General features: G+C 68.0%; 105 protein-coding genes and 3 pseudogenes (2 of these 108 cut by a window edge). 62 read left to right on the top strand and 46 right to left on the bottom strand.

What is annotated here, in order from left to right:
* The 4 genes from AC1Q5B_RS04740 to AC1Q5B_RS04725 form a co-directional block, all read right to left on the bottom strand.
* On the bottom strand, positions 1-83 hold the 5' portion of the coding sequence (locus tag AC1Q5B_RS04740; protein WP_492630568.1) for a TCR/Tet family MFS transporter. The gene continues 1162 nt to the left of window position 1, outside the view; 83 of the gene's 1245 nt are visible here — the first part of the coding sequence; the start codon lies at positions 81-83; its stop codon lies beyond the left edge, outside the window.
* A 182-nt stretch (positions 84-265) separates the two neighbouring features.
* On the bottom strand, positions 266-1132 hold the full coding sequence (locus tag AC1Q5B_RS04735; protein ID WP_492630567.1) for a D-hexose-6-phosphate mutarotase: 867 nt from the start codon (positions 1130-1132) through the stop codon (positions 266-268).
* Positions 1129-2397, bottom strand: coding sequence for a lytic murein transglycosylase (locus AC1Q5B_RS04730; RefSeq protein ID WP_492630566.1), 1269 nt, complete (start codon positions 2395-2397; stop codon positions 1129-1131). Before AC1Q5B_RS04730 ends, AC1Q5B_RS04735 begins: the two co-directional genes overlap by 4 nt.
* 114 nt (positions 2398-2511) lie before the next feature.
* A complete protein-coding gene (locus AC1Q5B_RS04725; protein WP_492630565.1) occupies positions 2512-2934 on the bottom strand; it encodes a protease inhibitor I42 family protein in 423 nt (140 codons plus the stop codon).
* 69 nt (positions 2935-3003) lie between these two features.
* Between AC1Q5B_RS04725 and queF the strand changes: the two genes are divergently transcribed.
* From queF to AC1Q5B_RS04700, 5 genes are all read left to right on the top strand, one after another.
* Positions 3004-3822, top strand: coding sequence for an NADPH-dependent 7-cyano-7-deazaguanine reductase QueF (queF, locus tag AC1Q5B_RS04720; protein ID WP_492630564.1), 819 nt, complete (start codon positions 3004-3006; stop codon positions 3820-3822).
* A 108-nt stretch (positions 3823-3930) separates the two neighbouring features.
* Complete coding sequence (locus AC1Q5B_RS04715; RefSeq protein ID WP_492630563.1) at positions 3931-4236, top strand: LysM peptidoglycan-binding domain-containing protein; 306 nt, start codon at positions 3931-3933, stop codon at positions 4234-4236.
* Between the two features lie 33 nt (positions 4237-4269).
* A complete protein-coding gene (locus AC1Q5B_RS04710; protein ID WP_492630562.1) occupies positions 4270-4752 on the top strand; it encodes a hypothetical protein in 483 nt (160 codons plus the stop codon).
* Between the two features lie 260 nt (positions 4753-5012).
* A complete protein-coding gene (locus AC1Q5B_RS04705) occupies positions 5013-7244 on the top strand; it encodes an NADP-dependent isocitrate dehydrogenase (protein ID WP_492630561.1) in 2232 nt (743 codons plus the stop codon).
* Between the two features lie 179 nt (positions 7245-7423).
* On the top strand, positions 7424-7771 hold the full coding sequence (locus AC1Q5B_RS04700) for a gamma-glutamylcyclotransferase family protein (RefSeq protein WP_492630560.1): 348 nt from the start codon (positions 7424-7426) through the stop codon (positions 7769-7771).
* 120 nt (positions 7772-7891) lie between these two features.
* Here AC1Q5B_RS04700 and AC1Q5B_RS04695 read toward each other — a convergent pair whose 3' ends face one another.
* A complete protein-coding gene (locus AC1Q5B_RS04695; RefSeq protein ID WP_492630559.1) occupies positions 7892-8131 on the bottom strand; it encodes a hypothetical protein in 240 nt (79 codons plus the stop codon).
* A 109-nt stretch (positions 8132-8240) separates the two neighbouring features.
* Between AC1Q5B_RS04695 and AC1Q5B_RS04690 the strand changes: the two genes are divergently transcribed.
* The 3 genes from AC1Q5B_RS04690 (at position 8241) to AC1Q5B_RS04680 (ending at position 13632) form a co-directional block, all read left to right on the top strand.
* Complete coding sequence (locus AC1Q5B_RS04690) at positions 8241-9119, top strand: LysR substrate-binding domain-containing protein (protein WP_492630558.1); 879 nt, start codon at positions 8241-8243, stop codon at positions 9117-9119.
* A gap of 30 nt (positions 9120-9149) precedes the next feature.
* Positions 9150-10859, top strand: a complete 1710-nt coding sequence (gene aceK, locus AC1Q5B_RS04685; RefSeq protein WP_492630557.1) for a bifunctional isocitrate dehydrogenase kinase/phosphatase — start codon at positions 9150-9152, stop codon at positions 10857-10859.
* Positions 10860-10926: 67 nt separating this feature from the next.
* Positions 10927-13632, top strand: coding sequence for a bifunctional acetate--CoA ligase family protein/GNAT family N-acetyltransferase (locus AC1Q5B_RS04680; protein ID WP_492630556.1), 2706 nt, complete (start codon positions 10927-10929; stop codon positions 13630-13632).
* Positions 13633-13668: 36 nt separating this feature from the next.
* Here AC1Q5B_RS04680 and curA read toward each other — a convergent pair whose 3' ends face one another.
* Positions 13669-14688, bottom strand: a complete 1020-nt coding sequence (curA, locus tag AC1Q5B_RS04675; RefSeq protein WP_492630555.1) for an NADPH-dependent curcumin/dihydrocurcumin reductase — start codon at positions 14686-14688, stop codon at positions 13669-13671.
* 146 nt (positions 14689-14834) lie between these two features.
* On the opposite strand from curA, the gene AC1Q5B_RS04670 reads away from it, so the two are divergent.
* The 4 genes from AC1Q5B_RS04670 to AC1Q5B_RS04655 all read left to right on the top strand — a co-directional run bounded on the left by AC1Q5B_RS04670 (position 14835) and on the right by AC1Q5B_RS04655 (position 18001).
* The gene (locus tag AC1Q5B_RS04670) at positions 14835-15698 is read left to right on the top strand and encodes a class I SAM-dependent methyltransferase (RefSeq protein ID WP_492630554.1); all 864 of its coding nucleotides are present in this window, start codon (positions 14835-14837) and stop codon (positions 15696-15698) included.
* 20 nt (positions 15699-15718) lie between these two features.
* Positions 15719-16822 (top strand): catalase family peroxidase, encoded by a 1104-nt coding sequence (locus tag AC1Q5B_RS04665; RefSeq protein WP_492630553.1) that lies wholly within the window; start codon positions 15719-15721, stop codon positions 16820-16822.
* On the top strand, positions 16819-17400 hold the full coding sequence (locus AC1Q5B_RS04660) for a cytochrome b (protein WP_492630552.1): 582 nt from the start codon (positions 16819-16821) through the stop codon (positions 17398-17400). The genes AC1Q5B_RS04665 and AC1Q5B_RS04660 overlap by 4 nt, the downstream gene beginning before the upstream one ends.
* A 64-nt stretch (positions 17401-17464) precedes the next feature.
* Positions 17465-18001: a pseudouridine synthase gene (locus tag AC1Q5B_RS04655; protein ID WP_492630948.1), complete on the top strand. Its 537-nt coding sequence runs from the start codon at positions 17465-17467 to the stop codon at positions 17999-18001.
* 19 nt (positions 18002-18020) lie between these two features.
* Here AC1Q5B_RS04655 and AC1Q5B_RS04650 read toward each other — a convergent pair whose 3' ends face one another.
* Positions 18021-18401 (bottom strand): hypothetical protein, encoded by a 381-nt coding sequence (locus AC1Q5B_RS04650; RefSeq protein WP_492630551.1) that lies wholly within the window; start codon positions 18399-18401, stop codon positions 18021-18023.
* 117 nt (positions 18402-18518) lie between these two features.
* Positions 18519-21005 carry an ATP-dependent helicase HrpB gene (gene hrpB, locus AC1Q5B_RS04645; RefSeq protein WP_492630550.1) on the bottom strand — a complete coding sequence of 829 codons (2487 nt, stop codon included), beginning with the start codon at positions 21003-21005 and terminating at the stop codon, positions 18519-18521.
* A 203-nt stretch (positions 21006-21208) separates the two neighbouring features.
* Between hrpB and AC1Q5B_RS04640 the strand changes: the two genes are divergently transcribed.
* Positions 21209-22027: a TatD family hydrolase gene (locus AC1Q5B_RS04640; RefSeq protein WP_492630549.1), complete on the top strand. Its 819-nt coding sequence runs from the start codon at positions 21209-21211 to the stop codon at positions 22025-22027.
* A 1-nt stretch (position 22028) separates the two neighbouring features.
* Here the strand turns inward: AC1Q5B_RS04640 and AC1Q5B_RS04635 are convergent, their stop codons facing one another.
* The 4 genes from AC1Q5B_RS04635 to AC1Q5B_RS04620 are packed head-to-tail and all read right to left on the bottom strand — an operon-like array spanning position 22029 to position 25592.
* Positions 22029-22931 (bottom strand): NAD-dependent epimerase/dehydratase family protein, encoded by a 903-nt coding sequence (locus AC1Q5B_RS04635; protein ID WP_492630548.1) that lies wholly within the window; start codon positions 22929-22931, stop codon positions 22029-22031.
* On the bottom strand, positions 22928-23857 hold the full coding sequence (panE, locus tag AC1Q5B_RS04630) for a 2-dehydropantoate 2-reductase (RefSeq protein WP_492630547.1): 930 nt from the start codon (positions 23855-23857) through the stop codon (positions 22928-22930). Before panE ends, AC1Q5B_RS04635 begins: the two co-directional genes overlap by 4 nt.
* Complete coding sequence (locus AC1Q5B_RS04625) at positions 23857-24627, bottom strand: ABC transporter permease (protein ID WP_492630546.1); 771 nt, start codon at positions 24625-24627, stop codon at positions 23857-23859. The genes panE and AC1Q5B_RS04625 overlap by 1 nt, the downstream gene beginning before the upstream one ends.
* Positions 24624-25592, bottom strand: coding sequence for an ABC transporter ATP-binding protein (locus tag AC1Q5B_RS04620; protein WP_492630545.1), 969 nt, complete (start codon positions 25590-25592; stop codon positions 24624-24626). The genes AC1Q5B_RS04625 and AC1Q5B_RS04620 overlap by 4 nt, the downstream gene beginning before the upstream one ends.
* A 99-nt stretch (positions 25593-25691) precedes the next feature.
* On the opposite strand from AC1Q5B_RS04620, the gene AC1Q5B_RS04615 reads away from it, so the two are divergent.
* From AC1Q5B_RS04615 to AC1Q5B_RS04600, 4 genes are all read left to right on the top strand, one after another.
* Positions 25692-26444 carry a ferredoxin--NADP reductase gene (locus AC1Q5B_RS04615; RefSeq protein WP_492630544.1) on the top strand — a complete coding sequence of 251 codons (753 nt, stop codon included), beginning with the start codon at positions 25692-25694 and terminating at the stop codon, positions 26442-26444.
* Between the two features lie 91 nt (positions 26445-26535).
* The gene (locus AC1Q5B_RS04610) at positions 26536-28041 is read left to right on the top strand and encodes an alpha/beta hydrolase (protein ID WP_492630543.1); all 1506 of its coding nucleotides are present in this window, start codon (positions 26536-26538) and stop codon (positions 28039-28041) included.
* A 42-nt stretch (positions 28042-28083) separates the two neighbouring features.
* Complete coding sequence (locus AC1Q5B_RS04605; protein ID WP_492630542.1) at positions 28084-28830, top strand: ABC transporter ATP-binding protein; 747 nt, start codon at positions 28084-28086, stop codon at positions 28828-28830.
* Positions 28827-30008, top strand: a complete 1182-nt coding sequence (locus AC1Q5B_RS04600) for an ABC transporter permease (RefSeq protein ID WP_492630541.1) — start codon at positions 28827-28829, stop codon at positions 30006-30008. The genes AC1Q5B_RS04605 and AC1Q5B_RS04600 overlap by 4 nt, the downstream gene beginning before the upstream one ends.
* 61 nt (positions 30009-30069) lie before the next feature.
* On the opposite strand, the gene AC1Q5B_RS04595 is transcribed toward AC1Q5B_RS04600, so the two are convergent.
* On the bottom strand, positions 30070-30621 hold the full coding sequence (locus tag AC1Q5B_RS04595) for a porin family protein (RefSeq protein WP_492630540.1): 552 nt from the start codon (positions 30619-30621) through the stop codon (positions 30070-30072).
* On the opposite strand from AC1Q5B_RS04595, the gene AC1Q5B_RS04590 reads away from it, so the two are divergent.
* A complete protein-coding gene (locus AC1Q5B_RS04590) occupies positions 30620-30808 on the top strand; it encodes a hypothetical protein (protein WP_492630539.1) in 189 nt (62 codons plus the stop codon). The genes AC1Q5B_RS04595 and AC1Q5B_RS04590 overlap by 2 nt on opposite strands.
* Here the strand turns inward: AC1Q5B_RS04590 and AC1Q5B_RS04585 are convergent.
* From AC1Q5B_RS04585 to rpmH, 5 genes are all read right to left on the bottom strand, one after another.
* On the bottom strand, positions 30795-31787 hold the full coding sequence (locus AC1Q5B_RS04585; protein ID WP_492630538.1) for an energy transducer TonB: 993 nt from the start codon (positions 31785-31787) through the stop codon (positions 30795-30797). The two genes, AC1Q5B_RS04590 and AC1Q5B_RS04585, sit on opposite strands and share 14 nt — an antisense overlap.
* A 233-nt stretch (positions 31788-32020) precedes the next feature.
* Positions 32021-33361: a tRNA uridine-5-carboxymethylaminomethyl(34) synthesis GTPase MnmE gene (gene mnmE / locus AC1Q5B_RS04580; RefSeq protein WP_492630537.1), complete on the bottom strand. Its 1341-nt coding sequence runs from the start codon at positions 33359-33361 to the stop codon at positions 32021-32023.
* A gap of 87 nt (positions 33362-33448) precedes the next feature.
* Positions 33449-35152 (bottom strand): membrane protein insertase YidC, encoded by a 1704-nt coding sequence (yidC, locus tag AC1Q5B_RS04575; protein ID WP_492630536.1) that lies wholly within the window; start codon positions 35150-35152, stop codon positions 33449-33451.
* 13 nt (positions 35153-35165) lie between these two features.
* Positions 35166-35606, bottom strand: coding sequence for a ribonuclease P protein component (rnpA, locus tag AC1Q5B_RS04570; protein WP_492630535.1), 441 nt, complete (start codon positions 35604-35606; stop codon positions 35166-35168).
* An 85-nt stretch (positions 35607-35691) separates the two neighbouring features.
* Entirely contained in the window at positions 35692-35832 is a 141-nt protein-coding gene (rpmH, locus tag AC1Q5B_RS04565) for a 50S ribosomal protein L34 (protein ID WP_027083663.1), read from the bottom strand.
* A gap of 269 nt (positions 35833-36101) precedes the next feature.
* On the opposite strand from rpmH, the gene dnaA reads away from it, so the two are divergent.
* The 12 genes from dnaA to AC1Q5B_RS04505 all read left to right on the top strand — a co-directional run bounded on the left by dnaA (position 36102) and on the right by AC1Q5B_RS04505 (position 49004).
* Positions 36102-37430, top strand: a complete 1329-nt coding sequence (dnaA, locus tag AC1Q5B_RS04560; protein WP_492630947.1) for a chromosomal replication initiator protein DnaA — start codon at positions 36102-36104, stop codon at positions 37428-37430.
* A 475-nt stretch (positions 37431-37905) separates the two neighbouring features.
* Positions 37906-39006 (top strand): DNA polymerase III subunit beta, encoded by a 1101-nt coding sequence (gene dnaN, locus AC1Q5B_RS04555; RefSeq protein ID WP_492630534.1) that lies wholly within the window; start codon positions 37906-37908, stop codon positions 39004-39006.
* Between the two features lie 198 nt (positions 39007-39204).
* Entirely contained in the window at positions 39205-40323 is a 1119-nt protein-coding gene (gene recF / locus AC1Q5B_RS04550) for a DNA replication/repair protein RecF (RefSeq protein ID WP_492630533.1), read from the top strand.
* Positions 40324-40423: 100 nt separating this feature from the next.
* Complete coding sequence (gyrB, locus tag AC1Q5B_RS04545; protein WP_492630532.1) at positions 40424-42889, top strand: DNA topoisomerase (ATP-hydrolyzing) subunit B; 2466 nt, start codon at positions 40424-40426, stop codon at positions 42887-42889.
* Positions 42890-42929: 40 nt separating this feature from the next.
* A complete protein-coding gene (locus tag AC1Q5B_RS04540; protein ID WP_492630531.1) occupies positions 42930-43733 on the top strand; it encodes a CPBP family intramembrane glutamic endopeptidase in 804 nt (267 codons plus the stop codon).
* 70 nt (positions 43734-43803) lie between these two features.
* Positions 43804-44610 carry a M48 family metallopeptidase gene (locus AC1Q5B_RS04535; protein WP_492630530.1) on the top strand — a complete coding sequence of 269 codons (807 nt, stop codon included), beginning with the start codon at positions 43804-43806 and terminating at the stop codon, positions 44608-44610.
* 134 nt (positions 44611-44744) lie between these two features.
* Positions 44745-45935 (top strand): tetratricopeptide repeat protein, encoded by a 1191-nt coding sequence (locus AC1Q5B_RS04530; RefSeq protein WP_492630529.1) that lies wholly within the window; start codon positions 44745-44747, stop codon positions 45933-45935.
* Between the two features lie 158 nt (positions 45936-46093).
* Positions 46094-46768, top strand: a complete 675-nt coding sequence (locus AC1Q5B_RS04525; RefSeq protein WP_492630528.1) for an energy transducer TonB — start codon at positions 46094-46096, stop codon at positions 46766-46768.
* 73 nt (positions 46769-46841) lie between these two features.
* Positions 46842-47591, top strand: coding sequence for a TonB-system energizer ExbB (gene exbB / locus AC1Q5B_RS04520; protein ID WP_492630527.1), 750 nt, complete (start codon positions 46842-46844; stop codon positions 47589-47591).
* A 46-nt stretch (positions 47592-47637) separates the two neighbouring features.
* On the top strand, positions 47638-48063 hold the full coding sequence (locus AC1Q5B_RS04515) for an ExbD/TolR family protein (protein ID WP_492630526.1): 426 nt from the start codon (positions 47638-47640) through the stop codon (positions 48061-48063).
* A 3-nt stretch (positions 48064-48066) separates the two neighbouring features.
* Positions 48067-48477: an ExbD/TolR family protein gene (locus tag AC1Q5B_RS04510; protein WP_492630525.1), complete on the top strand. Its 411-nt coding sequence runs from the start codon at positions 48067-48069 to the stop codon at positions 48475-48477.
* Positions 48478-48608: 131 nt separating this feature from the next.
* A complete protein-coding gene (locus tag AC1Q5B_RS04505) occupies positions 48609-49004 on the top strand; it encodes an ExbD/TolR family protein (RefSeq protein WP_492630524.1) in 396 nt (131 codons plus the stop codon).
* Between the two features lie 19 nt (positions 49005-49023).
* On the opposite strand, the gene AC1Q5B_RS04500 is transcribed toward AC1Q5B_RS04505, so the two are convergent.
* The 3 genes from AC1Q5B_RS04500 to cls all read right to left on the bottom strand — a co-directional run bounded on the left by AC1Q5B_RS04500 (position 49024) and on the right by cls (position 51574).
* On the bottom strand, positions 49024-49794 hold the full coding sequence (locus tag AC1Q5B_RS04500; protein ID WP_492630523.1) for a pyridoxine 5'-phosphate synthase: 771 nt from the start codon (positions 49792-49794) through the stop codon (positions 49024-49026).
* On the bottom strand, positions 49791-50054 hold the full coding sequence (locus tag AC1Q5B_RS04495; protein ID WP_492630522.1) for a hypothetical protein: 264 nt from the start codon (positions 50052-50054) through the stop codon (positions 49791-49793). Before AC1Q5B_RS04495 ends, AC1Q5B_RS04500 begins: the two co-directional genes overlap by 4 nt.
* A gap of 65 nt (positions 50055-50119) precedes the next feature.
* Entirely contained in the window at positions 50120-51574 is a 1455-nt protein-coding gene (gene cls / locus AC1Q5B_RS04490) for a cardiolipin synthase (RefSeq protein WP_492630521.1), read from the bottom strand.
* Between the two features lie 300 nt (positions 51575-51874).
* On the opposite strand from cls, the pseudogene AC1Q5B_RS04485 reads away from it, so the two are divergent.
* From AC1Q5B_RS04485 to AC1Q5B_RS04455, 7 genes and pseudogenes are all read left to right on the top strand, one after another.
* A pseudogene (locus AC1Q5B_RS04485) lies at positions 51875-54646 on the top strand (ESPR-type extended signal peptide-containing protein); the annotation flags it as partial.
* A gap of 324 nt (positions 54647-54970) precedes the next feature.
* Positions 54971-55084: pseudogene (locus tag AC1Q5B_RS04480) on the top strand (hypothetical protein); the annotation flags it as partial.
* A gap of 96 nt (positions 55085-55180) precedes the next feature.
* Entirely contained in the window at positions 55181-56884 is a 1704-nt protein-coding gene (locus AC1Q5B_RS04475) for a YadA family autotransporter adhesin (RefSeq protein ID WP_492630946.1), read from the top strand.
* Positions 56885-56948: 64 nt separating this feature from the next.
* Complete coding sequence (locus AC1Q5B_RS04470; RefSeq protein ID WP_492630520.1) at positions 56949-57761, top strand: OmpA family protein; 813 nt, start codon at positions 56949-56951, stop codon at positions 57759-57761.
* A 22-nt stretch (positions 57762-57783) separates the two neighbouring features.
* Positions 57784-58230 carry a DUF4019 domain-containing protein gene (locus AC1Q5B_RS04465; RefSeq protein WP_492630519.1) on the top strand — a complete coding sequence of 149 codons (447 nt, stop codon included), beginning with the start codon at positions 57784-57786 and terminating at the stop codon, positions 58228-58230.
* Positions 58231-58234: 4 nt separating this feature from the next.
* Positions 58235-58606, top strand: coding sequence for a hypothetical protein (locus AC1Q5B_RS04460; RefSeq protein WP_492630518.1), 372 nt, complete (start codon positions 58235-58237; stop codon positions 58604-58606).
* 51 nt (positions 58607-58657) lie between these two features.
* Positions 58658-59740 (top strand): PA0069 family radical SAM protein, encoded by a 1083-nt coding sequence (locus AC1Q5B_RS04455; protein WP_492630517.1) that lies wholly within the window; start codon positions 58658-58660, stop codon positions 59738-59740.
* A gap of 212 nt (positions 59741-59952) precedes the next feature.
* Here the strand turns inward: AC1Q5B_RS04455 and AC1Q5B_RS04450 are convergent, their stop codons facing one another.
* Complete coding sequence (locus AC1Q5B_RS04450; RefSeq protein ID WP_492630516.1) at positions 59953-60141, bottom strand: hypothetical protein; 189 nt, start codon at positions 60139-60141, stop codon at positions 59953-59955.
* 247 nt (positions 60142-60388) lie between these two features.
* Here AC1Q5B_RS04450 and AC1Q5B_RS04445 point away from each other — a divergent pair.
* Positions 60389-61228: pseudogene (locus AC1Q5B_RS04445) on the top strand (PA0069 family radical SAM protein); the annotation flags it as partial.
* Positions 61229-61313: 85 nt separating this feature from the next.
* Positions 61314-61847 carry a nucleoside 2-deoxyribosyltransferase gene (locus AC1Q5B_RS04440; RefSeq protein WP_492630515.1) on the top strand — a complete coding sequence of 178 codons (534 nt, stop codon included), beginning with the start codon at positions 61314-61316 and terminating at the stop codon, positions 61845-61847.
* Here AC1Q5B_RS04440 and AC1Q5B_RS04435 read toward each other — a convergent pair.
* A complete protein-coding gene (locus AC1Q5B_RS04435) occupies positions 61844-62548 on the bottom strand; it encodes a 2OG-Fe(II) oxygenase (protein WP_492630514.1) in 705 nt (234 codons plus the stop codon). The two genes, AC1Q5B_RS04440 and AC1Q5B_RS04435, sit on opposite strands and share 4 nt — an antisense overlap.
* A 190-nt stretch (positions 62549-62738) precedes the next feature.
* Here AC1Q5B_RS04435 and AC1Q5B_RS04430 point away from each other — a divergent pair, with 190 nt between their 5' ends.
* Genes AC1Q5B_RS04430 through AC1Q5B_RS04415 form a run of 4 tightly spaced genes read left to right on the top strand, consistent with a single transcriptional unit; the run spans position 62739 to position 66879 of the window.
* Entirely contained in the window at positions 62739-63011 is a 273-nt protein-coding gene (locus AC1Q5B_RS04430) for an acyl carrier protein (RefSeq protein WP_492630513.1), read from the top strand.
* Positions 63008-64606: an acyl-CoA ligase (AMP-forming), exosortase A system-associated gene (locus AC1Q5B_RS04425; protein ID WP_492630512.1), complete on the top strand. Its 1599-nt coding sequence runs from the start codon at positions 63008-63010 to the stop codon at positions 64604-64606. The genes AC1Q5B_RS04430 and AC1Q5B_RS04425 overlap by 4 nt, the downstream gene beginning before the upstream one ends.
* Positions 64599-65945: a diaminopimelate decarboxylase gene (gene lysA, locus AC1Q5B_RS04420; protein ID WP_492630511.1), complete on the top strand. Its 1347-nt coding sequence runs from the start codon at positions 64599-64601 to the stop codon at positions 65943-65945. The genes AC1Q5B_RS04425 and lysA overlap by 8 nt, the downstream gene beginning before the upstream one ends.
* Positions 65946-65964: 19 nt before the next feature.
* A complete protein-coding gene (locus AC1Q5B_RS04415; protein ID WP_492630510.1) occupies positions 65965-66879 on the top strand; it encodes a hypothetical protein in 915 nt (304 codons plus the stop codon).
* 15 nt (positions 66880-66894) lie between these two features.
* Here AC1Q5B_RS04415 and AC1Q5B_RS04410 read toward each other — a convergent pair whose 3' ends face one another.
* Positions 66895-67926, bottom strand: coding sequence for a class 1 fructose-bisphosphatase (locus tag AC1Q5B_RS04410; protein ID WP_492630509.1), 1032 nt, complete (start codon positions 67924-67926; stop codon positions 66895-66897).
* A gap of 97 nt (positions 67927-68023) precedes the next feature.
* Between AC1Q5B_RS04410 and AC1Q5B_RS04405 the strand changes: the two genes are divergently transcribed.
* A complete protein-coding gene (locus AC1Q5B_RS04405) occupies positions 68024-69259 on the top strand; it encodes an MgtC/SapB family protein (protein ID WP_492630508.1) in 1236 nt (411 codons plus the stop codon).
* A gap of 105 nt (positions 69260-69364) precedes the next feature.
* Here the strand turns inward: AC1Q5B_RS04405 and AC1Q5B_RS04400 are convergent, their stop codons facing one another.
* The 8 genes from AC1Q5B_RS04400 to phhA all read right to left on the bottom strand — a co-directional run bounded on the left by AC1Q5B_RS04400 (position 69365) and on the right by phhA (position 77618).
* Positions 69365-69994, bottom strand: coding sequence for a response regulator transcription factor (locus AC1Q5B_RS04400; protein ID WP_492630507.1), 630 nt, complete (start codon positions 69992-69994; stop codon positions 69365-69367).
* The gene (locus tag AC1Q5B_RS04395) at positions 69991-71097 is read right to left on the bottom strand and encodes a sensor histidine kinase (RefSeq protein ID WP_492630506.1); all 1107 of its coding nucleotides are present in this window, start codon (positions 71095-71097) and stop codon (positions 69991-69993) included. The genes AC1Q5B_RS04400 and AC1Q5B_RS04395 overlap by 4 nt, the downstream gene beginning before the upstream one ends.
* Positions 71098-71178: 81 nt before the next feature.
* Positions 71179-72372 carry a 2-methylaconitate cis-trans isomerase PrpF gene (gene prpF / locus AC1Q5B_RS04390; protein ID WP_492630505.1) on the bottom strand — a complete coding sequence of 398 codons (1194 nt, stop codon included), beginning with the start codon at positions 72370-72372 and terminating at the stop codon, positions 71179-71181.
* Positions 72373-72385: 13 nt separating this feature from the next.
* Positions 72386-72772, bottom strand: coding sequence for an endonuclease domain-containing protein (locus AC1Q5B_RS04385; protein ID WP_492630504.1), 387 nt, complete (start codon positions 72770-72772; stop codon positions 72386-72388).
* Positions 72773-72855: 83 nt separating this feature from the next.
* Positions 72856-73317, bottom strand: coding sequence for an SRPBCC family protein (locus tag AC1Q5B_RS04380; protein WP_492630503.1), 462 nt, complete (start codon positions 73315-73317; stop codon positions 72856-72858).
* A 43-nt stretch (positions 73318-73360) separates the two neighbouring features.
* Positions 73361-75976 (bottom strand): Fe/S-dependent 2-methylisocitrate dehydratase AcnD, encoded by a 2616-nt coding sequence (gene acnD / locus AC1Q5B_RS04375; protein WP_492630502.1) that lies wholly within the window; start codon positions 75974-75976, stop codon positions 73361-73363.
* A gap of 151 nt (positions 75977-76127) precedes the next feature.
* Positions 76128-76580: an azurin gene (azu, locus tag AC1Q5B_RS04370; RefSeq protein ID WP_492630501.1), complete on the bottom strand. Its 453-nt coding sequence runs from the start codon at positions 76578-76580 to the stop codon at positions 76128-76130.
* 153 nt (positions 76581-76733) lie between these two features.
* On the bottom strand, positions 76734-77618 hold the full coding sequence (phhA, locus tag AC1Q5B_RS04365) for a phenylalanine 4-monooxygenase (RefSeq protein WP_492630500.1): 885 nt from the start codon (positions 77616-77618) through the stop codon (positions 76734-76736).
* Between the two features lie 129 nt (positions 77619-77747).
* Between phhA and AC1Q5B_RS04360 the strand changes: the two genes are divergently transcribed.
* From AC1Q5B_RS04360 to AC1Q5B_RS04350, 3 genes are all read left to right on the top strand, one after another.
* Positions 77748-78227, top strand: a complete 480-nt coding sequence (locus AC1Q5B_RS04360; protein ID WP_492630499.1) for an Lrp/AsnC family transcriptional regulator — start codon at positions 77748-77750, stop codon at positions 78225-78227.
* 60 nt (positions 78228-78287) lie between these two features.
* Positions 78288-78590 (top strand): putative quinol monooxygenase, encoded by a 303-nt coding sequence (locus AC1Q5B_RS04355; RefSeq protein ID WP_492630498.1) that lies wholly within the window; start codon positions 78288-78290, stop codon positions 78588-78590.
* Between the two features lie 173 nt (positions 78591-78763).
* Positions 78764-79375, top strand: coding sequence for an HD domain-containing protein (locus tag AC1Q5B_RS04350; protein WP_492630497.1), 612 nt, complete (start codon positions 78764-78766; stop codon positions 79373-79375).
* 61 nt (positions 79376-79436) lie between these two features.
* Here AC1Q5B_RS04350 and AC1Q5B_RS04345 read toward each other — a convergent pair whose 3' ends face one another.
* A complete protein-coding gene (locus tag AC1Q5B_RS04345) occupies positions 79437-80474 on the bottom strand; it encodes a patatin-like phospholipase family protein (RefSeq protein WP_492630496.1) in 1038 nt (345 codons plus the stop codon).
* A 296-nt stretch (positions 80475-80770) separates the two neighbouring features.
* Here AC1Q5B_RS04345 and AC1Q5B_RS04340 point away from each other — a divergent pair, with 296 nt between their 5' ends.
* On the top strand, positions 80771-83068 hold the full coding sequence (locus AC1Q5B_RS04340) for a TonB-dependent receptor (RefSeq protein WP_492630495.1): 2298 nt from the start codon (positions 80771-80773) through the stop codon (positions 83066-83068).
* Positions 83069-83221: 153 nt separating this feature from the next.
* Here the strand turns inward: AC1Q5B_RS04340 and AC1Q5B_RS04335 are convergent, their stop codons facing one another.
* Together AC1Q5B_RS04335 and AC1Q5B_RS04330 are read right to left on the bottom strand one after the other, a co-directional pair.
* Positions 83222-84007 (bottom strand): rhomboid family intramembrane serine protease, encoded by a 786-nt coding sequence (locus AC1Q5B_RS04335; RefSeq protein WP_492630494.1) that lies wholly within the window; start codon positions 84005-84007, stop codon positions 83222-83224.
* 87 nt (positions 84008-84094) lie between these two features.
* Positions 84095-85054 carry a TerC family protein gene (locus AC1Q5B_RS04330; RefSeq protein WP_492630493.1) on the bottom strand — a complete coding sequence of 320 codons (960 nt, stop codon included), beginning with the start codon at positions 85052-85054 and terminating at the stop codon, positions 84095-84097.
* Positions 85055-85296: 242 nt separating this feature from the next.
* Here AC1Q5B_RS04330 and AC1Q5B_RS04325 point away from each other — a divergent pair, with 242 nt between their 5' ends.
* Positions 85297-86466, top strand: a complete 1170-nt coding sequence (locus AC1Q5B_RS04325) for a class I SAM-dependent rRNA methyltransferase (protein ID WP_492630492.1) — start codon at positions 85297-85299, stop codon at positions 86464-86466.
* Between the two features lie 11 nt (positions 86467-86477).
* Complete coding sequence (locus AC1Q5B_RS04320; RefSeq protein WP_492630491.1) at positions 86478-87137, top strand: 3-keto-disaccharide hydrolase; 660 nt, start codon at positions 86478-86480, stop codon at positions 87135-87137.
* 136 nt (positions 87138-87273) lie between these two features.
* Here AC1Q5B_RS04320 and fabV read toward each other — a convergent pair whose 3' ends face one another.
* Together fabV and AC1Q5B_RS04310 are read right to left on the bottom strand one after the other, a co-directional pair.
* Positions 87274-88491, bottom strand: coding sequence for an enoyl-ACP reductase FabV (gene fabV, locus AC1Q5B_RS04315; protein WP_492630490.1), 1218 nt, complete (start codon positions 88489-88491; stop codon positions 87274-87276).
* A gap of 165 nt (positions 88492-88656) precedes the next feature.
* Positions 88657-90093: an amino acid permease gene (locus AC1Q5B_RS04310; RefSeq protein WP_492630489.1), complete on the bottom strand. Its 1437-nt coding sequence runs from the start codon at positions 90091-90093 to the stop codon at positions 88657-88659.
* 261 nt (positions 90094-90354) lie between these two features.
* Between AC1Q5B_RS04310 and AC1Q5B_RS04305 the strand changes: the two genes are divergently transcribed.
* Positions 90355-91740 carry a DNA recombination protein RmuC gene (locus AC1Q5B_RS04305; protein ID WP_492630488.1) on the top strand — a complete coding sequence of 462 codons (1386 nt, stop codon included), beginning with the start codon at positions 90355-90357 and terminating at the stop codon, positions 91738-91740.
* A 64-nt stretch (positions 91741-91804) separates the two neighbouring features.
* Positions 91805-92164, top strand: a complete 360-nt coding sequence (locus AC1Q5B_RS04300; RefSeq protein ID WP_492630487.1) for a hypothetical protein — start codon at positions 91805-91807, stop codon at positions 92162-92164.
* Positions 92165-92263: 99 nt separating this feature from the next.
* Here the strand turns inward: AC1Q5B_RS04300 and AC1Q5B_RS04295 are convergent, their stop codons facing one another.
* From AC1Q5B_RS04295 to AC1Q5B_RS04270, 6 genes are all read right to left on the bottom strand, one after another.
* The gene (locus AC1Q5B_RS04295) at positions 92264-93265 is read right to left on the bottom strand and encodes an MlaA family lipoprotein (RefSeq protein ID WP_492630486.1); all 1002 of its coding nucleotides are present in this window, start codon (positions 93263-93265) and stop codon (positions 92264-92266) included.
* A gap of 29 nt (positions 93266-93294) precedes the next feature.
* Positions 93295-93597 (bottom strand): STAS domain-containing protein, encoded by a 303-nt coding sequence (locus AC1Q5B_RS04290; RefSeq protein WP_492630485.1) that lies wholly within the window; start codon positions 93595-93597, stop codon positions 93295-93297.
* A complete protein-coding gene (locus AC1Q5B_RS04285) occupies positions 93581-94243 on the bottom strand; it encodes an MlaC/ttg2D family ABC transporter substrate-binding protein (RefSeq protein WP_492630945.1) in 663 nt (220 codons plus the stop codon). Before AC1Q5B_RS04285 ends, AC1Q5B_RS04290 begins: the two co-directional genes overlap by 17 nt.
* Positions 94244-94251: 8 nt before the next feature.
* On the bottom strand, positions 94252-94794 hold the full coding sequence (gene mlaD / locus AC1Q5B_RS04280; RefSeq protein ID WP_492630484.1) for an outer membrane lipid asymmetry maintenance protein MlaD: 543 nt from the start codon (positions 94792-94794) through the stop codon (positions 94252-94254).
* A 3-nt stretch (positions 94795-94797) separates the two neighbouring features.
* Positions 94798-95550: an MlaE family lipid ABC transporter permease subunit gene (locus tag AC1Q5B_RS04275; protein WP_492630483.1), complete on the bottom strand. Its 753-nt coding sequence runs from the start codon at positions 95548-95550 to the stop codon at positions 94798-94800.
* Positions 95551-95635: 85 nt separating this feature from the next.
* Entirely contained in the window at positions 95636-96424 is a 789-nt protein-coding gene (locus AC1Q5B_RS04270; protein ID WP_492630482.1) for an ABC transporter ATP-binding protein, read from the bottom strand.
* 274 nt (positions 96425-96698) lie between these two features.
* Between AC1Q5B_RS04270 and recC the strand changes: the two genes are divergently transcribed.
* The 7 genes from recC (at position 96699) to AC1Q5B_RS04235 (ending at position 108802) form a co-directional block, all read left to right on the top strand.
* A complete protein-coding gene (recC, locus tag AC1Q5B_RS04265; RefSeq protein ID WP_492630481.1) occupies positions 96699-100277 on the top strand; it encodes an exodeoxyribonuclease V subunit gamma in 3579 nt (1192 codons plus the stop codon).
* A complete protein-coding gene (locus tag AC1Q5B_RS04260) occupies positions 100274-103909 on the top strand; it encodes a UvrD-helicase domain-containing protein (RefSeq protein WP_492630480.1) in 3636 nt (1211 codons plus the stop codon). The genes recC and AC1Q5B_RS04260 overlap by 4 nt, the downstream gene beginning before the upstream one ends.
* Complete coding sequence (recD, locus tag AC1Q5B_RS04255; RefSeq protein WP_492630479.1) at positions 103906-105771, top strand: exodeoxyribonuclease V subunit alpha; 1866 nt, start codon at positions 103906-103908, stop codon at positions 105769-105771. The genes AC1Q5B_RS04260 and recD overlap by 4 nt, the downstream gene beginning before the upstream one ends.
* 182 nt (positions 105772-105953) lie before the next feature.
* Positions 105954-106226 (top strand): hypothetical protein, encoded by a 273-nt coding sequence (locus AC1Q5B_RS04250; RefSeq protein WP_492630478.1) that lies wholly within the window; start codon positions 105954-105956, stop codon positions 106224-106226.
* Between the two features lie 8 nt (positions 106227-106234).
* On the top strand, positions 106235-106579 hold the full coding sequence (locus AC1Q5B_RS04245; RefSeq protein ID WP_492630477.1) for a hypothetical protein: 345 nt from the start codon (positions 106235-106237) through the stop codon (positions 106577-106579).
* Between the two features lie 388 nt (positions 106580-106967).
* Positions 106968-107786: a transglutaminase domain-containing protein gene (locus AC1Q5B_RS04240; RefSeq protein ID WP_492630476.1), complete on the top strand. Its 819-nt coding sequence runs from the start codon at positions 106968-106970 to the stop codon at positions 107784-107786.
* 197 nt (positions 107787-107983) lie between these two features.
* Positions 107984-108802, top strand: coding sequence for a restriction endonuclease (locus tag AC1Q5B_RS04235; protein ID WP_492630475.1), 819 nt, complete (start codon positions 107984-107986; stop codon positions 108800-108802).
* 159 nt (positions 108803-108961) lie between these two features.
* Here the strand turns inward: AC1Q5B_RS04235 and AC1Q5B_RS04230 are convergent, their stop codons facing one another.
* Complete coding sequence (locus AC1Q5B_RS04230) at positions 108962-109264, bottom strand: putative quinol monooxygenase (RefSeq protein WP_492630474.1); 303 nt, start codon at positions 109262-109264, stop codon at positions 108962-108964.
* Between the two features lie 328 nt (positions 109265-109592).
* On the opposite strand from AC1Q5B_RS04230, the gene AC1Q5B_RS04225 reads away from it, so the two are divergent.
* Entirely contained in the window at positions 109593-110003 is a 411-nt protein-coding gene (locus tag AC1Q5B_RS04225; protein ID WP_492630473.1) for a GFA family protein, read from the top strand.
* 16 nt (positions 110004-110019) lie between these two features.
* On the opposite strand, the gene AC1Q5B_RS04220 is transcribed toward AC1Q5B_RS04225, so the two are convergent.
* Positions 110020-110580 (bottom strand): dihydrofolate reductase family protein, encoded by a 561-nt coding sequence (locus AC1Q5B_RS04220; RefSeq protein ID WP_492630472.1) that lies wholly within the window; start codon positions 110578-110580, stop codon positions 110020-110022.
* A 223-nt stretch (positions 110581-110803) separates the two neighbouring features.
* Positions 110804-111706, bottom strand: a complete 903-nt coding sequence (locus tag AC1Q5B_RS04215; protein WP_492630471.1) for a LysR family transcriptional regulator — start codon at positions 111704-111706, stop codon at positions 110804-110806.
* Between the two features lie 99 nt (positions 111707-111805).
* Here AC1Q5B_RS04215 and AC1Q5B_RS04210 point away from each other — a divergent pair, with 99 nt between their 5' ends.
* Both AC1Q5B_RS04210 and AC1Q5B_RS04205 read left to right on the top strand, forming a co-directional pair.
* Positions 111806-112135 carry a nuclear transport factor 2 family protein gene (locus AC1Q5B_RS04210; RefSeq protein WP_492630470.1) on the top strand — a complete coding sequence of 110 codons (330 nt, stop codon included), beginning with the start codon at positions 111806-111808 and terminating at the stop codon, positions 112133-112135.
* On the top strand, positions 112132-112342 hold the beginning of the coding sequence (locus tag AC1Q5B_RS04205; RefSeq protein WP_492630469.1) for an SDR family oxidoreductase. 572 nt of this gene lie beyond the right edge of the window; 211 of the gene's 783 nt are visible here — the first part of the coding sequence; the start codon lies at positions 112132-112134; its stop codon lies beyond the right edge, outside the window. Before AC1Q5B_RS04210 ends, AC1Q5B_RS04205 begins: the two co-directional genes overlap by 4 nt.

The raw sequence follows: 112342 nt of genomic DNA, 5'->3' as shown, positions 1-112342 counted from the left end.
GACAGGATGTCGATCAGCACCGTGATGAAGATGAAGATCAGGGCCGCGCGACGGCCGGGGATGGCTGGGATCTCGGCGCTCACAGGCGTGCAACCGCAGAAAAGGTGCGCAAGTGTATGGCATGACGCCCCGGTATCCCGCTGTAGGAGCGACGTAAGTCGCGACCGTGGTCCCTCCGCGGCGATGGCCTCTCAGGTGTCGTGGCCATCTCCACAAAGCGACGGTTCCGTGCAGGCACCGTTCGCGGTCGCGACTTACGTCGCTCCTACAGCGGCGCCACCGAGATCACCTGGCTCAGGCGGTGCCGCTGCCCCGGCTCCAGCTCGATCGCATCGTCGCTGGCGTTCGCGGCTTCCAGGCAGACGAAGGACCGCCAGCCGTCATCGGGCATGTCGGCGATGGCGGCGGCGCCGACCTCCCCCGGATTCCACACCACCAGCGACCGGCTGCCGAAGGTGTCCAGGCGGATGCGGCGGCCACCCGCCGGATCGGACAGGTCGAAGCGGTGCCCGGTGCCGGCATAGATGCGATCGCTGCGGCCCGGATCGCGCGGATCGTGCAGCGACCAGTCGCCCGACTGCGCATGCGTGCCGCCGTCGTACTTGTCTTCGTAACGCAGGCCATCGAGCCCGGTGACCGTCGCCCGGGTGGCATCGGCGACACGGAAATACGTATGCAACGCCTGCGTGAACCGGTATGTCGCATCACCGCGATGCACGGTGTCGATGCTCTGCCGCAGTTCGCGCCCGATGTGCAGCGACATCTGCAGGTCCAGCGGCACCCCGTCCCGAAGCGGCAGCGCGAGCTTCAGCACGACACCACCGTTGGCCTCGCGCTTCACGTCGGTCAGCGGCCAGCGCGAAATACGTGCATGGCCGTGCTGGACCGCATCGTCCGGCTGTCCCTGCCTGCCGAAGTAAGGCCAGCACACCGGTACGCCGCCGCGGATCGCCTTCGGCGGCAGCGACGTCGTCGGCGACACCCACAGCAGGTCGTCGAAGCCGGTCGGCTCGAACGACAGCAGCTGCCCGCCATGCAGGCTGATGCGCGCTATGGAGAACGGTGTCTCCACGCGCAGTACGTCGATGCCCTGCCAGGTCTCGCGGATTACGCCTTCGGGGAGTGCATTCATGGCTTCGGAGCTTCCGGTGGTGCGACCGGCGGAACTTCCGCCTTCAGCGCGGCGAGTATCTTCGCACCGGCGCGACCGTCCGCCGGCAGCAGACCCAGGCGCTGCTGTTCGACCACGATGGCCCGCCGTGTCTGCGTACCGATCATGCCGTCAGCAGTGCCGATGGCATGGCCACGGGCGAGCAGCAGGGTCTGCAGTTCGCGTCGCTGCGGACGCCCGATCCCGGGATCGTCGGTGGGCCATGCCGCCACCAGTCCCTTGCCGCCTCGCAGGCGGTCGGCCAGCAGCGCAATGGCGAGCGCGTAGCTCTCCGCCGCGTTGTACGCATAGATCGCATCGTAGTTCTTGAACACGATGAATGCCGGACCAGTGATGCCGGTCGGTACCAGTACTGCCGCATTGCGGTCGTCGGCCGGCAACGGCTGGCCATCGATGCGGGCGACGCCTTGCGCCACCCACTGGGTCAGCGGCTTGCGGGTGGTACGCCCGGCTTGGGCGAGGTCGAAGCCGGCCGGCAGCTTCACTTCATAGCCCCAGGGTTCGCCGGTGCGCCAACCGGACTTCACCAGGTAATTCGCGGTCGATGCCAATGCATCGGGAATGCTGTCGATCAGGTTGCGCCGCCCGTCGCCATCGAAATCCACCGCGATGCGCTGGTACGTGCTGGGCATGAACTGCGTATGCCCGAACGCGCCCGCCCATGAACCGTTCAAGCCTTCCACCCGGACGTCGCCCGCCTGCAGCAGCTTCAGCGTGGTCAGGAACTCGCCGCGGAAGAACGCCTGCCGGCGTCCGAAGCACGACAGCGTGGACAGCGACACCAGCAGCGGCCGCTTGCCGAACACGCGGCCGTAGTCGCTCTCCACACCCCACACGGCAACGACGGTGGCGGGATCCACGCCGTAGGCCTGCGAGACACGGGCCAGCAACTCGGCATGCGTGGTCAGCATCGCCTGCCCATCGCTGACGCGCTGGTCGTCGACCAGAGCCGCCAGGTAGTCCCACAACGGCGTGGTGAATTCCGGCTGCGCATCCAGCAGGTCCAGCACGCTCATGTCGGCGGACAGATCTTTCGTGTAGGTGTCGAAACTGGCCGTCGTGATGCCCTGCTTCTCAGCGACGTCCCGCAGGCTGGCCATGCAGGCGGTGAAGACCGGGTCGGCAGCGACCGGCGGTGAGACGGGGGCCATCGGCGTGGATGACTGCGCTGCGGCAGGCAAGGCAGCCATCAACGTCAGCCAGAGAACGGATGCGCGCAACATCATGACGGCCTCCCTGGCCTTCGGGGGAGGGTTCACTTTGCCTTGCGTGGTCATCGAAGCCAAGCCGGGAACGAACTGCACATGCACGACACGATGCGCCACATCGTGCCGGAGGATTCAGCGGACGATCACCGTGTACTCCACCACCTCCACCGGTGGCACCGTTTCCCACGAGCGCCGATAGACCATCCGCACCCTGGTCTCGCCCGCCTGGTTTGCACGGAACCACCAGCGCGCCATCGACGGTGCGCCCGGCATGGGTGGCTGGGTATCCATCGGCGGCGGCGTGGCCGGGCCGGAGGTGCGCGACAGCACCGGGGCGCCGTCCGCCGTGAACTCCCACTGGTAGCCGGTGCTCGCGTTGGCCATCAGCGCGATCTCGAGCACCTGCCCCACCCGCAGCGACACCGGTCCCGTACCTTGGGGACGGACCAGGCCGTCGTCCGACACCACGGCCGGCGGCGGTCCGCTGCCGGTTGCGGGACTGCCCGCGCATGCGGACAGCAGGACGCACAGGCCGGGCAGCAACAGTGATCGCATGGTCGCGTCCTCCCTGGAGACGTCGCTTTTATACACCCCGGCTTTAGGGCCCGTCCGTAAAATGGCGACATGAACAACACCCCCCAGGACTCCTCGCTGGGTCGCGAAGTCGCCTATCCCGCGCATTACGACCCGACCCTGCTGTTCCCGATTCCACGCCAGGGCGCGCGCGACGAGATCGGCATCGCCGCCGATGCCCTGCCCTTCGCCGGCCACGACCGCTGGCATGGCTACGAATTGAGCTGGCTCGACGCCCGCGGCAAGCCACGCGTGGCGACCGCCACGCTGACCGTGCCCTGCACGTCCCCCTGCCTGATCGAATCCAAGTCGCTCAAGCTCTATCTCAACTCGCTCAACAGCACGCGCTTCAACAGCGACGCGGCCGTGCTCGAACGCATCGCCACCGATCTGTCCGCGCGCGCCGGCGCGGATGTGCAGGTGGTGTTCGGCCTGCCGCCCACGGCGGACGCCCCCGAGGGCGAATCGATCGATGGACTGGACGTCGAGATCGACCACTACGGTCCGCCGCGCGCCGAATTCCTGGCCAGCGATCCGGAAGAGCAGGCCGAGGAGGTGCTGTCGTCCGAGTTGTTGAAGTCGAACTGCCCGGTTACCGGACAACCGGACTGGGCGACCGTCGTCATCCGCTACACCGGCCCGCGCATCGACCGCGTCGAGCTGCTGCGCTACCTGGTGAGCTTCCGCGACCACGCGGAGTTCCACGAGCAGTGCGTCGAACGGATTTTTCACGACCTGCTGACGCACTGCCGCCCCACCTCGCTGTCGGTCGAGGCGCGCTACACGCGCCGGGGCGGCCTGGACATCAATCCTTGGCGTGCCACCGCCGGCATGAATGTCCCGCTCATGAAGCGCGACGTACGACAGTAAAGTTACTCACGTAACAATAGAGCCGATTTCACGCGCGCGCTATGGATTCTTAACAGCGCGCGTGCAACGCTCATCGCATCCCACAGCCCGCCAGGAAGGGTGGTTGCAATGAGCACAGAAAAGAAGGCCGACTTCTCGGACGTCAGCGCCAAGGTGACGTCGACCGAGCAGATCGTCGAGAAAGCGGATTTCTCGGATGTCACCGCACGCGTCGACAGCACCGAAGAGATCGTCGGTGAGCAGAGCTATACCATCGAAAAGGGCGACACGCTCTCGAAGATCGCGAAGGCGCACTACGGTAGCGCCAATGCGTGGAAGCAGATCTTCGAAGCCAACCGCGACACCATCGAAGATCCGGACCGCATTTTCCCGGGGCAGGTCATCAAGCTGCCGCCGAAGCCTGCCGACGCCTGATCGCCTCCCAACTTCATTACAAGGATCGAACCCATGAAGCAGAACCGCATCTCCTATGCCCTGGCCGTCGCACTCGTCGGTACCGTCGCGCTCGCCGGCTGCAAGAAGAAGGAAGAACCCGTTGTCGCGCCTCCGGCCGCTGTCGAACCTGCACCGGCCCCTGCCGAGCCCGTGCCGGCACCGGCGCCCGTCAGCGCGACCGGCGTCACCGTGGGCAATACCGTCGCTGCCGACAAGTCGGTCGCCGCGGTGGGCATGTTCGGCGTCAAGGACAAGATCATCGTGTCGGTGAAGACCGACGCCGCCACGCCGGCAAACGCCACCATCGAAGCCAAGCTGACCTTCCAGGACGGCCAGGAAGCCGGCAAGCAGTCGACCACCGTCAAGGCCGAGGACGCTGGCACCACCAACATCGAGTTCACCAAGGCGACCGACTGGCCCGCAGGCAAGTACAAGGTGGACGTGACCTTGAACGGCCAGCCGGTCGGCATCACGCAGGAAATCGAAGTCAAGTAATCAGGTAATCCCGCAGGACCAAGGCTCTCTCCCACGTGTGTGGGGCAAGCTCGGGCGTGGAGCGATCCACGCCCGCTTTTTTTGAACGGCATTCGCTGGTCGGTCATCCCGTTGCGACCACCGGGCCCCTGGGACCTGTCCCCGGACACGGTGGCGCACGGCTCTGGCATCCATACCCCTTCGTTTTGCCCTGCGTGCGATGGCGCGCGACAATGGCGCGCTGAATTCCCCATCGCCCCTTGTCGAGAGTCCTGATCCCCATGTCGGATACGCCCCGCATCATCTACACCCTTACCGATGAAGCCCCGTTCCTCGCCACCCAGTCCCTGCTGCCGATCGTCGAAGCGTTCACCGCGCCGGCCGGCATCGCCGTGGAGACCCGCGACATTTCGCTGGCCGGTCGCCTGCTGTCGCAGTTCCCCGAGTACCTGAGCGACGCGCAGAAGATCAGCGACGACCTGGCCGAACTGGGCCAGCTGGCGACGCAGCCGGAAGCCAACATCATCAAGCTGCCGAACATCAGCGCCTCGGTGCCGCAGCTGAAGGCCGCCATCAAGGAACTGCAGTCCCAGGGCTATCCGCTGCCGGACTATCCGGAAGAGCCGAAGGACGAGAAGGAAAAGGACGCCAAGGCGCGCTACGACAAGGTCAAGGGCAGCGCGGTGAATCCCGTGCTGCGCGAGGGCAACTCCGATCGCCGTGCGCCGCTGTCGGTCAAGAACTACGCGCGGAAGCATCCGCACCGCATGGGCGCGTGGAGCAGCGATTCGAAGTCGCATGTCGCGCACATGGCCGCCGGTGACTTTTTCGGCAGCGAGCAGTCGGCCACGCTGGCCGCCGATGGCGCACTGAAGATCGAACTCGTCGCCGCCGACGGCACGGTCACCGTGCTGAAGGACAAGGTGAAGGTGAAGGCCGGCGAGATCGTCGATGCCGCCTCGATGAGCCGCAAGGCGCTGGCTGCGTTCGTCGCCGCCGAGATCGCCGACGCCAAGGCCAAGGGCGTGCTGTTCTCGCTGCACCTGAAGGCGACGATGATGAAGGTCTCCGACCCCATCATGTTCGGCGTGGTCGTCAACGAGTTCTACAAGACCGCGCTGGCCAGGCATGCCGCCGTGCTGGAGCAGGTCGGCTTCGACGCCAACAACGGCATCGGCGACCTGTACGCGCGCCTCGGCACGCTGCCGGCCGACCAGCAGGAGGCGATCAAGGCCGACCTGCAGGCCGTGTATGCCGACAGCGCCGCCGTGGCGATGGTGAACTCCGACAAGGGCATCACCAACCTGCACGTGCCGAGCGACGTGATCGTCGACGCGTCGATGCCGGCGATGATCCGCGACTCCGGCAAGATGTGGAACGCCGACGGCAAGCTGCAGGACACCAAGGCCGTCATTCCCGACCGCTGCTATGCCGGCATCTACCAAGCCGTGATCGAGGACTGCAAGGCGAACGGCGCATTCGATCCGGCGACGATGGGCAGCGTGCCCAACGTCGGCCTGATGGCGCAGAAGGCCGAGGAGTACGGCAGCCACGACAAGACCTTCCAGATCCCGGCCGACGGCACCGTGCGCGTCAGCGACGACGCCGGCAAGGTGGTGTTCGAGCAGAAGGTGGAAGCCGGCGACATCTGGCGCATGTGCCAGACCAAGGACGCGCCGATCCAGGACTGGGTGAAGCTGGCCGTTGGCCGGGCGCGCCTGAGCAAGACACCGGCGATCTTCTGGCTGGACAAGGACCGCGCGCACGACGCGCAGGTCATCGCCAAGGTCGAGCAGTACCTGAAGGACTACACCATCGACGCGCTGGACATCCGCATCCTGCCGCCGGTCGAGGCGATGAAGGTGTCGCTGGAGCGCACCCGCAAGGGCGAGGACACCATCTCGGTGACCGGCAACGTGTTGCGCGACTACCTGACCGACCTGTTCCCGATCATGGAGCTGGGCACCAGCGCGAAGATGCTGTCGATCGTGCCGCTGATGGCCGGCGGTGGCCTGTTCGAGACCGGCGCCGGCGGTTCCGCGCCCAAGCACGTGCAGCAGTTCGTGGAAGAAGACTACCTGCGCTGGGATTCGCTGGGCGAGTTCCTGGCACTGGCCGCTTCGCTGGAACACCTGGGCCAGCGTTACCTCAACACGCCCGCCAAGGTGCTGGCGAACGCACTGGACGTGGCCAACGGCCGCATCCTCGACGAGAATCGCTCGCCGGCGCGCAAGGTCGGCGAACTCGACAACCGCGGCAGCCATTTCTATCTGGCCCTGTACTGGGCGCAGGCGCTGGCCGCGCAGGACGAGAACGCCGAACTGAAGGCGACGTTCGCGCCCTTGGCGAAGGCACTGGCCGACAACGAAGCGACCATCATCGGCGAGTTGAACGGCGCGCAGGGCAAGGCGGTCGACATCGGCGGTTACTACCACCCGGACCTCGCGAAGACCGCCGCCGCAATGCGTCCCAGCAAGACGTTCAACGACGCGCTGGCGACGCTGTCGGCCTGAGATCGGTACATCACCGCAGCATCCGACGCCCGGCGCCTGCCGGGCGTTGTTTTTCCGGCCCCACACTCGACTGCAGGCACGGCCGAGCCGCCATTCCGCGGTCGAAGCCAGTCCCGACGGTACGATATGGCGCACCTCCAGCAGGCCTTGGGCCCTCCCGCAGATTCGGTTCCGACGTGATGGACGACACCCGCGACATCCTGCTGTTCTCGTACGGCACCCTGCAGCTGGAGAGCGTGCAGCGGTCCTCGTTCGGCCGCCGGCTCAATGGCGAACCCGATGCGATGACCGGTTACGCGCGCACGATGGTGGAGATCACCGACCCTGCGGTGCTCGCCGCCAGCGGCGAACGCTTCCATCCCATCGTCAGCCCCAGCGATGACCCCTCCGACGAGGTCGCGGGTACCGTCTTCCGCATCAGTGCCGAGGAGCTCGCCGCGGCGGACCGCTACGAGGTCGCCGACTACAGGCGGGTACCGGTGCGCCTGAAGTCGGGGCGCGACGCGTGGGTCTACGTGAAGGCGTGAGCTTGGAGGCGGCACTCGTCGTGGGAGCGACGTCAGTCGCGAAATGGTCACCGCGGCAGTGCATCGCGACTGACGTCGCTCCCACGATGAATCCGTAGGCGCTCGCTGCCGCGCGCCACGTCAGGGCGTGGGTCGCCCGGCGGACAGCAACGCGATCGCCATGCGCAGATGGCGCGCGCCCAGCCGCTGCAACGCGCGCTGATGCCGCACCTTGCCCACTGCGTCGTGCACATGGTGACGGCGCTCTTCCTGCGCACGCGCCTCCTGGACGGGATGGACGACATGGCCTTGCACGAACAACATGCCCTGGCTCATGCCACCCAGTTGCTGCCACCACCGCTTCCTCGTTTCGGTCTGCATGGGACTGCTCCGTTGCGCCGGTGCCCGGCTTGAAGGACTACCAAGGTAGGTGCATGATCGGCGTTGAAAAAGCGAAAGCTCCGCAACCCAGCCTTGAGGTGGATTCAAGATGAGCCGGCTGCCGCTGGCCCAGGTGGACGCCTTCGTCACCGCTGCCCGCCTGCGCAACCTGACGCGTGCGGCGGAAGCCATGCACCTCACCGTCAGTGCGTTGAGCCATCGCATGCGGTTGCTGGAGCAGCGACTGGGCCACAAGCTGCTGGCACGCGGTCCGCGCGGCGTGGAACTGACGCCCGAGGGCCAGCGCCTCTTCGACGCGATCTCCGGTCCGCTCGATACCATCGAGCACGCCTTGCGCCGCGCGACGCTGCGTAACGACCACACAGTCACGCTGAGCTTGATCCCGTCGATGGCGACCGCATGGCTGGTGCCGCGCCTGTCCGCGTTCCTTGCCCAGCATCCCGAGCTGGGCCTCAACCTGCAGTCGAGCACGCACGTGGTCGATTTCGAACGCGAACCGGTCGACCTGGCGCTGCGCCTGGGGGGCGGCCGCTGGCCGAACGTGCACGCGGAGTTCCTCTTCCACGAGTGGATCACGCCGGTGGCCAGTCCCGCCCTGGTCAAGAAGCACGGCAGGCCGACGCCGGACCAGATGGCGAAGCTGCCGCTGCTCGGCGACCCGGCCAACCGCTGGAAGGACTGGTTCGAGCATTTCGGCGGACAGCCGCCTGCGCGCTACGTGGCGCAGTTCGACGATACCGAAACCCTGCATCAGGCCGCAGCGCAGGGCGTCGGGGTGGCGCTGGCGCGCTGGACGCTGGCCGAGCCGCTGGTGAAGGCCGGCCGGCTGGTGACGCTGACGAAGAAGCGCCTGCAGGCGGACTTCGCGCACTACCTCGTCTATCCCGAGCGCAGCCTCTCGCACCCCGGGTTCGGCAAGGTACGCGGCTGGCTGCTGGAACAGGCCGGCCTTCCGGTGGAGCGATGACTCCAGCGGACGGCGGCTAACATCCGGCGCATGGTCCACGACGACGCCATCGCCCGCCTGATCCACGACGCGTTCGCGGACTACCACGCGCGGTTCGCGGAGATCACGCAGCGCGCGAAGGTCCGCTTCGAGGCGATGGACTGGACCGGCGCGCGCGCCGATGCCGTCGAACGCATCGAGCTGTACGACCAGTGCATCGGCGAATGCGCGTTGCGGCTGCAGTCCGCGCTGCTCGGCCAGGCCCATGACCGGACACTGTGGGTCGTCGCGCGCGCTGCGTTCGAGACACTGGTCGCCGGGCAGATCGACAGCGAACTCTACAAGACGTTCTACAACACGCTCTGCCGCCGCTTCCTGCGCATCCGCGGCGTGGATCCCGTGCTGGAGTTCGTCGCGCTGGACGTGGAGCCCACCGACGCGATCACCCATCCGGTCGCGCGCCACAGCTATGCCGTGTCCGAACAGCGGCCGACCGACACCTTCGCCCGCGTGCTCGGCGACTACGGGTTCGATGTGCCCTACGCCCACCGCACCCGTTGCGCCGCCGCGATCGCAGTGCGCCTGCAGGACGACCTGGCGCACTGGGGCGCGAATCCGGTTCGCGGCATCGAACTGCTGGATACCGTGTTCTACCGCGAACGCCGCGCCTACCTGGTGGGTCGTGTGTTCGGCGAGCATCGTTTCTCGCCCTGCGTCATCGCGCTGGTCAACGACGGCGGCCAGCTGAAGGCGGAAGCCGTGCTGACCCACCGCGGCGACGTGGCGCATCTGTTCGGCACCTCGCGCAGCTACTTCCATGCCGACCTGACCACGGTCGGCGACGCGGTGGTATTCCTGCGCTCGCTGCTGCCCGGCAAGCCGATCGACGAGATCTACACCGTGCTCGGCCGCGCCAAACAGGGCAAGACCGAGCGCTACCGCACCTTCTTCCATCACTTCCGCGCGCATCCGGACGAGCGGCTGGTGCATGCCGAAGGCACGCCCGGCATGGTGATGGCGGTCTTCACCCTGCCCAGCTATCCGCTGGTGTTCAAGGTGATCCGCGACCGCTTCGCCTATCCCAAGGCGATGACCCGACAGGACGTGGAGGACAAGTACGACCTGGTGTTCCATCTGGACCGCGTCGGCCGGCTGCTGGACACGCAGGCGTTCCGCTTCCTGCGCTTCCCGCGCGCGCGCTTTTCGCCCGAGCTGCTGCAGGAACTGCGGGAGAGTTGCGGCCACAGCCTCAGCGAGGACGGAGACGATCTGGTCGTCCATCTCTGCTACGTGCAGCGACGGCTCCGCCCGCTGAACCTGTACCTGCGCGAGCAGAAGGCCGACGCGGCGCGCACGGCCGCGGTCGACTACGGCCAGGCGATCAAGGACATGGCACGCAACAACATCTTCCCGGGCGACATGCTGCTGAAGAATTTCGGCGTGTCGCGCCATGGTCGCGTGGTGTTCTACGACTACGACGAACTGCGGCTGGTGGCCGAATGCCGCTTCCGCGACTGGCCGCAGCCGACCACGTACGAGGAACAGATGTCCGACGGCCCCTGGTTCCACGTGGAGGCCGGCGACGTCTTCCCCGAACGCTTCCCGCACTTCCTCGGCCTGCCCGATGCGCAGGCGAAGGCGCTGAAGGCCGCGCACGGCGAGCTGTTCCGGCCGGCGTGGTGGCGCGACCTCCAGTCGCATCTCGCCGCTGGCGAATACCCGGATACTGCGCCGTATCCGGATGCGTTGAAGCTGGCGTGATCGCGCGCATGCGGACGCAGCGCGCAGCGCGCTACCCTAGCGTCCATATCGATCCACGTTCCCGGCAATGAGCACCTACCGCCTCAATTCCATCTTCCGGCCGCAGGCAGTGGCGGTGGTCGGCAGTCAGTCGCGGCCCCGCTCGGTGGGGCGCGCGGTGGTGGAGAACCTGCTTGCCGGCGGCTTCGAGGGCCGGATCGGGCTGGTGAACAAGCATCCGACACCGATGGAGGGCGTGACCATCGCGCGCCAGTTGCGCGACCTGCCGTGGACACCCGACCTGGTGGTCATCGCCACACCGGCGGCGACCGTGCCGCAGCTTGCCGCCGAAGCCGCCGAGAAAGGCGCCGCGGCCGTCGTGGTGCTGACCGCGGCGATGGGCGGCGGACCCGGTTCGCCGGCCGCGCAGCTCGAAGCGCTGACGCGCGAGAAGGGCCTGCGCGTGCTCGGCCCGAATTGCCTGGGCGTGATCGCGCCGCACGCGCGCCTCAACGCTAGCCTCGCCAGCCGCTTCCCGAAGGCCGGCGACCTCGCGCTGATCTCCCAGTCGGGCGCCATCTCCGGCGGCCTGGTCGAATGGAGCATGAGCCAGCCCGTCGGCTTCTCCGCCGTGGTGTCGCTGGGCGATGCGCTGGATGTCGACTTCGCCGACCTGCTCGACTACTTCGCCACCGACCATCGCACGCGCGCGATCCTGCTGTACGTGGAGGCCATCCGCGACGCGCGCAAGTTCATGTCGGCAGCGCGTGCGGCCGCCCGCACGAAACCGGTCGTCGTGGTGAAGTCCGGCCACAGTGGCCGGGCACAGGTCACGCCCGCCGGCAGCACGCACACGCAGAATCTTGCGCGACCCAATGCCGTGTATGGCGCGGCCTTCCGTCGTGCGGGCCTGCTTCGCGTGCGCTCGCTGCACGAGTTGTTCGCCGCCGCGCGCACGCTGGGGCAGGTGCGTCCGTTCCATGGCCGCCGCTTGGCGATCCTGACCAATGGCGGCGGCGTGGGTGCGCTTTCGGTCGACCACCTGTACGAACAGGGCGGCACGCTGGCGACGCTGTCGGACACGACGCGCGATGCGCTCGACAAGATCCTGCCGGTGGGCTGGTCGCGCACCAACCCGGTCGACCTGCTGACCGACATCGACGCCGACCGGTACGCGGCCACCATCGAGGCACTGCTTGCCGACCCGGACAACGATGCGCTGCTGGCCGTCAACGTGCCGACGGTGCTGTCCTCTTCGTCGGAAGCCGCGCATGCGGTCACCCGCGTGTTGTCGCAGCGGCCAGCGCACGGCGCACGCAAACCGGTGTTCACCGTCTGGCTGGGCAACGATCCGCAGGCGGAAGCCGTACTCGACGCCGCGCAGATCCCGCGCTATCCGAACGAGTCCGACGCGGTCGCCGGCTTCATGCACCTGGTCCGTCATCGCGAGGTGCAGGCGGCACTGATGGAGACGCCGCCGAGCTTGCCTGAGGATTTCAGCCCCGATGTGGCCAGCGCGCGCGCGCTGGTCGAGGCCGCACTGGATGCGGGCCAGACGTGGCTGGATCCGCTCGCCACCACGCAGTTGCTCGCCGCGTACGGCATTCCGATGGCGCCGGTGTGGCGCGCGGAAGACGCCGACGATGCCGCGCGCATCGCGGCGCCGCTGCTGGCCGAAGGCGCGACGGTGGCGGTGAAGATCCTGTCGCCCGACATCCCGCACAAGTCCGATGTCGAGGGCGTGCGCCTCAACCTGCCCAACGCCAACGCTGTGCGCGAAGCCGCCGCCGGCATCCTGCAGCGCGCGCGCGAACGGCGGCCGGACGCGCGTATCGAAGGCGTGCTGGTGCAGCCGACGCTGCTCCGGCCGAAGGCGCGCGAACTGATCGCCGGCATCGCCGACGATCCGGTGTTCGGCCCGGTGATCGCGTTCGGGCGCGGTGGCACCGCCGTCGAAGTGATCAACGACCAGGCCGTCGCCCTGCCACCGCTGGACCTGCGGCTGGCGCACGAATTGATCGCACGCACCCGCGTATCGCGCGTGCTAAAGGCCTACCGCGACGTGCCCGCCGCTGACGAACGCGCGGTCGCGCTGGTGCTGGTGAAGCTCGCGCAACTGGCTGCCGACATTCCGGACATCCAGCAGCTCGACATCAATCCGTTGCTGGCCGACCGCGACGGCGTGGTCGCGGTGGACGCGCGCATCGCGGTGGCGCGCGGGCGTGCGCTGCACAAGGGCCGCGGCCATCCGCGCTTCGCGATCTTCCCGTATCCGACCGAATGGGAGCGGACGATCCTGCTCGCCGACGGCCAGCCCGCGCTGGTGCGGCCGGTACGTCCCGAGGACGACGCGATGTTCCGCGCCTTCTTCACCCATGTCACCGACGAGGACCTGCGCCTGCGCTTCTTCCAGTCGGTGCGCCACTTCAGCCACGAATTCATCGCCCGCCTGACCCAACTCGACTATGCGCGCTCGATCGCGCTGGTCGCCGTCAATCCCGGCACGCACGAGATGCTGGGCGCGGTGCGCCTGCATGCCGATGCGAACTACGAGAAGGGCGAGTACGGCATCCTGGTGCGCTCCGACCTGAAGGGCCACGGCATCGGCTGGAAGCTGATGCAGATCATGATCGAGTACGCACAATGGCAGGGCCTGAAGATCATCGAAGGCCAGGTGCTGCGCGAGAACCGCACCATGCTGGCGATGTGCGAAAGCCTCGGCTTCGCGGTGAAGCTGGATCCCGACGATCCCACGCTGATGAATGTCAGCTTGCCGGTGCCGGCGAGCGCATGATCTTTCGTCGTTCCCGCGAAGACGGGGGATGACGGTCTAGAGCTTCACCACCACCTTGCCGAAGTTCTCCCCGCGCAGCAGGCCGATCAACGCGCGTGGCGCGTTCTCCAGTCCTTCGACCCGGTCTTCGCGCCAACGGATCTTCCCCTCCGCCAGCCAGCCACCCATTTCGCGCAGGAACTGCGGATACAGCGCGATGAAATCGCGCTGGATGAAGCCGCGGACGGTCAGGTGGCGGGTGAGGATCTGGCTCATCAGCCACGGCATGCGGTCGGGTCCGCTCGGCAAGGCCTTGTCGTTGTAGTGCGCGACCAGGCCGCAGACCGGGATGCGGGCGAAATCGTTGAGCAGCGGTACCACGGCGTCGAACACCGCGCCGCCGACGTTCTCGAAATAGACGTCGATGCCGTCGGGACACGCTGCGCGCAGTTGCGCCGCGAAGTCCGGTGCGCGGTGGTCGAGGGCCGCATCGAAACCGAGCTCGTCGTACAGGTAGGCCCGCTTGCGTTCTCCGCCCGCAATGCCGACCGTGCGCGCACCCTGCAGTTTCGCGATCTGGCCCACCGTGGCGCCTACCGGTCCACTGGCGGCGGCGACCACGACGGTTTCGCCCGCTTTCGGCTGGCCGATCTCGTGCAATCCCACGTAGGCGGTGAACCCGGGCATGCCGTACACGCCGAGTGCGGCGGTCAACGGCGCGATGCGCGCATCCAGCTTGCGCTTCAACAACGCTCCGTCGGCCACCGCGTGTGTCTGCCAGCCGCCGTGCGCCAGCACCACGTCGCCCACCTGCAGGTCGGGGTGACGCGAATCGATGACCTCCGATACGGTACCGCCCTCCATCACCTCGCCGATCTCGACCGGCTTCGCGTAGGAGCGCCCGGCATTCATGCGCCCGCGCATGTAGGGATCCAGCGACAGGTAGCGGTTGCGCAGCAGCACCTGGCCCTCGGTCGGCGCGGGCAACGGCACGTGCTCGAGGCGGAAATTCTCTGCCGTCGGTTCGCCCTGTGGCCGCGCCGCCAGCACGATGCGGGTGTTGCGGTCGTCGTTCATGGCGGTGCGGTTCCCGAAGCGTCGATGACGCGAGTCTAGCGACCCTGCGGAAGGATGCGGTGAAGCGTGTCCCGCGCGCGGCGACCGCCATGCCGCCTGAACAAGACGCGTGCTAGGCTCCGCGCACCTTTCTGGAGGGCTTCCCGATGACGATCCGCATGGTCCCGCTTTCCCTGGCGCTGTTGGCCGCACTCGCCGCGTCGCAGCCGTCGATGGCCGCGCCCCCGGCGACGCCGGCCAAGGCATCGCCCACCCTGCCGGCCGCCGACGCCGCTGCGCTCGACGCCGTCCTGAAGGGCGACTGGCGGAGTGCGGAGAACACCGCGCGCGATGCCTATCGCCATCCGAAGGAAACGCTGGCCTTCTTCGGCGTGAAGCCAACCCAGACCGTGGTGGAGATCACGCCCGGTGGCGGCTGGTATGCGGAAGTGCTGGGCCCTTACCTGAAGAACGGCGGCCACTACGTCGCCGCCGTGGTCGACCCGGCATCCGCGTCCGAGAAGAGCCGCGGCTACTACCAGCGCGGTGTGGACGGCCTGCAGAAGAAGTTCACCGACGGCCCGGCGCAGTTCGACAAGGCCAGGATGGTGAAGTACGACCCCGCCAAGCCGGTGTTCGGCGCGGCCGACTCGGCCGATGTCGTGCTGACCTTCCGCAACGTGCACAACTGGCGCAGCGCAGGCCAGGCCGAGGGCATGTTCAAGGGGTTCTTCGAGGTGCTGAAGCCGGGCGGCGTGCTGGGTGTGGTGGAGCACCGTGCCAAGCAGGACGTCGCGGCCGACGACAAGACCGGCTATGTCGGCGAAGCGCAGGTGATCGCGATGGCCGAGGCCGCCGGTTTCCGGCTGGACGGCAAGAGCGAGATCAACGCCAATCCGAAGGACACGAAGGACCACCCGAATGGCGTGTGGACGCTGCCGCCCTCCAACAACCATCCGGAGGCCGACCGTGCGAAGTACCAGGCGATCGGCGAAAGCGACCGCATGACGCTGCGGTTCGTGAAGCCCTGACGGCGGTGCGGGCGTAGGCCATGAGCCTTTCTCCCGATGACCCTGGCGCGCGCCAGGGGCGGCGTCCCTGGCCTGCGTTGCTGGCGATCGCCGCCATCGTCCTGGCCGCGGCGCTGGCCTTCGCCTGGGTCGCGGGCCTGATCGGCACGGAGGGTCGCCTTACCGCCCCGCGGCTGGTCGACGACATCGAGAACGGCAAGCCCTATCCGGGCTTCCGGCGCGCACACAGCAAGGGCATCTGCGTGTCCGGCCATTTCGCGCCGGCCGTGCAGGCGACTGTCCTGTCGCGTGCCCGCGTCTTCGCCCAGACGCGTACGCCCGTGCAGGGGCGCCTGTCGATCGGCGGCGCCGATCCCTTCGGTGCGGAAGCCCAGGCGCGCGTGCGCAGCCTGGCGTTGTCCCTGCACACCGACGACGGGCAGGAATGGCGGATGGCGATGAACAGTTTTCCGTTCTTCGCCGTCGCCACGCCGGCAGGCTTCCACGCGCAGATGCTGGCCTCGCGGCCCGATCCCGCCACGGGCAAGCCGGACCCGGCGAAGATGGCGGCGTTCCTTGCGACGTATCCGGAGGCCGCACGTTTCCAGGCGTGGGCGAAATCCGCGCCATGGTCGAACAGCTGGGCGAACACGGAATACAACGGCGTGAATGCGTTCCGCTTCATCGACGGCGCCGGCCGCTCGCGGTTCGTCCGCTGGTCGATGCGGCCGCAGGCGTCGTTCGAGCCGCTGCCGGAGACGATGCGCCAGCAGGCCGAGGCGGACTACCTGCAACGCGACCTGCAGCAGCGGCTGGCGCAGGGCGTGTTGCGCTGGGACCTGGTGGTCACCGAAGCGGTGCCGGGCGATCCGGTCGACGACCCGTCGCAGCCGTGGCCGGCGTCGCGTCCGCAGCAGGTGGTCGGCACGCTGGTGCTGGACCGCAGCGAGGCACAGGCCACCGGCGCATGCCGCGACGTGAACTACGATCCCACCGTGGTGCCGGACGGCGTGGCGCTGTCGGACGATCCCATCCTCGCTGCACGTGCGGCCGCGTACAGCGTGTCGTTCAATCGTCGTGAGCGCGAGACCGCGCGCGGCGACATCGCGACGCCCGCCGCCTCGGGCGCGGAGGCGGACCGGTGAACCGTCACGGCCATTTCGATGCGGTCGCACGCGTGCTGCACTGGGGCATGGCCGTACTGATCCTGGCGATGCTGTTCGTCGGCGTCGGCATGGTCGCCTCGCTCGCGTGGCGGCCGGCGCTGATCGACCTGCATCGCCCGCTGGGCATCGCCGTGCTGGTGCTGGCGCTGATCCGCCTGCTGTACCGCTGGCGCCATCCGCCACCGCCGCTGCCCGCCTCGCTTTCCCGCATGCAGGCACTCGCGGCGAAGGGGTCGCACGTCGCGCTGTACGCCGCCATGCTGGCCATGCCGCTGCTCGGCTGGGCGATGCTGTCGGCCGGCGGATATCCGGTCCGCATGACGTCCACCTTCTCGCTGCCGCCGATCCTGCCGCACGATCCCGCCCTGTACAGCGCCTTGCGACAGGCGCACGGCGTGTTGGGCTATGGCCTGTTCGCGCTCATCCTGCTGCACGTGGCGGCGGCGCTCCACCATGCCTGGGTACGTCGCGATGGCGTCTTCGAGGCGATGGCGCGCGGAAGACCGCGCGAGGCGGCATTGCCCGATAGCCCGCCGCCGGAGCCACCGACAGCCTGAGTGCTGGACGTGGCACCGCATTGGCGCTGCAATGCGCATCGTCGTCGACTGCGGACTGCCGCGCGTGCTGATCGCGTTCAACAAGCCCTTCAACGTGCTCTGCCAGTTCACCGACCGCAGCGATCCGCCGCGGCGGACGCTGGCGGAGTTCGCCCTGCCGCCGCGGGTGTATGCCGCCGGCCGGCTGGACTACGACAGCGAAGGCCTGCTGCTGCTGACGGACAACGGTACGCTAGCCAACCGGCTGACCGATCCGCGCCACAAGCAGCCGAAGACCTACTGGGTACAGGTGGAAGGCGCGCCGACGGACGAGCAGCTGGATGCACTGCGGCGCGGCGTGGTGTTGAACGATGGGCCGACGCGGCCCGCGTCGGTGGAGAGGCTTGATCCCGCGCCGACGCTATGGCCACGCGATCCCCCGGTCCGCTTCCGCAAGTCGGTCCCCGATGCGTGGCTGTCGGTGACGATCACCGAGGGACGCAATCGCCAGGTCCGACGAATGACGGCGGCGGTAGGCCTGCCGACCCTGCGCCTGGTGCGTGCCGCCATGGGCGATGCGGCACTGGACGACCTCGCACCCGGGACGTGGCGCGAGATCTGACGGCTCGCGGCCCGTCGAATCAGCTCTCTGCGGAACGCGCAGTGCTGCGCGGCTTGCGCGGCGTGCCGGTCTTGCGCGCAGTGGACGTCTTGGCGGATCCGTTGACCTTGCGGGCCTCGACGCGCCGCGACTTGCCTTCGATCGCGCCCGTGGCCTGGTCCTGCTTGCGCTTGCGGTAGGCCACCAGCGCCAGCAGGCCGACGCCGATGCCCGTGGCCACGGCGACCGCAGGGTTGCGCCGCACGAAGCCCACCGCCAGCCTGCCGCCGGTCTTGGCCACGCCCAGCGCGGCGCCGGTCTGCAACAGCTTGTCCGCGCTCGGCACGGCGTGCTTGAGGCTGGTGCCGGCCTGGCTCGCCAGTTCCAGCGCGCGGTCGGTAATGGTGGTCAGCTTGCTCATGGGAGTCTTCCCTGTGGACGAGATGGGTAGGGCGCCAGTGTCCCGTCGAAGATGTTTACGCGGCGTTAGTTCCGCGCCTGTCCCCTGAACGGAAACGTAGCGTGCGCCCCGCGCACGCTACGTACCACGGGGTTTCGCGCGGTGGGTCGCCGGTGCGGACCACGGATCATCGGGCCAGGGATGCTTCGGGTACCGTCCCTTCATTTCCTTCTTCACCTCGACATAGGTCGCGTTCCAGAAACTGCGCAGGTCGGACGTCACCTGCAACGGCTTGCCGCCGGGCGACAGCAGGTGCAGCACCAACGGCACGCGGCCATCGGCGATGCGCGGCGTATCGGCCAGACCGAACAGCTCCTGCAGCTTCACCGCCAGCACCGGCGGCTGGCCATGCGCGTACTCGATGCGACGCTCCATGCCGGACGGCACGGTGATGCGGGTCGGCGCCAGCTGGTCGATGCGCTGGCGCAGCGACCAGTCCATGCCGGACTTCAATGCGTTCGCCAAGTCGTCCTCGCCCAGCGCATCCAGACGTGTCTTGCCGGCGAACGCCGGCTTCAGCCAGTCGTCCAGCGTGGCCATCAATGCGTCATCCGACAGGTCGGGCAGGCCGAGATCCGGCATCCACTCGCGCAGGCAGCGCACGCGTTCGCGCCACTGCTGCAACGACTCGGGCCAGGGCAGCGCCTGCAGTCCGAGGTCGCGCACCGCATCGGTCAGCGCCGCGGCGGCGAGCACGGGATCCACGCGGCCGGCGGGGCGCGCGTCGAACACGATCTGGTCGAAGCACGATTCGCGTTGCGCGGACAGCGCGCGTCGCGTGGCGTCCCAGCGCACCGTGTCCTCGGTGACGAAGCGGTCGGCGAAGTCGCGGCGCAGACGTCGCTCGTCCACTGGCGCACCGCGCTGCACCAGCGCGTCGCGGTTCTCGTGCCGCAGTTCGCTGACAACGATCCACGGCTCGCCGACCAGCGCGCTGTCGTCGAACAGGCGCGCGCTGCGCCCGTTCGCCAGCAGGTAGCGACGCGCGTCCTGCGGGTGCTGGAAACCGATACGGTCCGGAAAGGCATGCATCAGCACATCCCCGAGACGATGGGCTTCGATCGCCGTGGGCGGCATCGCGTTCTCGCGGACGCGACGACGCCACTGCTTCGCCGCCGCATCGATAGCGGCCAGTCCGGAGCGGGTGGCGTCGAACGGCGTGCGTCCCGTGCGGAAGGCTGCCAACGCACGCCAGCGCGCCGCGAGCGCATCGCCGCCCATGCGCAATGGATCGCGCGCCTCGACCAGCGCTGCCAGATCGCACGCCAGCGCGCGGTCATCGCCCTCGCCCGCCGACAGCAGCATCGCCGCCAGGCGCGGATGCGTACCCAGCGCCAGCATCCGCTTGCCCAGCGGCGTGATGGCGTTCGTCGCCGTCAGCGCGCCGAGCCGGCGCAGCAGGTCGCGCGCCGCATTCATCGCGCCCGGAGGGGGAGCATCGGCGAAACGCAGGGCGTCGCTGCCCCACGCCGCCAGCTCCAGCGCCAGTCCCCCGAGCTCGACCAGGGCGATCTCCGGCCGGCGCTGCGGATCCAGCCGCTGCGATTGCGGCCACAAGCGGTAGGCCCAGCCATCGGCGACACGGCCGGCGCGACCGGCGCGCTGGTCGGCGGACGCCTGCGAGATCGCGGCGACTTCCAGCCGCGAGAACCCGCTGTTCGGATCGTAGGACGGCTCGCGCGCGAGGCCGCTGTCGATCACCACGCGCACGCCGGGCAGGGTCACCGACGATTCGGCCACGTTGGTCGCCAACACCACGCGACGACGACTCTGCGGATCGGGCTGCAACGCCTCGGACTGTTTCTCGACCGGCAGTTCGCCGTGCAGCGCGAGCACGACCACGTCGCGCGGCAGCGCATCGCCCAGCATCGCCTCCACCCGTGCGATCTCGCGCTGGCCAGGCAGGAACACCAGGATGTCGCCGGGATGCGACTGCGCCGCGTGCTCGATGGCTCGGCGGACCTGCACCTCCAGTGCCTCGTCGCGGCGCGCCGGGAAGTGCGTGATCTGCACCGGATGGCCGCGTCCTTCGCTGCTCAGGCGTGGCGCATCGAGGAAGCGCGCCAGCTTCTCCCCCTCCAGCGTGGCCGACATCACCACCAGTCGCAGGTCCTCGCGCAGCTGCGCCTGCACGTCCAGCGCCAACGCCAGGCCGAGGTCGCCAGCGAGGTGGCGCTCGTGGAATTCGTCGAACAGGATCGCGCCGACGTCCTCGAGCATCGGATCGTCCTGGATCATCCGCGTCAGGATGCCTTCGGTAACGACCTCGATCCGCGTGTCCGAACCGATCCTGTTCTCGAAGCGGATGCGGTAGCCGACCGTCCCGCCGACGGCTTCGTCGCGTTGCTTCGCCATGAAGCCGGCCGCGGCGCGCGCGGCCACGCGGCGCGGCTCCAGCATCACGATCTTGCGCCCCTGCAGCCACGGCTGGTCCAGCAGGGCCAGCGGCACCTGCGTAGTCTTGCCGGCGCCCGGCGGCGCCTCGAGCACCAGGCGCGGGTGCTCGGACAGGCTGCGGACGATGTCCGGCAGCAAGGGCGTGATCGGGAAGGTGGGTGACGGCATGCGGCGGAAAGGATAAACGCATGTGGCGTTTTCGTAGGAGCGACGTAAGTCGCGACCGCACGGCGAGCGCGCCTGCAGCAAGGGTCACCCCCGTCGTTCTGCGGCTCCCTTCCTTGCAGATCGTGCCGCTGGGACAGTTCGTTCATCCGGTCGCGACTTACGTCGCTCCTACAACGGCGGGCACCACGGCTTAAAATGTAGCCATGGATCTTATCGATATCGGCGCCAACCTCACCCACGAAAGCTTCGACCACGACCGCAACGCGGTGCTCCAGCGCGCGCGCGAGGCCGGCGTGGTGCAGCAGGTGGTGACCGGCGCCAGCCGCGAGCACTCGCCCACCGCGCTGCGGCTGGCCCAGGCGCATGCCGGCGAGCTCTTCGCCACGGCCGGTGTGCATCCGCACCACGCCACCGAATACACCGACGAGTGCGATGCCGAGATGCGCGCGCTGCATGCGCATCCCGAAGTCGTGGCGGTGGGCGAATGCGGGCTGGACTATTTCCGCGATTTCTCACCGCGCCCCGCGCAGCGCAAGGCGTTCGAGCGTCAGTTGCAGATTGCGGTGGACCTCGCTGTCGACGGCGTGGGCAAGCCGCTGTTCCTGCACCAGCGCGATGCGCATGACGACTTCATGGCGATGATGAAGAACTTCGACGGCAAGCTCGGCCCCGCGGTCGTCCATTGCTTCACCGGCACGAAGAAGGAACTGTTCGACTGCCTGGACCAGGACTGGCATATCGGCATCACCGGCTGGCTGTGCGACGAACGCCGCGGCCTGCACCTGCGCGAGCTGGTGAAGAACATCCCGGCGAACCGGCTGATGATCGAAACCGATGCGCCCTACCTGCTACCGCGCACGGTGAAGCCGCAACCCTCGCACCGGCGCAACGAGCCCATGTACCTGGCCCACATCGTCGCCGAGCTGGCGCGCGACCGCGGCGAGGACATCGAGGTCACCGCCGCCGCCACGACGGCGACGGCGCGGGCGTTCTTCCGGCTGCCGGAGCCGCCGCGCGGCTGAGTCAGGCGTTCGGCGTGCGGCCTTCACCGGCCTGCCAGAGCGCTTCCAGCCCGCGCCGGTAGTCCGGATGACGGGGTTGCCAGCGCAAGGCTTCGTAGGTCGCGCGCGCGTCGATGCGCTTGCAGCTGCCGTAGAAGCGCCGCTGCGCGGGTGAAGCACGCGCAGGGTCGTAGGCTTCGGCAGGGGGCAGCCGCAGGCCACTGACGGCGGCAGCGTGGGCCAGCACGTCCTGCGGTGGCGCCGGCAGCCTGTCGGCCACCAGGTAGATCGCATCGGAGGCGCGCGTCCGGTGCAGCGAGGCGACCACCGCATCGCAGGCATCGTCCACGTGGATGCGGTTGAACACCATGCCCGGCTTCACCACGTGGCGCGCCGTGCCTTCGGCCAGCTGTCGCAGGGCATTGCGGCCCGGCCCGTAGATGCCCGCCAACCGGAACACGCCGCAGGCGATGCCGCGACGCTGCGCCAGCGCGTGCCACTGCGCCTCGGCCCGGCGTCGCGCCTCGGCGGTCGGGTCGGTTCCATCGGCAGGCGACGCTCCGTCCACCACGCCCCCCTGGCGGTCCGCGTAGACGCCAGTGGAAGAGAGATAGCCGAGCCAACGCAGACGATGGTTGTCCGCCAACGCACCGGCGACGGTGCGCAGTGCGGGATCGCCTTCCGCATCCGGCGGAACGGAGCCGAGGACGGCATCCGCCTGCGCGAGCGCCGCATGCAGCCGCGGGTCGAGTGGCGCGTCGGCGGTGAAGCGGAGCCGCGACGCATCGCCCGCTTCCGCCGTCCGCGACGTACCGATGCAATCCACCCCCTGCATGCGCAGCCGATCGGCCACACGGGTGCCGGTGTATCCCATGCCCAACACGACCAGCCGCCGCAGCCAGGGCGGTGGCGCGGGGGGCGTCATGACGTGCGCAGTCGCTCGTATGCCTGCAGGTGCACCCACGCGGTGTGCAGGCGGGGAACGGCGAGGCCGTGCAGGCCCGCGCGATGGACCATGTCGCCGACGATATCCGCCGCTTCGACGCGTTGCCCGGCTTCCAGATCGCGCAGCATCGAGGCTTTCATCGGCGAGCCGGCGGCGGTCAGCGTCTCGCGTGCGGTCGCCTGCGCCACTGCCGGCACCGGTTGGCCCGAGGCGGCCGCGACGGCTAGGCATTCGTCGTGCAGTGCGGCCATGAAGTCCGCACCGCCCTCGCCCGCCACGATGGTGCCGATCGGTGCACGCATCGCGCAGGTCCCGGCCGCCAGTGCGGTGAGGAAGCTGTACTTGATCCACTGTGCCTGCGCGATGTCCGGCGTGTGTGCGTGATCGACGCCGGCCTGCGCGCATGCGGCAGCAAGTGCCTGCAGGTGCGGATGCGGTGCCTGACCGACACGTTCGCCGAAGGTGATCGACGCCGGCTTGGCCAGGTGCAGGATCTCGCCATCGCTTCCCAGCGTCGCGCTGATGAAACAGAGCCCGCCGAGGACGGAGGCGAAGCCGAAGCGTGCATCCAGCGCGTCGTAATGGCGCAGCCCGTTGAGCAACGGCAGCACGGCGCCGCCCTTGGCCACCGCCGGTGCGATGGCGTCCATCGCGCTGTCCAGGTCGTAGGCCTTGCAGCTCAGCAGCACGAGGTCGAATGGCGCCACGTCGTCCAAGGCATCGGCCGTGACGACCTGCACCGGAATGTCGGCGTCTCCGAGCGGGCTGCGGATGCGCAGGCCGCTCGCTTGCAAACGCGCAGCGCGCGCCGGACGGACGAGAAAGGTCACGTCGACGCCAGCCTCTGCAAGGCGACCTCCGAAATAGCCGCCGGTCCCACCGGCGCCGAGCACGAGCAGGCGCATCAGCTTCTCAGCCCCACGCCCTTCTTCAGCAGCCACAGGCCGAGGGCGGCCAGACCGAATACGAAGGCGAGCATCAGCGCATAGGCGACCCAGAGCGGCACGTCGCTGGTGCCGAGCAGGCCGTAGCGGAAGGCGTTGACCATGTAGAAGATCGGGTTGGCGTGGGTCAGCGCCTCGGCCCACGGCGGCAGCAGCTTGACCGAATAGAACACGCCGCCCAGGTAGGTCAGCGGGGTGAGGATGAAGGTCGGCACGATGGCGATGTCGTCGAACTTCTTCGCGTACGCCGCGTTGACGAAGCCGGCCAGCGAGAAGATCGTCGCGCCCAGCAACACGGTGGTGATCGTCACCAGCGGATGCGGGATGCGCACCTTGGTGAAGAACATCGCGATGACCAGCACGATGGCGCCGACCATCAGGCCGCGCAGCACCGCCCCCGCCACGTAGCCGAGCAGGATCACCCAGTTCGGCATCGGACTGACCAGCAGCTCCTCGACGTGGCGGCCGAACTTGGCGCCGAAGAACGAGGACGAGATGTTGCCGTAGCTGTTCTGGATGATGCTCATCATCACCAGGCCCGGCACGATGAACTCCATGTACGTGTAACCGCCCATGTCGCCGATGCGGCTGCCGATCAGGCCGCCGAAGATCAGGAAGTACAGCGTCATGGTGATGGCCGGCGGCACCAGGGTCTGGCCCCAGATGCGCAGGATGCGGGCGACTTCGCGGCGGACGATCGTGCCCAGCGCGACCATGTTCGGATGACTCATGCGGCCTTCTCCTTGGCGCCGTCGTTGTTGCCGGTCATACGCACGAACAGCTCCTCCAGGCGGTTGCTCTTGGTGCGCATCGAGCGCACCCGAATGCCGGCGTCGTTGAGCGCGGCGAACACCCGGTTGAGGTCCATCGCGCGCGGCATGTCCAGATCCAGCGTGTGCGCGTCGGTGGCGACCAAAGTGGTGCCCTCGATCACCGGCAGCTGCGCCGGCAGGTCGCCGTCGATGTCGAACAGGAAGCCTTCCACGTCCAGCTTGGCCAGCAGTGCGCGCATGGGGCCCTGCTCGACGATCACGCCGTGGTCGATGATGGCGAGGTTGCGGCAGAGGCTCTCGGCCTCTTCCAGGTAATGCGTGGTCAGGATGATGGTGGTGCCGGCCGCGTTGATGTCCTTCAGCGTCTTCCACATGCCGCGGCGGATCTCGATGTCGACGCCGGCGGTGGGTTCGTCGAGGATCAGCAGCTTCGGCCGGGTCATCATCGCGCGGGCGATCATCAGCCGGCGCTTCATGCCGCCAGACAGGGTACGGCTCATGACGTTGGCCTTTTCCCACAGCTGGGCGCGCCTGAGTTCCTCTTCGGCGCGGACCAGCGCCTCGGCGCGCGGGATGCCGTAGAAGCCCGCGTAGTTCACGCAGATGTCGAGCGGCTTCTCGAACATGTTGAAGTTGATTTCCTGCGGCACCAAGCCGAGCAGGCGCATCGCGCCGTCGCGGTCGCGGTCGATGTCCACGCCGAACACGCCGACCTGGCCGCTGCTCTTGTTGACCAGCGAACTGACGATACCGATCAAGGTGGACTTGCCGGCGCCGTTGGGACCGAGCAGGGCGAAGAAGTCGCCGGGCTCGACCTGCAGCGACACGCCCTTGAGGGCCTGCACGCCGGTGTCGTAGACCTTGCGCAGGTCGGTGATGGCCAGCGCGGGGGTAGCGGCGGAAGCCGCGGAAGAGGACGCCATGGGAGCCTTGCGGTGCGCCGCGGGGGCGCGGTGGAGAGCGAGCGCTTATTATAGGCGTCCCGCCGGGACCGCCCCGGGCCACACAGTGTTCCAGCCGCCTTGGCGATCGCTCCCTTCCCCCTGAAGCTCGTTGGACGCCGCATGCTGGCGCCCAGCGTGGGCCATTACAGCTTCGTGCGCGACGATGGACAGCCACTGGACTTCATCCCCGGCCAGTTCATCCAGGTGCATTTCACCTACGCGGACGGCACGGCCACCAAACGCAGCTATTCGCTGGCGACCATCCACGACCATGCGATGGGGCCGGGCGAGGCCGTGGAGATCGCCGTCAGCTACGTGCCCGGGGGGGCCGCGACGGCGCTGTTCGAAGGCCTGCCGGAAGGCGGCCATGTCGAAGCCAGCGGACCGTTCGGCCGCTTCTGCCTGATGCCGGGCGACCGCAACGCGCGCTATCTGCTTATCGCCACCGGCACCGGCGTCACGCCGTACCGTTCGATGCTGCCGCAGCTGGCGGCGCTGATGGCCGAGCGCGGCGCCGAGGTCGTGCTGCTGCAGGGCGCGCGTACGCCGACCGAACTGCTCTACGGCGACGACTTCCGGGCCTTCGCCGACGCGCATCCGGGTTTCCGCTACGTACCCTGCCTGTCGCGCGAGTTGCCTGCCGATCCGCATCCCGACGTACGCCAGGGCTACGTGCAGCAGCACCTGGCCGAATTCGCACCGGACGCCGCACGCGACATCGCCTACCTGTGCGGCAATCCCGACATGGTCGATGCCTGCTTCGAAGCGCTGAAGGGGCATGGCCTGCCGATCCCGCAGATACGGCGCGAGAAATACGTCAGCAGCAAATAGGGCCGGGGCACGCCCCGTACCGTCCGTTGGTCACATCCGTCCCGCCGTACCGTCATGGCATGCTGGGACCCGCCTCCAACGGAACAGATACATGGCACTTCTTCATCGATCACTCGCGACCGCGCTGGGCGCGCTGCTGCTGGCGGGGTGCAACGGCACCGCCACCAGTCCCGACCAGCGGGCCTTGCGCCACTACGGCGACATCGCCTTCAAGCCCTGCACGCTGACCGCGCCCTACCTGACCACGACGGTGGAAGCGCAGTGCGCGACCTACGACGTACCCGAGGATCCGGCCAGGCCGGACGGCCGCAAGGTGGCGTTGAACATCGCCTGGCTGCCCGCGACCAACGAGGGCGCCGCGACCGAGGACCCGGTGTTCTTCCTGGCCGGCGGCCCGGGACAGGCGGCAGTGCAGGTGTGGCCCGCCATCGACGCTGCGTTCCGCGAGGTACGCAAGTCGCGGCACATCGTGCTGGTCGACCAGCGCGGCACCGGCAAGTCGAACCCGCTGGCCTGCAAGGATGCGCAAGGCGACAACGCCTATGGCGATCCGCAGGACATGAGCGAGGCGGCCGCGGTCGCGTTCGCCCGGAGCTGCGCCGCCTCGCTGCAGGCCGATCCGCGCTTCTACACCACCACCGACGCGGTGCGCGACCTGGACAGCGTCCGCAAGGCGCTGGGCGTGGCGAAGATCAACCTGGTCGGTGGCTCGTACGGCACGCGCGTCGCGCAGCAGTACGCCATGCATCATCCCGACAGCACGCGCGCGGTGGTGATCGACGGCGTGGTGCCGAACGAACTGGTCCTCGGCAGCGAACACGCGCGCAACCTAGATGCGGCGCTGGCACTGCAGTTCCAGCGCTGCCAGGCGACGCCGACGTGCAAGGAGCGCTTCGGCGACGACCTGCGCGGGCAGTTGCGCGCATTGATGACGCGCCTGGCCGCGGCGCCGGTGGAGACCGGATACCGCGATCCGTCGACCGGCGAATGGGTCAACGGCGAGGTGACCGCCGGTGCCGTCGCCGGCATCACCCGCATGTACTCGTACTATCCGCAGGGCGCCGCCTTGCTGCCTCTGGTGTTGAACGAGGCGCAGCAGGGCCGCTACGGCTCGCTGATGTCGCTGTCCAGGCTGCTGGAGACGCAGGTCGGCGACCAGTTCATGCACGGCATGCAGCTGTCGGTGATCTGCGCCGAGGATGCGGACCTGTTGAAGACGGATCCTGCCGACACCGACACGGTGCTCGGCAGCCTGCTGGGCGACACGTTGAAATCGCAATGCACGGCGTGGCCCACCGGCAAGCGGCCGGCCGATTTCCACACCGCATGGACATCGGACATTCCCACCCTGATCACGTCCGGCGAGCTGGATCCGGTCACGCCGCCGCGCTACGGCGAGCAGGTGCTGCGCACGCTGTCGAACGGCCGCCACCTGACGCTCAAGGGCCAGGGCCACGGCACGTTCGCCGTCGGCTGCATGCCCAAGCTGCTGGGCCGCTTCCTGGAGACGGCGAACGCCAAGGACCTCGATGCCACGTGTCTCGACAGCCTCGACTACGTGCCGCCCTTCACCAGTTTCAACGGCTGGGAGCCGTGAGCCGCGCATCGCGCGCCCGCCACCTTCAAGGGACATGACCGAATGATCATCGCCAACGACCTGCATAAATCCTTCAAGACCAAGACCGGAACGGTCGCCGCCGTGGACGGCGTCAGCTTCACCGCCCACGACGGCCAGATCACCGGCCTGCTCGGCCCCAACGGCGCCGGCAAGACCACCACCATGCGCATGCTGTACACGCTTATGACGCCCGACCGCGGCGAAGTGCGCGTGGACGGCCTGGACGCCGCGCGCGAACCGGTCGCCGTGCGCCGCGCGCTGGGCGTGCTGCCCGATGCGCGCGGCGTGTACAAGCGCCTGACTGCGCGCGAGAACATCGCCTACTTCGGCGAATTGCACGGGCTCTCGTCGAAGCAGATCGCCGAACGGACGAAAGCGCTGTCGGACGCGCTGGACATGGGCGACATCCTGGACCGCCAGACCGAAGGCTTCAGCCAGGGCCAGCGCACCAAGACCGCGATCGCCCGCGCGCTGGTGCACGACCCGCGCAACGTGATCCTCGACGAACCCACCAACGGCCTGGACGTGATGACGACGCGCGCGATGCGCGGGTTCCTGCGCCAGCTGCGCGAGGAGGGCCGCTGCGTGATCTTCTCCAGCCACATCATGCAGGAGGTCGCCGCGCTGTGCGATCGCATCGTCATCATCGCCAAGGGCACGGTGGTGGCCGCCGGCACCGCCGATGAGCTGCGTGCGCAGGCGGGCGAGGACAACCTGGAGGACGCCTTCGTCAAGGTGATCGGTTCGGAGGAGGGCCTGCTGGCATGAACATGTTCCGTACCGTCTTTACCGTCATGCGCAAGGAACTGCGCGATCTGTCGCGCGACCGCCGCACGCTGGCCCTGGCCCTGTTCCTCGGTCCGCTGCTGTATCCCGCGCTGATGCTGGGCATGGGCTACCTGACCGAGAACCGCATCCGCACGCAGGTCGACAAGACGCTGGAAATTCCGATGGTCGGCGCGGAGCACGCGCCGAACCTGGTGAAGTTCCTCGCCACCAACGGCATCACGTCCGCGAAGGCGCCCGACAACCTGGATGCGGCGATCCGCACGCAGGAGATCGACGTCGCGCTGCGCATCAGTCCCGACTACGCGGACGACTGGCGCAACGGCCGGCCCGCGCTGGTGGAGATCATCCGCGACAGCACGCGTCGGGATGCGGACATTCCCACGCAACGCGTCAATGCCGCGCTGTCCGCGTACAGCCAGCAGGTCGGCGCGCTGCGCCTGCTCGCACGCGGCGTGGATGCGTCGGTCGCACGGCCGGTCAACGTCGGCATGCAGGACCTGGCCACACCGGAAGCCAAGCAGGGCATGCTGCTGTCGGTGCTGCTGCCTTACCTGCTGATCCTCACCTCGTTCATCGGCGGCGCCTACCTGATCCTGGATGCGACGGCGGGCGAGCGCGAACGGCAGTCGCTGGAGCCGTTGCTGGCGACGCCCGCGCCGCGCAGTGCCGTGGTCAGCGGCAAGATCGCCGCCGCGTGCGCGATCGGCCTGACCACGCTGCTGCTGACGTTGCTGGCGTTCAAGTTCAGTGCGCAGTTCGCGGGCACGCTGGGCCGGCAGTTGAACGTGTCGTTCCTGTCGATGGGCAAGATGCTGCTGATCCTGCTGCCGATGCTGTTCATCGGTACCTCGCTGCTGACCTATCTCGCCGCGTCGGCCAAGAGCATGAAGGAAGCGCAGAGCCACATGACCTGGCTGATGCTGCTGCCGATGATCCCGACGTTCGCGCTGATGGCCAATCCGCTGAAAAGCCAGCCCTGGCAGTTCGCCGTGCCGTTCCTGGCGCAGAACCAGCTGCTGCTGAAGGTCATCCGCAACGAATACATCGGCCCGCAGACCTGGGGCATCTACATCGCCGCCGCCTTCGGCGTGGCGGCGCTGCTGTGGTTCGCGGCCGTGCGCCGCTACCACCAGGAGAAGCTGGCCATCGCCGGCTGACGCAGCCGACGCGTTTGAACGAGAACGGCCACCTCGCGGTGGCCGTTCTTTTTTAGGGAACTCAGAAGCGGTATTCGTAACCCAGCGTCACCGTCTGCGCCGTGACGTCGGCGTTGAACAGGTCGCCCTTGTTGTAGTCGTAGTTCAGGCTGAGGCCGTTGTTGTGGTCGAAGTCGTAGCCTACGCCCACGCCCACGTACGGTTTGGTGGAACGGTCGCGCAGCGACACGCCGTCGGCGCTCAGCTTGGTGTTGACGCTCTGCGCACCCGCGCGGCCGGCGATGAAGAAGCCGGTGTTGTCGGCGCCGAATGCCTTCTTGCCCACCACGCCCAGCCCCGCCACGTCCATGTCGTAGGACATGCCCTGGATGGAACGGTCGCCGAGGATCGAATAGAAGCCTTCGACGGCGACGTTCGGGGTGAAGTAATGGCCGATGCGCAGACCGTAGACGGTGTCGGTATCGTCGGCGCTCAGGTCGTCGACCTCGATCTTCAGGTCGCTGTGGCCGATTTCGAACCGTCCGTACCACTGGCCGGCCTCGGTGGCGGCGGCGGTGGACGAGAGGGTGAGGAACGCCAGCGCAACCGCGCCGGCAAGAGTGAATCGCTTCATGGAATCCTTCCGTGTTGTTGTGATGTTCGCCCGTCGTGCGGGCGGCGGCACAGTAATCGTCGTCACCGGTGCCGTCCAGTGCTGGTCGTCTTTTGTTAGTCGAACCTCGTCCCCGCAAAAAGAAGAACGCCGGCACGGGGCCGGCGTTTCGCGTCATGCGGATGCGGCGACGATCAGCCGGGGCTGAAGCCGATCGTGCGGCGTGTCGTGACCGGCGCATCGACCGGCTCGAAGCGCCAACGGCGCACGGCGTTGAGGGCTTCACGATCGAACACGCGCGTCGGGTTGGCACGTACCACGCGCGCGTTGGTCACGGAGCCGTCCGTGCCCACGGTGATTTCCACCAGCACCTCGCCGCTGGTGCCGGAGCGCAGCGCTTCCGGCGGGTAGCGCGGCGCCGGCGTGCTGACCGCGCGCAATGTCTGCGACTGCGCGGCGGCGGCGGGTACTGCGGCACGCGCGGCAGCCGCCTGGCGCTCGGCGGCTTCGCGCTGCGCGGCGGCCTGGCGCTCGGTTTCCTGGCGGGCGGCTTCCGCACGCGCGGCTTCCTGCTGCTGGGCCAGTTGCTGGGCGGCGGCAGCCTCGGTCGCGCGCTGCTGTTCGGCCTGCTGGGCCAGGCGCTGCTGTTCCCGCTGGCGCGCGTCTTCTTCGGCCTTGGTCTTCGCGGCTTCGTCGGTGACCGCGCGTTGCGCGACGGCCTGCTGCGAGGTGGCGATGCTCTGCTTGAGACGCGGCAGGGCGGGCGCCTTCGGATCGGCCTTCTCGATGATGGCGGACAGGCGCTGCGCCTCGGTGAACTCTTCGCGCGCGATGCTCTGCTCGGCGGCGATCAACGTGTACGGCATCAGGTCGGTCAGCGCACTGGTGACGCCCGGATCGTTCGGCAACTTGTCGCGCAGGGCCAGGTAGTACTCCATCGCATTGTCGCCACCGGGCGCGTAGATGCGGTTTTCGCGCAGCGCCTTGGTGGCGGCATCGCGCAGTGCGTCGGCATCCATCGCCTGGACCTGCGCGGACACCGCGGGCGGCGGCGGCGCGGCGGGCGTGGCGGCCGGAGCGGCGGCGGGTGCGGCGGCCTCGTCCTGCTTGGAGCACGCCGCGAGCGCGACGAGAAGCAATAGCGGCGCGGCATAGCGCAAGCGCCCGGCGGTCTGGATCAAGGACATCGTTTCAATTCCCCCAAGTACGTTTCTAATGTTGTCGACACGCCGTCGACCCGTGCCGGAGCGCGGGACCGGATGTCGCGAATCAGCACGGGCCCGCCACCTGCCAGGCCCCGTCCGGGCTGGAATGGCGCGATGCCTTCCGGGTACCCCTACCCGGTCGCCAGAGTACGTCGGCGCATCGGGGCTCACACTTGATGTCTGTCACACTTTTGGCGGGCTGGCGCCCGGCCACGTCATTTGCCGATGCAGAACGTGGAAAAGATGTGGCCCAGCATGTCGTCCGCGCTGAGGCGACCGGTGATCTCCCCGAGCGCGTCGTGGGCCAGCCGCAACTCTTCCGCCGCCAGTTCCAGCTGCTCGTACCTCAACTGGTCGGCCGCCGCGGAGGCGTGCCCGGCGGCGCGGTGCAGCGCGTCCACGTGGCGGGCACGCGCGGAGAACTCGCCATCGCCGCCGTCGCTGGCGGATCCCGTCGCGAGCGCTCGCAGCCGTACGTGCAGCCGGTCGAGGCCGATGCGCCGGGCGGCGGATACGTATACGCGGTCGTCGACATCCGGCGGCACGCTGGCCAGCAGGTCGGCCTTGTTGTGGATCCACAGGACGGTTCCTACGCCCTCGATGCCATCCACGATCGCCGCGTGGCCCGCGTCGGGATCGCGCGCGTCGACGACCGCCAGCGCCACGTCGGCACGCGCGAGTTCCGCGCGCGCGCGGCGCATGCCTTCGCGTTCGATCGCGTCGCCGCCATCGCGCAGGCCGGCGGTATCCACCAGGTGCAGTTCGAGTCCGTCGAGGCGGATCGTTTCGCGCAGCGTGTCGCGGGTGGTGCCGGCGACATCGGTGACGATGGCGCGATCGCTGCCGGCCAGCGCATTGAGCAGCGAACTCTTGCCGGCGTTGGGCGGACCGACGATAACCGCATGCACGCCATCGCGCAGCTTGCGTCCGCGCTCCGCGTCGGCGATCAGCGCATCGAGCCGCTGCCGCGCGTCCGCCAGGCGCATGCGCACCTGTTCGCCGCCGAGCGTGTCGATGGACTCGTCGGCGAAATCGATCGCCGCCTCGACGTGCACGCGCAGGGCCAGCAGCGATTGGCCGATGGCCTCGACGCGTTCGGAGAAGACGCCATCGAGCGAACGGCGCGCCGCCCGCGCGGCGCGCGCATCGGCGGCGGCGATAAGGTCGGCGATGGCCTCGGCCTGGGCGAGGTCGAGCTTGTGGTTGAGGAAGGCGCGTTCGGAGAACTCGCCGGGCCGGGCCATGCGCGCGCCCAGCGCGCACGCGCGTGCGACGAGTTGCTGAAGCACGACCGGGCTGCCGTGTGCCTGCAGTTCGACCACGTCCTCGCCGGTGAAACTCGCGGGGCCGGGGAACGACAGCGCGATGCCGTCGTCGATCGTGCCGCCCTCGGCATCGCGGAAACGGACGTGATGCGCCTGCCGCGGAGAGAGCGCGCGCGCACACACCGCCTTGGTGATCGCCTGCGCCGCCGGTCCGGACAGGCGCACGATACCGACGCCACCCGCACCGGGGGCCGTGGCGATGGCGACGATGGTGTCCTGGGCGGCGTTCATGGGCTCGTGTTGGCGGAAGAGGTTCAGCGTAGCGGAAACACGAAGCCCGCCGGAGGGCGGGCTTCGTGGCGTCGCGGCGGGTGCGGATTACTTCGCGACCGCGGTCTTCGGCGGCGTCGCCGATTCTCCATGGCGCTTGGTCATCCACCACTGCTGCAGCAGGCCCAGCGCGCCGTTGGTGACCCAGTACAGCACCAGGCCCGACGGGAAGAAGGCCATCATCACGCCGAACACCAGCGGCATGAACTGCATCATCTTCTGCTGCATCGGATCCATGCCCGGCGCCGGCGTCAGCTTCTGCGTCAGCCACATCACCAGCATGTTGAGCACCGGCAGGATGAAGTACGGATCGCGCGCGGTGAGGTCCTGGATCCACGCGAACCACGGCGCCTGGCGCAGCTCGACGGTTTCCACCAGCACCCAGTACAGCGCCAGGAACACCGGCATCTGCACAAGGATGGGCAGGCAGCCGCCCATCGGATTGATCTTCTCCTTCTTGTACAGCTCCATCATGGCGACCTGGAACTTCTGCTTGTCGTCGCCGTAGCGCTCCTTCAGCTGCTGGATGCGCGGCTGGAACTTGCGCATCTTGGCGAAGCTCTTGTACTGCGCCGCCGACAACGGATACAGGGCCAGCTTCACCAGGATCACCAGGCCGATGATCGACCAACCCCAGTTGCCGATGAAGCCGTGCAGGAAGTTCAGCACCCAGAACAGGCCCTGGCCGAGCAGCGCGAGGATGGCGAACTGGCTGTAGTCGACCACGCGGTCGATGCCCGGGGCCTTGATGGCGTGGATCTTGTCGACCAGCTTCGGACCCACCCAAAGGCGGGCGGTCGTGGTGGCCTGCTGGCCCGGGCCGACGTTGACGCCCGGACCCATTTCGCGGATCAGCGCACGCGTACCGTTGTCGGGATTGTCCAGCGAGATGGTGGTGGTGTCGTCCGCCTGCGGAATCCACGCGCTGAAGAAGTGGTGCTGCGGGATCGCGATCCAGCCGCCCTTTACCTGCGCGTTGACACGGCCGTCTTCCAGATAGTCCTCGTTGAACTTGCGGCGCTGGTAGCTGCCGTCCCACCAGGTGGCGCCGTTGAAGCTGAAGGATTCCGGATTGGTCATGCCGCTCTTGACCTGCGGCGGCGTGCGCAGCAGTTGGCGATAGACCGTGCCCTGCCATGTGCCGGCACCGGCGTTGACGACCTGGTCGCGGACCTCGATCTCGTAGCTGGCGCGCTTGAACGTGTAGGTACGACGGATGGTCACGCCGTCCGGGCCCCGCCAGACGAAGGGCACGCTGACGCTGTCGGCACCCTGCGCCAGTGCCACCTCGCCAGCGCCGTTTTCCGGCACGAACGCATGGTGGTCCGGCGCCTTCGACCCACTGCTCACCCAGCCGCTTTCCGCCGCATAGAAGTGCTGCGGATCTTCACTGAAGAGACGCACCGGACCGCTGCCCGGCGTCTTGCTCTGCGGGTAGTGCAGCAGGTCGGCCTGCAGCACGCTGCCGCCGTCCAGCACCAGGCGCAGGACATCGGTATTCACGGTGACGCGCGCTGCCGCCGCATTCTTCTGTGTCGTGGCGGGCATCGGTGCCACCGCAGGCGCGCTGGGCACGCTGCCCGAAGAAGCGCTGGCAGCGACCGCGGCAGGCACGGTGCTGCCGGACGCAGTTGCCGTCTGCGTTGCGACGGCCGGAGCGGCAGGCGCGGCCTTGTCCTTGTTCCACTCCAACCACAGCAGGGTCGCCACCATCAGCCAGGCGAAGATCAGGAATACACGGGTCTGGTTCATCAGGCAGGCAGTCTCAACCGGCGTCGGAAACCGGTTTGGTCGGAGAAGAAGGAGTGGGAGGCGGCGCGGGGGAATTCAAGCCCGGCGGCATTGTGCCGCCCGGTGCCGGTGCGAGCAATGCGCCCGCACGCGCCAGCACGCGCTCGAAGGTCGTGCGCAACTGGGCTGGATCGGCTTTCGCCGCGGGCGGACGGGCGACCACGACGTAATCGCCACCCGGCAGCGTGGCACGGAGGCGACGGAAATGTTCGCGCAGCTGGCGCTTGATGCGATTGCGCCCGACGGCCCGTGTATCGACCTTGCGGGATACCGCAAGCCCCAGGCGTGCGGATCCCTTGCCGGGGAGCCAGTGCAGGCTCATCAGCGGATCGGAGGTGCGGCGGGCCTGTTCGAACACGCGCGCGTATTCGGCGCTGGCGCGTACCCGCGCGCTGCGCGGGAATGCCGTGCTCATCTCAGCAAGAAGCCCGCTCGTGAACGGGCGGGCTCCTTTTGATGCAGGGAACGCATGGAAGCATGGCCGCGATGCGGCCAGGCCATCAGGCGGTCAGGCGCTTGCGGCCCTTGGCGCGGCGACGGGCCAGGATCTTGCGGCCATCGGCCGTGGCCATACGGGCACGGAAGCCATGGTCGCGCTTGCGCTTGAGGTTGCTGGGTTGGTAAGTGCGCTTGGTGGCCATGGGGCCCTCGGGCGTGTTCGGGTGGAAAGAACCGGAAATTCTATAGGAACCACCAGCTTAGGGTCAACTCCCTTCGTGCTTTCGACATGACATGTGGCGCAAGCCCGCGCGGGCACCGCCGCTCGTCCTTTCATCCACATCTTATGCACAGGATCGTTGGCGGGTCCCGGGACCGGTGGTAGTCTGGCCGACCCCATTGATTCCGCCCCGCGCTGCCTCCGGCAATGCGGGATGGCCTGTTCGACCCCACACGCGAGTTGTTCCACCTGATGGATGCCTGGCCCCGTTGCCTCGAACGCCTGGAAGCCGAATTGCCGGCCGAGGATGTACACACCTGGCTGAAGCCCCTGCAGGCCGAGCAGCGCAGCAACGCGATGGTGCTGTACGCGCCCAACGCCTTCATTGTGGAGCAGGTCCGCGAACGCTATCTCGGCCGCATCCGCGAACTGCTGGACTACTTCGCCGGGCACGATGACGTCTCGCTCGAAATCGGTTCGCGCAGCAAGCCGGCGGAAGCACCCTCGGTGGCTTCGCCGTCGAGCGGCACCAGTGCCGCCACGCCGGCCGAGCCGTTCGCCGGCAACATGGACACGCACTACACCTTCGACAACTTCGTCGAAGGCCGCAGCAACCAGCTTGGTCGCGCCGCCGCCTGGCAGGCCGCGCAGAAGCCGGGCGACCGCGCCCACAACCCGCTGCTGCTGTACGGCGGCACCGGCCTGGGCAAGACCCACCTGATGTTCGCCGCCGGCAACGAGATGCGCCGGCAGAACCCGAATGCGCGCGTGCTGTACCTGCGCAGCGAGCAGTTCTTCAGCGCCATGACCAAGGCGCTGATCGAAAAGTCGATGGACCAGTTCAAGCGCCGCTTCCAGCAAGTGGATGCGCTGCTGATCGACGACATCCAGTTCTTCGCCGGCAAGGACCGCACGCAGGAAGAGTTCTTCCATACCTTCAACGCGCTGTTCGACGGCCGCCAGCAGATCATCCTGACCTGCGACCGCTATCCGCGCGAAGTGGAAGGCTTGGAGCCGCGGCTGAAATCGCGCCTGGCTTGGGGCCTGAGCGTGGCGATCGACCCGCCGGACTTCGAGACGCGCGCGGCGATCGTGCTGGCCAAGGCGCACGAGCGCGGCGCGCAGATTCCCGATGACGTGGCGTTCCTGCTGGCCAAGAAGATGCGCAGCAACGTGCGCGACCTGGAAGGTGCGCTCAACACGCTCGCGGCACGGGCCAATTTCACCGGGCGCGCCATCACCACCGAGTTCGCGCAGGAGACCTTGCGCGACCTGCTCCGCGCGCAGCAGCAGGCGATCAGCATCCCCAATATCCAGAAGACCGTGGCAGACTACTACGGTCTGCAAATCAAGGACCTGCTGTCCAAGCGGCGCACGCGTTCACTCGCGCGCCCGCGACAGGTAGCCATGGCCTTGGCCAAGGAACTGACCGAACACAGCCTGCCTGAAATCGGCGACGCGTTCGCCGGCCGTGACCACACGACCGTGCTGCACGCCTGCCGACAGATCCGCACCCTGATGGAAACGGATGGCAAGCTGCGCGAGGACTGGGACAAGCTGATCCGGAAACTCAGCGAGTAGGCAACAGCTCATGTCGGGCCGTGCTATCCGCCAGTCGCCGGTCGGTGCCTCATTCTCCAAACCAGCGTCATGCGGTGGTGCGGTGCGCGCAGGTTCTCGTCGCGTCGCATGGGCGGTGACCGTGTACCGGGCCGGAAGGGTTCGCACACGATCGCGGCGCCATCTCGCGTCGCCAGCAGGATCGCGCTGCCCAACCTGGAGCGCACTGTAGGGAGGCGTGGGGGGAAGGGCAACGCACAACTTCGTGGGCAACTGGGCGCGCGATCTGTGGATAAGATGTGCGTGTTTTCGGCCCTCGAAGTTGTCCACAGGTTCCAACACAGCTCCAGCCGACCCTGTCCACCGGGTTGGAGGAAGAAAAAACAAATTGAATTCAATGGGTTAGGTTGGTTTTCCCGTAGTTTCAGGCCTACCACCACCACCAGCTTTTAAGCTTTTAGTCTTAAAAATCCAAAGCGAAGGGGCTCCAACACTCATGCGTTTCAGTCTGCAGCGCGAAGCTTTCCTCAAACCCTTGGCCCAGGTGGTCAATGTGGTCGAACGCCGGCAGACGTTGCCGGTCCTCGCCAATTTCCTGGTACAGGTGCAGAACGGCCAGCTCTCGCTGACCGGCACCGACCTGGAAGTCGAGATGATTTCCCGCAGCGCCGTCGATGATGCGCAGGACGGCGAAACCACCATCCCGGCGCGCAAGCTGTTCGACATCATTCGCGCCCTGCCCGATGGCAGCAAGGTGACCGTCAGCCAGACCGGCGACAAGGTCACCGTACAGGCGGGGCGCAGCCGGTTCACGCTGGCGACGCTGCCTGCGAATGATTTCCCGTCGGTGGATGAGGTCGAAGCCACCGAGCGGATCGAAGTGCCGGAAGCGACGTTGAAGGAGCTGATCGAACGCACCTCGTTCGCCATGGCCCAGCAGGACGTGCGCTACTACCTCAACGGTCTGCTCTTCGACCTGAGCGAGCGGACATTGCGCTGCGTGGCGACGGACGGGCACCGTCTGGCGATGTGCGAATCCCAGCTGGAAGGCGCACCGGTAGGCAAGCGCCAGATCATCGTGCCGCGCAAGGGCGTGACCGAGCTGCAGCGCCTGCTGGAAGGCGGCGACCGTGCGCTCGAGCTGGAAGTGGGCCGCAGCCACATCCGCGTGAAGCGCGACGATGTGACCTTCACTTCCAAGCTCATCGATGGTCGTTTCCCGGATTACGCGGCGGTGATTCCGATCGGCGCGGACCGCGAAGTCCAGTTGGACCGGGAAGTGCTCCGTGCGGCGCTCCAGCGGGCCGCGATCCTGTCGAACGAGAAGTACCGCGGTGTCCGCGTCGAAGTCTCGCCAGGCCAGCTCAAGATCAGCGCCCACAATCCCGAGCAGGAAGAGGCCCAGGAAGAGATCGAGGCTGACACCAAGGTCGACGGCCTGGCGATCGGCTTCAACGTGAACTATCTGCTGGACGCGCTTTCGGCCCTGCGCGACGAGCACATCGTCCTGCAGCTCCGCGACGCCAACTCCTCCGCTCTGGTCCGCGAAGCCAGCAGCGAGAAGTCCCGTCACGTGGTAATGCCGCTTCGGCTCTGACGCACCTGTTCCACGTGGAACACGATGCATCGCCCGGCTTCGGCCGGGCGATGTCGTTTCAGCCTGTGGCGAATCGGGCGCGTCACGACTCAGATGCTGCCCACGCTAGAATTTGGTCCATATGATCCTGCTGTTCGCCTGCGCTGCCCTCTCGTGCCTTCTCGATCCACGCGAATCGCTGTCCGTGGGGCCAACCCGGTGCAGGTGACTCGTCTGGAAGCCAGCGGGTTGCGACGCTTTCCGCAGGTTTCACTGGCGCCGGAAGCCGGGCTCAACCTGATTACGGGGGACAACGGCGCCGGGAAGACCAGCCTGCTGGAAGCCCTGCACCTGATGGCGTACGGCCGGAGTTTCCGTGGGCGTGTACGGGATGGGTTGGTACGCACCGATGCGGAAGCCATCGAGGTGTTCGTCGAATGGCGAGAAGCAGGGCAAGGACGACATCGCCGGGCGGGCTTGCGCCATACCGGTCAGACCTGGGCAGGACGGCTGGACGGCGAGAACGTCGCCCAGCTGGGAGATCTCTGCGCGGCGTTGGCGGTCGTGAGCTTTGAGCCGGGCAGTCATGCCTTGGTTACCGGCGGTGGCGAGCCACGGCGTCGTTTCATGGATTGGGGCTTGTTCCACGTGGAACAGGGGCGCGAAGGGGGCTTTCTTCCCCTGTGGCGCCGCTATGCACGTGCCCTGAAGCAACGGAACAGTCTGCTTAAAGCCGGAATCGCCGGTAAGCAGCTGGACGCATGGGATCACGAGCTCGCCGAGGCGGGCGAACCGCTCACCAGTCATCGGCAAGGCTATCTGGATGCGCTGCAGGGCGACCTTGCGGAGGTGGTGACCGAGCTTGCCCCGTCGCTCGGGGCTGCAAGCCTGCAGTTCCAGCCGGGTTGGCGCCGCCACGAACTGTCGCTGGTCGATGCGCTTCTACTGTCCAGGGATCGGGATCGTGCCGCCGGCTACACCACGGTGGGGCCGCACCGCGCCGATTGGCGCATCGACTACTCCACCCTGCCCCAGCGCGAGACGCTCTCGCGGGGGCAGGCGAAGCTCACGGCCCTGTCGTGCCTGCTGGCACAGGCCCAGGATTTCGCTCGGCGACGTGGCGAATGGCCGGTAATGGCGCTGGACGATCTGGCCTCCGAGCTGGACCGGCATCACCAGCGCCGTATTCTCGAGCGCCTGCTTGCCAGCGGTGCCCAGGTGTTCATTACAGGTACCGAACCCCCATTGGGTTTGGCCGACACCGGGATCATGCCCACCTTGTTCCACGTGGAACAAGGGGCTGTCCAGCGCGTCACGGATGCCCGGCCAGGGGGCTAAGTGCCCACCAGTGCTATAATTCCGCATTGATCCCTTGGCTCGCGCATTGCGCCTACCGACCCGGTGGCGCGGCGTCCGCCATGCAGCCGACACGAAGCGAATGACCGACGAAACGACCTCTTCTGCACCGAACGGCAACACGTACGACGCCAACAGTATTACCGCGTTGGAGGGCCTGGAAGCGGTCCGCAAGCGTCCCGGCATGTACATCGGCGACGTGCATGACGGCACGGGTCTGCACCACATGGTGTTCGAAGTCGTCGACAACTCGATCGACGAGGCCTTGGCCGGGCATGCCGACCATGTCGCGGTCACGATCCACGCAGACGGTTCGGTGTCGGTCTCCGACAACGGTCGTGGCATTCCGGTCGGCAAGCACGCGCAGATGAGTGTCAAGTTGGGTCGCGAGGTCTCGGCGGCCGAAGTCGTCATGACCGTCCTCCACGCGGGTGGCAAGTTCGACGACAACAGCTACAAGGTGTCTGGCGGCCTGCACGGCGTGGGCGTCAGCGTGGTCAACGCGCTCTCCGAGAAGCTGCAGCTGGATATCTTCCAGGGGGGGTTCCACTATCGCCAGGAATACAGCAACGGCGCCGCCCTGGGACCGTTGACCCAGGTGGAAAGCACCACCAAGCGCGGCACCACGCTGCGGTTCTGGCCGTCGGTCACGGCCTTCCATGGCAACGTCGAGTTCCACTACGACATCCTGGCGCGTCGCCTGCGTGAGCTGTCCTTCCTCAATTCCGGCGTCAAGATCGTACTGGTCGACGAGCGGGGCGAAGGACGGCACGACGACTTCCACTACGAAGGTGGCATCCGCAGCTTCGTGGAGCATCTGGCGCACCTGAAGACGCCGCTGCATCCGCACGTGATCGCGGTCAGTGGTGAGCAGAACGGCATTACCGTCGAAGTCGCCCTGCAATGGACCGACGCCTACCAGGAAACGATGTTCTGCTTCACCAACAACATCCCGCAGAAGGATGGCGGTACCCACCTCATTGGCTTCCGCGCGGCACTGACGCGCACGCTGACCAACTACATCGAGCAGAACGGCATCGCCAAGCAGGCCAAGGTCAACCTGTCCGGCGACGACATGCGCGAAGGCATGATCGCGGTGCTGTCGGTGAAGGTACCGGACCCGAGTTTCTCGTCGCAGACCAAGGAGAAACTGGTCAGTTCCGACGTCAGGCCGGTCGTTGAGAGCACGTTCGGTGCACGTTTGGAGGAGTTCCTGCAGGAACACCCCCATGAGGCCCGCGCCATCGCCGGCAAGATCGTCGACGCCGCCCGCGCCCGCGAGGCCGCCCGCAAGGCGCGCGACCTGACGCGGCGCAAGGGTGCGCTGGATATCGCCGGCCTTCCCGGCAAGCTGGCCGACTGCCAGGAGAAGGATCCGGCACTGTCCGAACTCTTCATCGTCGAGGGCGACTCCGCAGGTGGTTCCGCCAAGCAGGGTCGCAACCGCAAGAACCAGGCGGTGCTGCCTTTGAGGGGAAAAATCCTCAACGTCGAACGCGCGCGCTTCGATCGCATGCTCGCCTCCGCCGAAGTCGGCACGCTGATCACCGCGCTCGGCACCGGCATCGGCAAGGACGAGTACAACCCGGACAAGCTGCGCTACCACCGCATCATCATCATGACCGACGCCGACGTCGACGGTTCGCACATCCGCACGCTGCTGCTGACGTTCTTCTACCGGCAGATGCCGGAGCTGATCGAGCGCGGTCACGTCTACATCGGCCTGCCGCCGCTGTACAAGCTCAAGCAGGGCAAGCAGGAGCTGTACCTGAAGGATGACGCGGCGCTCAACGTCTATCTGGCGAACAATGCCGTCGAGGGCGCGTCGCTGATTCCCGCGAACGGTGAACCGCCGATTTCCGGCGAAGCGCTCGAGAAGCTGCTGCTGGTGTTCACCACGGCCCGCGACGCGATCGCGCGCAATGCGCACCGTTACGATCCGGTGCTGCTCGAGTCGTTGATCGATTTCACGCCGCTCGATGCGGAACATCTGCAGCAGAACATCGACGAGCGCCACGAACTCGATGCGCTGGAAGCCAAGCTCAACCGTGGCAGCCTCGGCAGTGCCCGCTACTCGCTGACGCTGCAGCCGGCGACCGACCAGCGCCCCGCCGCGTTGCTGGCCACGCGCCGGCACATGGGCGAGGAACTGGTACAGGTGCTGTCGCTGTCGGCGTTCGAGAGCGGCGAACTGCGGCCGCTGCGCGAAGCCGCTGCGCTCCTGCATGGTCTGGTGCGTGAGGGCGCGCAGGTCGTCCGCGGCAACAAGGCGCAACCGGTGGCCACGTTCGCCGATGCGCAGGCGTGGTTGCTGGAAGAAGCCAAGAAGGGCCGCAGCATCCAGCGCTTCAAGGGCCTGGGTGAAATGAACCCCGAGCAGCTGTGGGATACCACGGTCAATCCCGACACGCGCCGCCTGCTGCAAGTGCGGATCGAAGACGCCGTCGCGGCCGACCAGATCTTCAGCACGCTGATGGGCGATGTCGTCGAGCCGCGTCGCGAGTTCATCGAGGACAACGCGCTGAAGGTGTCCAACCTCGACGTCTGACGCCGCGCGAATGAGCGAGATGCCCGCTTCGTCGGACGCCGTGGAAGCGTCGCCGGCCCCCCTGCCCTTGCGTGGTGTCCTGCCGGCGTTCGTCCTCGATGTGGCGCTCGCCGTCACGCTCTCGTTTTCGACGCTGATGCTCGGCTTGTTCGGATGGGCCGCGTGGCGTGGCATCCAACTCGCGCGACAGCAAGGGAGCGCGCCGGATGCGCAAGCGTTGCAGGCGCAACTCGGCACGCCGCCGATTCTCTTCCTCATCGTCATGACGCTGGTCAGCACGGGCGGAACGGCGCTTGTGCTGTATTTCTGGCGTCGTCGTGCGACGGTCGCCGAACGACGTGAATCCACCGATCGTGCAGGCAAGCCGAGCACCTGGGGCTGGGCGCTGGCCGCCGGGGGGGCGACCTTTCTCTTCAGTACATTGATGAGTGCGGGTGGGCGCGCGCTGGGGCTGGAGCTGGAACCGAGCAACCTCGACATGATCCGGGATGGATTCGTCCGTTTCCCCGTGTTCCTGGCGCTGTTCGCGGTGGTGCTGGCGCCACTGTACGAAGAACTGCTGTTCCGGCGCGTCCTGTTCGGACGGCTGTGGAAGGCAGGCTGGCCGCTCCTCGGGCTGGTGCTCAGCAGCCTGATCTTCGCGCTGGTCCACGAACTGCCTGGCCTCAATGGAAAGCCGATCGGGAGTACGGTGTTCCTGATCTTGGTCTACGCCGGCATGGGCGGCATCTTCGCCTGGGTCTACCGCCGGACCGGAACCCTCTGGGCACCGATCGCCGCCCACATCCTGAACAATGGGATAGCGCTGGCTGTCCTGCAGGTTTACGGCGGTGCGCCGGTTTAATGTGATTGACAAAAGTTTAAGACGCGCTTGCCCAGACTCGGGTGTCGCGCAATATCGCAGGGGGCGAAGCATGAAACTCCGGATCCTCGGAACCGCCATGGTGCTGGGCCTGACGGCCTGCGCCACCACCACCTCGCCTACCGGCCGGACGCAGATGGTCGGCGGCGTCTCGCAGGCGCAGCTGGACCAGCTCGGCGCGCAGGCCTTCGCCGAAACCAAGGCGAAGGAGACCCTCAACCGGGACGCGAAACAGAACGCCTACGTCACTTGCGTCGTCAACGCGCTGGTGCGCCAGTTGCCGCCCGAGCAGCGCAGTGTCGCGTGGGAAACGGCGGTTTTCACCGACAAGGAGCCGAATGCGTTCGCCCTGCCGGGCGGCAAGGTCGGTGTGAACACCGGCATCTTCACCGTCGCGAAGAATCAGGATCAGCTTGCCGCGGTGCTGGGACACGAAATCGGCCACGTGATCGCGCGTCATCATGAGGAACGCATCACCCGCCAGATGGGGGCACAGACGGGCGTCGGCGTGATCAGTGCGCTGCTGGGTGCGCGCTATGGCGAGGGCGTCGCCAACACGGCGAACCAGATCGGCGGCATGACGGCACAGACCGTTTTCCTCCTCCCCGGATCCCGGGAACAGGAAAGCGAAGCCGATATCGTCGGTCAGCGGCTGATGGCCCAGGCGGGTTTCGATCCGCGCCAGGCGGTCGGTCTCTGGCAGAACATGATGGCCGCCAGCGGCGGGCGCTCGCCCCAATGGCTGTCGACCCACCCCGATCCCGCGAACCGCATCCGCGAGCTCGATCGCGATGCGCCTTCCCTCGTCCCTACCTACGAGGCGGCCAAGCGGGCGGGAAACGCACCGAAATGCGGCTGACACACGCTGCGGTATTGCTGCGGAGCAGCACCTGAAACGGTATCCGCGTTCCCCCGGTTTCTGTTAGTTTTGCCGGCCCCGCACGCAGACGGGATGAACGCACCATCTTCTGCTTGGCCCCATGAGGTTTGAACATGAAGCACCGTACGCCCAAGAAGACCCTTCTCAGTCTGATGCTGCTGGCCGCCTTCGGCGGCGCCGTCGTTGCCGACGCCGTGGCGCAAAGCGCCCGTTCCGCCGACCGCGGTGGCCGCAAGAACAGCGGCAAGCCCGAGGTGCGTTATCCGGACGCGACGCGCGAGGAGCCCAAGGCCAAGGGTTCCAGCAAGGCGCAGGGCAAGCTGAGCAAGCTCTTCAAGGCGTACGAGAAGGAAGACAACGAGGCCGAGACCCTCACGCTGGCCAAGGAACTGCTGGCCGACGGCAACGCCAACGAGTACGACAAGGCGATGGCCGCGCAGCTCGGCGCCCAGGCCGCCTACAACCTCGACGACATGGCGACCGCCAAGCAGTTGCTGCAACAGGCGGTCGACCTCAACGCACTGGACAACAATGGCCACTACCAGTCCCTGCTGATGCTGGCGCAGCTGCAGTTGCAGGACGACGAGTTCGAACCGGGCATGGCCAATCTGGATCGCTACCTGGCGGAGACCAAGTCCAACAAGCCGGAAGACCTGATCCAGAAGGGACAGGCGCTCTACCAGATGGAAAAGTTCGCCGAGGCCATTCCGGTGCTGGAAAAGGCCATCGCCGCAACGCCGGAGCCCAAGGACAGCTGGTACAGCCTGTTGCTCGCTTCGCTGGTCGGCGCGGATCGTCCCGCCGATGCGGTGAGGATCGCCGAGCAGATGGCGGCCAAGGCACCGACGGACAAGAAGGCCCAGCTCAACCTGGTGGCGACCTACCAGCAGGCCGACCAGTTCGACAAGGCGGCCGCGACGCTGGAGAAGCTGCGTGCCGCGGGCCAACTGTCCGACGAGAAGGAATACCGCCAGCTCTATGTCACCTACGCCAATATGGATGGCAAGGAGAAGGAGGTCATTTCCGTCGTCAATGAGGGCCTGCAGAAAGGCATCTTGAAGCCGGACTACCAGACCCAGCTGGCGCTGGCGCAGGCTTATTACTACTCCGAGCAGATCCCGCAGGCCATCGAAGCATGGCAGAAGGCGGCTCCGCTGGCGCCCAACGGCGACACCTATCTCAACCTCGCGCGCGTGCTGTGGCAGGAAGACCGCATCCCGGAAGCCAAGACCGCGGCGCGGGCCGCGCTGGAGAAGGGATTGAAGAAGCCGGAAGACGCGAAGAAGATCATCGCGCTGCCCTAACGCGATCGGATGACACCGAAGGCCAATAATCCATACGGATGATGGCACCGGGGCGTCGGATTGGTATAAGCTGGGGGTTCCGCCGGTGAAAACCACCGGCAGGGCCCAGAATCAACGAGGCGCCTCGGTGCCCGTATCAACCTTGAGTTAATTGGCGCATGGCTGAACAACTGGTCATCAACAGGTACCGGGAACAGGAAGAGGACAACAGCCTCAACTGGCCCCGTATCATCGGTATTGCCTTCGTGATCGCGTTGCACGCAGCTGCCCTGCTTGCGCTGTTGATCCCGGCGGTCGCTCCTCCGGCGGAAAAGGAAAAGGAGCGTCGGACCTCGGTCGTCATCGTCGATGCACCGCCGCCGCCGCCTCCCCCGCCGCCGCCGCCGCCGCCGCAGGATACGCCGCCGCCGCCGGTCAAGAATCTGGCGCCGCCGCGCACCACGCCGCTCCCGCCGCCGCCGGAAGCGCCCCCGGTCGATATCGCCGAACCGCGTCCGACCGACATCGTGACCCCGCCATCGCCGCCGGCCCCGCCGGCAGCCGTCCCGGACATCGGCGCCAGCGTCGACATCTCGTCGAAGAACATGAACCCGCCCCGCTACCCGCCCGCCGCCGCGCGCGCCGGTATCGAAGGTACGGTCATCCTGATCATCGACGTCGACGCCAATGGCAACGTGACCAACGTGTCCGTGGAGAAGTCCAGCCGCAACCGCGATCTCGATCGCGCTGCCATGGACGCCGCGCGCAAGTGGCGCTTCAATGCTTCCGTCGTCAATGGCCAGAAGGCTGCAGGCCGCGTGCGCGTGCCGGTGGACTTCAACATGGGCGGCTGATGCCCTCGGGCATCGATCGTTTTCAACGTAACCCGCAACACTCTCAATCAACACTTATATAAAGGTAAGCGTCATGCTGCAGGAAACCCTTTTCGCCGCCGCCGCCGGGGGCAACAACGCCGCGAATGCCCTGTCGCAGATGGGCTTCGAGCACATGATCTCCGAGATGGTCAGCAAGCCCGGCGAGTTCATCGTCTCCTGGGTCGTGCTGCTCACCCTGGTCATCATGTCGGCCATGTCCTGGTACTGGACCGTCATCAACGTGCTGCGCAGCACCCGCCTGAAGGGCCAGGCCGATCGCGTGACCAGCTCGTTCTGGGAAACCCCGAACGCGCAGGACGCCATCCGCCTGATGGAAGAACAGCCGAAGAACGAGCCGTTCTCCAAGATCGCCCTCGACGCTGCCCAGGCCGCTGCGCACCACCAGCGTTCGGAAGGTTCGGGCGAGACCCTGAGCCGCTCGGAGTTCGTGGACCGTGCCCTGCGCCAGGCCGTGACCCGTGAGAGCACCAACCTCCAGGGCGGCATGACGCTGCTCGCCACCGTCGGTGCGACCGCGCCGTTCGTGGGTCTGCTGGGTACGGTGTGGGGCATCTACGGCGCCCTGATCCGCATCGGTGCGACCGGCCAGGCTTCGATCGACGCCGTCGCCGGCCCGGTGGGTGAAGCGCTGATCATGACCGCGATCGGTCTGTTCGTCGCCATCCCGGCGGTGTTCGCCTACAACTTCTTCAGCAAGACGAACGCGGCCGTCATCGCCAAGTTCGACACGTTCGCGCACGACCTGCACGACTTCTTCGCCACCGGCTCGCGCGTTCGCTGAGCCGGCGGTACAAGCAGTCAACGCAACGTTCTAGACGGAGCCCGTCATGGCTTTCAGTAGTGGTAATAGCGGTGGCCCGATGGCCGAGATCAACGTCACGCCCCTCGTGGACGTGATGTTGGTGCTGCTGATCATCTTCATCATCACGGCGCCGCTGATGTCGCACAAGGTGAAGATCGACCTGCCCGAGACCCCCCAGATCGCGAAACCCGACGACGAGGGTCCCAAGACCCCGCCGATCACCATCTCCGTCAAGGAGAACGGTGACCTGTTCTGGGGCGACGAGCCGGTCAGCAAGGCCATCCTGGAGTCGCGCCTGTCGAGCGCCGCCCAGCTGCAGCCGCAGCCGAAGCTCAACCTGCGCGGCGACAAGACGACCAAGATGGGTGTCATCGCGGACGTGACCAAGCTCGCGCAGGGCCAGGGCATGCTGGACATCGGCTACGTGGCCACGAAAGAGAAGGGGCAGTAAGCCATGGCATTCAGCAGTGGTGGTAACAAGGGTCCCATGGCCGACATCAACGTCACGCCCCTCGTGGACGTGATGCTGGTGCTCCTGATCATCTTCATCGTGACCGCGCCGATCATGACGTATCCGATCGAGGTCGCCCTGCCGCAGCGCGTGATCAACCCGCCGCCGCAGATCAAGGAACCGCCGCCGCCGATCGAGTTGAAGATCAACGCCGACGGTACGGTGTACTGGAACAACAGCCCGGTGAACGTGTCGGATCTGCAGACCCGGATGGAAAACGAGGTCCAGCGCGATCCGACCAACCAGCCGGAGCTGCGCATCGAGGCGAACTCGGAAGCGCACTACGAGGTGATGGCCAAGGTGCTGGCCGCCGCCAAGAACGCGCAGATGTTGAAGATCGGTTTCGTGCAGTAATCCTGACGCGCAACACAGACTTGAACGCCGCCCTCCGGGCGGCGTTTTTCTTTGGGGCCGACATCCCTCTTGCGGCACACCCGGCACGGGCGTAGCGTCCAGCTTACGGTCCCGACAGAAGGAGGTGTGCCATGGCGTTCTCCGCTCCCGCAAGCCGTTCCGAACTGGCCGAGATCAACATCACGCCGCTGGTCGACGTGATGCTGGTCCTGCTCGTGATCTTCATGGTCACCGCGCCGATCCTGTCGCGCCCCATCGAGGCCATGCTGCCGCAGCCCGTCGAGGGCAAACCGGTCGAACCGCGGAATGACCTGGTGCTCAAGGTCGGGCTCGCGGGCCTGTACACGCTGGACGATCGTCCCGTGACGCTGGCGGAACTGCGTGCGCGGCTTGAAGATGCGCGTATCGCCGATCCGCGCACCGTGCTGCAGGTGGAGGCCGCCGACGGCGCCGACTACCAGCAACTGGTCACCGCGTTGGCGCAGGCCGAGGCCAGCGGTCTGGGCAATATCGTGATGAGGAACTGACCGCGCGCGGTCTGTTCCGTCAGCGCCCGCCGTCGGTCGATGAGGCCGCCAGGATGGCGAGATAGCGGCCGACGGTCATGTCCAGTCCGGCGTAGAGCGCCTCGCCGATCAGCGCGTGGCCGATGGACACTTCCAGCACCTCGGGAACCGTGGCCAGGAAACGTCCCAGGTTGTCCTGGCTGAGATCATGTCCTGCGTTGACCCCGAGGCCCAGCGCCTGGGCTTCCCGTGCGGTGCGGACGCAACGCGCCAGCTCGTCGGTGGCATCGCCGCGCACTGCGGCGTCGGCGAACGGGCCGGTGTAGATCTCGATGCGGTCCGCGCCGATGCGCGCCGCCGACGCCAGGCCGTCGCAACCCGCGTCGACGAACAGGCTGACCCGGCAGCCCATGCGCTTGAGCCCGGCCACCAGCGGACGCAGGCGTTCGGTGTCGCGCGCGAAATCGAAACCGTGGTCCGACGTGATCTGCCCGTCGCTGTCCGGGACCAGCGTGGCCTGCGCCGGGCGTACTTCATCGCACAGGGCGAGAAAGCCGGGATACCCCATCCGCGCGGGTGCGAAGGGATTGCCTTCCACATTCAATTCGACGCCGCGCGCGCGGGTCAGCGAAGACAGTGCGCGGACGTCGTCGGGGCGGATATGGCGCTGGTCAGGACGCGGATGCACCGTGATGCCATGCGCACCGGCATCAAGACAGGCCTGCGCAGCGCGGACGACATCGGGTTCGGCGCCGCCGCGGGAATTCCGAAGGACCGCAATCTTGTTGACGTTGACGCTGAGCAGAGTCACGGGGCGGGCGGTTCGGTCGGTGGCGTCGTGGCGCTGCGTCGCGCTTCGGCCAGTTCGCGCAGGCGCCGCAGTTCCGCAGGGTCGATCATCATCGAGGGGTCGCGGCTGGTTTCGCCCAGCCGGCGCGCATGCCGGCCCATGATCCAGGCCACGAACAGGCCCAGCGACGCGAGCATGAGGAAGACCATCAGCGGCATCGATGTCGTGCGCAAGGCCATGAACATGCAGCCGATCGCCATCAACAGGAAAAGCCAGTGCATCGTCCACCCCCGGGCTTGGTGGCCGCATCTTACCGCTTCCCTCCGAAGCCAAGAACGGCCGTGCTTCACAGCAGGGGCGACATCAGCCGTGCCAGCGCCTCGGGTAGCCTATGTCGCCACAGCGAGCGTCCACGCTGGAGCCGCACGGGGTCGCTGGAAGCGAGTTCGCCTTCCATCCACTGCGCCAGCGTGCCGGCGACGCCACGGTCCCGGAACATCATGGAGATCTCGAAATTCAACCGGAAACTCCGGTGGTCGAAATTGGCGCTGCCGATGATCGCCAGCGCGTCGTCGCACAGCAGGGCCTTGCTGTGCATCATGCGCGGGCCGTATTCGTACACCTTCACGCCCGCTGCGAGCAACTCTTCGAAATAGGAGCGCGCCGCCAGCGTCACCAGGCGAGAATCGCTGACCTTGGGCACCAGCAACCGCACGTCGAGGCCGCCCAGGGCGGCCGACGTCAGTGCCATGCGCGCGGCTTCGCCGGGGACGAAATAGGGCGTCACCAGCCATACGCGCTGCTTCGCTTCGTGGATCGCCGCGACCTTGGCGCGATGGATCGGCTCCCAGGCCGAGTCCGGGCCCGACACCAAAGCCTGTACCGAGATCCCGCCGCGGACGTTCGCATCGCTCGCGCTCCACAGGCGCGTGCCCTGGAAATCCTTGCGCTGCTGGCCGGTCGCATACACCCAGTCCTCGACGAACACCTGCTGGACGCTGCGCACGATCTCGCCTTCCAGGCGCAGGTGGAGATCGCGGAAGGCGTCTTCGCACAAGGACTCGTCCTCGTCGTCGGTGACGTTGATGCCACCGGTGAAGGCGATGCGGCCGTCGACCACCACGATCTTGCGGTGCGTGCGCAGGTTCAACCAGGGACGCGTGAAGGGGCGGAAGCGCGTCGGGTGGAACCAGGCGTGCTCACCGCCCGCCTCGATCAATGCACGCAGTGCGCGGCTCTTCAGCCGGTTCGAACCCACGGCGTCCAGCAGCAGCCGAACCTTGACGCCTTCGCGCGCCTTCCGCGTGAGCGCTTCGAGAATGCGCTGGCCGGTGCGGTCGCCGTTGAAGATGTAGTACTCCAGGTGGATGTGGTTCTCGGCCGCGGCGATGGCGTCCAGGATGGCCAGATACGTGGCGCAGCCGTCGACCAGCTGCTGCACGGAGGTTGCGGTGGAAGGCGGCAGCCCGGTCGTCTTCTGCGCCAGCATGGGCAGCTCCGCGCTGTTGCCGTCCGCCGGCGCGAAGACCTCGTAGCTCTCCACGCCCTCGCGCGAGCGCGTGCGGCGCAGCTGGTGCCGCTTGATCCGCTGCGGACCGAGCAGGAAATAGATCAGGTAACCCACGTAGGGCAGCAGTGCGAGCGAAAGCAGCCAGCTCAACGTGGCCACCGGCTCGCGTTTCTGCAGAACGATCCAGGCGCATAACGGCACCAGGTACAGCAGCCAGGCCAGCGTCACCCACAGCTTCAGGTGGGGCAGGGAAACGATGGCGTCGTACGTCGCCCGCAGGAAATCAAGCATGGGGAGATTCTAGGGCGTGGACCGGTAAAAGGCGGGCAGGGACATCGTGTCCGGACGCCGTGCCGGATCTGGGGCGCCGCCGCCATGGCGGCATCACGCGCATCGGCACACCGTTCCCCGCCAGCACCCGCAGGCCGGGCGCGGCCCGTGGGGGCAAGTGTCATGTGAGAACTCGACGGTCACGTGTCCTGCTCACGGGCGGGGCTGCGAAGAGCGTAACGCCAGTCACCTTCTAGCGAGACTTTCATCACAAAAAGTCGCGCGAAGGATATCGCAGCCACGCACCGGAGCAGGGGAAACATGAACAGGATCTACCGCAAAGTCTGGAATCGCGCGCTGGGCCAGTGGGTCGTCGCGTCGGAACTCGCCCGTCGCGATGGCGTGGACGGCGCCACCGGCGCGGTCGCTTCCCCTGCCTCGGCGCCGAAGAATGCCTTGGCGTTGGCCCTTCTGCTGGGATTGGGCGCTGCCGGCGCCGACAGCGCATGGGCGTTCGATGCAGTGTGCGTGGATCCGGCGACCGGATTGCCGGTCGGGAATGTCGCCGCTGCGGGTGACCAGGTGGCTTGCGGCGTGGATGCGGTGGCCATCGGCGCCGAGTCCATCGCCATCGGCGTCCGTGCGCGGGCGACGGGCGTGAGCGCGGTCGCGTTCGGCCCCGATGCGCTGGCGCAAGGCGGCTCCGCGGTCGCGGTGGGCGACAACGCGCAGGCCATCGGGGCGGCAGCCACAGCCCTCGGATTCGAGGCGCGGGCCATCGGGCAGTACAGCATCGCCCTGGGGGCGGGCGCGCAGGCGATGGGCGACCTGGGCTACGCGATGGGCAACAACGCCCAGGCACGGGACCGCGACGTCGCGATCGGTGCGGGCGCGCTGACCGGGTCCACCGGGTCCGCCCAGACGACGGCGATCGGATTCAACTCTGCCTTCGGGTCGACCGGTGCCGTGGAATCCGTTTTCATCGGCGCGACGACCGGCAGCCAGAGCGTTGGACGGCAGAACACGTATGTGGGGTTTGGCGCCGGCTCTTCGGCCAACGGCGACCGCAACGTGTATGCGGGCTATTACGGCGGCGGACAAACGGCGGGCAGTTTCAACGTGGCGGGCGGCCACTACGCGTTGGCCGCCGTTACCGGCAGCCATAACGTGGCGCAGGGCACGGCCGCGGGCGCGTTGGTCACCGGCAGCGGCAATATCGCCATCGGCCAATTGGCCGGCACCCAGGTGACGGTCGATGCCGATGGCAATCCGACGGGCTTGATCCCATCGGCCCACAACGATGCGGTCAACATCGGCAGTAGGACGCGGGCGCTCGCCGACAATGCCGTCGCACTGGGAACGGGAGCGTCGGTCCAGGCCGGCGCAATGCAAGGCATCGCGATCGGCGAAGGCGCGCTGGTGCGCAGCGCGACAACGCGGCCGGGAACCTCCTCCATCGCCCTGGGCGACGGTGCCACGGTCGGCAGCGCCAGTGGAAGCGCGCTGAATGCCCTGGCGTTGGGCACGGGCGCGCTAGTGGGCGACAACGCAAGCGCGGCGTCCAGCAACAATGCGATTGCGATGGGTACCGGCGCGAATGCCTGGGGTGCCAACGCCGTGGCCATCGGCCCCGGTGCGCGCGTCGGCGGATCGTTCGCCACGTCCGTCGGGCATGCGGGTTCGATCGCGATCGGAAGCAACGCAGGGGCGTACTACGCCAACTCGATCTCCGTCGGCAACAACGCCATCGGCCATGCCGACAGCGTCACCGTCGGCGCCAACGCGACCACCACGCCTTCCTACGGCGCTTCCAACTACGGCGGCGGCAGCGTGGCGGTCGGCTATGGCGCCCAAGCCATCAGCGATGCACGGTTCGGTCGATCACAAAGCGCCTCATTCGGCTACAACGCAAGAGCCAACGTGGACGGCGGACTGTCGCTGGGCACGGGCGCGCTGACGACGGCCGTCGATGGCGTTGCCATAGGCAACGCATCGATAGCCGACACCGCCGCCGGCGCCGCGGGTTATGACCCGAGGACAGGACTGCTGTCGACCAGCACCTCGGCGACCTGGCTCAGCACTTCCGGTGCGGTGAGCGTGGGCGGCGCAGGCAACACCCGGCAGATCACCCGTGTCGCCGCCGGCACGCAGGCGACCGATGCGGTCAACGTGGCGCAGCTGCAGGCGGCGCAAACCCGCTACTACAGCGTCAACGACAACGGCGTGGTGGGCGGCAACTACGACAATGACGGTGCACTGGGCACCAATTCGCTGGCGGCCGGCGTGGGTGCCGCCACGGGCGCGACGGCCACCCAGGCTACGGCGCTGGGTTTCAGCAGCAGCGCCACCGGTGCGCACAGTATTTCGGTGGGCGACAGCGTCGCCGACGCGGCCAACAGCGTGGCCGTGGGTCGAAATGCTGCTGCTACAGCCGCCGATGCCGTCGCGATTGGTGGCGCCGATGCGGTGGCCAACGCGGCACGGGCGCAGGGCGCTCGCTCGACCGCGCTGGGCTGGGGCGCGACCGCCGCCGCGGCTGGCAGCGTTTCCGTGGGCGACAGCAGCGCAAACACGCAGAACGCCATCGCGATCGGCACGGGCGCGACCGCGACCGGCACGGGATCCATCGAAGGCTCGGTCGCGATCGGCTACAACGCGCGGGCCACGCAGTACCTGAGCGTTGCTCTCGGCACACGCGCAACGGCCTCCAATCGCTGGGCGATCGCCATCGGCGACATGTCGACGGCATCGGCGAGCGACAGCGTGGCGATGGGAAGTGGCGCGCTCGCCTCCGGCGCGGCATCGACCGCCTTGGGTGTCGTGGCCAATGCCACGGACGAAAGTGCCGTGGCGATCGGCGGTGGCGCGCATGCCTCGGGGCGGCAATCCGTGGCGATTGGCGGTGGCGACTACGCCACCACCAGCATGAGCGACGCTGCGCGCGCGTCGGGGGACCGTGCCATCTCCATCGGCTATCGCGCCATCGCGGGCGCGGACGACAGCGTTGCCATGGGCGTCGCCGCCCAAGCCCTGGGCCTGGGCGGCATCGCGCTCGGCAATGGCGCACACGCCAACGGCGCGCAGTCCATCAGCATCGGCACCGGCAACATGGTCAACGGCGACCGCAGCGGTGCCATCGGTGACCCGAGCATCGTCGATGCCGACGACAGCTACAGCGTGGGCAACAACAACACGCTGGGCGCAGCGGCGAACAACAGCTTCGCGCTGGGCAACAACATCAGCATCGACGTGGCCGACGCCACGGCGCTGGGCAGCGGTACGAGCGTGGCGCAGGTGGGCGGCGTGGCGCTGGGCAGCGGTTCCGTGGCCGGCACGGCAGCAGGCGTCGCGGGCTACGACCCGCGCACCGGTCTGCCGTCTGCCAACACGTCGCCGACGTGGGTCAGTACCCTGGCCGCGGTCAGTATCGGCAGCGCTGGCAACACCCGCCAGATCACCAACGTCGCCGCCGGCACAGACGACACCGACGCGGTCAACGTGGCGCAACTCCGGGCCGTATCGACGGCTGCCGGCGCCGGCTGGAATGCCACCGACGGGAACGGCAACACGGCCAACATCGGCCCGGACGGCACGGTTGCGTTCGAGAGCGGCAACGCGAACATCGCCGTGAGCCAGGCCGGTGTGGACGATGGCGGTGTAATCGACATCACGCTGAGCAACGACCTGGACCTGACCTCGGCGGGCAGCGTCAGCATCGGCGACACCGTGGTGAACAACGCGGGCGTGGCGGTCGGTACGGACGTGGCCTTGGGCAGCGGCGGCCTGACCGTCATCGGCGGCACGACGACGACCATCGTCAGCGGGACCGGCGTGCGCAGCGGCAACGTTGTACTGAGCGGTGTGAGCAATGACGTCACCGGCCTGTCGAACCGGACCTTGGCCGATCCCACCTTCGCCACTGCAGGCCGCGCGGCGACCGAAGAGCAGTTGCGTCTGGTGCGCAACGAGATCACCAGCGGCTTCACGCCACCGACGCGCTACTACGGCGTCAATTCCCTCGGCGGCGGCAACCAGCTGGGCGAGGGCGCGACCGGTGAAGACGCCATGGCGCTGGGCAAGAACGCGGAGTCGGGCGGACAGGATGCGGTCGCGCTGGGGCGCGGTGCGCGTGCGGACGAGGACGGCGGCATGGCGCTGGGCGCCGGTTCCCGGTCGCTGTCGCTCAATGCGCTCGCCGTGGGCGCGGGTGCGGTGGCCTCGCATGAGAACAGCATCGCGCTGGGCGCCGGGTCCGCCACCACCGTCGGTGCCCGCGCCGGCTACCAGGGCGCCTACGTCGGCAGCAGCAGTTCCACCGGCGAAATGAACATCGGCGGGCGCCAGCTCACCGGCGTTGCCGCAGGTTCCGCAGCGACCGACGCGGTGAACGTCAGCCAGCTGCAGGGCGGCGTGACGTACGCGATCACTGAGGCGAACGCCTATACCGATGCGCGCATCGCCACCATCGAGGGCGATCTGGTCGACATCCGCGGCGACATCACCGACATCCAGGGCGATATCGTGCGCATCGAGGGCGACATCACCCATCTGGACACGCGGGTCGGCGACGTGGAGGGCAGCGTGGCCAACCTCACCACCACGGTGAACCAGTTCGACAACCGGGTGACGAACCTGGAGCGCGGCGGCAGCGGTCCGTTCCAGGTCGCGCAGGGAGAAGCCTACGTGGCACCCGCTCCGACCGGTGCGAACGCCAGCGCGGGCGGCAACGGTGCGCGGGCCAGCGGCGACAACAGCACGGCGGTCGGCAACCAGGCCGTGGCCAGCGGCGCCGGCAGTACGGCGATCGGGCAGGGCGCGGTGGCGACGCACGACAACAGTGTCGCGCTCGGCCGAGGCTCGGCCACCACCGTGGGCGCGCAACGCGACTACAACGCGGCGTACGTCGGGGCCAGCACCTCCACCGGCGAGGTCAACGTCGGTGGCCGCACGATCAGCAGCGTGGCGCCGGGCATCGCGGGCACCGACGCGGTCAACGTCGACCAGCTCAACGGTGGTGTCGAATACGCCATCGACCAGGCCAACGCCTACACCGACAGCCGCTTCAACGCGTACCAGGGCGACAGGTGGAACCTGGAGCGCGGCTACCGCGGCGGTACGGCATCGGCGATGGCGATGGCGGGCCTGCCGCAGGCGTACCTGCCGGGCAAGAGCATGCTCTCGGTCGGCTTCGGCGGGTACCAGGGCGAGTACGGCATGGCGTTCGGCCTGTCCGGCATCACCGACAACGGGCGCTGGGTCTACCGCGCGCAGGCCACCGGCAACACCACACGCGATTGGGGCTTCTCGGTCGGCGCGGGCCTGCAGTGGTGATGGCATGAACAACGCCCCCGCCGACGCCCGTCCACTTCCCATTCTTCGTCGAGGTCTCCTGCCAATGTCTGCGTCGTCCCGTCCCGTGCATGTCCTGCGTCGCGCCGCCGCCGTCACCGGCCTGCTGTTGCTGGCCGCATGCGGCACCCGCCACGTCAGCCGCGACATTTCGCCCGACGGCGTCGCCGGCGAGGTGGTGTTTCCCGATCCTGCCGCCGTGCTGCTCGACAACGGCACGTTCCCGAACCGCGACAACCTGCGCGCCGTCGCCGCCGGCATCACCAAGACGCAACTCTACGACCTGCTGGGACGACCGCATTTCCGCGAGAGCTTCCGTGCGCGGGAGTGGGACTACCTGTTCCACTTCCGCACGAAGGAAGGCGTGACCACGTGCCAGTACAAGGTCGTGTTCGACCGGGACTACACCGGCCGGAGTTTCCACTGGGCGCCGGCATCGTGCGCGGCCTTGCTGGAAGGCGGGACATCCGCCTCGACCCCCACGCGGTTCGAACTGTCGGGCGATGCGCTGTTCGCGTTCGATCGCCATGCCGTGGCGGACCTGTTGCCCGGTGGGCGCGAACAGATCGCCGCCATCGCCGCCGAACTGCGTGGCAGCGACCTGTCGTCCGTGCAGGTGATCGGGCATACCGACATGCTGGGCGACGATGCCTACAACCAGAGGCTGTCGCAGCAGCGCGCGCTGTCGGTGCGTCGCCTGCTGATCGAAAGCGGCGTCGCGCCGGCGATGATCACCGCGCTCGGCGCGGGCGCATCGCAACCGGTCGCGTCCTGTGCGGGCGTTGCCGCTCGCGACGCGCGCATCGCGTGCGAACAACCCAACCGTCGCGTGGAGGTGCTTGCCCATGGCACGCGTTGATCGGAGCAGCGCCCGCCGCATCATGCCCCTGGGGCTCCTGCTGCTGGCCATGGTGCCCGTCGCGTCCGTCATGGCCCAGTCGCCAGAGGCCGGACCCGGCAACGCGCCGTCCGTGCTGGCGCCGAACGCCGCCGTCGAGGCCGCGCTGCAGGTCGCCGCGCTGGTGGATGCCGGCCGCATGGGCGAGTTGTGGGACGGCGCGTCGCCGGCGGTGAAGCGCGTGGTGGCGCGCGCGGCCTTCATCGAGGGCATCACGGCCGCACGGAAGCGGCACGGCGCAGTGACGGGGCGGCAATGGCTGGCGGTGCGCCGCCAGGTTCACGATGGCACGCAAACCGTGCCTGCGGGCCACTACGTGAGCATCGAGCTGGCGGGACGGCGTGCGGGCGACAGGCAGCTCCGCGAACTCGTATCGCTGCGGCTGGACGAAGACGGCACCGCACGGCTCAGCGGCTATGTGGTGGAGTAACGGCGTGCCTGATGCGCGCCGCACCCCAGGGCTCGCCGTGCTGGCGGTGATGCTCGCCGCGCCCGCGTTCGCACCGTCTTCCCGCTCCGCCGCCACCGCCGCGCCCGGCACCTCGCTGTACGCCGTCAACGCGGCCTCCCTCGCGACCGCGATGACGTACTGCATGAAAACGCACGGTCCCCTGCGCATCGGCTCGCGCGGCGAGACGTGCTTTCGCGAGGCGCGCAACCTGCCGGCACGCTATGGGCTGAGGACGCATGCCGAGCGGATCGACCGAACCTGCCACGATCCCGCCCAGTTCAATACCTGCATCACGCCGGAGATCGGCCGGCTGGTGATCGAACTGAACACCCACTTCGACGAACGCCGACCCTAGACCTGCGGGCGGATCTCCGGCTCTGCGACGCGGCTTCCATAAGATGTGGCCATGGGCGCACCGAAACATCCGGGCATCAAGGGACGGGGTTCCACCGGCTATCTGCCGGGACGGTTCGCCGTCACCATGCCGCAGGCGGTGGACGACGGCTGGCACGAGGCCGACACCGAAGGCGACATCGCGTCGGCGCCGCGGACCGAGGTGACCGAGGAACTCGCACGCAGCGTCATCACCCGCAACCAGTCGCCCGACATTCCGTTCGACCAGTCGTTGAACCCCTACCGTGGCTGCGAGCACGGGTGCGTCTACTGCTTTGCTCGTCCCTCCCATGCGTATCTGGATCTCTCGCCGGGCCTGGACTTTGAGACGAAGATCTTTGCCAAGTCGAACGCCGCTGAGTTGCTCAGGCTCGAGCTATCCAAACCTTCCTACCAGTGCTCGCCGATCGCACTGGGCATCAACACCGACGCCTATCAGCCAACCGAGCGCAAGTACCGGATTTCCCGTCAGTGCCTTGAGGTGCTCGCCGAGACAAAGCATCCGGTGAGCCTGGTGACCAAGTCAGCGCTGATTGAGCGTGATCTTGATCTCTATGCACAGATGGCCAAAGAGGGTCTGGTGTCCGTCTACTTCTCCGTCACTACCTTGGACAATCACCTTTCAGCCAGCATGGAGCCCCGAGCGGCGGCACCGCATGCACGTTTACGGGCCATGAAAGCATTTCATGATGCCGGCGTACCGGTTGGCGTCTTGGTAGCGCCGGTCATCCCGATGATCAACGATAAGGAGCTGGAGAAGATCCTGGAGGCTGCCAAGGACCACGGTGCGCGGTCAGCAGGCTATGTCCTGCTTCGCCTGCCACATGAGCTGACACAGGTCTGGCGGGAATGGTTGGAGCTGCATTATCCGGATCGCGCCAGGCACGTGATGAGCTTGATTCAGCAGATGCGGGGCGGGAAGGACTACGACAGTCGATTCGGTACACGCATGCGGGGCGAGGGTCCCTTTGCGCAGCTGCTGAAAACACGTTATGAGAAAGCGTATCGCCGCCTCGGCTTTGACCGCCTGGCTGCGCTGGACTGCACCAAGTTCGTCAAACCGAACAAGCCCTCGCCGCAGGGCCAGCTGTTCTGATGCCTGATTGACCATCGGCAGAACCCAGTCGAAGAGCCGCCCTGCCGTTGCCAACGGAGGAGCGAGAGAAGATGCTAATTCTGGCTGGTCCGAATTGCAGGAAGGAGGTCAGTTTTCTCGGTAAGGCACTGAATCTAATCGATTAGCTGGAGCCGGCTAAAATTAGCAAGTTATGAGAATTCTCGCTAATTCGCCGCATCGGCCATCGAAGCTTAAGTCTGGGTCAGCCAGCCATCGCGGCCGCCCCAGATCCGACACAGGTCCGTCGCCCAGCGCTCGTCCGGGGCCTGCGCGACCGACGGAAGCGCCTGGACCCGCGGGCGCATGCCCACGGCCCGCTCGCGGACCTGCCAACCCATCAGCTGGAACACACGCTGCATGGTGTTCTTGTTTATGCCCATCACTGCCTAACTGGTTGGCGCTTAGCAACGGGTGGCAGCGCCGCATGGGTCAGCGTGTCATCAGGCAAGAATGAGTCACGGACATTCAGAACCCCCGGCGCGGCAGCTTTCCGACGTGAATTCGTGGTTCTCGCGCATTCGGCGCTGATGCCGAAGACTGCCTTCTGGGCCAGCTGGATGTGCCACCCCATACCACCTCACGCCGAGGAAGAACTGAACAACTTTCTAGGCAGTCACAAAATGTTGGTGCTCGTATTGTTTTGCGCGTCCCTCCCACGCCTACCTCGACCTGTCGCCGGGGCTGGACTTCGAAACGAAGATCTTCGCCAAGACCAACGCGCCGGAGGTGTTGCGGCGGGAGCTGGCGAAGCCGGGCTATCGCGTCAGTCAGATCTCGCTGGGCATCAACACCGACGCTTACCAGCCGACCGAACGCAGGCTGCAACTGACCCGCCGCATCATCGAGGTGCTGGCGGAAACCCGGCATCCGTTCTCGCTGATCACCAAGAACGCGCTGGTCGAACGCGACCTCGACCTGCTGGCGCCGATGGCGCGCGAGCGACTGGTGCATGTGTACTTCTCCATCACCACGCTGGACAACGCGCTGTCGTCGCGGCTCGAGCCGCGCGCGTCCGCGCCGCACGGCCGGCTGCGGGCGGTGAAGCAGCTCAGCGAGGCCGGCGTGCCGGTGGGCGTGATGTTCGCGCCGGTGATTCCTTGGGTGAATGATCACGAGCTCGAAGCCGTCCTCGACGCGGCGCGCGACGCGGGCGCCACCGCCGCCGGTTACGTGCTGTTGCGCCTGCCGCACGAAGTCGCGCCGCTGTTCCGCGACTGGCTGCAGACGCACCTGCCGGAGCGCGCGGCGCACGTGATGAGCACCCTCCGGCAGCTGCGCGGCGGCAAGGACTACGACAGCCGCTTCGGGCAGCGACTGCGCGGCGAGGGCGTGTATGCCGAGCTGCTGGCGCGGCGGTTCGCGCTGGCGTTGAAGCGCGCGGGCTTCGAAGGGCGACGGCACCCGCCGTTCGACACCACCCGCTTCGTGCCGCCGCGTGCGCCGTCGCCGCAGGGCGAACTGTTCTGACCTCGGGCGCGCTGCGACGATCGGTCACATCGACCCGGTGATCGCGCTTCGGACAATACGCGCTTCCGTCCGTGGCGTATCTTCGATGATCCAGTCGCTTTACCTCGCCGGTCCCGACATCTTCCGTCCCGACGCCGTGGCGCACGGCGAGCGATTGAAGGCGTTGTGCGCACGGCATGGTTTCGAGGGCCTGTTTCCGCTCGATGCGCAGGTGGCGGGGCACGCGACCGGCGATCCACTCGAAACCGCACGCTGGATCTACCGCGCGGACATCGGCCTGCTGGACGCCGCGGATGCCGTGCTGGCCAACCTCGATTTCTTCCGCGGCGCGGAACCGGACAGCGGGACATGTTTCGAAGTCGGTTACGCGATTGCCCGCGGCAAGCCCGTCTATGGCTACGTGCCCGACGGAGGCGGCCTGGCGGAGCGCATCCGCCGACGGTGCCCGCAGTATCTCGGCGAGGATGCCGGCGTCGATGCTGCTGGCTGGGAGCTGGAGGAATTCGGCCTGCCGCTCAACCTGATGCTGGCCGTGCCCTGCGTGATGGTGGTGGGCGACGCGGAGGCCGCGCTGCAGCGCCTGCGCGCGGACCTCGATGCGCGTCGCGCGACGGTCTAGCCGCTTGCGTACAGCCGCTCGGCCCGCTGGAACAGCACCCAGCTCGTCGCGATGTACTTGTCGCCGTGCAGCGGCCGGTTGCCGCGATGCGTGTGCGTGAAGGCCGTGGGCGCGATCAGCAGGCTGCCGGTGCGTGGCACGATCCTGCGCTGCTGGTGGAAGAATTCGGTCTCGCCGGCGCCGAAACCGTCGTTGAGATAGAGCGTCCACAGCACATGGCGATGCAGCGTCTCCGCATCGGCCGCTTTCGGGAACAGCTCGCAGTGCCAGTAGGGATAACCGCCTTCGCCGGCGGCATAGCGCTGCAGGTTGATCTTGCCCGGCACGAAGACCTTCATCACCAGCTTCATCAGCGCGGCCTCGTCCATGCCCGCGATGTCGTCGTGGCGAAGCCGGCGCAGCGTGCCGTCGGCATCCGGCTGTTGCAGCATAAGCGGTGCGATCAGGCTGAACGGGTACTTCCGGAGGTAGTGCTGCAGGCCGGCGAGCACGGCCAGGTTGAGGCGCTGCTCCACGTCGCGCCAGTCGGCCTGGCCGCTGATGTTGATGTCGCGGCTGTGCTTGAGCTCGGGATGGAGGCCGCCGCCGACGCGCCCGGGCTGGTCCTGTCCGCTGCCGTCGAAGCGCGCGACGATGGCGCGGCAGGTGTCCGCGTCCAAGGCGTCGGGATAGACCTCGATGAAGTCGGCAGGGGGGCTCATGCCCGGATTCTAGCCTCGGCGCCCTTCGTGCAAGTCCCCCGTGACCGCCAGGCACGACGCCATCGGGAAGCGCCTGGCGGACCCTGTGCAACCGACTTCACGCGGTTACGACATAGATGAACAATATATGGCCGCTTTCACCCCCCTGCCGCGTTCTGACTTACTCTCAGGCACGTGACAAGGGGGCTGCATGACTGGGGAAACGAACCGCGAGGCCATCCAGGCCGCATTGAAGCACTTCATCCTGGGCCAGTTTCCGGCCCTGCAGGGTCAGCACCTGCAGGCGGACGACTCGCTGCTGGACCTCGGGGTCATCGACTCGCTGGGGGTCCTCGATATCGTCACCTTCATGGAACAGCGCTATGGCCTGACCCTCGGCGACGAGGACATGGTGGCCGACCATTTCGCGTCCATCGCGGCCATGGCCGATATGATCCAGGCCAGGCTGCCCGCCGACGCATGACGGCGTACCTGCTGCACCACCTGCTCCGCGACAGCGCTGAGCGGCATGGCGACAAGGAGGCGCTGGTCCACCGCGACACGCGACTGGGCTACGCGGACCTGTGGCGCGCGGCACAAGGCGTGGCGAGCGGCCTGCGCGAAGCCGGCGTCAGGCCCGGCGATCGCGTGGGGGTGCTGCTGGATCCGTCGCCGGCCCTGCCGGTCGCCTTGTTCGGCATCGCCGCCGCGGGGGCGGTGTTCGTGCCCATGCACCATGGCCTGTTCCCGGAGCAGATCGAGCACATCGTGCGCGACTGCGGCATGGCATGCCTGGTCACCGATGCGGCGCGTTGGCAGCGCCTGGGCGGTGGACTGCAGTCCTGCGACGCGCTGTCCCGCGTGGCCCTCACGGGCCAGGTCGCCGACGACGGGAACCGGACGGACGCGGTGGCGATCCATGCGTTCGATGGCTGGTGCGCGAGTGGCCGGGCCGCGCCAGCTCCCCACCGCATCGGCCGCGACCTGGCGGCGATCCTCTACACCTCCGGTTCCACCGGCAAGCCCAAGGGCGTGATGCTGAGCCACGCCAACCTGCTGGCCGGCAGCGCCATCGTGTCGGAGTACCTGGGCATCGGGCCGTCCGACCGCATCCTGGCGGCCTTGCCTTTCAGTTTCGACGCCGGCCTGAACCAGCTGCTGACGGCGATACGCCAGGGCGGCACCTGTGTGCTGATCCGCTTCCTGTTCGCGCACGAGATCGTGGAGACGATGGCGCGCGAGCGGGTGACGGGGCTGGCCGGCGTTCCGCCGCTGTGGAACCTGCTGGTGCAGGACAGTTCGCGCTTGCGCAGCACGTCCCTGCCCGCGTTGCGCTACGTCACCAACACCGGCGGCGCGTTGCCGTTGCCCACCCTGGCGCGTCTGCGTGAGGCGCTGCCGGAAACCGACGTGGTGCTGATGTACGGGCTGACCGAGGCCTTCCGGTCGACCTACCTGCCGCCGGAGGAACTCGATCGCCGACCCACCTCGATGGGCAAGGCCATTCCGAACACCGAGATCCTGGTGCTGGACGACGCCGGCCGACCCTGCGCGCCCGGCGAGATCGGCGAGCTGGTGCATCGCGGGCCGACCGTCTCGATGGGCTACTGGGGACAGCCGGAGCTGACGGCCAAGGTGCTGCGCCCGAATCCGCTCCCGCCGCCGGGCACGGTCGGCGGCGAACTCGTCTGCTACTCCGGCGACCTGGTGCGCACGGACGAAGACGGCTTCCTTTACTTCGTCGGTCGCCGCGACAACCAGATCAAGTCGGCCGGCTTCCGCATCAGCCCCACCGAAGTCGAACAGGCGCTGTCCCGCAGCGGACCGGTGCGGGATGCGGCCGTGATCGGCATTCCGGACGATGCGCTGGGCCAGCGGCTGGTGGCGTGCGTGGTGCCGCAGGAAGGCAGCGACCTGGACGTTCCCGCCCTGCTCGCGGGCGTGTCGCGCCTGCTGCCGCGCCACATGGTGCCGCAGGTCGTCGACGTGATGGACGACCTGCCCAAGACGGGCAGCGGCAAGATCGATTACCCCGCGTTGCGCCGTCGTGCGCTGGCGGAGGCGCCGGGCCATGGCTGAGCCGGGCGGCGTCAGTACCACGGTGGCCGCCCTGCTCGAGCGCCGGTTCTGGGTACGGGCCGGCGAACTGCACATCGGCGGGATCGGCGTGCGTGCGCTTGCCGACGCCCATGGCACGCCGCTGTTCGTCTACGACCTGGACGGCGTGCGCCGGCAATGGCAGGCGTTGCGCGACGCGCTGCCGGCACGCTTCGACATCTGCTATTCGGTCAAGGCCAATCCGTCGCAGGCGCTGATCCGGTGCCTGCTCGACCTCGGTTGCGGCATGGAAATCGCCTCCCGCGGCGAACTGCACCAGGTGCTGGTCGCCGGCTGCGCCGCCGAGCGCATCCTGTTCGCCGGACCGGGCAAGCGCGACGACGAACTCGAGCAGGCCGTCGCGGCGGGCGTGGGCGAAATCCACATCGAATCCCTGGCCGAAGCCCGCAGGCTGGAAGCGATCGCGCAGCGGCACGCGAAGACCGTCCGCATCGCGCTGCGCATCAATCCCGCCGGCGCTGTCGAAGGCGGCGGCATGCGCATGGGGGGGCGCGCCGCGCCGTTCGGCATCGACGAGGACCAGGCCGATGGCGTGGTCGATGCCCTGCGCGCGTCGCCGTGGCTGCGCATCGTTGGCGTCCATCTCTACATGGGAACGCAGATCCTCGATGCCGCGTTGTTGTTGCGGCAGTACGGCGAGGCGCTCGACATCGCGCGCCGGGTCGCGTCGCGCTGCGGGTATCCGCTGGAGACGCTCGACTTCGGCGGCGGTCTCGGCATTCCGTATTTCGACCACGAACGTCCGCTGGACCTCGCGGTGTTACGGCAGGGACTGGTCGCGCTGGTCGCTTCCACCGCAGGCGACTCATGGCTGTCGACCACGCGGTTCGTGGTGGAACCCGGGCGGTTCCTGGTCGGCGAAGCCGGCGTCTACCTGAGCCGGGTGATCGACGTGAAGCAGTCGCGCGGCAAGACCTTCGTCGTCGTCGACGGCGGCATGCACCATCACCTGGCGGCCTCGGGCAATCTCGGCCAGACCATCAAGCGGAATTTCCCGCTCGCGGCGATCGACCGGCTCGACGATGCCTGCGACCCGCCCGTCGACGTGGTCGGCCCGCTGTGCACCCCGCTGGATACGTTGGCACGCAGCGCGGTCCTGCCCGCGCTGCGGCCGGGAGACCTGGTCGGCATCTTCCAGTCGGGCGCCTACGCGCGCACGGCCAGCCCGCACGGTTTCCTCAGCCATGGCGCGCCGGCCGAAGTGGTGGTGGATGCCGGCATCGCGCGGCTCGCGCGCCGCCGCGGCTGCGACGAAGACGCGCTCGCGGACCAGGTCGTCGATCACGGCGGGCGGTCCTGAACGTGGGTGCGGACACGTCATGGCGCGCATAGTCCCGCTCGACGCGGCGATGGTGCCGGCGCTGGAGCGCGAGATCCTGCCCCAGCTCAACCCCCGCATGCCCGCGGAACGCTGGCGCCGCCTGTTCCTGCCGCCGTGGCGGCACGAGGGACCGCTGGGCCACGTGCTGGTGGAAGGCGAGCGTATCGTCGGCATGATCGGCACACTGTTCGGGCAGCGCGACATCGAGGGAATCCCGCATCGCGTGTGCAACCTGCACAGCTGGTACGTGGCGCCCGAACACCGGGCGATGAGCCTGATGCTGCTCAAGCCGCTGCTGTCGATGCGCGACGTGACGCTGACCGACTTCAGTCCGTCGCCGCGCGTGCTGGAGATCTCGCGTCGCCTCGGATTCCAGGTGCTCGACGACCGTGTGCACGTGTTGCCCGCGCTGCCGGGACGTGCGCGCGGCAGTGTCGAGGTCGGGATGCTCGTCGACGACGCGCATGCCGCCACGGTGCTCTCGCCCACGGACCTCGCGCTGTTCCGCGACCATCAGGGACTCGACTGCGAGCATCTGCTGGCGCGGGACGGCGATGCGTACTGCTATGTCGTCCACACCGGCCACCGTCAGCGCCTACTGCGCTATCGGCGCGTGCAGTACCTCAGCCATCCCGCGCTGTTCGCGCGGCACCATCACGCGATCCGGCACCACGCGCTGCGGCGTGGAGGCCATGCGCTGGTGGTCGGTGCGCGACGGATGGAAGGGCACGCGGTGCCCTGGTCGCTCCCGGCCCGGTCCCATCCCAGCCTGTACCGTGGCGCCGCGCCGGCGACCGCGCTGGACGGGCTCTACTCCGAACTGCCGCTGCTGGGCCTGCCGCTGGAGTTCACCGCGCTGCGTGCGCTGGCCTCGCTGCGCCATCGCCTGCGCGGGCGCACCCCGGCGCCCTGACGCGCGCCGCCGCGATCAGGCCGCGGCGGTGTCGTGCGCCCGGTGGTAGCGGACAGCGGCTTCGACTTCCTGCTTCGAGCCCAGGAACACCGGCACGCGCTGGTGCAGCTGGGTCGGGCGCAGCGACAGGATGTCCTCGCGGCCGGTGCTGGCGGCGCCGCCGGCCTGTTCCACCAGCAGGCCCATCGGGTTGGCCTCGTACATCAGGCGCAGCTTGCCGGCCTTGCCGGGATCCTTGCGGTCCCACGGATAGATGAAGATGCCGCCGCGGGTCAGGATGCGGTGCACGTCGGCGACCATGCTGGCGATCCAGCGCATGTTGAAGTCCTTGCCGCGCGGGCCTTCCCTGCCGGCGAGCAGGTCGTCGACGTAACCCTGCATCGGCGCTTCCCAGTGGCGCTGGTTGGACATGTTGATGGCGAACTCCTTCGTCTCCTCGGGAATACGCATGTCGCGCTGGGTCAGCACGAAGGCGCCCTGCTCGCGATCCAGCGTGAACGCGTGGGTGCCGTTGCCGGTGGTCAGCACCAGCATCGTGCTGGGTCCGTAGATGCAGTAGCCGGCGGCGACCTGCTCGCGACCCGGCTGCAGGAAGTGCTCGTCGCCCGGCTTCGTCACGCCGTCCGGGCAGCGCAGCACCGAGAAGATGGTGCCGACCGAGACGTTGACGTCGATGTTGGAGCTGCCGTCCAGCGGATCGAACAGCAGCAGGAAGCCGCCGCGCGGATAGGCGTCCGGGATCGGCTGGCTGTGGTCCATTTCCTCCGACGCGCACGCGGCCAGGTGGCCGCCCCAGGCATTGGCCTCCAGCAGGATGTCGTTGCTCAGCACGTCCAGCTTCTTCTGCGCCTCGCCCTGCACGTTGCCGGTGCCGGCGTCGCCCAGCACGCCGCCCAGCGCGCCCTTGCTGACCGCGATGGAGATGCTGGTGCAGGCGCGGGCCACCACCGCGATCAGCTGGCGCAGGTCGGCGCTGATGCGGCCGGCGCGCTGTTCCTCGATCAGGTAGCGGCTCAGCGAGACGGCGGACGGAGCAGGAGCGGGCATGATGGGGTCCACGGCGAAGGTGGCGCGCATTGTCCGGGTTAATGAGACCAATGCAAGACCATTCGCCCTGCTTGCGGACCCGGAAAGGATGGATGGAATGGACGAAGCGACCCCGCAGACCTGGCTGGCCCTGTCCTCGGCACTCGGGCTGGGCCTGCTGATCGGGCTGGTGCGCGAACGCAGCGGCGGGCGCGGCCACAGGATCGCCGGCCTGCGCACGCACGCGCTGGTGGCGCTGGGCGCGGCGGTGGCCGCTTCGCTCGGCCAGCCGGTGTTGCTGGTCGGCCTGGGCATCACCGGCGTCCTCGCAGCGATGGCCTACCGGGCGACCCACCGGGACGATCCCGGCCTGACCAGCGAGGTGACGCTGGTGGTGACCTTCCTGCTCGGCGCGATGGCGATGCGGACTCCCGCCTTGGCGACCGCGTTGGCGGTGGTGGTGGCCGTGCTGCTGTACGCCAAGCAGCCGCTGCACGCACTGACCCGCGACACCTTCAGCGAGCGCGAAGTCTTCGACGGCCTGCTGCTGCTGGCGTCGGCGCTGGTGATCCTGCCGATCCTGCCGGATCGCGCGATCGGTCCGTTCGAGGCGATCAACCTGGCGACGATCTGGAAGCTCGTCGTGCTGGTCATGGCCGTCAGCGCGCTCGGCCACATCGTGCTGCGCGTGGTCGGCAACCGCTGGGGGCTGGCGGCGGCGGGCTTCTTCGCCGGCTACGTGTCGTCCACCGCGGCGACGATCGGCTTCGGCCAACGGGCGAAGGAAACGCCGGCGCTGCTGCGTTCCGCGGTGGCCGCGGCGCTGTTGTCCAATCTCGCCTCGCTGACGTTGTGCGTGCCGATCCTGTGGGCGGTGTCGCCGCCGCTGGTGCGCGACCTGCTGCCTGAGCTGTGCGTGATCGGTGCGGTGTTGCTGGCGGGCGGCCTGGTGGGCCTGCGTGCCGGGCGCGAGGAGACGGTCAAACCGCCGACCTCGGAAAGCCGCATGTTCCGCTTCGGCCAGGCACTGGGCTTCGCAGTGCTGGTCGCCGTGCTGACGTTCGTCGCGGCGGCGCTGGCCGCATGGATCGGTCCGCGGGGTGCGATGGCGGCGGCGGCCCTGTCCGCGGCGGCGGAACTGCATGCCGCCGTGGCCACGCTCGCCAACCAGTTCGCCCGCGGCGGCCTGGAAGCGGCGGAAGCACGCTGGTGGATGCTCGCGCTCCTGTCGGCCAGCTTGATCGCCAAGTCCGTCATCGCGTGGGCCAGCGGAGGCGCGGCCTATGGTCTGCGTGTGTCGGCGGGATTGCTGACCGCGCTCGCCGCCGGTGCGGCGATGGTGTGGGTGTTCTGAAGTGCCCGTGATGCCTGGTGTGGGAGCGACGTCAGTCGCGATGCTTGTCCCCTGATAGTTCATCGCGACTGACGTCGCTCCCACAGGAAGCAGCGTCGGCGTCCTTCAGATGATCCGCAGCGTGATCGCCTTCAGCACGGCGCGGGTGCGGTCGCGCGTGCCCAGCTTATCGAGGATGGTGGAGACGTAGTTCTTCACCGTGCCTTCGGCGAGGAACAGCGTGCGTGCGATCTCCTTGTTCGAGTAGCCGCCGGCGAGCAGGCGCAGGATCGCGACCTCGCGCTCGCTGAAAGTATCGGTGGGCGGTGCTTCGTCGCGGAAACGGAAGCGCGCGCGCACAGGATCGGTGCTCACCGGCTGCAGCAATGTCTCGCCACCGGCCACGCGCTGGATGGCGTCGTGCAGGTCTTCCGGTGCGGCGTCTTTCAGCAGGAAGCCCTGCGCGCCGGCATCGGTCGCGCGGAGCAGCAGGTCGCTGTCGTCGAACGTGGTCAGCAGCAGGAACGGCGTCCGGTCGCCGCGCTCGCGCAACTGGATCAGCGCGTCGATGCCGTCCACGCCCGGCATGCGGATATCGCTCAACACCACATCCACCGGTTGCGATTCCAGCTTCGCCAGCAGGTCGGCGCCGTCGTCGGCCTCGAACACCACCTCTATCTGCTGCGCCTTCAGCAGGGCGCGCAGGCCGGCACGGACCAGCGCCTGGTCGTCGGCCAGGGCGACACGCACGCTCATGCGGGCAGCCTCACGTCGAGACGCAGGCCGCCGCTTGCGCTGTTGCCCAGGCGCACGTCACCCCCCAGGGCGGCGACGCGCTCACGGATGCCCGACAGGCCGTTGCCTTCCCGCACGCCGCCCTTGAGGCGGCCGTCGTCTTCGATCTGCAGGTGCATGCCTGCGTCCTCCCTTTTCAGTGAAACCGTCAGTGTTTCCGCACTGGCATGGCGCGCGGCGTTGGTCAGGCACTCCTGCACGATACGCAGCAACGATTCGGCGACGGCGGGATCGTCGACCTTCACGTCGTCCTCGATGCGGAGATCCAGCGCCGGCCGCGGCAGCGGCGCAGCCAGGGCGCGAATCGCCGTCTGCAGATCCAGTCCACGCGAATCGCGCATGGCCTGCACGACACTGCGGATGTCGTCCAGCAGCTCGGTCGAAAGCTGCTGCGCGATGCGGATTTCCTCCCGAGCCGCCAGCACCGGATCGCTCGCGAGCGCGCGCAGGTTGAGCTTCATCGCGGTCAGCTTGTGTCCTGCGACGTCATGCAGCTCGCGCGCCACGCGCAGGCGTTCGGCGTCGCGCGCGCTGTCGGCCAGCAACGCGCGCGTCGCCAGCAGGTCGGCATTGACACGGGCCAGCGCATCGCGCGAATCCTCGGCGCGGCGGGCGTAATGCACGCATAGCCCGGCCAGCGACTGGAACCCGATGTTGATCAGCGTCATCGTGAACGGCGCGCCGAACTCGTGATGCACCATCATCAGGTAGAAGGCCGCGTTCAACAGTGCGGCGGCACCGATCAACCAGCGCGGCGGCAGGACGTTCGTGGCGCAGGCGACCCAGACGACCAGCAGCACCTGCGCCGTACCCAGGCGCGGCGTCAGCCAGGCGAGCAGCAGGCATAGACCCGCCATCGCCGCCAGGGCCATCAACTTGCGGTTGCGCCAGCCCTCCGGACCGATGGCGAAGAAGAGGAACGCGGCGGCGTAGCCCGCCAGTGCGGCGGCAGCGGCGGGCAGCACGTCCGATGGCAGGAAGCGCAGGCCCAGCGCCACGGCGGCCAGCGTGAAGGCGCCAGCCAGCGTCATGGGTTCGCGAAGTCGGGTCAGGGAGGTCCACATGCGTCCATGCTGTCGCCTGCCCCGCGCCGAGGCAATGGCCTCAACGCAAGTGGTGACTTCCGGCAGGTCGGCCGGACCTCGTCAGAACGCGTCGCCCGGCACGCGCACCGCGCCTTCCATCAGCACGCGCGCGCTGCGGCTCATGACCGCCTTCGTTACCGCCCACTTGCCGTCCACCTGTTTGACGTCCGCACCGACGCGCAACGTGCCGGAGGGATGCCCGAATACCAGCACCTCGCGCGTGCCGCCGCCCGCCGCCGCATTCACCAGCGTGCCCGGCACGGCCGCCGCCGTGGCGATGGCGACGGATGCGGTGCCCATCATCGCGTGGTGCAGCTTGCCCATCGACATGGCACGCGCGAGCAGGTCGATATCCCCGGCCTGCACCCGCTTGCCGCTGGACGACACGTAATCCTTCGGCGGCGCGACGAAGGCCACCTTCGGCGTCAGCGGACGCTTCGCCGCGGCCTCCACGCTGTCGACCAGGCCCATGCGGACCGCGCCCTGCGCGCGGATCGCTTCCAGCTTCGCCAGCGCGGCCTTGTCCTCGTTGATCGCGCCCTGCAGCTCGGTGCCGTCGTAGCCCAGCGCCGCGGCCTCGACGAACACCACCGGCACGCCGGCATTGATCATCGTGGCCTTGAACACGCCCACGCCCGGCACGTCGAGATCATCGACCAGCCGGCCGGTGGGGAACATCGCACCGCCGCCCTCGCCTTCGCCCTCGTCGGCGGGATCGATGAATTCCAGTTGTACTTCCGCCGCCGGGAACGTCACGCCGTCCAGTTCGAAGTCGCCGGTCTCCTGCACTTCGCCGTTCGTCACCTGCACATGGGCGACGATGGTCTTGTGGATGTTGGCCTGCCAGATGCGGACGGTGACGACGCCGTTCTCGGGAATGCGCGCCGCATCGATGAAGCCGTTGGCGATCGCGAACGGACCCACCGCCGACGACAGGTTGCCGCAGTTGCCGCTCCAGTCGATGAAGGACTCGTTGATCGGCACCTGCCCGTACAGGTAATCCACGTCATGCCCCGGCTGCGTGCTGGCCGAAATGATCACCACCTTGCTGGTGCTCGACGTCGCCCCGCCCATGCCGTCGGTGTGCTTACCGTACGGATCAGGCGAACCGATGACGCGGCTCAGCAATGCATCGCGCACCGGCCCCGGCGCCCGTGCGCGTTCGGGCAAATCCTGCAGGCGGAAGAATACGCCTTTCGACGTGCCGCCGCGCATGTAGGTGGCGGGGATGCGGATCTGGGGGACGTGGGACATATCGGGAACTCGGTCAGTTGGGCTGTTCTCCCCTCTCCCCTTGCGGGAGAGGGGTTGGGGGAGAGGGTGCTCTTTCGCGCAGCGCCTGCCAAATCGATTCCAGCACGGCATCGGTATGCAGGAGTATCTCGTCGTTCCAGAACCGCAGAACGGAGAAATCTTGTGCGATCAACCAAGCCTCGCGCGCCTTATCCGCAGGTGATCCGGCATGCTGCCCGCCATCGGCTTCGACGATCAATCGCGCTCCGAAATGCACGAAATCGACGATGTAGGGACCGATCGGTTGCTGACGGCGGAACTTCTCGCCATACAGTCGGTGTGCACGCAGATGTTTCCAGAGCCGATGTTCGGCATCGGTCATTTGCCTGCGGAGCAGCTTCGCGAACGTGCGTGACGCCATGGTGCCCCCTCTCCCCAACCCCTCTCCCGCGAGGGGAGAGGGGCTTGCGATGTCCGTTTGCAGGAAAGAGAGCATAGATCGCATCACGCCCCATCCGGAATCTCCGGCTCCACCAGCTTCGCCAGCAGTTCCAGCGATTCCTGCCAGCCCTGGTAGCAGAAGTCGACCGGGATCGCGGCGGGAATGCCTTCCTGCACGACATTGAGCTCGGTGCCGGCGATGCTCTGCTTCAGCGTCACGGTCACCTGCATCTGGCCTGGCAGGCCGGGGCTGTCGAACTGGTCGGTGTAGCGCAGTAGTTCGTTCTCCACCAGCTCCACATAAGTGCCGCCGAAGGAATGGCGGGAACCGGTGCCGAAGTTGGTGAACGACATCGTGTAGCCGCCGCCCACGCGCGCGTCCATCGAATGGACCTTGCCGGTGAACCCGTGCGGCGGCAGCCACTTCACCATCGCGTCCGGGTCGAGGAAGGCACGGTAGACGCGCGACGGCGGTGCGCGCAGTACGCGGTGCAGGCGGACGGTACCGGGGATGCTGTCGGACATGATCGGACTCCTGTGCGTTGGGTGTACCGATACGACGAACGGGTCAGGCCGCTTTCGACGCGTCGAGGAAATCCTGCGCGAACCGCTGCAGCACGCCGCCCGCCTCGTAGATCGACACTTCCTCGTCCGAGTCCAGCCGGCAGGTCACCGGCACCTGTACGATCTCGCCGTTGGCGCGGTGGATCACCAGCGTCAGCTCGGCGCGCGGCCGGCGCTCGCCGACCACGTCGAAGGTCTCGGTGCCGTCGATGCCCCAGGTCTTGCGGGTCTCGCCCGGCTTGAACTCCAGCGGCAGCACGCCCATGCCGATCAGATTGGTGCGGTGGATGCGCTCGAAGCCCTCGGCGACGATCGCCTCCACGCCCGCCAGCCGGACGCCCTTCGCCGCCCAGTCGCGCGAGCTGCCCTGGCCGTAGTCGGCGCCGGCGATGATCACCAGCGGCTGCTTGCGATCCATGTAGGTCTCGATGGCTTCCCACATGCGCACCACCTGCCCGTCCGGCTCGATGCGCGCCAGCGAGCCCTTCTTCACTTCACCATCGACCACCGCCATCTCGTTGACGAGCTGCGGATTGGCGAACGTCGCGCGCTGCGCGGTCAGGTGGTCGCCGCGGTGCGTGGCGTAGGAATTGAAGTCCTCTTCCGGCAGGCCCATCTTCGCCAGGTACTCGCCGGCCGCGCTGGACGCGAGGATCGCGTTCGATGGCGACAGGTGGTCGGTGGTGATGTTGTCGCCGAGCACCGCCAGCGGCCGCATGCCGCGCAGCGTGCGCTCGCCCGCCAGCGCGCCTTCCCAGTACGGCGGACGGCGGATGTAGGTGCTTTGCGGGCGCCACGCGTACAGCGGGTCGACCTTGCCGCCGTGCTCGACGCGCACGTTGAACATCGGCTCGTAGACCTTGCGGAACTGCGCCGGCTTCACGCTCGTCTTGACGATGGCGTCGATCTCCTCGTCGCTCGGCCAGATGTCCTTCAGCGTGACGGCGTTGCCATCGGCATCGATGCCCAGCGCGTCCTTCTCGATGTCGAAGCGCACGGTACCGGCGATGGCGTAGGCGATCACCAGCGGCGGCGAGGCCAGGAACGCCTGCTTCGCATACGGGTGGATGCGGCCGTCGAAGTTGCGGTTGCCGGACAGCACGGCGGTCGCGTACAGGTCGCGGTCGATGATCTCCTGCTGGATCTTCGGATCCAGCGCGCCGCTCATGCCGTTGCAGGTGGTGCAGGCGAACGCGACGATGCCGAAGCCGAGCTTCTCCAGGTCGGGCAGCAGGCCGGATTCCTCCAGATACAGCTGCACCGCCTTGGAGCCGGGCGCCAGCGACGACTTCACCCACGGTTTGCGCACCAGGCCCTTCGCGTTGGCGTTGCGCGCGAGCAGCGCGGCGGCGATGACGTTGCGCGGGTTGCTGGTGTTGGTGCACGACGTGATCGCGGCGATGATCACCGCGCCGTCGGGCATCAGGCCCTGCGCTTCCTCTCCCCTGCCTGCCTGCAGCTTGGCTTCGTCGGCGATGCCGCGCTCGGCCAGTGCACTCGTCGGCAGGCGCTTGTGGGGGTTCGACGGGCCGGCCATGTTGCGCACGACGGTGGACAGGTCGAACTGCAGCGTGCGTTCGTACTGCGCCGTCTTCAGATCATCGGCCCACAGGCCGGCGGTCTTCGCATAGGTCTCGACCAGCGCGACCTGCTCGTCGCTGCGGCCGGTCAGGCGCAGGTAGTCCAGCGTGTTGTCGTCGATGAAGAACATCGCCGCGGTCGCGCCATATTCCGGCGCCATGTTGGAAATCGTCGCGCGATCGCCGATGGTCAGTGCCGCCGCGCCTTCGCCGCGGAATTCGAGATAGGCGCCGACCACCTTCGACTGGCGCAGGAACTCGGTCAGCGCCAGAACCACGTCGGTCGCGGTGATGCCGGGCTGCGGCCTGCCGCTCAGCTCCACGCCGACGATGTCCGGCGTGCGCATCCACGACGCGCGGCCGAGCATGACGTTCTCCGCTTCCAACCCGCCGACGCCGATCGCGATGACGCCCAGCGCGTCGACGTGCGGCGTGTGGCTGTCGGTACCGACGCAGGTGTCGGGGAACGCGACGCCGTCCTGCACGTAGACGACCGGCGACATCTTCTCCAGATTGATCTGGTGCATGATCCCGTTGCCCGGCGGGATCACGTCGACGTTCTTGAACGCCAGCTTGGTCCAGTCGATGAAGTGAAACCGGTCCTCGTTGCGGCGGTCCTCGATGGCGCGGTTCTTCGCGAACGCATCCGGGTCGTAGCCGCCGCACTCCACCGCCAGCGAGTGGTCGACGATCAGCTGCACCGGCACCACGGGGTTCACCTGCGCCGGATCGCCGCCCATGTCGGCGATGGCGTCGCGCAGGCCGGCCAGGTCGACCAGCGCGGTTTGGCCAAGGATGTCGTGGCAGACCACGCGCACCGGGAACCACGGGAAATCGAGGTCGCGGCGGCGCTCGATGAGCTGGCGCAGGTAGTCGTCGCGCCGTGCGGGATCGGCGCGGCGGACGATGTTCTCGGCATGGACGCGCGCCGTGTACGGCAGCGTGGACCACGCCCCGGGTTGCAACGCATCGACCGCGGCGCGCGCGTCGTAGTAGTCGAGCTTCGTGCCCGGGAGCATGGTGCGATAGTCGGTATTCATGGCGTGCCGTCAGCTGTGAGTGGGCGCGCGTGGCGCTGGCCCGGCGCGCGATCACTATGCTACCGGAGCGCCCGGCCACCCAAGCGGCACGGCGACCCATCGTCGGAAAGAAATCCCCGATGCGTTGATGGAGACCATCAACGTGGGCCGGTCATTCGAAGACCAGTACGCCCTTCATCATGTTCCAGTGGCCGGGGAAACTGCAGAAGAAGGTGTAGTCGCCGCCCTTCCGCAGCCGCGACGTCGGGAACACCACTTCGGTCGTCTGCCCGCCGCCGATCACCGGCGTATGCGCGATCACACGCGCGTCGTTGCGCGGCACGTAGGCATCGGCCAGTTTCATGCGCCCGCCGGCCAGCCCGACGTCGCGATGGTGGCGCGTTTCCGTCAGTACCCAGTTGTGCCCCATCGCCTGCGCCGGCATGCGGCCGACATGCTTCAGCACCACCCGCAGCTGTGCGCAATCGCCGGGCACGCGGATGGTCTTCAGGTTGAAGGTCATCATGTCCGTCGCCTCGATCGTCACCGCGCAGTTGCGGGCGAAGGCCGGAGCGGACAGCAGCGTGAGCGCCAGCAGCGCGAACAAGGAAAAGAGTCGGGGCATGGGTACGCGCGCGATGGGCAGAGTGGAGATTGTAGAGCCGAGCTTGCTCGGCTGCTCTCCGGGCCATCATCGTGGTCGTTGACCGCAAGGCGTCGAACCGACTCGAAGCTACGAGCCAAGGCAGCGGAGCAAGCTCCGCTCTACGGTTGACCGTCAGACGTCGCCGCCGTCGGCCCAGCCTTCTCCCGAGCCGCGCGTATAGACCGTATCGCCGTCGCGTACGTCGCCGGCCGGGATCGCGTCCTGCTTGTCCAGCTGCGCATAGATCGGCGTGAAGTCCGGCGCGGTCGCGTTCATCAGCTGCTCGAAGCTGTCGATGACGAAGTAGGTCTTCTGGAACGTGTCGATGCGGTAGCGCGTACGCATGATGCGCTCCAGGTCGAAGCCGATGCGGTTGGGCGCGTCGGACTCCAGCGAGTACAGCGACTCGCCCTTCGACGACACGATGCCGGCACCGTAGATGCGCAGGCCGTCGTTCGTGTTGATCAGGCCGAACTCCACCGTGTACCAGTACAGCCGCGTCAGGTGCTGCAGCGCCTCCGTGCCGATGCCGTGCGCCTTCACCCCGCCCTTGCCGTACGCCTCCATGTAGTCGGCGAACACGGGGTTCATCAGCAGCGGCACGTGGCCGAACAGGTCGTGGAACAGGTCGGGTTCGGCGATGTAGTCGATCTGGTCCGGGCGGCGGATCCACCACGTGACCGGGAAGCGGCGGTTGGCCAGGTGGTCGAAGAACTCCAGTTCGGGCAGCAGGCCTTCCACGCCGACCAGGGTCCAGCCGGTAGTGGCGCGCAGGACCTGGTTCAGTTCATCGAAGCGCGGGATGCGGTCCGGGGTCATGCCCATCGCGTCCTGCGCCTGCAGGAACTCGTCGCAGGCGCGGCCGACCAGCAGCGCCCGCTGGCGCTCGTACAGCGCGCCCCAGGTGGCGTGGTCGTCGGCCGGATACTCGGCGGGCTGGTCCACGATCGCGGTCGTATAGACCGGCACGTAGCCCTTGTCGGTCTGCTGGTGCTCGACGCGGCGCGGCTCGTTCATGGCGGTTCCCCGGATGGATTGGTGACCTGACGATGCTAGCGGCAGAGCCGCGCAACAGGCTTGCAAAGTTGCGTCCATACCGACCAATGGCGCAATGATCGTGCATGAACAGGCTATCCTGTGCAGCATATGACCGAATCGACGACGCTGGACCGCACCGACCTGCGCCTGCTGGCCCTGCTGCAGCGGGACGGCCGCGCGACCAATGCCGACATCGCCGCGCAGGTGAACCTGTCGCCGTCGGCCTGCCTGCGCCGCATCCAGCGGCTGGAGGCGACCGGCGTGATCGCGGGCTACGCGGCCCGCGTTGATCCCAAGGCCATCGGCATGGGCCTGCAGGCCTTCGTCCGCGTGCAACTGGAGAGGCACGACCCCGCCAGCGTCCAGCTGTTCGGCGATGGCGTGCGGGCACGGGACGAAGTGGTGGCCTGCTACGCGCTGACCGGCGACATGGATTACCTGCTGCATGTCGTCGTGCAGGATCTGGAGCACTTCTCGCGCTTCCTGTTGGACGGGCTGCTCAACGCCAGCGGCGTGGCCGACGTGAACTCCAGCTTCGTGCTGCGCGCGGTGAAGACCGACGCCGGACTGCCGTTGCCGAAGGCCTGAACGAGGACATCGTCTGTCCGTGTTGCGTGCTACAACGCTCGCCACTTCGCAGGAGCCGCCATGTACGGACTGATCGGCAAGATGCGCGCCACGCCCGGGCAGCGCGATGCGCTGCTCGCGATCCTGCTCGAGGGTACCGATGCGATGCCGGGCTGCCTGAGCTATGTCATCGCGCAGGATCCGGCCGATGCGGACGGGATCTGGATCACCGAAGTCTGGACCGATGCGGCCAGCCACAAGGCGTCGCTGTCGCTGCCCGCCGTGCAGCAGGCCATTGCGAAGGCGCGGCCGCTGATCGCCGGCTTCGACAGCCACGTCGAGACGGTGCCGGTGGGTGGGCAAGGTCTGCGTTCGTCCCTGTAGGAGCCACGTGAGTCGCGACCGCATGCCCACCCTGCCGGGATGTCATGAAGCGCGGTGATTCTCGGCTGATTTGCCGCGTGGCCTTTCCTCAAGCATCAAGGCGGTCATGCCGTGCGGTCGCGACTCACGTCGCTCCTACAATGGGCGCATCGCGCTAGGCCCGGACGACATTCATGGATAACTTCCTTACCTCCTGGCAGCGCGCCTGGACCGGCATCGGCGCGGTGGGCGAGGGCGGTGCCCTGTTCGCGCAGTTGAGGGCGGCCTACGCGGAACCGCAACGCCACTACCACACGCTGCAGCACCTCGGCGAATGCTTGGCTGCGTTCGATGAAGCGCAGGGATTGGCCGAGCATCCGCATGCGGTCGAGATGGCGCTGTGGTTCCACGATGCGATCTATGACGTCAAAGGCCATGACAACGAACAGCGCAGTGCCGACTGGGCGCGCGATGCGCTGCTTGCAGCCGGTGTCTCGAGCGAAGCAGCACAGCACGTGCACGACCTGGTGATGGCGACGCGGCATACCGCGGTGCCGAGCGGTCGAGATGAGCAGTTGCTCGTCGATATCGATCTGTCCATCCTCGGCGCGGAACGCGCACGCTTCGACGAGTACGAACAGCAGATCCGCAAGGAATACAGCTACGTGCCGGGCTTCCTGTTCCGGCGGAAACGGAAGGAAATCCTGCGGGGCTTCATGGATCGCCCGGCGATCTACAGCACGCCGCATTTCCACGATGCGCTCGAGGCGAGGGCGCGCGACAACCTGCGTCGCGTGACCGCATAGAGCCGGGCTTGTTCGGCTCCGCACGGAGGCCGGAGCGAAAAGCAGCGGAGCACGCGCCGCTCTACGGCTTTACGGGTTGCCCGGCGGCATCGCACTTCACGTCGCGGCCGAACAGGCGCCCCAGGCGCGACGGCTCTTCCAGGCAGCGCGGATCCGGCTTCGGCGGCGCGTGCTTCGCGGCGTGCGCGGCGGTGCGGGTGCGCTGCAGCTCCGCCAGCTTCGCCTTGATCTGCGGCATCGCCGCCAATGCGGCTCGCTCGCCTTCGAGGATGGCGTTGTTCTTCTGCTCGAAGTCGGCCGGGCCGATGTCGTTGACCTTCGGGCGGATGACGATGTCGGCGCGCGCCAGTTCCTGTTCGCCCAGGCGCTGGCCCATGATGCCGATGGACTGGTTGACGATGCCCAGCATGCTGCCGGGCTTGGTGCCGGGCGCCTTGGTGGAGATGTCCACCGCGATGACGAAGTCCGCGCCCAGCTGGCGCGCGGCATCGACCGGCACCGGGCTGACCACGCCGCCATCCACGTAACTGGCCTTGCCGATGACCACCGGCTCGAACACGCCGGGAATGCTGCTCGACGCGCGCACGGCCTGGCCGGTGTTGCCGCGCACGAACACGGTGCGCTCGCCGGTTTCGAGCTGCGTGGACACCGCGGCGAACGGCTTCTTCAATTGCTGGATGGTGCGCTTGCCGACCAGGTCGTTGACGTAGTCCTGCAGCTTCTGGCCCTGCACCAGCCCGCCGGAGAACAGGCGCACGTCGCGGATCTTCGCCTCGTCCAGCGAGAACGCCTGCTTCTGCATCTGGAACGGGTCCATGCCGCTGGCATACAGCGCGCCGACCACGCTGCCGGCGCTGGTGCCGGAGACGATCTGCGGTTCGATGCCGTTGGCTTCCAGCATCTTGATCACGCCGATGTGCGCGAAGCCTTTCGCCGCGCCACCGCCCAGGGCGATGCCGACCTTCAGTTTCGGCGCGGGCGGCACCGTCGCGACGGGCGCTGGCGGGGGCGTCGGCTTGACGTTGTCGCCGCCGCACCCGGCCAGCAAGACGGCACAGAAAGCGAACAGGAAAGGACGCGAACGGCGGATTAGGCGCATGAGGACCGGGCAGGGGAGGGCGACCAGCGGCGGAGGATACCGTGCGTGATCGCAACGAAGACCAACCGCAACCCATGCGCCCGGGACGTCGACGCTCCCGGCGGGAGCGCTTTTCCATCAATCGAACGTACGCAAGGGCCGGCGCGGGTACGGAAACCGGTCCTTGCCGGATCGTGGTCGTGGCCTTCGTCGGAAGCGGGACTTCCGGCCATTGCCCCCCTTGTTGCTGTAATGCAACATTCGCGTGCTAGCGCCCCCGTGCGCCCCGAACCCCACCCACTCGGAAAGCCACCACCATGTCCCCAGTCCGCCCGGCCGCCCTCCGGCCGCAACGCCTTGCCTTCGCCATCGCCGCGCTGCTGCCGTTCGGTACCGCGTTCGCCCAGGAAACGCCCGAGCCCGCCGCGCAGAGCGCGACCACGCTCGACGCCATCGAAGTGACCGCACAGCGCAAGGTCGAGAACATCCAGGACGTGCCGGTTTCCATCAGCACCGTCAACGCCGAACAGCTCGGCGTGCTGGCCTCCGGCGGCACCGATCTCCGCTTCCTGTCGGGCCGCGTGCCCAGCCTCAACATCGAGTCCTCGTTCGGTCGTGCGTTCCCGCGCTTCTACATCCGCGGCTACGGCAACACCGACTTCCGCCTCAACACATCGCAGCCGGTCTCGCTGGTGTATGACGACGTGGTGCAGGAAAACCCGATCCTGAAGGGCTTCCCGTTGTTCGACCTGGAGCAGGTGGAAGTGCTGCGTGGTCCGCAGGGGTCGCTGTTCGGCCGCAACAGCCCGGCCGGCGTGGTGAAGTTCGAATCGGTCAAGCCGTCGCAGGAAACCAGCGGCTACGGCAAGGTCGGCTACGGCACCGACGACATGTGGAACCTCGAAGGCGCGATCGGCGGTGCCCTGAGCCCGAACTGGTCGGCCCGCGCCTCGGTGCTGTTCCAGCGTCGCGACGATTCGGTGAAGAACGCCTACCCGGGCCCGAGCGACGGCTACGAGGGTTACGACGAATCCGCGGGCCGCGTGCAGTTCCTGTACGAGGGCGAAGGCTTCCAGGCGCTGCTCAACGCGCACGCGCGCAAGCTGAATGGCACCGCCCGCCTGTTCCGCGCCAACATCATCCAGCCGGGCACCAACAACCTGGTGCCGGGGTTCGACCGCGATGAAGTCACCCAGGACGGCTTGAACTATTCGGAACTCGAATCGCAGGGCGCGAGCGCGCGCCTGAGCTGGGACATCGGCGAATACAAGCTGTATTCGATCACCGGCTACGAAAGCGTCGAGACCATGAACCGTGGCGACATCGACGGCGGCTTCGGTGCCCCGTACGCACCGGGTGGCCAGTACGGCCCGGGCTTCATTCCGTTCTCGTCGGAAACCGCCGACGGTATTCCGAAGCATGCGCAGTGGACGCAGGAGTTCCGTATCGAATCGGCCTATGCCGGTCCGTGGAACTGGCAGGCGGGCCTGTTCTATTTCGACGAGGACTACCGCGTCGAAAGCTTCAGCTACGACTCGATCTTCAGCAACGGCGCACAGAGCGGTTACCAGCGCATCCGCCAGACCAACGATTCCTGGGCCGTGTTCGGCGCCGCCACCTGGCAGGCGACCGACAAGCTCGAACTGCGCGGCGGCCTGCGCTACACCGTGGACAAGAAGGAACTGGGCGTCGAGGCCTACAACGGCACCAAGGGCGATCTGGCCGGCCTGCTGGCCGCGCAGCAGGCGGCATTCGCTGCCGGTGATGCCGCCGATCCGTTCCTGACGGCGTCGCCGGAAGACAAGAAGCTGAGCTGGGACCTGTCCGCGGTCTACAAGCTCAACGACGACACCAACCTGTTCGCGCGCGTCGCCACCGGCTACCGCGGCAGCAGCATCCAGTCCGCCGGCGACTTCAACGACAAGACCGTGGCCGGACCGGAAACGTCCACCGCGTTCGAGGCCGGCATCAAGACCGACTTCTGGGACAAGCGCGCGCGCCTGAGTGCCAACGTCTTCTATTACGAAGTGAAGGACCAGCAGCTGACCGCGGTCGGCGGCGCCAACAACTCCAACATCCTGCTCAATGCCGAGAAGAGCACCGGCCAGGGTTTCGAGCTGGACTTCCAGGCGTACGTGCTGGACAACCTGCTGCTGACCCTGGGCAGCAGCTACAACGACACCGAGATCAAGGACCGCGACCTGGCCGTGTCCGTGTGCGCGCAATGCACCGTGACCGATCCGCTGGACGCCAGCGGCAAGGCGCTGATCAATGGCAACCGCCTGCCGCAGGCACCGGAGTGGGTGCACAACCTCACCGCACGCTACAGCATCGGCCTGGGCGACGGCAGCGAGCTGTACGTCTACACCGACTGGGCCTACCGCAGCGAGGTGAACTTCTTCCTTTACGAGTCGCGTGAGTTCACCGGCAAGTCGTCGCTGGAGGGCGGCCTGCGCGTCGGCTATGGATGGGACTACGGCAACTACGAAGTGGCGCTCTATGGCCGCAACATCACCGACCAGACCCGTATTGTCGGCGGCATCGACTTCAACAACCTGACCGGCTTCCTCAACGAGCCGCGCACGGTGGGCGTGGAGTTCAGCGCGAAGTTCTGATCGCCGGTGGCCGTGGGAGCGACGTAAGTCGCGACGGGTGAGCCACCGCCTGTAAGAGAGAAAGGCAGACCGTCGTGGTCTGCCTTTCTTTTTGGCGGCCTCCTGCGTCCGGCTTTCATCGTCTCGCGACTCACATCGCTCCGGCAGGAAGCATCACGATGTCGGCGGATCCCTCGGCGGGAATCGCAGCACCACGCCGCGCCTTTCCTCTTCCGGATGCTCCGGGCGTACCCACAGCAACGGGACTTCGCGTGGTGCGGGCAGTTCGAGTTCGTCGTCGTCGCGCGAGGCCGCCGCTTCTTCCTCGATCTCCCAGCTGTACTTCTTGCGCGGCAGTTCGGGATCGAGGCGACGGAACAGGAATGCGGCGATCAGGCCCGCGACCGCGCCACCCAGGTGCGCCTGCCACGACACGCCGGCTTCGCGCGGCAGGATGGTCAGCACCATGCCGCCGTAGAACAGGAAGGCGATCATGCCCGCCGCGATCGCCGCGCGGTCGCGGCGCAGCAGGCCCAGCATGAAGATCATGAACATCAGGCCGTGGGTCAGCCCGCTGGCCCCCAGCGTATGCGTGCCGGGATCGGCCAGCAGCCACGGCCCCAGGCCCGAACCGAGCCACACCAGCGGAATCGCCCAGAGCGTCGCGCGCGGATAGACCGCACCGGCCAGCGTGCCGAGGATCAACAGCGCCGACGCGTTCGCTGCGATGTGTTCGAGCGAGCCGTGCAGCAGCGGTGCGGTCAGGATGCCGAGCAGGCCGTCGATCGACAGCGGCGTGATGGCGAACGCCCGTATGTCGAAGCTGTTCTGCGCCGAATACACCATCGCCAGCAGCAGCACGAAGGCCAGGCTCAGGTTGAGCGCGCGCAGGATCCGCTTGCGGTCGTAGCGCTGCTGCGTTTCCGGATCGAACGCCGGATCGTCGGGATGCAGGTCCATGGTCCAGTTCTGGCGGCGGGCCCGGCGATTGCAAGGCCGGCCGCCGATGGACAGACCATCCCGCGGGCGGGATGGTCTGCTGCCACGTCAGGCCGCCGGCCCGGTCTTCTGCGGCCGCGCCAGGCTCAGCGCGACGGTCACCGCCAGGATCGCCGCCACCGTACCCAGTGCCCACGGCACCGGAATCTTGTAGAGGTCGATCAGCAGCATCTTGATGCCGATGAAGCCCAAGACCACCGCCAAGCCATACGGCAGCAGGTGGAAACGGTCGGCCATGCCGGCGAGCAGGAAGAACATCGCGCGCAGGCCCAGCACCGCGAACACGTTCGAGGTCAGCACGATGAACGGGTCGGAGGTGATCGCGAAGATCGCCGGGATGCTGTCCACCGCGAAGATCACGTCGGTCACGCCGATCAGCACCAGCACCACGAACAGCGGCGTGAACCAGCGCGTGCCGTTCTCGCGCACGCTCAGCCTGTCGCCGCGGTAGCCGTCGGTCAGCTTCAGGTGGCCGCGCATCCAGCGCAGCGCCGGGTTCTTCTCCAGGTCCGGCTCCTTGCCGGCGGCGAACCACATCTTGATGCCGGTCAGCAGCAGGAACGCACCGAACAGGTAGAGCAGCCAGTGGAACTTCGCCAGCAGCGCCGCGCCCGCGAAGATCAGGATGCTGCGCAGGACGATCGCGCCGAGGATACCGATCACCAGCACGCGCTGGCGCTGTTCCTCGGGCACGGCGAAGTAGGTCATCACCATCAGGAACACGAAGATGTTGTCGACCGCCAGCGCCTTCTCGACCAGGTAGCCGGTCAGGAACTCCAGGCCCACGCGGTTGGCCTCGACCAGGCCGGCGGTCTCGTTGACGTACCACCACAGGGCGCCGTTGAAGACCATGGCCAGCGCGACCCAGCCCAGGCTCCACCACATCGCTTCCTTGAACGTGACCTTGTGCGGCCCGCCATGGCGCATCAGCACCAGGTCGACCAACAGCGCGATCACCACCAGGCCGCCGAAGCCGGCCCACAACCAGGGGTTGCCAATCGTTTCCATCGAGATTCCCGAAATAAAGTGGAGGACGGCCGCAGGCGCGGACATCTCGGAACCGGGAAACGGGGATCCGGGGTATGCCTTCGCCATCGCGGCGAAGGTCTCGCTCACAGCCCGGTGGGCTGCCGTGGGACCGGAGCATCGCTGCTCGAAATGACGGCCTGCACGTCGGGAGCTACTCCCCTTCTGCCGCGGATTGTCCGGGTGGCGCCCGGCCGGGTCAACCGGGCGGGTAAAATGCGTTCATGAACACGCCCAACCCGACCGTACGCCTGAAGAACGCCTGGCGTTCCAGCCACCCGTGGATCTTCCAGAAACTGGTCGAGAAGCCCGCCCAGAAGCCCAAGCCCGGCAGCCTCGTCGAAGTGGTCGGCGTGGACGGCGAGTGGATCGGCCGCGGCTTCTACAACGGCCATTCGCGCATCGCCGTGCGCATCCTGGAGACCCACCCCGACATTCCGGTCGACGCGGGCTGGTTCTCGCGCAAGATCGCCGACGCCGTGTCGCTGCGCCGCGACGTGCTGAAGCTGGACGCGACCACCGACGCCTGGCGCGTGGTGCATGCCGAGGGCGACGGTCTGTCCGGTCTGGTGGTGGACCGTTACGGCGACCTGATCGTGGTCGAGTTCTTCGCCGCCGGCATGTTCCGCCACCGCGAGTGGATCTACGAGGCGCTGCGCGAGCAGTTCCCCGGCTGCCGCTTCCACAGCTTCGCCGACGAGCACGTGCAGAAGCAGGAAAGCTTCGAGTTCCATGGCAACACGACGACCGAAGCCGCCGTCATCACCGAGTACGGCGTGAAATTCCGCGCCGATCCCGCGGGCGCGCACAAGACCGGGTTCTTCGCCGACCAGCGCGAGAACCGCGAGTGGTTGAGCCGGCAGGTGGAAGGCAAGACGGTGCTCGACCTGTGCTGCAACACCGGCGGCTTCGCCGTCTACGCGGCGGCGCGCGGCGCGTCCGAGGTCATCGGCGTGGACATCGACCAGGACGTGATCCAGATCGCCAAGGGCAACGCCAAGCTGAACAACGCGCGGCCGAAGTTCGTCCAGGCCGACATCTTCCCGTACCTGCGCGATGCGGCGAACCGCGGCGAGCAGTACGACGTAGTGATCCTCGACCCCGCCAAGATGACGCGCGACCGCGAACAGGTGATCGCCGCGCTGAAGAAGTACCTCGACATGAACAAGCTGGCGCTGGGCGTGGTGAAGCCGGGCGGCCTGTTCGCGACGTTCTCGTGCACCGGCCTGGTCAGCGAGGAGCAGTTCCTCGACATGCTGCGCCGCGCGGCGTACTTTTCCGGCCGCACGATCCAGATCCTCAAGGTCGCCGGCGCCGGTCCGGACCATCCGTTCATGGCGCACGTGCAGGAATCGCGCTACCTGAAGGCCGTGTTCTGCCGCGTGGTCGACTGAGCATGCACGGCGTGCGGATCGCCACGGTCCTGCTCGCCGCCCTGGTGGCTGGTTGCGCTTCGACCCATGACGCGCCGTGGCAGTCGCTGGCCGATGCCGGCCAGTGGCGCAGCGTCGGCGCGTCCACGCTGGACGCGCGCTGGCGGTCCCATGACGGCGAACTCGCGCTGACCGCGGCCGGTGGCGGCGACATCATCAGCATCGACACTTACGGCGACTTCGAGCTGGAACTGGAATGGCGGCTGCCGCCCGGCGGCAACAGCGGCCTGTTCTATCGTGCGGTCGATGCTTCGCCGATCTGGGCGCGTGCGGTGGAATACCAGCTGCTCGACGATCGCGAGGCTGAAGACCGCGTCATCCCCAGCCATCGGGCCGCTGCCGTGTACGACCTCATCGCACCCGCACGCGACGTGCTGCGGCCGACCGATGAGTACAACCAGGCCCGCATCGTCGCCTGCGGCCCGCGCGTGGAGCATTGGCTCAATGGCGTGCGCATGGCGGCCTACGATCTGGACAGCGATGACTGGAAACGTCGCGTCGCCGCCAGCAAGTTCGCCGGCCAGGCGGAGTTCGCCAAGGCGCGCAGCGGGCACCTCGGCCTGCAGGATCATGGCAATGCCGTGTACCTGCGCAACATCCGTATCCGCGCGCTGGGCCGGGAGTGCTCGTAGATTCTGTTGTGGGAGCGACGTAAGTCGCGATGACCCCGTGCAGCGATCTGCCATCGCGACTTACGTCGCTCCCACAGGAAAGACCCATAAAAAAGGCGGGCCTGAACCCGCCTTTCTCGTACATCAAGCGAGACGCTTATCCTTCCGGCGACAGCTCGATGCAATCGAACCGCACGTCCGGATTCACGTCGGCGTCGTAGTCCACGTCACTGCGCTCGAAGCCGAACAGCTTCAGGAACTCATGCTTGTAGTTCGCGTAGTCGGTCAGCTGGAACAGGTTCTCGCTGGTGACCTGCGGCCACAGCGCCTTGGCCTGGGCCTGCACGTCCGGTTTCAGTTCCCAGTCGTCCAGGCGCAGGCGGTTCTCGTCGTCGGTCTCGGCCGGTGCGCCGTCGGCGCGGTACATGCGGTCTCGGAACAGGCGATCGAGCTGCTCGATGGTGCCTTCGTGCAGGCCCAGCGCCTTCATCACCTTGAACACGATGCTGATGTACAGCGGCATCACCGGGATCGCGGAACTGGCCTGCGTCACCACCGACTTCAGCACGGCGACATTCGCGGTACCGCCGGTCTTCTTGAGCCGTGCGTCGAGGCGCTGCGCGGTCTGGTCCAGGTCGACCTTCGCGCGGCCCAGCGCGCCGTGCCAGTAGATCGGCCAAGTGATGTCGGTGCCGATATAGCTGAAGGCCACGGTGCGTGCGCCGTCGGCCAGCACGCCGGCCTTGTCCAGCGCGTCGATCCAAAGCTCCCAGTCCTGCCCGCCCATCACGGTGACGGTGTCTTCGATTTCCTGCTCGGTGGCCGGCTCGATCGTCGCCTGCGTGATCTGGTCCTTGTTGGTGTCGATGGCGGTGGACGTGTACGGCGCGCCGATCGGCTTCAGCGCCGAGCGCTTCACTTCGCCGGTCGACGGCAGCTTGCGTACCGGCGAGGCCAGCGAATAGACCACCAGGTCGACCTGGCCGCCCATCTCCGCCTTGATCAGCTCGATGACCTTGGCGCGTGCTTCGTCGGAGAACGCATCGCCGTTGATCGAGCGGCTGTACAGGCCGGCTTCCTTCGCCGCCTTGTCGAACGCGGCCGAGTTGTACCAGCCCGCAGTGCCGGCCTTCTTCTCGCTGCCGGGCTTCTCGAAGAACACGCCCAGCGTGTCCGCGCCGAACCCGAACGCCGCGCTGATGCGCGCCGCCAGGCCGTAGCCGCTGGACGCACCGATCACCAGCACCTTCTTCGGCCCATCGCTGCGCACGCCCTGCGCGCGCGTGGCGGCGATCTGATCACGCACGTTGAGCTCGCAACCGAGCGGATGGGTGGTGGTGCAGATGAAGCCGCGGACTTTGGGATGGATGATCAACGTCGTAACCCGGGGGATGGTGTGCCTGCGCGGCATCTTAGTGCCGTGGACGCCGGGAATGAAGCGCCGGCGCTGCACACGCCTGCGTATGGCAAGCGCGGATCCCTACAGGCAAAGAAAAAGCGGGCCGAAGCCCGCTTCCTCGAAGCGCGGATGCCAGCGCGCTTATGCGTCGCCGCCCCTGGCCAGCATGCTGTTGCGACGGCTGTAGGCGAGGTAGACGACGATGCCGACCACGTTCCAGATGAGGAACCACAGCTGCGTGCGGTGCGGCAGGCTCCAGAACAGGTACAGACAGCCGAGGATGGCGATCGGACCGACCACCCACGCCAGCGGCGTGCGGAACACGCGCGGACGCTCCGGTTCGCGCGTGCGCAATACCAGCAGGCAGACGCCGACGGCGACGAACGCCGCCAGCGTACCGGCATTGGCGAGCGCGGCGATTTCATCCAGGCGCGCCACGCCGGCCAGCGCGGCGACCAGCACGGCGGTGAACACGGTGATCGCCACCGGCGTGCCGGTGCGTGCATTGACCTTCGACAGGCCGCGCGGCAGCAGGCCGTCGCGCGACATCACGAAGAAGATGCGGCTCTGGCCGTAGAAGAACGCCAGCAGCACCGTCGGCAGTGCGACGATCGCGACGATGCCGATCACCAGCGCGGCGGTGCCGTGCCCGAGTTCGCGCATGATCAGCGCCAACGGCTCGGCGCTCTGGCCGAACACGGTGTAGCTCAGCGCGCCGACCGCCGCCACCGCCACCAGCAGGTAGATCAGCGTGCAGCCGACCATCGAGCCGATGATGCCGATCGAGAGGTCGCGGCCGGGGTTCTTGGTTTCTTCGGCGGCGGTGGAGATCGCATCGAAGCCGTAGAAGGCGAAGAAGATGATCGCCGCCGCCGCCATCACGCCGCGTTCGACGCCGTCGGGTCCGATCGACTTCGGGAAGCCGTACGGCATGAAGGGCTGCAGGTTGTCCGGATTGAACGCCGGCAGCGCGACTGCGATGAACACGGCCAGCGCGATCAGCTTGAACACCACCAGGATGGCGTTGAGCGTGGCGCTCTCGCGCGTACCGGCGATCAGCAGGCCGGCGACGGCGAAGGTGATGACGATGGCGGGCACGTTGATCACGCCACCCGCGTGCGGACCGGCGGACAGCGCCGCAGGCAGGGTGACGTTCCAGCCGAAGTTCTGCTGCACCCACTCGAGGAAGCCGACGAAGTAGCCGGACCAGCCCACGGCCACCGTGCTGACCACCAGCGAGTATTCGAGGATCAGGCTCCAGCCCACGATCCAGGCGATCGATTCGCCGAGTACGCCGTAGCTGTAGGTATAGGCGCTGCCGGCGGCCGGCATCATCGTCGACAGTTCGGCATAGGCCAGTGCGGCGCAGGCGCAGACCACGCCGGCGACGACGAAGGAGATCAGCACGGCGGGTCCGGCTTTCTCCGCACCGACGCCGATCAGCGTGTAGATGCCGGTGCCGACGATGGCGCCGATGCCCAGCGCCACCAGGTGCGGCCAGCTCAGCGTGGGAACCAGTCGCCGGCCTTCTTCGTGCTCGGTGATCCGGTCGATGGATTTGCGCCGTAGCCAGGTCATGGAAACTCCTCGGGATGCGTCAACGGACAGCGCGCGGGCGGTGCGCCAGCGCAGGCGGGTCGGGGGGATGATCCGCGGCATGGCGCCCGCGGCCGCCCGCAGCCTAAGCGGCCGGGGCCGGCGCTGGCAATCGGCGGCGCACCACGCGACACCGCCTTCGCGCGGAGACGACGGTCCGACGGGATCGGCGCTGCCGCACGTTCGCGCCGCGTGCCCGTCGTCCGCCTCAGGCGGTGAGACGGCAGCAGCTACACTGTCCGCATGGATTCCCAGACCTTGCTCATCCTGCTGCTCGTCCTTGTGGCCATCGCCGTTGTCCTGCTGGCGGTGCTGGTGCTGCGCCGTCCGGAAGCGCGCATCGGCGACCTGCTGGAGCGCGCGCTGCGCGACGAGCAACGCGAAGGTCGCAGCGAACTGCGCGAACAGCTGGAAGGCCTGTCGCGGGCCCAGGAAATCCGCATCGACGGCTTCGCGCGCAGCCTGGCCGACCTCAGTACGCGTACCGACCAGCGCCTGGACGTGCTGCGCGATACGCTGAGCGAAGACGCACGCAAGGGTCGCCTGGACGCCTCCGAATCCCAGCAGCGCTTCGCCGACGCGCTAGGCCAGCGTCTCAACGAACTGACCCAGCGCAACGAGCAGCGCATCGGCGAGATGCGCACCACCCTGGAAGGGCGCCTGAAGGAACTGCAGGTCGACAACGCGCAGAAACTGGAGCAGATGCGCGCCACCGTGGACGAGAAGCTGCAGACCACGCTGGAGGCGCGGCTCGGCGCGTCGTTCAAGCTGGTGTCCGAGCGGCTGGAACAGGTGCAGCGCGGCCTGGGCGAGATGCAGCAGCTCGCCACCGGCGTCGGCGATCTCAAGCGGGTACTGACCAACGTCAAGAACCGCGGCAGCTGGGGCGAGGTGCAGCTGGAGAACATCCTCGAGCAGACCCTGACCCAGGAACAGTACGCCCGGGGCGTGAAGGTGCGTCCCGACAGCGGCGAGATGGTGGACATCGCCGTGCGCCTGCCCGGCCGCAGTCCGGACGACGTGCCGGTCTGGTTGCCGATCGATTCCAAGTTTCCCAGCGAGGACTACGAGCGCCTGCTGGATGCGCAGGACCAGGGCGACGCCGAGGGCGTGCGCCAGCAGGGCGCGCAGCTCGAGCGTGCGATCCGCACGCAGGCCAAGTCGATCAGCGAAAAATACGTCGTGCCGCCGCACACCACCGATTTCGCGGTCATGTTCCTGCCCACCGAAGGCCTCTACGCGGAAGTGATCCGTCGTCCCGGGCTGGTCGACCTGTTGCAGCGCGAACACCGCGTGGTCGTGGCGGGTCCGACCACGGTCACCGCGCTGCTCAACAGCCTGCAGATGGGTTTCCGCACGCTGGCCATCGAACGGCGCTCCAGTGAAGTGTGGGTGTTGCTGGGCGCGGTGAAGAGCGAGTTCGGCAAGTTCGCCGGCATCCTGGAAAAGGCCGAAAAGCAGATCACGACCGTCGGCCGCAGCCTCGGCGAAGCCAGTCGCAAGACCCGCACGATCGAGCGTCGGCTGCGTGGCGTGGAATCGCTGGGCGGCGAACAGACGCGACAACTGCTCGGCGACATCGGACTGGACGGCAGCGACGAGGACGAAGCGGACGACGAAACAGAATAAGGGTGTCGGCTTCGCGGCGATGATCTACCCTCGTCCGTCATCCTTCCCCTTCGGAATCGTCACGATGCGCCTGGCCCTGATGGTGTCCTCACTGCTCGCGCTCGCCGGCTGCACCACTACCGCGCCGGCAACCGACTCCTCCGCCGATACAGCCGTCACCGCTGCGCAGTGCGCCGCCTCCGGTGGCCAGATGCAGCCGCTGGGTCGTCTGCAGCGCATGCAGTGCGTGGTGGCCTACGCCGACGCCGGCAAGGCCTGCAGCAGCAAGGCGGACTGCGCCGGCCAGTGCCTGGCCAGCGGCGATGAGGCGTTGGTGCCGGGCGCGAAGGCCACCGGGACGTGCCAGCGCGATGTCAGCCAGAACTTCGGCTGCCGGCAGCGGATCGATGGCGGTGTGGCCCAGGGCACGATCTGCGTCGACTGATCTCATCGAGGGCACCCGCGTCGCGGTGCATCGCATCGGCTACAGGACGAAAAAAAACCGGCGCATGCGCCGGTTTTTCTTGGTGTCGCGATGATCGGATCAGCCGCCGTTGATCTCCGGCATCGGCATGGCGTCGGCCGGCACGGTCGGGTTGTTCTCGTCCTGCAGGTATTCCGGCAGCTCGTCTTCGGTCTGCTGCTTGCTGCTGCGGTGGCTTTCGATCTGGTAGTTGCGGCGCTGCAGCCACGAGTCGCGGACCAGCGCGTAGTCGTCCACCGCGCCCTCGCGCAGGCTGTCCAGCGACAGCAACTGCGCGCGCGTGTCCACCAGGTTCAGGCCCTGCAGGAAGATCCGCGTCTTGTCGTCTTCCACGTAACGGGTCGGACTGAGTGGCATGTCGCCGGCCAGGCCGAGCACGTCGCGCACCGTGCGCGGACCGAAGAACGGCAGCTCCACGTAGCGCGAACGCCGCCAGCCCCACGTGCCGAGCGTCTGCCCGAAGTCCTCGCTGCGGCGCTTCATCTTCAGGTCGCTGGCGGGATCGAAGATGCCGCCGATGCCGACCGTCGAGTTCAGCAGGAAGCGGCCGAACGTCTGCGTGGCATCACGCGGGCGGCCCTGCAGCAGCTGGTTCACCATCGTCAGCGGCTGGCGCAGGTTGTCGAAGAAGTTGCCGACGCCGAGCCGTATCGGACGCGGCACGGCGGCGACGTAGGCGCGCGCCAGCGGCCGTGCGACGGCTCGGTCGACCGCGTTGTTGAACGCGTGCACCTTGCGATTGAACTTTTCCCACGGGTCGTACGCGACGGGCGACTGGGCCGGGGCGGGCAGGGTGGAATCGGCGACCGGGTCGTAGGCACCCTGGCCATAGATCGCGGCGAAGTCGTCTTCGCCTTCCGACGCCGTCGCGGTGGTGGCCGGCGGGGCGGGCGCGTCGATACTCGCGGGGTCGATCGGCGGCTCGGGCGGCAACGGCGCCGTGGCGGTGCTGTCGATCACCACCGCATCGGCCGGCGCCGCCGTCGAGGGGGGAGGTGCCGACGCACAGGCGGTCGCCAGGGCGGCCAGCAGGACGACGGTACTGAGGCGGAACAGATTCATCCTGATTCCTGCAAACGGCGGGGGTGGGGTTACGCCGGGAAATCCAGTTCCGGCGTCAGGCGATATGCGGCCTGAAGGTCGGCCAGGCCAGCGGGCTGGCCTTCCAGGCGTGGGGTGGTGCCGCTGGCGCGAAGACGTGCGGCCAGTTCCGCCAACAGTGCCAGCCCGGCGCTGTCGACGGTAGTGACGTTGGTCAGGACAATGCGTTGCGCGCCGGCCGACTGCGCCGAGGCTTGCCGCCACAGCGCGGCCGCGGCGGTGCGGTCCAGCGCGCCCGCGAAGACGAGCGCGTCGCCGTCGCGCCGGACGCTGGCGTCAGTTGCCGCCGGCACTGCCGTTGACCTGCAGCTTGCCGGACTTCAGGTCCGCCGCCACCTGGGCGATGGACTTCTGCCGCAGCGGCGTGTCGAACTGGGTCTTGAACGTCTGCACGAAGGACACGCCTTCCGGCAGCACGTCGAACACCTTCCACTGGCCGCCCACGTTGCGCGCGTAGAAGGTGATGGGGGTGACGGTCTGGTCGGCCTGCACGAACTCGGTGTCGACCTTCACGCCGCGGCCGCCGGGCAGCGGCGATTCGGACTTCACCCGCACCTTCAGGCGCGCGTTGAAGTCCGCCAGGCGCGCGCCGTAGGCGGACAGCAGGCGCTCGGTCAGGGCCTGGCCGAACAGCTTCACGTCGGCATCGGAGGCGCCTCGGCCGTGCACGCCCAGCACCAGGCGGGCGGCGTAGTCGCCGTCGAACAGCGTGTTGAACTCGCCGGTCACGAACTGGCGCAACGCAGCGGGATTCGACTTGAACTCCGCGCGACGCTGGTCGAGCGTGGTCAGGATGCGCGTACTGCTGCTCAATACGACCTGGCTGGCGGTGTTCTGCTTGGCGGCGGCGGCCGGTGCGGCGGCCTGCGCGAAGACGACGGCTGGTGCGGACGCCAGTAATGCGGCCGACAGCACGACGGAGAGCAGGGAGGGCTTGATGGAGGTCTTCATGGGGTCGGTCCTTCCTTAACGGGGGGAGCGGCGGTCTCGCCGCTGGCCGGGGTCTCCCCGGAGCCTGCGTCGGCATTGTTGGCGCCGCCGCTGAACATGTACTTGCCGGCCAGCTGCAGGAGATCCACGGCCGGCTGCGTGAAGGCGATCTCCTCGCCCGGCTTGAGGACCTCCGGATCTCCGCCCGGCGACAGGCCAATGTAGTTCTCGCCCAGCAGGCCGCTGGTGAAGATGCCGGCCGCGGTATCGGCCGGCAGGTCCTTGTACTGGCTGTCGATGGACAGCGTGACCAGCGAGTCGAACTTGACCGGATCCAGGCGGATGTCGGCCACCTGGCCGATCACCACGCCGCCGATCTTCACCGGTGCCTGCTTGCGCAGCTGGCCCAGGTTGGAGAAGCGCGCGGTCAGCTCGTAGCTGCCGCCGCCCACGCCGAAGCGCTTGTTGGTGGAAGCCAGCGCCAGCACCAGCAGCGAGGCCAGGGCCAGCAGCAGGAAGGCACCGACGGCGAATTCGAGGCGGGGTCCACGGACGGACATGGGTCAGCTCCTGAACAGCAATGCAGACATGACGAAATTGAACATCAGCACCAGCAGCGAGGCGTTCACCACCGCACGGGTGGTGGCCACCGAGGTGCCTTCGATGGTCGGCTCGGCGTGGAAGCCCACGTAGGCCGCGACCAGCGCGGCGGTGCCGCCGAACACGGCCGACTTCAGCAGCGCCACGCCGAAGTCGTCCCAGAAGTCGACGCTGTTCTGCAGCGCCGACCAGAACGTGCCGTTGTCGAGGCCCAGCACGTGCACGGCCTCGAAGTAGCTGGCACTGATCGCCAGCGAGCAGAAGAAACCGGTCAGCAACGGCACCGTCAGCACCGCCGCCCAGAAGCGCGGCGCCACGGCCTTGGCGACCGGATCGATGGCCATCAGTTCCAGCGCCTTGATCTGGTCGGTGGCGCGCATCAGGCCCAGCTCGGCGGCGATCGAGCTGCCGGCGCGGCCGATGAACAGCAGCGCGGTCAGCACCGGGCCCAGTTCGCGGTACAGCGACAGGCCCAGCAGCGTGGACAGCGCGTCGCTGGCGCCGAACGTGGTCAGCGTGCGGTAGCCCTGCAGCGTCAGCACCAGGCCCACGAACGCGCCACCCACCGCGATGATCGGCAGCGAGCGCCCGCCGATCTTGTAGATCTCGCGGGTCAGTTCGGCGAAGAAGTCGTGGGTCGGTTTCGACGCGCGGAACACGGACAGCGAAAACAGGCCGGCGCGGCCCAGCGAACGGGTGGCGGAGACGAACGGCATCAGGACAGATCCCCCTGTGCAGGGTTCGGCCCCTCCCCCGCTTTGCGGAGGAGGGGGCTCATGGGGAGCACCTCGAAGTTCCTCGTCACGCCGCCGCCCCGCGCTTCACCGCATCGAACGCGATCGGGCCATCCGGCTCGCCGCGCAGGAACTGCTTCACCAGCGGGTCCGACGAAGCTTCCAGTTCCGCCGGCGTGCCGGAGAACACCAGGCCACCGTTGGCGATGACCACCGCCTGGTCGGCGATCGGCAGCGTTTCGTGCACGTGGTGGGTCACGATGATGCTGGTCAGGCCCAGCGTGTCGTTGAGGCGCTGGATCAGGCTCATGATCACGCCGGAGGCGATCGGGTCCAGTCCGGTCAGCGGCTCGTCGTAGATCATCAGCGGCGGGTCCAGCGCCAGCGCGCGGGCCAGCGCCACCCGGCGCGCCATGCCGCCGGACAGCTCGCGCGGATACGCATCGGCGGCGGCGCGCAGGCCGACCGCGTTCAACTTGAATTCGACCAGCCGGCGGATCAGTGCGTCCGGCAGTGGCGTATGCGTGCGAAGCGGCAGCGCAACGTTCTCGGCTACGGTCAGGTCGGTCAGCAGGCCGTTGCCCTGCAGCAGCACGCCGATGCCCTTGCGCATGTCCAGCAGCGCGCGGCTGCGGTGCGGCACCGGCTGCCCGAACACCTCCACCGTGCCGGCCGCCGGCGGCAGCTCGCCGGTCAGCGCGGCCAGCAGCGTCGACTTGCCGCTGCCGGACGGACCGAGCACGGCGGCGATGCCGCCGCGGGGCACGGTCAGGTCGATGCCGCGCAGGATCGTGCGGCCGCCGCGATCGAGGCGGAGGCCGGACAGGTGCACGGCAGGGGCGTCGGCAAGCGTCATGGGCGTCGTCGGCGGACCAGCAGGGGAGTTAACGGAAAAACAACGGCGTAGCTTCGCGGCCAGCGGCTGAACATAAACCGTACCGCGCAGTTTGATTATTGTCGCATCGCACGGAGATGTCGCGCATGGATGTGCGCAGATATCTCCGCTGCCGAGCCTCCAAGGCGCAAGGTTCGACGGTGGATGTTGGAGAGGCCACTTTAAGAACCTCTTAAGCGCCTGCTTCGACGGCGATGTCTCGGCATTCGCGACAGCGCTGCGGCAAGATGGCGTGATGCCCGCCGCCCCTGCGCCCGACTTCCGTCTGTATCCGTCCAACACGCTGGCGTTGCTGGCCGCGCTGCTGGCGGACGAACTGCGCAGGCCGGTGCCGGGCCAGGCACTGCTGGCCCCGGACACCGTGCTGATCCCGCAGGTCGCCATGCGCCGCTGGCTGCAGGCCACGCTGGCGGCGGAGTACGGCATCGCCGCGAACCTGGAATTCCTGACGCCCGGCGAATTCGTCGCCCGCGCGCTCGACGCGAACCTCGGCCCGGCCGGCGGCGACGATCTCGACGCCGCCTCGCTGCAGTGGCGCCTGTACGCCGCGCTCCACGAGCCGGCGCTGCGCCGCGATCCCGCCCTGGCCTCGCTCGACGGCTGGATGGCCGGTGGCGATCCGCTGAAGCCGTGGCGGCTGGCCGGCGAACTGGCGGGGGTCTACGAGAAGTACCAGGCGTGGCGGCGCGACTGGCTGCTGCGCTGGGAAGCGGGCGCCGACCGCGACGACCCGCAGGCGCGGCTGTGGCGCGCCGTCGCCGCCGGCCGCGACTACCGCGCGCGCCGCATCGACGCCTACCTCGCGCGTTTCGGTCGCGACGACGGACCGTTGCCGCAAGGGTTGCCGAAGCGCCTGCTGGTCTTCGCCACGCTCAACATCTCGCCCGACGTGTTGCGCGTGCTGGCAACCCAGGCGCGCGTGGGCACGCTGCACTTCTACCTGCCCACGCCGGCGCGCGGTTACTGGGGGGACCTGCAGACGCTGCGCGAACGCCGCCGCGAAGGCCCGGCCGAGCTGTTCGCCGACGATGTGCAGGAGAACCCGCTGCTGCAGGCCTGGGGCGCCGCCGGGCGCGACTTCATGGCGCTGCTCGGCGACTACGAGGTGGTGCATCCGCGCGCCGAAATCGACGTCTACGCCGATCCGCTCTACGCGGATGGCCCGGACACGCTGCTGCGCCGGCTGCAGTCGGACCTGTTCCACCGCCGCGCGCACGCATCGCCGCCACCGCGCCCCGTGCCCGCCCTCGACGACCCCAGCCTGCAGGTGCATGCCTGCCACACGCGCCTGCGCGAACTGCAGGTGCTGCACGACCAGCTGCGCGCGCTGCTGGAGGATCCACGCTTCGATCCGCCGCTGCAGCCGCGCGAGATCGCCGTGCTCGCGCCCGATATCGATCCCTATGTGCCGTATCTGGACGCTGTCTTCGGCGGCAGCGGGCACGACGACGCGCTGCCGTGGGCGCTGGCGGACACCAGCCCGCTGGCGAGCGAGCCGCTGGCCGAGGTGTTCCTGCGCCTGCTCGACCTGCCGCTGTCGCGCTTCGGCCTGGACGAGGTGCTGGACCTGTTGGCCAGCGCGCCGGTGGCCGAAGCGGCGGGGCTGGATACCGACGCCATCGACCGCCTGCACGGCTGGTTTCGCGAGGCCGGCGCGCGTTGGGGCCTGGACGCGAACCACCGCGCCGCGTCCGATGCGCCGGCCGACGACGCCTACACCTGGCAGTTCGCGCTCGACCGCCTGCTGCTGGGCCATGCCAGCGGCGCGGACGGGATGATCGCCGGCGTCGCACCGTGGCCGGACCTGGAAGGCGGTGCGCTCGACGCGCTCGACACGCTGGTGCGGCTGCTGCGCGAACTCGCGCGCCAGCGGCGCGTGCTGGGCGAGGCGGCCACGCCGGCGCAGTGGCGCGAACGCCTGCTGCACTTGCTGGCCGTGCTGTTGCCGGAACAGCCCAGCGCACCGCGCGCGCAACGCACGCTGGACCGCCTTCGCACACTGATCGACCGCTTCGCCCGCGATGCGGACACGGCGGGCTACGCCGGCACGGTGCCGCCCGAGGTGGTGCGCGCGCATTTCAGCGACCAGCTCTCGCAGGCCGACACGCGCGCGCCGCTGCTCACCGGCGGCGTCAGCGTGGGCCGCATGGTGCCGATGCGCCTGCTGCCGTTCCGCGCCATCTGCCTGCTCGGCATGAACGACGGCGACTTCCCGCGCCGCGATCCCGCGGCCGGCCTCAACAAGCTAACCGCCGAACTGCATGCCGGCCGACGCAAGCCCGGCGACCGTTCGACGCGCGAGGACGACCGCTTCCTGTTCCTGCAGCTGTTCGCCGCCGCGCAGGACGTGTTCTACGTCAGCTACCTCGGCGCCGATCCGCGCGACGGCAGCCTGCGCGAGCCGTCGGTGCTGGTCAGCGAGCTGCTCGACGTCGCCGCGCGTTACCACGTCGATGCGGACGCGAAGAAGCGCCTCGTCGTCCGCCATACCCTGCAGCCGTTCGCGCCCGCCGCGTTCGGCAGCCCCGACGAACCCCGCCGTTTCAGCTACCGTGCTGCCTGGCGTCCGGCCGCCGACCGTGTGGACGCCGCGCGCCGCGCGCTGCCGCCCTGGGTGGATGCACCGCTGCCCGTGCTTGCGGAAGACGAACATGACGTCCCGCTCGACGACCTGCGCCGCTTCCTGCTCGATCCTGCCTCCGCCTTCCTTGCGCGTCGCCTTGGCCTGCGCCTGCCCGATGCGATCGAGATGGCCGAAGACATCGAACCGCTGGTCGCGCCTGCGCGTGGCCGTGAACGCGCGCGCCTGCGCCGCGACGTGTTCGACTGGCTGCTCGATCTCGACCGCCCGCAGGACGCCCGCACACCGTCCGCGCTGTACGCCCGGCTGCGCGCCCGCGGCCAGGTGCCGACCGGTCCGCTGGGCGAACACGCCGCGGAGCAGGTGTTCGCCGAGGTGGCGCCGTATGCGGAGGCGTTCGCCGACTGGATCAGCCACGACCGCCGCCATCGGCTGCATGGCGCGCTGACCGAACCCGATGGCCAGGCCGTGCTCGCTGCCGTGCTGGCCGGCGAGACCCTCGACGCCGACACGCTGCGAGCGAGGCTGGCGGAACGGCAGCTGTTCCCGTGGCAACGCGGACACGGGCATGCACCGGGGCCGGATGCCGAACTGCGCCGCTTGATGCGGCTGGTGCACGAAGCCGAACAGTACGCACGCCTGCAGCCCCCGCGTGCGCATGTGGAATGGCGCGGCCTGGTCGCGGCGGACGATCTCGGTGCGCCGCGCGTCGAGACGGTGATCGACGGCGTGCGCGTGCACGGCCGCATCGCCGATGTCTATCCGCATGGGCTGGCGCGCGTGCAGATCGGCGCGCTCAACGGACCGGCCGTCATCCGCCACGGCCTGGATGCGCTGCTGCTCAATGCGGCGGGGCTGACGATCCCGCTGGTGCAGTTCCACGAGGGCGACGACGGCATCCGTGCCTACGCCACTCCTGCACGGGCCGTCGACGAAGCGCAGGACGCCCTGCGCACGCTGCTCGCGTTGCGTCGCGACGGCCTGCGCGCGCCGCTGCCGTTCGCGCCGAACACCGGCTGGGCCATCCATGCCGCCGAGCCCGCCCTGCGCGAGGCCGCCGCCCGCGAGGCCTGGTATCCGGGCGACTACCGGTGGGGCGAAAGCACGGGCGAGGCGATCCAGCTCGCGTTCCGCGGCCGCGACCCGCTCGCCGATGCCGAAGCCATGGCGGAGTTCATCGACACCAGCCTGCGGATCTATGGCGCACTGCGTGGCGCGGAGGATGCCGCATGAGCGCCTTCGATCCCGCCCGCGAGCCGTATCTGGCGCGCGCCCTCGACGGCGTGCAGCTGATCGAGGCGAGCGCCGGCACCGGCAAGACGTACACGCTGGCCACGCTGTTCACGCGCCTGATCGTCGAGCAGCGGTTGCGCATGGGCCAGGTGCTGGCAGTGACCTACACCGAGGCCGCCACGCAGGAGCTGCGCAAGCGCATCCGCGAACGGCTCGCGCTGGCCGCCGACCTGGTCGGCACGCCGCCGCGCGACGACGAGAAGCACGAGGTCGCGCTGACCCGCTTCGTCATCGATCGCCACCTGGCCGCCGGCGGGGAAACGCCGACACAGCTCGCACGGCGCCTGCGCACGGCGGCCGAGGAAACCGACCTCGCCGCCATCTTCACCATCCATGGCTTCTGCGCACGCGTGCTGCGCGAACATGCGCTCGACGCCGGGCAAGGATTCGAGGCCGGCGAGTTGCTCGGCAACACCCGCGCGTTGCATGCGGACCTCGCGGCGGACCTGTGGCGCGCGTATGCCGCCGATCCGGCGACGGTCGATGCGCTGGCCGGCCTGTGGAGCGGTCCCGACGCGCTCGCGGACGATCTGCCCGCGCTGTGCGGTCCGTTGCCGCTGCTGCCGCCTGCCCCGTCCGGCGACGACGGTGAGCGCCAGGTCGCGGTGCAGGCCACGCGCGCCGGTCGCGCCGCGCATCTGGTGGATGCGATCGGCCTTCACTTGGCCGATGCGCAGGCCGCGATCGCCGCTGCGTTCGACCACAAGGTCTTCGATGGTCGCCGCGCGCGCCGCCCCAGTTTCGACAAGGCATTCGAGGAACTGCAGGCCGGCGCCGCGCTGGCCGAATGGCCGCGCACCGACAAGACGCATGTGCAGAAACTGCTGCCCGACGCATTGCGCGGCTTCTGCAAGGACGGCAGCGATCCCCGGGTTCCGGTTTCGCCGCTGTTCGATGCCTGGCGCGACTGGTGCGAGGCCGACGACGCCTGGCAGCAGCTGCAGCTGCGCCTGCGCGCCGGCCTGCTGCATCGCCTGCGCGAGGACGCCCGCCGCCGGCTCGACGACCTCAAGCGCACGCGCCGCGTGCAGACCTACGACGACCTGATCGAACGCGTCGCGACCGCGCTCGACGGCCCGCGCCGGCAGGCGCTGGTCGCCGCGCTGCGCGCGCAATACCGTGTCGCGCTGGTGGACGAATTCCAGGACACCGACGAGCGCCAGTGGCGGATCTTCGCGCGCGTGTTCGGCGATTCGGACGACGTGCGCGCGCTGGGCGAAACGCCCGCCCTGTTCCTGATCGGCGATCCCAAGCAGGCCATCTACGGGTTCCGTGGCGGCGACGTCGCCACCTACCTGCTCGCGCGGCGGGCGGCGGCCGAAGCGCCGCGGCTGGCGCACAACTTCCGCTCGCGCCCGGCCGTACTGCGCGCGGTGCGCGCGCTGTACGACGGCGCGGCCGCGTCGGGACAGGACGCGTTCGCACATCCCGACATCCGCTTCGAGCCGGTCGAACCCGGCGGCAAGCGCGGCGACGGCGACTATGCGCACGGCGATCGCGCCGCGCCCGCCCTGACCCTGCGCCTGCTGCGCCGCGACGATGGCGCGCCGTTCGATGCCGAGGGTTCCCGCGAGGCCGCTACCGCCGCCTGCGTGGCCGACATCCATCGCGTGCTGGCCGACGCACGGGCCGGCCACGCACGGATCGATGGCCGTCCCGTGCGGCCCGGCGACATCGCCGTGCTGGTGCGCAACCACAAAGAAGCCACGCGCGTGCAGCAGGCGCTCGCGCGCGCCGGCGTGCCCGCCGTGGCGGCCGGCAAGCAGAGCCTGTTCGCCAGCGCCGAAGCCGCCGAACTGCGCACGCTGCTGCTCGCCCTGCTGCATCCGGCCGACAACGGCCGCCTGCGCACCGCGCTGGCGACCGTGCTGCTGGGCGAAGACGCGGCCGCGCTCGCGGTGCTGGACCAGGATGGCGAGGCGCAGCGCCGGCACCAGGCGCGCCTGCTGCACTGGCGCGAGCGCTGGCAGCGTGGAGGACCGTTCGCGCTGGTGTCCGAGCTGTGCGCCGCGCAGGCCGAGCGGCTGCTGGGCCTGCTCGATGGCGAGCGCCGCCTGACCAACTACCTGCAGCTCGGCGAGCAGTTGCAGGAAGCCGCGGCGCGCACGCTGGGCCTGCACGGGCTGCTGGACTGGCTGCAGGCGCGGATGGCCGACGCCGATGCCGACGATGAAACGCAGCTGCTGCGGCTCGAATCCGACGCGCTGCGCGTACAGATCGTCACCCTGCACAAGAGCAAGGGCCTGGAGTACCCGCTGGTCTACCTGCCGTTCGCCGGCCTGGGTACGTCGCGTCCCGACAGCGGACGCCATCGCGTGGTGCACGACGGCACGCAGCGCGTGCTGCAGTGGAAGCTGGACAAGGACGATCCTGCCTGGAAGTCCGCCGGCGACGCCGCGCGGCGCGAGGCCATCGCCGAGGACGCGCGTCTGCTCTATGTCGGCCTGACCCGCGCCGAGCATGCGCTGTGGATCGCCGCCGGCGATGTGGCCGATCTCGCCAAGAGTCGCCTCGCGCCGCTGATCGCCGATCTCGCCCTGCTCGACGCGCATGCCGACGTACGCATCGTCGATGGCCCCGCCGAACCGCCGCCGCCGCGATTGCCGCCGGAACGCGGGTCGGCCGTCGCGCCGGCGCGCATCGCCACGCGTCGCATCGCACCCGACTGGTGGGTCTACAGCTTCACCCAGCTCGCGCATGCCGAGGGCGGTGCCGACCCGCTGGCCGCTTCCACGCAGGCCGATGCGGGTGGCGAGGACGAAGCGCCCGCCTCGGACCTCGACGACACTCCGCGCGATGCCGCCGTGCCCAGCGCCGTCGATCCGCGTTTCGCCGGCAGCCGCTTCGGCGTGGTGATGCATGGCGCGCTGGAACATGCCGACTTCGCCGCGTGGCGCGACTGGAGACCCGGCGATGCCGCGCCCGACGGCCAAGCCTTCGTCATCGCCGATGCCTTGCGCGAAGGCGGTTACGCCGAGGCCGAGGTCGCCGACGGCCTGCAGGTACTGGTGCCGCTGGTCGGCCACACGCTCGGCACCGTCCTGCCGGAGGGCGTGCGCCTGGCCGATGTGCCGGCGGACCAGCGCCGTGCGGAAATCGAATTCCACTTCGCCATGCAGCCCACCGGCGTGCCGGCGCTGCTCGCACTGCTGCACCGCCACGGGCTGCTGCGCCATCGCACCGCGTTCGGCGCACGCCAGCGCCTGGAAGGCCTCATGACCGGCCTGATCGACCTAACCTACCAGCACGAGGGCCGCTGGTACGTGCTCGATTACAAATCCAACCAGCTGCCCGGGTACGACGCCGCGGCCATGCAGCAGGCGATGGCGCACAGCGAATATGACCTGCAGGCGCTCATCTACACGCTCGCCCTGCACCGTTGGCTGCGCTTCCGGCTGGGCGACGCCTACGACTACGCGCGCGACGTCGGCGGCATCCGCTACCTGTTCTGCCGTGGCCTGGACCTCACGCGCGAAGCGTCGCCGGGCGTGCATGCGCAGCGCTTCGCGCCGGACCTGGTGCATGCGCTGGACGCGCTGTTCGCCGGCGCAGCGCAGGGAGCGGCCGCATGAGCCTGCTCGATGCGCTCTACCGCGGCGGCCACCTGCGCACGCTGGACCATGCACTCGCGCAGAGCCTGCGCCGCCTCGACCGCGACACGCCGGACGCGGTGCTCGCCGCCGTGGCGCTCGCCTCGCTGGCGGTCGCCAAGGGCCACGCCGGCGTGGCGCTGTCTTCGCCGCAGGCGCTGCTCGACACCGACGCCGATCTCGCCTGGCCCGATGGCGACGACTGGCGTGCGCAGCTGGCGGCCTCGCGCTGGATCGCCACGCCGCGCGACGCCATCGTCGAATCCGACAGCCAGGCGCCGCTGGTGCTGGAAGGCGACCTGCTCTACCTGCGTCGCTACCGGGAATACGAACGCGCGCTCGCGCTCGGCCTGTACCGCATCGCGCGGCATGCGGAGGAACACTCCGGCATCGAACCGCTCGTGCCGCTGTTCGCCCGACTGTTCCCGCACGCAACCCACGACGACCATCAGGCGCGCGCCGCTGCGCTCGCGTTGCGGCATGCGCTGTTGCTGGTCACCGGCGGCCCCGGCACCGGCAAGACCACCACCACCGCGCGCCTGCTGGTGCTGCTGGCCGCGCAGGCGCGTCATGCCGGTCGCGGCGCGCCACGCATCGCACTGGCGGCGCCTACCGGTCGCGCTGCCGAACGCATGGCGGAAAGCGTGCGCCGTACGGTGCACGCATTGGCCACCGCCGGCATCGACACCGACCTGCTCGAGGCACTGCCCGCAACCGGCACCACGCTGCATCGCCTGCTCGGCACGATTCCCGACGCGCCGCGCTTCCGTCACGACCGGCACAATCCGCTGGCCTTCGACGTGGTGGTGGTCGACGAAGCGTCGATGATCGACCTGCCGCTGATGGCCAAGCTGGTCGATGCCGTCGCCGACGGCACGCGCCTGGTACTGCTGGGCGATCCCGACCAGCTGCCGTCGGTGGAAGCCGGCGACGTGCTGGCGGCCATCCTCGATGCGGCCGGTGAGGGCGGTGCACTTGCGCAGGACGACGTGGCCGCGCTGCGGCCGCTGCTTGGCGAGGGCGCGCCATCCGTTACGGGCGAGGGCGGTGCGCGTTTTCCCGGCATCCGCGTGCACCTGCAGCGCGGCTGGCGGCAGAGCGAAACCCTGCAGCTCGCCCCGCTCGCCGCCGCCGTGCGCGAAGGCGACGCCACGACGGCGCTGGATCTGCTGCGTGGCGACACGCTGTCGAACGTGCACTTCCACGAGGGCCTCACCGATCCGCTCGACGCCCGCCGCGACGCGCTGCTCGCCCACTGGCGCTCGCTCGCGCATGCGGCGACGCCGGCCGAGGCGCTGGCGCAGTCGACGCGTCTGCGCCTGCTTACCGCCGTACGCGAAGGACCCCAGGGCGCGCGCACGCTCAATGCGCGCATCGAGCGCCTGCTGGTGGATACCGGCGCCGGCACCTCGCGCGGCGGACCCGGGCACTTCCATGGCCAGTTGCTGATCGTCACCGAGAACAGCTACCGCCACCGGCTGTTCAACGGCGACATCGGCCTCTGCCTGCGCGACGACGGCGGTGCGCTGGTCGCGTGGTTCCCGGGCGAGGATCCCGCCCAGCCGCGCGCCTTCCATCCCGCGGCCCTGCCCGCGCACGAGTCGGCGTTCGCGATGACGGTGCACAAGGCGCAGGGCTCGGAATTCGACGCGGTATGGCTGCTGCTGCCGGCGCGCGGCAACCGCGTGCTCTCGCGCGAACTGGTCTACACCGGCATCACCCGCGCCCGCCATGAACTGCATGTCGCCGGCAGCGATCCGGTGATCCGCGAAGCGTTGTCGCGGCATGCGAGCCGCTGGTCGGGGTTGGGGTGGCGGTTGCGGGATCCTGCGCTCGCGCAGTGAAGCCGCTTCGCCCTCATGCCGCCGTGCGCATGACGTGATGCCGATCCATGCGTTTGCGGTCGGGGGCGCAAGGGCGTATACCTGTCTTGGCTGACGGGCAGTTTTCTCCGCCGCTTACGCCGGTCGATCCCCTCCCTCTCGGCTTCACCCATGCGACGCCCTGTCGTGCCGAGGAGGTGTGTGTGGCGAACCAGCAGGTCCAGGTCTTCATTCTCCACCTGGGGCAGCAGCAGTCCATCGGTCCGGGCGACCTGCGGTTGATGTGGGCGACGGCGTGCGAGTCGTTGGACATCGCGGTAACGCGTCGTCCGCAGGGGCATGACCAGGGCGCCGCGCGACCGTGCTTCAGTCTCTGGGCTGGCCGGCAGTTCCATCGCGTGCCAGCGGAGAAGCGCATGCGCGCCCTGCTGGAAGCACGCGGTTTCCATTTCACGTTGACGCATACCGCCCTGTAGGAGGGTGCATGACTTTTGATGTCGGGATCGGCAAGTGCCGATCGGTGCAATCGGATTCGGTGGATGTGTGGGTGGACGGCTCCATCGTCCGGCGCCTGGCGCCGGAGACCAAGTGGCAGCGCGACGGCATCAGCGTGCTGCAGGTGCCGGTGAAACTGTGCAGCGCGCGTCACGCCGTGGCCGTGGGTGAGGAGGTGTTCCTCGATACCGCGCTCATCAATGCCAACAGCGCCGGCAAACTGGACGTGGACGGCAAGGGCGACTACGCCAGGACCCGCCTGTCGCTGCTGGTGCCCACCCTCGACGCCGCGCCGGCGGCGCCGCCGCCTTCGCGCAAGGCAAGCTGGCGCTGAGCCCGCTGCGCGCGTATCGCGTGCAGATATCGCAAACGAAGCGCGCTCCTCGCGGGGCGCTCCGCCGTGGGCGACATGGGCGGACCGGTGTTCCGATCCCTGTTGCGATCCTGATGGTGCTGCGGATTGCGAGGCTTCGATGTTTCTCCAGCTCGACGCTATATCGACGTGCAACGACACTTCACCACGCGAGCGCCGCGCAGGCTGTCGTTGCGTTGCGATCATGTGCGTGACCGAGTCGGGAGGCGCGTGCGATCACATGGCGAGCACCGCAGGCGTGCGAGTCTTGGGCGGTCGCGGTCGCGGGCGCGAGGACGCGCGCCGCCATGTCAGCATGCGTTGAAGCGAGGACGCCCACCATGACGGTCCATCTCCCATCGGGTCGAACATGCGCCTGCTAGCCGGCTGCGAACTGTCTGTCGAATCCAGCGAAGACTGCGCGGTGGTGGCCATGCTGCGGCCGCGCAGCGGCGAAGCGCAGTGGCTGGTCAGCGAAGCCTATGCGTTCGACCCCCACGTCCGGCCAACCGAGTTCGTCGACCTGTTCGGCAACCTGTGCCAGCGCTTCGTCGTGCGGCGCGGGCGCATGCGGATCCGGGCCGAGCTCGAGGTCGAGACCGAGCGCGACATCGCCATCGCGCCGTGGGTGGCGCCGGTGCCGGCCGCTTTGCTGCCCGATCACACGCTGCACTACCTGCTGCCGAGCCGCTATTGCCCGAGCGACCGCGCCTTCGAACGGGCACAGGCCATCGTGGACACGGCCGATCCCCGCAGTGGCCAGGTGGGCGCCATCGTGGAATGGATCCGCACCCATATCGCATACCGGTACGGCGTGAGCGATGCCAGCACGGACGCGCTCGATACCCTCGAAGCGGGTGCGGGCGTCTGCCGCGACTACGCCCATGTCGGGATTACCCTGTGCAGAAGCCTGCGCATTCCCGCCCGGATGGTGGTCGGCTATCTGTACGGACTGGAGCCCATGGACCTGCATGCCTGGTTCGAGGCTTACCTGGACGGCCGCTGGTACACGTTCGACCCCACCCAGTCCGCACCGCGGGGTGGCCGGATCGTGGTCGCCTACGGTCGCGATGCCGCCGACGTCGCGTTCCTGACCAGTTACGGCTCGCTGCAGACGTTGGACATGCAGGTATGGGTGGGCGAGCGAACCGGCGACGTGCCGCTCCCGTCCGCAGGCGACGGCCGATAGCCATCGGGTAGACCCGGGTCAGGTTCGATTCCCCGTTGCGTCTTTACAACATTGCGCGCGAGCGCAATCCGCCGCCGCCGTGTTTCCCGCGTTGCGACGGTCGGGCGTCACGCTGGCCGACAAGCGGTAAGGCCGGCCGTCTTCCTGTGCATCGGGCTTCGCGATAAGGTCCGCCACGGGGCGCGTGGGGGCACCACATGGGACGTGGCAGGACGCATTTCTTTGAAGGGTTGGCAGCGCTGCCGTGGCCGGTCGGCCTCGGCGCGGGTGCGTTCGGCTGGCTGGCCATCGCGCATGGCATTCCGCTGGTGTTCGGACGGCTGGACAGTCCGATGGCCCCGTCTTTCACGGCGGGCAAGCATCCCTTCATGCCGTTGGCGTGGGTCTTCCTGGGCCTGTGCGTGATGGCGGCCGCAGTGTCCTTCTTCAATGCGCGACGCAAGCGACGTCTGCTCGATACGCGGACGGGCCTGGAGAGCATCGCGACACTGGGGTGGCGCGATTTCGAACGGCTCGTCGGTGAAGCGTTCCGCCGTCGCGGCTATACCGTGGAGGAAACCGGGCTGGGCGGCGCCGACGGCGGCATCGACCTGGTCCTGCGCCGTGACGGCAAGCGCACGCTGGTGCAGTGCAAGCAATGGCGGCGCGAGAAGGTGCCGGTCAACGTGGTCCGCGAGATGTACGGCCTGCTGGCGCATCACCGTGCGGATGCCGTACGCATCGCGGCGCTGGGTGGGTTTACGGCGGATGCAGCCAAGTTCGCGGAAGGGAAGCCGATCGAGTTGATCGATGGAGCGAACTTGCTGGGGATGATCCAGGAGGTGCAGGCGCGAGGCGCTGCGCCCTGGTCACCCCCGTCGAGAGTGGAGCCGGTGCTGGGTGTGGAAACGTCGCACACCTCGGCAGCGCCCCACTGTCCGAAATGCGAAGCGGTGATGGTGCGGAGGAACAACGCGCGCACGGCGGAGAGCTTCTGGGGATGCTCCACGTTTCCCGCATGCAGAGGGACGCGATAGAAGGCCGCATCCGGCCCGAAGCGGGCCGTGTGCCGCAAACAGCTGCAATCTGTCCAGACACCCCTTGAAGGGTGTTTTTCGCGGGTACTGGCCTCTGTTTTTTGCCAGCCAACGAAGCCGCCCGAAAGCGGCTTCGACGGTCGAGGCTTGCTGGCTTGGTTAGCCGGGCAACTTTGCTGCAAGCACGTCGACTTTCTCGATGGTCGGTGGTTCGGAGAAAAGTTCCGCCGCCTTTGCCATCAAGGCCGCCGCAACCTTGCCGGAGAGGTGGGCCTCCCGGCCCGCGTCATCGGGAAAGGCATCAAAAATGCCGAAGGTCGTTGGTCCGAGACGAATCCCGAACCAGGCGGTCGTGGCGGGCTCCTCCATGACGAGTGGGAGACCACTTAGGAGAAAGCTTTCAACCTCGCTCTCTTTTCCGGCTTTCGCTTCAAGGCGAACGAACAACGCGACTTTGACCATGAGCTGTCTCCTGTTGGAGCAACGGAACAACGACGCCCACCCTTACCTGAAAGCCCAAGGATCCATCGAGCGGCCTGCCGGGCCTGTCGGCCGCGACCGACTGACAACATAAGCGCCTGGGGCGAGCGGAGTGTTACGACCACGAGAAGGATTTCTCCCCCGACACGCCGCCAGGTGCCTGCCCCACGTGCGACGGTCCGCTACGCAGAGGGCGGGCCGTGCGATCGCAGGCCGTATCGCGAGCATTTCGATGCGAAGCACGTCGATCCCGATGTCTTCAAGCCAAGTCGGGCTTGGACCGGAGTCGCGCAGCCTACGAGCTGGCATCATGGCGGCCTCACGTCATCGCAAGCCGACACCCATGCACACCGTAAAAGGCACCTGCCACTGCAAGGCCGTCGAGTTCGAAGTCGACCTCATCGACGGTCACCAGAACATCCGTCGTAGCAACTGTTCGATGTGCAGCCGCCGCGGTGCCATCATGGCCGGCGTCACCCTCGACCGCCTGCGCGTCACTCGCGGCGAGGACAAGCTGGGCCTCTATCAGTGGAACACCAGGATCGCCAAACACTGGTTCTGCACCGTGTGCGGCATCTACACCCACCACCAGCGCCGCAGCGTGCCCACCGAGTACGGTTACAACCTGGCCTGCATCGGAGGGCATCGACCTCAGCACGATTGGCGAGATCGGGGCCAGCAACGGCGCAGCGCAGACGCTCGTCGCATCCTGATGGCGTGATTCGCCCGAGCAAGCGTCAGCCCCCCGCCTTGCCCACCCGATACGTCAACTCCGCGAACCCCGTTCCCACCTGCGACACCGACACCAGCGACAGTACCGGACTCAGCACGCGGCGCGGGAACAACGGCTTGCCCTGGCCCAGCGTTGCCGAGCCGATCTGCACGATCATCTCGTCCAGCAGTCCAGCATCGTGGAACTGCCCCGCCAGATCGCCGCCGCCCATGATCCATACATTCTTCCCGTCCGCCGCCGATTGCATGGCGCGATGCACATCGCGCACGTCCTCCCGGGTGAACCGCACGTCCGCGCCTTGCACCGCCGGCAGCGAGCGGCGGGTGAACACCCACGTCGGCTGCGTGTAGGGCCATGCCGCGCCGGTCTGTTCCGACACCGCCGCCGTGTTGCGCAGGATCCACTCGTACGTCGCCGAGCCCATCGCGATCGCGCCGACCTCCGCGAAGAACGCCGGATAGCTGGTCTCGTTGATGTCGCCCAACGGAAACAGCCAATCGAGCCCGTCGTCTTCGGTGGCGAGGAAGCCGTCCAGGCTGGACGCGGCGTAGTACTGGGTTTTCACGGACGCACCTTCGGAAGCGAAGCGGCCCTGCACGGTAGCCGCGTCGCCCTCGCCTCACAATGATCCGGTGTGTCGGGAAGCGGAGATACGGGCTCAGGTACCGTTTCCCGCGCACGCGATCGCCGAGAGCGGCGTCATCGGCGGCGCGGCTCCGCGGTCGTTGTCGTCCTGCTATCGAGGACACGCCGACGCAGCGACGTCTCCCGGGCCAGCCATCGCCGCCTCATCCCTGATCGCGATCCAGCAGGCAATCGATGAAGGCGCGCAGCGCCGGCAGCATGTAGCGCCGGCTCGAGTAGTAGAGGAACAGGCCGGGCACCGTCGGCGACCAATCGGCGAGGACGCGTTTGAGCCGCCCGTCCCGCAGGGCTTCCGCGATATCGGCATCGTTGTAGGCGTAGAGGATTCCGAGTCCCTGCAACGCGGCGGGCACGATGATGTCCTGGTGGTTCGAGATGACATTGCCTTCGCCGAAGAATTCGAGCGCCTTGTCCTTCTTCTCGAACGGCCAGCCCGCGATCTTGCCGCTGCCGGGGAAGCGCCAGTTGATGCAGGCATGGCGGCCCAGATCCGCAGGCGTTCCGGGTTCGCCATGCCGGGCAAGGTAATCGGGCGATGCCACGGCGAGCAGTTCGAAGTCGGGCGTCAACCGCACCGCCACCATGTCCTTCTGCAGCCGGCCGCCCACCCGGATGCCGGCATCGAATCCTTCCGCCGCGATGTCGCTCAGGCCGTCGTCGATCACGATGTCGAGCACGACATCGGGGTTCGCCTGCACGAAACGTCCCAGCCGGGGCGCAATCACCCGCTTTGCCGCCATGCTCAGCGTGTTGATGCGAAGGGTTCCGGCCGCACGCGCGCTCGTGCCCACCGCCTGTGCCACGGCGTCGTCCATGTCGCGAAGCATCGGGGCCATGCGCGCGTGCAGCCGCCGTCCGGGTTCGGTCGGCGAGACGCTGCGGGTGGTGCGATTCAACAGTCGAACGCCGAGACGGGCTTCCAACTGGCGAATGATCTGACTGAGAGCGGACCGCGACAGCCCCAGGTGATTGGCCGCCCGGGTGAAGCTGGCCCGGTCGACCACGGCCACGAAGGCCTTGAGTTCCGCAAATTCGGAGCCGCGCATTGTGCACTGATTCCTACATAGCCTGATCGGATAATAGGTGATTCTCTAACCTTAGCGAACGCCTCAAGCTGGCTCCTCACACCCCACCGGAGCCCTGCAATGAAAGCGCTGGACCTGCCCGAGCCGATCGCGGCCTACTTCGACGCCGACCGCCAGGATGGCCAGGCGGTTGCCCGCTGCTTCACCAGGGAGGGCGTCGTCCTCGACGAGGGCAGGACCCATGCCGGTCCGGCCGCGATCGAAACCTGGAAGAACGAAGCGTCTGCCAAGTACACCTACACCGCCAGGCCTCACACGCTGGAAACCCAAGGGCGGCACTACGTGGTCACCAGCCAGGTGTCGGGCGATTTCCCCGGCAGTCCGCTGGACCTGCGTTACATCTTCCTGCTGGAGCGCGGCAAGATCGCGTCGCTGGAGGTCATGCCATGAGTTTCGATCTCCAGCTCGCGGGCAAGCGCGTTCTTGTCACAGGCGGCACGCGAGGCATCGGGGCGGCGGTCGTCCAGCGGCTGTCCCGGCTCGACGCACGCATCGTCGCGACCGCGCGCTCGATGCCGGACACCCCGGTCGACGGCGTCCACTACGCGGCGGTCGACCTCGCGACGGCCGACGGTGTTCGCGAAGGGGTCGAGGCGG

The organism is Pseudoxanthomonas sp. GW835-FHT14C01 (genome assembly GCF_058793715.1).
Note: the sequence above shows the minus strand (reverse complement) of the source record. Positions and strands in the feature narration are given on the sequence as shown.

Excerpts from the sequence above, each read along its gene's own strand:
- AC1Q5B_RS04735 (WP_492630567.1), bottom strand. The coding sequence starts at position 1,132 with ATGAATGCACTCCCCGAAGGCGTAATCCGCGAGACCTGGCAGGGCATC.
- AC1Q5B_RS04410 (WP_492630509.1), bottom strand. The coding sequence starts at position 67,926 with ATGCCCGCTCCTGCTCCGTCCGCCGTCTCGCTGAGCCGCTACCTGATC.
- AC1Q5B_RS04295 (WP_492630486.1), bottom strand. The coding sequence starts at position 93,265 with ATGAATCTGTTCCGCCTCAGTACCGTCGTCCTGCTGGCCGCCCTGGCG.
- AC1Q5B_RS04395 (WP_492630506.1), bottom strand. The coding sequence starts at position 71,097 with ATGTGGACCTCCCTGACCCGACTTCGCGAACCCATGACGCTGGCTGGC.
- AC1Q5B_RS04700 (WP_492630560.1), top strand. The coding sequence starts at position 7,424 with ATGGACGACACCCGCGACATCCTGCTGTTCTCGTACGGCACCCTGCAG.
- queF (WP_492630564.1), top strand. The coding sequence starts at position 3,004 with ATGAACAACACCCCCCAGGACTCCTCGCTGGGTCGCGAAGTCGCCTAT.
- AC1Q5B_RS04730 (WP_492630566.1), bottom strand. The coding sequence starts at position 2,397 with ATGATGTTGCGCGCATCCGTTCTCTGGCTGACGTTGATGGCTGCCTTG.
- cls (WP_492630521.1), bottom strand. The coding sequence starts at position 51,574 with ATGCTTGATTTCCTGCGGGCGACGTACGACGCCATCGTTTCCCTGCCC.
- prpF (WP_492630505.1), bottom strand. The coding sequence starts at position 72,372 with ATGTCCCACGTCCCCCAGATCCGCATCCCCGCCACCTACATGCGCGGC.
- AC1Q5B_RS04430 (WP_492630513.1), top strand. The coding sequence starts at position 62,739 with ATGACTGGGGAAACGAACCGCGAGGCCATCCAGGCCGCATTGAAGCAC.
- AC1Q5B_RS04495 (WP_492630522.1), bottom strand. The coding sequence starts at position 50,054 with ATGCACTGGCTTTTCCTGTTGATGGCGATCGGCTGCATGTTCATGGCC.
- AC1Q5B_RS04590 (WP_492630539.1), top strand. The coding sequence starts at position 30,620 with ATGGAATCCTTCCGTGTTGTTGTGATGTTCGCCCGTCGTGCGGGCGGC.
- AC1Q5B_RS04640 (WP_492630549.1), top strand. The coding sequence starts at position 21,209 with ATGGATCTTATCGATATCGGCGCCAACCTCACCCACGAAAGCTTCGAC.
- AC1Q5B_RS04340 (WP_492630495.1), top strand. The coding sequence starts at position 80,771 with ATGTCCCCAGTCCGCCCGGCCGCCCTCCGGCCGCAACGCCTTGCCTTC.
- AC1Q5B_RS04415 (WP_492630510.1), top strand. The coding sequence starts at position 65,965 with ATGGCGCGCATAGTCCCGCTCGACGCGGCGATGGTGCCGGCGCTGGAG.
- AC1Q5B_RS04300 (WP_492630487.1), top strand. The coding sequence starts at position 91,805 with ATGCGCCTGGCCCTGATGGTGTCCTCACTGCTCGCGCTCGCCGGCTGC.
- mlaD (WP_492630484.1), bottom strand. The coding sequence starts at position 94,794 with ATGTCCGTCCGTGGACCCCGCCTCGAATTCGCCGTCGGTGCCTTCCTG.
- AC1Q5B_RS04670 (WP_492630554.1), top strand. The coding sequence starts at position 14,835 with ATGACGATCCGCATGGTCCCGCTTTCCCTGGCGCTGTTGGCCGCACTC.
- azu (WP_492630501.1), bottom strand. The coding sequence starts at position 76,580 with ATGCCCCGACTCTTTTCCTTGTTCGCGCTGCTGGCGCTCACGCTGCTG.
- AC1Q5B_RS04585 (WP_492630538.1), bottom strand. The coding sequence starts at position 31,787 with ATGTCCTTGATCCAGACCGCCGGGCGCTTGCGCTATGCCGCGCCGCTA.
- yidC (WP_492630536.1), bottom strand. The coding sequence starts at position 35,152 with ATGAACCAGACCCGTGTATTCCTGATCTTCGCCTGGCTGATGGTGGCG.
- AC1Q5B_RS04650 (WP_492630551.1), bottom strand. The coding sequence starts at position 18,401 with ATGAGCAAGCTGACCACCATTACCGACCGCGCGCTGGAACTGGCGAGC.
- gyrB (WP_492630532.1), top strand. The coding sequence starts at position 40,424 with ATGACCGACGAAACGACCTCTTCTGCACCGAACGGCAACACGTACGAC.
- AC1Q5B_RS04245 (WP_492630477.1), top strand. The coding sequence starts at position 106,235 with ATGACTTTTGATGTCGGGATCGGCAAGTGCCGATCGGTGCAATCGGAT.
- AC1Q5B_RS04345 (WP_492630496.1), bottom strand. The coding sequence starts at position 80,474 with ATGCGCCTAATCCGCCGTTCGCGTCCTTTCCTGTTCGCTTTCTGTGCC.
- AC1Q5B_RS04715 (WP_492630563.1), top strand. The coding sequence starts at position 3,931 with ATGAGCACAGAAAAGAAGGCCGACTTCTCGGACGTCAGCGCCAAGGTG.
- AC1Q5B_RS04525 (WP_492630528.1), top strand. The coding sequence starts at position 46,094 with ATGGCTGAACAACTGGTCATCAACAGGTACCGGGAACAGGAAGAGGAC.
- AC1Q5B_RS04240 (WP_492630476.1), top strand. The coding sequence starts at position 106,968 with ATGCGCCTGCTAGCCGGCTGCGAACTGTCTGTCGAATCCAGCGAAGAC.
- AC1Q5B_RS04310 (WP_492630489.1), bottom strand. The coding sequence starts at position 90,093 with ATGACCTGGCTACGGCGCAAATCCATCGACCGGATCACCGAGCACGAA.
- AC1Q5B_RS04325 (WP_492630492.1), top strand. The coding sequence starts at position 85,297 with ATGAACACGCCCAACCCGACCGTACGCCTGAAGAACGCCTGGCGTTCC.
- AC1Q5B_RS04705 (WP_492630561.1), top strand. The coding sequence starts at position 5,013 with ATGTCGGATACGCCCCGCATCATCTACACCCTTACCGATGAAGCCCCG.
- AC1Q5B_RS04465 (WP_492630519.1), top strand. The coding sequence starts at position 57,784 with ATGCCCCTGGGGCTCCTGCTGCTGGCCATGGTGCCCGTCGCGTCCGTC.
- exbB (WP_492630527.1), top strand. The coding sequence starts at position 46,842 with ATGCTGCAGGAAACCCTTTTCGCCGCCGCCGCCGGGGGCAACAACGCC.
- AC1Q5B_RS04595 (WP_492630540.1), bottom strand. The coding sequence starts at position 30,621 with ATGAAGCGATTCACTCTTGCCGGCGCGGTTGCGCTGGCGTTCCTCACC.
- AC1Q5B_RS04275 (WP_492630483.1), bottom strand. The coding sequence starts at position 95,550 with ATGCCGTTCGTCTCCGCCACCCGTTCGCTGGGCCGCGCCGGCCTGTTT.
- AC1Q5B_RS04355 (WP_492630498.1), top strand. The coding sequence starts at position 78,288 with ATGTACGGACTGATCGGCAAGATGCGCGCCACGCCCGGGCAGCGCGAT.
- AC1Q5B_RS04335 (WP_492630494.1), bottom strand. The coding sequence starts at position 84,007 with ATGGACCTGCATCCCGACGATCCGGCGTTCGATCCGGAAACGCAGCAG.
- AC1Q5B_RS04270 (WP_492630482.1), bottom strand. The coding sequence starts at position 96,424 with ATGACGCTTGCCGACGCCCCTGCCGTGCACCTGTCCGGCCTCCGCCTC.
- AC1Q5B_RS04470 (WP_492630520.1), top strand. The coding sequence starts at position 56,949 with ATGTCTGCGTCGTCCCGTCCCGTGCATGTCCTGCGTCGCGCCGCCGCC.
- AC1Q5B_RS04440 (WP_492630515.1), top strand. The coding sequence starts at position 61,314 with ATGATCCAGTCGCTTTACCTCGCCGGTCCCGACATCTTCCGTCCCGAC.
- AC1Q5B_RS04405 (WP_492630508.1), top strand. The coding sequence starts at position 68,024 with ATGGACGAAGCGACCCCGCAGACCTGGCTGGCCCTGTCCTCGGCACTC.
- AC1Q5B_RS04330 (WP_492630493.1), bottom strand. The coding sequence starts at position 85,054 with ATGGAAACGATTGGCAACCCCTGGTTGTGGGCCGGCTTCGGCGGCCTG.
- AC1Q5B_RS04605 (WP_492630542.1), top strand. The coding sequence starts at position 28,084 with ATGATCATCGCCAACGACCTGCATAAATCCTTCAAGACCAAGACCGGA.
- AC1Q5B_RS04695 (WP_492630559.1), bottom strand. The coding sequence starts at position 8,131 with ATGCAGACCGAAACGAGGAAGCGGTGGTGGCAGCAACTGGGTGGCATG.
- AC1Q5B_RS04625 (WP_492630546.1), bottom strand. The coding sequence starts at position 24,627 with ATGAGTCATCCGAACATGGTCGCGCTGGGCACGATCGTCCGCCGCGAA.
- AC1Q5B_RS04710 (WP_492630562.1), top strand. The coding sequence starts at position 4,270 with ATGAAGCAGAACCGCATCTCCTATGCCCTGGCCGTCGCACTCGTCGGT.
- AC1Q5B_RS04635 (WP_492630548.1), bottom strand. The coding sequence starts at position 22,931 with ATGACGCCCCCCGCGCCACCGCCCTGGCTGCGGCGGCTGGTCGTGTTG.
- phhA (WP_492630500.1), bottom strand. The coding sequence starts at position 77,618 with ATGAACGAGCCGCGCCGCGTCGAGCACCAGCAGACCGACAAGGGCTAC.
- recD (WP_492630479.1), top strand. The coding sequence starts at position 103,906 with ATGAGCCTGCTCGATGCGCTCTACCGCGGCGGCCACCTGCGCACGCTG.
- AC1Q5B_RS04350 (WP_492630497.1), top strand. The coding sequence starts at position 78,764 with ATGGATAACTTCCTTACCTCCTGGCAGCGCGCCTGGACCGGCATCGGC.
- AC1Q5B_RS04680 (WP_492630556.1), top strand. The coding sequence starts at position 10,927 with ATGAGCACCTACCGCCTCAATTCCATCTTCCGGCCGCAGGCAGTGGCG.
- AC1Q5B_RS04210 (WP_492630470.1), top strand. The coding sequence starts at position 111,806 with ATGAAAGCGCTGGACCTGCCCGAGCCGATCGCGGCCTACTTCGACGCC.
- AC1Q5B_RS04400 (WP_492630507.1), bottom strand. The coding sequence starts at position 69,994 with ATGAGCGTGCGTGTCGCCCTGGCCGACGACCAGGCGCTGGTCCGTGCC.
- recC (WP_492630481.1), top strand. The coding sequence starts at position 96,699 with ATGCCCGCCGCCCCTGCGCCCGACTTCCGTCTGTATCCGTCCAACACG.
- AC1Q5B_RS04360 (WP_492630499.1), top strand. The coding sequence starts at position 77,748 with ATGACCGAATCGACGACGCTGGACCGCACCGACCTGCGCCTGCTGGCC.
- panE (WP_492630547.1), bottom strand. The coding sequence starts at position 23,857 with ATGCGCCTGCTCGTGCTCGGCGCCGGTGGGACCGGCGGCTATTTCGGA.
- AC1Q5B_RS04425 (WP_492630512.1), top strand. The coding sequence starts at position 63,008 with ATGACGGCGTACCTGCTGCACCACCTGCTCCGCGACAGCGCTGAGCGG.
- AC1Q5B_RS04260 (WP_492630480.1), top strand. The coding sequence starts at position 100,274 with ATGAGCGCCTTCGATCCCGCCCGCGAGCCGTATCTGGCGCGCGCCCTC.
- AC1Q5B_RS04215 (WP_492630471.1), bottom strand. The coding sequence starts at position 111,706 with ATGCGCGGCTCCGAATTTGCGGAACTCAAGGCCTTCGTGGCCGTGGTC.
- AC1Q5B_RS04235 (WP_492630475.1), top strand. The coding sequence starts at position 107,984 with ATGGGACGTGGCAGGACGCATTTCTTTGAAGGGTTGGCAGCGCTGCCG.
- AC1Q5B_RS04380 (WP_492630503.1), bottom strand. The coding sequence starts at position 73,317 with ATGTCCGACAGCATCCCCGGTACCGTCCGCCTGCACCGCGTACTGCGC.
- AC1Q5B_RS04455 (WP_492630517.1), top strand. The coding sequence starts at position 58,658 with ATGGGCGCACCGAAACATCCGGGCATCAAGGGACGGGGTTCCACCGGC.
- AC1Q5B_RS04305 (WP_492630488.1), top strand. The coding sequence starts at position 90,355 with ATGGATTCCCAGACCTTGCTCATCCTGCTGCTCGTCCTTGTGGCCATC.
- AC1Q5B_RS04385 (WP_492630504.1), bottom strand. The coding sequence starts at position 72,772 with ATGGCGTCACGCACGTTCGCGAAGCTGCTCCGCAGGCAAATGACCGAT.
- AC1Q5B_RS04620 (WP_492630545.1), bottom strand. The coding sequence starts at position 25,592 with ATGGCGTCCTCTTCCGCGGCTTCCGCCGCTACCCCCGCGCTGGCCATC.
- AC1Q5B_RS04665 (WP_492630553.1), top strand. The coding sequence starts at position 15,719 with ATGAGCCTTTCTCCCGATGACCCTGGCGCGCGCCAGGGGCGGCGTCCC.
- AC1Q5B_RS04435 (WP_492630514.1), bottom strand. The coding sequence starts at position 62,548 with ATGAGCCCCCCTGCCGACTTCATCGAGGTCTATCCCGACGCCTTGGAC.
- AC1Q5B_RS04225 (WP_492630473.1), top strand. The coding sequence starts at position 109,593 with ATGGCGGCCTCACGTCATCGCAAGCCGACACCCATGCACACCGTAAAA.
- AC1Q5B_RS04725 (WP_492630565.1), bottom strand. The coding sequence starts at position 2,934 with ATGCGATCACTGTTGCTGCCCGGCCTGTGCGTCCTGCTGTCCGCATGC.
- AC1Q5B_RS04515 (WP_492630526.1), top strand. The coding sequence starts at position 47,638 with ATGGCTTTCAGTAGTGGTAATAGCGGTGGCCCGATGGCCGAGATCAAC.
- mnmE (WP_492630537.1), bottom strand. The coding sequence starts at position 33,361 with ATGAACGCCGCCCAGGACACCATCGTCGCCATCGCCACGGCCCCCGGT.
- dnaN (WP_492630534.1), top strand. The coding sequence starts at position 37,906 with ATGCGTTTCAGTCTGCAGCGCGAAGCTTTCCTCAAACCCTTGGCCCAG.
- AC1Q5B_RS04230 (WP_492630474.1), bottom strand. The coding sequence starts at position 109,264 with ATGGTCAAAGTCGCGTTGTTCGTTCGCCTTGAAGCGAAAGCCGGAAAA.
- AC1Q5B_RS04610 (WP_492630543.1), top strand. The coding sequence starts at position 26,536 with ATGGCACTTCTTCATCGATCACTCGCGACCGCGCTGGGCGCGCTGCTG.
- dnaA (WP_492630947.1), top strand. The coding sequence starts at position 36,102 with ATGGATGCCTGGCCCCGTTGCCTCGAACGCCTGGAAGCCGAATTGCCG.
- AC1Q5B_RS04505 (WP_492630524.1), top strand. The coding sequence starts at position 48,609 with ATGGCGTTCTCCGCTCCCGCAAGCCGTTCCGAACTGGCCGAGATCAAC.
- curA (WP_492630555.1), bottom strand. The coding sequence starts at position 14,688 with ATGAACGACGACCGCAACACCCGCATCGTGCTGGCGGCGCGGCCACAG.
- rpmH (WP_027083663.1), bottom strand. The coding sequence starts at position 35,832 with ATGGCCACCAAGCGCACTTACCAACCCAGCAACCTCAAGCGCAAGCGC.
- hrpB (WP_492630550.1), bottom strand. The coding sequence starts at position 21,005 with ATGCCGTCACCCACCTTCCCGATCACGCCCTTGCTGCCGGACATCGTC.
- AC1Q5B_RS04690 (WP_492630558.1), top strand. The coding sequence starts at position 8,241 with ATGAGCCGGCTGCCGCTGGCCCAGGTGGACGCCTTCGTCACCGCTGCC.
- rnpA (WP_492630535.1), bottom strand. The coding sequence starts at position 35,606 with ATGAGCACGGCATTCCCGCGCAGCGCGCGGGTACGCGCCAGCGCCGAA.
- AC1Q5B_RS04530 (WP_492630529.1), top strand. The coding sequence starts at position 44,745 with ATGAAGCACCGTACGCCCAAGAAGACCCTTCTCAGTCTGATGCTGCTG.
- AC1Q5B_RS04450 (WP_492630516.1), bottom strand. The coding sequence starts at position 60,141 with ATGGGCATAAACAAGAACACCATGCAGCGTGTGTTCCAGCTGATGGGT.
- AC1Q5B_RS04600 (WP_492630541.1), top strand. The coding sequence starts at position 28,827 with ATGAACATGTTCCGTACCGTCTTTACCGTCATGCGCAAGGAACTGCGC.
- lysA (WP_492630511.1), top strand. The coding sequence starts at position 64,599 with ATGGCTGAGCCGGGCGGCGTCAGTACCACGGTGGCCGCCCTGCTCGAG.
- aceK (WP_492630557.1), top strand. The coding sequence starts at position 9,150 with ATGGTCCACGACGACGCCATCGCCCGCCTGATCCACGACGCGTTCGCG.
- acnD (WP_492630502.1), bottom strand. The coding sequence starts at position 75,976 with ATGAATACCGACTATCGCACCATGCTCCCGGGCACGAAGCTCGACTAC.
- AC1Q5B_RS04535 (WP_492630530.1), top strand. The coding sequence starts at position 43,804 with ATGAAACTCCGGATCCTCGGAACCGCCATGGTGCTGGGCCTGACGGCC.
- AC1Q5B_RS04510 (WP_492630525.1), top strand. The coding sequence starts at position 48,067 with ATGGCATTCAGCAGTGGTGGTAACAAGGGTCCCATGGCCGACATCAAC.